Origin of the sequence: Flavobacterium sp. DG1-102-2 (assembly GCF_033042555.1) — a bacterium.
Taxonomy (GTDB): Bacteria; Bacteroidota; Bacteroidia; order Flavobacteriales; family Flavobacteriaceae; genus Flavobacterium.
The window spans coordinates 173,014-259,538 of sequence record NZ_JAWLIK010000005.1; the positions used below are offsets into that span (position 1 = coordinate 173,014).

Here is an 86,525-nt window from a genome sequence, read left to right on the forward strand (position 1 = left end):
CCGTTGTCAGAGATGGTAAGTTCGTAGACGGTGCCGTCCAGTTGGCAGAGTGAAATTCGGATAAAACCTTTTTCGTTAGGGGCAAAAGCATATTTAAATGAATTGGTAACCGCTTCGTTAAGAATGAGCCCTATAGGTATGGTTTGGGCAACATCAAGTTCTATATCGTCTACATTAATCTCAAACTTAACGAGCGAACTGTCGTACGTGTCCTGAAGGTACGAAACCAGCTCACTTATGTAACGGTACATCTTTATTGCCGAGACATTATCCGACTTATAGAGCTGTTGGTGTATCAGCGCTATGGAGTGCATCCTGCGCTGACTGTCGCCTATAGCTTTTTTGGCCGATTCATCCGTCAGGTAAGCCGACTGCGTGTTGAGCAGGCTCATAACTATCTGTAAGTTGTTCTTAACCCTGTGATGTATTTCCTTTAGCAGCCATTCCTTTTCGTCTACTAATTTGTTAAGTGTATCGTTTTTGTCTGTAATCTCTTCTTTTTGCTGCTCCAGCAGGGTGTTCAGCCTATTTTTGTTACGGTAGGCAAGAAATATCCCAAAAGCAGCCATGAGGGCAATGGCAACACCGCCAAGCGCTACATTCTTTTGGATTCCTGTTTGTTGTATCTTATGTTCCTGAAGTTCTTTTTCCTTATTCAGCAGCGAAATGCTCTTTGCCTTGAGCTGTATGTCCTTGTCCTTTTTCTCCGACTCATAAGAGATCTGTAACTGCGATATTTCTTTGTTCTTCTCAAGGTTAAAGATGGAATCATCTACCGTTTTAAGTTTTTTAAGGTACTCTATCGCCCTTGGCAGATTAGCCTGTGCCGAATCCAGCTGATAGGCAAGTATATAGGCGTTCTTTTTTGCAGTAAATTCCCTGTCACCAAGAACACTTAAATTGGCATCAAGGTATTTTCTCGCCGTTGCATAATCTCCCTTAGCGAGGTAAAAGCGGCATAGCGAAGAATTAGCATACGTATAGATCTGTTTTGGCATTTCTGCCTTTTGTTTGTCCAGCAATGCAATCATTTGGCGGCAATACGGTTCGCCCTTGTCAAATTGCTTCAGTTTGATGTAAATCCTGATAAAGCAAGCCTGAACAGTAATAATGTCGGCAATCGTTACGGGTTTATGCTTTGCATATATTTTCTTAAGGAACCGCTCTGCTTCTTTATAGTTTGATTTATTGATAAGCCCGGAAACAATGTTATTGGCAGCCGTGTAAACCGACTCGGTGTTTCCAGATTTCAGCGCATAGTCAAACGATTTTCTGATATACGTATCGGCAAGCGCCGTTTCATTGAGGGCATGGTAATTGGCCGACAGCTGGTTATAGATATGCGTTAAAAGTTCGTTATCCTGAAATTCCTTATTTTCTGAGGCGACGACTGCCTTAAGCAGAAAGTCAATAGATTTTTTGTAGTCGGCCCTTGAAGCGTAAAGGCTGCCTGCCACTCTGTAGGCATTAACCATATTTTTATGCCCTATAGCTTTATAAAGCGAAAGCGCTTCTTTGAGGAATGCTACAGATTTATCGGCGTCGCCCATGTAGTTGTAATCTTCGGCAGCTATGGTCAGGATGTCAGCAAGCTGAAGTTTAGTACTCTTTTGCCTGAAAGCCGCGATGGCTTTCCTCAACAGTTCCATTTTTTTGGTAAGCTCATCGTAGTAATTGCACTGCGCATACAGCTCTTTATAAGCTTCACCGCAAATATCCTGATAATTGTTAGCTATAGCCGTCTTCAAAGCCTTATCGGCAAAGTAAATAGTTTTGTCCTTATCCCTTCTTTCGGCGTAAATCCTTGCGTAAAGTGACAGTGTACGGCAGTTTGCCCATGCATAGTTTATCTTTTTGCTTTCGGTCTCTGCCTGTTTTGTAAAAATATAAGCACTGTCAAGATCGGTTTTTGCCTCTCCCCTTTTGTAGATATAGTAATTACTTAGTTTAAGAAGTATGTTTACCCTTTCTGACCCTTCTTTTTGTTGTTCAAGGTTTTGCAGCAGGCTTTTTTGTTCCTGTGCCTGCAATACAGCCGAAACAAGAAAAGAAATAAGGAATAAAAGAAAAGAATATTTTTTGGAAACCATGGAATTCTGTAAGGTAAAATAAACGCTGTTAAAGTTAACTAATAAGATGGTTTAAAGTGCAATCGCCGGGAAAAAGTAATGTAGTAAGCAATATGTAGTAATTATAGAAAAGATAAATAAATTAAAGCGTAAGATTTAGACTGCAATTTCAGATATTAGCAGTCCAATCTAAATTTTATGAAAAACTTTAAACACATAGTATCATTATTAGCCCTTCTTTTTTCGTTGACAGTCTTTTCTCAGGATGCCAAACCTATGGTAGACAATGAACCTTATGAAGTATGGTACAAAAAATTAAAAGAACTTTATACCAAACGCATAGATTCTGAAAATTATAAAGCTTCTGAAAGGGCATCCTGGGTATATTATGATATGTTGAACATGGATGCGTCAGATGGTGTAGAAGTTACGAAACTCGGACCATTAGAATGGAGCAAAGCTAATTTATATAAAACCGATTTCGGTTCTTTTGAAAAAGCTGAAAGGGAATTCAAAAAACTAGAAGAAGCGTCGCAATTAGATATAAAAGGAAATGCCGAATACTGGAACTACTTTACAAAATGCCTAATGGCTACAGATATTTATGACCTTGAAATAAGATTAGAAGAAGAACTCAGGGAAGAGCATCCTGAAAAATTCCAAACCCGTCCAGCCAAAAAAAAGAAAGAATCGTTTCTGCTTAAGTTCCCATCGCTGCCTAAGCCTTAAAATATTTATATATCATTAAAAGCTCCTCAATAGTAGTTTTTTTAATTTGGCACTACATTAACTAAGCCCTAACACATCTTCACACCTTTTAGCACGAACTTTATGTAAATAACATAATTTCAATCAGCTATGAGCAGAACAAAAAATATTATTGCCGGACTTGGCGGAGCCATTGCCCTCAACATACTTCATGAAGCTTTAAAGAAACGTGATAAAGACATGCCGCGTGTTGACCTGCTGGGCGAAGAAGCCCTTGAAAAAAGCCTTGACTTTTTTGACGCCGAGATACAACGCGAAGATACTTTGTATAAAATGACGCTTGCGGGCGATATTATAAGCAATACGCTATATTATAGTGCCATAGGTGCAGGTGCTTCTGAACACGTTTGGTCAAGGGCTATAACTATGGGTATAACAGCCGGTATAGGCGCAATTACACTCCCGGAACCTTTAGGACTGGACGATAAACCTGTTGCCCGAACCACAAAAACCAAAGCACTTACTATAGGCTACTATCTTTTAGGGGCACTGGTTACCGGTGCACTAGTTAAGGCATTAAATCGTAATGAAGAGTAATAGTTACACCTTCGCTGCCAGGTAACGTTTTTCGCACTCGGCATCCCTGTACATCTCATAGCCTTCCTGCCACCATTCTTTCATTTCCGATGCATTAAATATGAACGAACGTGTGGTAAGGAGCCTGTTGATGTGGTAGAAAGCCACGGTAACATTTTGGCTTGCTGCCTGAAGGTTGGCTATCAGCAGGTCGTCTATCGCGATTTGGTTGAGCATAAAGTCGTAAGTGCGCGCAAAAGAGTCGAGCGCATTGTGCAGCGGCGGATTGCTGTAAACGCCGTTCTTTAACCTCAGCACAATGGCATCAATATAGGACGCTCCCTTTGATATGGCATGCTGAATTGGGATAAGATTGCCAAAACCGCCATCGGCATATTCATTACCGTTTTTTTCCACCAGGCTCATAAGCGGAACCATATTTGCCGATGCCCATATCCAGTCGCAAAAATCTTTATATTCATAATCGTTAGACGATTTATACTCTATTTCCTGCGTAGTGAGGTTAGACACGGTTACAACAACTTCTTTGCCCAATTTTCGTAGCTGTTCAAAATCTTTTTTAGTAAAACTCTTGCGAATAAGATTGCGCAGTGCAGTGCTGTCACCTAAAGTTTTAGAGCGTTTTATAAATTGCTGAATGATGCCAAAATGGTTCATGCTGGTCTTAACCTCTCCATTTTTTATCTTTATTTTAAACGGGCATACGGTAAAGATATCCTCCTGCTTGATAGTGGTGTATATCTTTTTGATGCGCTCTATATCGCCAAGGGCAAGAAACGGAACCAAAAGGCTCCCTGTAGATGTGCCTACGAATAACTGATAGTTTTTCTGCTGTATTTTGAGAAGATATTCTGAAACTCCGCCGGCAAAAGCGCCTTTGCTTCCGCCACCGGATATAACCAATGCATTCATGTACGTAAAGATGTGTTTGTTTGTACTTTTTAAAGATAGTTAATCATTAAATAGTTACAGCAAAAGGATAATAATTTTTACCTAATTGCTTTGATAATTCTTACGGAATTTTATTTTTGTAGTACAATTCATCAATCCATGGAAAAACAGCAGCGACCTCTGTTAAAAATTGAAATTACAGGCACCGATAAAATAATTGAAGGGTTAAGTTATATTGCACTCGTAGCACTATGGATCTTTGTATGCGTAGTGTACACTAAGCTCCCTGAAACAATACCTACCCATTTTACCGGTTCGGGTAAAGCAGATGGCTATGGCGATAATGAAACTATTTTTCTTGGCGCAGGAATATGTACTGTTATGTTTATAGGCATGAGTTTTATCCAGCGTAAACCGCACTGGTTTAACTTTCCTGTAGAGATTACCCCCGAAAATGCCCAAAAGCAATATACAACGGCCATGAAGATGATACGTATGCTAAAGCTCACAATAGTAATTATTATCGGGCTGATAGAGTTTCATACCTATAAATCTTCAATAGGTATTACTGACGATACCAGTCAATTATACATCCTGGCAATACTGGGATTAGTATATATCCCTATTTTTTATTTTTTAATACAGTCCTCTAAGAACTCGTAGTTACTCCGGCAGCACATAATTAGTTGTATCTGTCTTAAAATACCCATCGGCGGCCTTACCAAACTTTTGGAGTGTCATGTAATTAAAAGTACCGCCCACCACTGCACCGACTCCAAACGGAATAAGCCTGCCCAACACGGCACCGCCACGCTTAGAGCCATATTTGGTTACCAGCTTGCGCGCAATCTTCTCGTTCATCTTATTTTTAATCCTGTCGGTAATATGCTGGTCAAAGTGGCCTATGGTAATTTTTTCGCCTTTGCTTAGCGCTGCCTTTTCGGGAACGATCACTTCTGCCCAAATACCCAGTACAAGCGTAAATTCATCTTCAAAGGAGTTCTGAGTATCGCGCCCGTAGATCAGCCCGGTTCCATAACAGATGCCCGCCATCCAGCGGAGCATCAATGCGACATCTGCCGATATCGCACCTGCCTCGAGCGCTATCTGTGCGGCTGTACCCAGCCCCGGGATAACACCCGGCAGTGCAGACACCGCTCCTACCGACGCATACTTATTCCTCGCCCTGTTTATAAACAAGCGCGACAATGCTGCGGGTGGCTTTCCCGGATTTTCCAGCTTTAATTTAATGACCTGCTGCTTAACATCGTTAAACGAGGGCATAACCTTTACTATCAGTTGGTGTAGATCCATGATTAAAGATAAGCAATAACCGTTCCTGTTTGTGCAAAAAAAAAGCGGACTCTAAAGTCCGCCCCCTGTTTGATCGTAATGTCTATCTTTCGTCCCCCAACTCAGATAGACGATCAGAACTTCTTCAAAAATCTTTTTCTGAATGGTGTAAAAGTACAATTTCTTAGGCGTTCAAAAATACCTATTGATAGGTATTTTAACGAGAAAAAGTCACAAATTGTCTATTGAATGTGCCGAGATATCTCAAACGGATATTTTTCAAGGTATTTTTCAAGCAGTTTGCCCTGCTTAAAGCTTAGTTTCCAAAGTATTTTGTTGCTCATGGTGTGGCACCACAGCTCGACATAAAAATTATTTATGGCATACAGGAGTTTTTTAACGTGCCCATCCATACAGGCATCTATAAGTATTCCCTCGTTCCAGAGGATACTGTATTGCTGTTCTTCGCTTAATTTTTTATAATCGTATAGCTTCATAATTCATGTAATATCCTGCAGCATACCGTTGCCGGTTTCACTATCATTAAAACGCAGATACCGTGCCATTATTACAGACAACCCGGCAGATGCACATCTATTACAAATATAACACTTTAAAAATTAAGCATTTATTAGCATTTGGTTAGTAAAATTTATGATTTGTAATATGGAAATTGCGGTATGTAAAATTAAATGCCAAAGATTATGAAACTACTGATGTTATTACCCAATTTAGTACTTATTGCCGTATCAGGCTTTAATATTTCTAACGAATATACCACGCATGGTGCAAACAACTTTGCTGTTATGGTATTGCATGCATCGGTACTTATCATGTGCCTTGTGTTTGTTTCCTTAATCATAAGATCAATGTTTACTATTGTGGAGGTGGAAGACACACGCGAATACGAGACCGCAGATGAACACAGCGAATTTACACCTCAAATGTCACGAACATAAAACAACTTTTATATCTATATAAGCAGAAAGGCCCGAAAGCAATGTTTTCGGGCTTTTTGATTATTTATGGGTAAATTGTTATATTTGTAATATACAATATGGCAATGATGTCTGCCCCGAACCGCTTGGTAGTAAGCTGATGACGTCTATTAATAGCTTACGCTGCTTGCAGCGTATTTAATAGCGTACTTAATTTTATGGAAAACAAAAGGTTCACAATCCCGAAAATCAATTTATTATTAAAATTGCTCCTGATAGCCTGTCTAGCCGGTGTGCTCATCGGTTCTGCATCGGCATTTTTTCTTAATGCCCTGCAATGGGTGACTGATTATCGCGAAGCCAATCTATGGATTATCTCCCTTTTACCCGTGGGCGGACTGCTGATTGGCTATACCTACCATTATCTGGGTAAATCGGTAGTGAAAGGCAATAACCTGCTATTAGAAGAAGTTCATTCTCCCAAAAATATAATTCCGTTAAGGATGGCGCCATTAGTGCTTTTAGGAACATTGGTAACACACCTTTTTGGAGGATCTGCAGGGCGTGAAGGCACAGCAGTGCAGATGGGCGGCGCCATTGCCGACCAGTTTACCAAAATTTTCAAACTGAGCAGCAACGACCGAAGCCTGCTTATCATAATGGGCATCAGTGCAGGGTTTGCGTCGGTTTTTGGTACGCCGCTGGCAGGGGCTGTATTTGCCTTAGAGGTATTGCTCATCGGGCGAATGCGCTATAACGCACTGCTGCCATCGCTGCTTATTGCTTATGTTGCTCATTACACCTGTTTAGCATTGCAGGTATCGCACACACAGTACAACATTCCTTTTATTCCGGATTTTAAACCGGAATACGTCCTGTATACGCTGGCTGCAGGACTGCTCTTTGGGCTGACAGCAATGCTGTTCTCAAAATCCATACACTTTTTTACCAATGCTTTTAAAAAACTGATTGCTTATCCCCCACTTCGGCCGGTACTGGGTGGTGCAATACTGGCTTTAACTATATGGGCAATGGGCACTACAAAATACATTGGGTTGGGTATACCTGCCATTCAGGAATCGTTTATCATCCGACAGCCGTATTATGCTTTTGCGGTGAAACTACTGCTGACAGCCTTTACCCTTGGTGCCGGCTTTAAAGGCGGTGAGGTTACGCCCCTGTTTTTTGTGGGTGCTGCACTGGGTAATTTGTTGTTCCTGTTCATTCCGCTGCCTATGGCGCTGCTGGCAGGCATGGGTTTTGTGGCTGTATTTTCCGGAGCTACTAACACCCCTATTGCCTGTACTATTATGGGAATGGAACTCTTTGGCACAGAGTGCGGCCTTTACATTGCCCTGTCATGTATAATTGCATATCTGTTTTCAGGACCTACAGGCATTTACAGTTCGCAGCTTAGTGGCGGTGGCAAACATGTATTGTTTGGGAATTTTAAGGGGAGATTATTGGTTTTGTTTTATGGTAAGCGAAGCAACAATTAGTATCTTTAATACATGAAACAAAGCGCAGGCATATTACTCTTCCGAGACACTGGTACTGAAACCGAATTCTTCCTGATGCATCCCGGCGGACCCTTCTTTGCCAAAAAGAACGAAGGCTGGTGGACGATTCCCAAAGGCGAACTGATGCCTGATGAAAGTGCCTTAGACTGTGCCGTACGCGAATTTGAAGAAGAAACAGGCCACAAGCCCCAACCTCCATTTACCGAACTTGAACCCGTAACCCAAAAAGGCGGTAAGAAAGTACTCTGCTTTGCAGCAGAAGGCGACCTCAACGCCGATACCGTAACAAGCAATACATTTACCATAGAATGGCCACCAAAATCCGGTAAAATGAAGGAGTTCCCCGAAATTGATAAAGCCGGGTGGTTTGCACTGGCAGAAGCCAAAATACTTATTAATGAACGGCAGGCCGATTTTTTAGAGCAGGTTTTGAACAGAGATAACTAACAATTTATTTACTCCCGATTTCCCCTCCTTTGGAGGGGTGGCTGAAAGCCGGGGTGGTTTATAGTATAAATACAACTACCCCGCCCTTTGGGCACCCCTTCAAAGAAGGGAAATAAGCTTTACTCCTACCTAAAACAAGCTCATTTAAGGATTTCGGTAATATAAATCAGTTTTATAGGCCCTGCCCGGTTCTTAAAGACTATCTTTATCCATAAATACTTAAAAATGAAAAAGTTTCACATTAATGACGAAGTTTACGAAGCCGGAAAATTTGGATTAAAAGTGGCACTTTTTGTCTGGAAGATAAACAGCAATGCAAAGGGCCCAACTACCTACACATGCTCTCAGGTAAAAGGCCGTAACGAAGAAGAATACACCGAAAAACAGATTTACTTTCTTAACGAATTGTTTGTGGCTTAACCATTCACATAAAGAAAACCTTTATAACAGCAACGGTAACAGAATACAAAAACTCCGGAAAAATGGCATATCAATGTCGCCTTTCCGGAGTTTTTTGTACATGTATTTCTATAAATATATCGTTCATATGACTATTGAAAAATCCGATTGCGTAATTCAACCACTAAGAACACGCTAGGAACAAAAAGCTTTGTGCATCCTTCGTGAAAACTTTGTGTTCTTTCTGCTCTTCGTGGTTAGTCATCTTCCGTTGAGCCATATCTTATAACAGAAATGCTTGTCCCATAAAAAAGCAATGCGTATAGCGACAGGGCTGCTAAAGGCATCCACAAAGAGAATTCCTCTATAAAACTGAATAGCAGAAAAAACCAGATCAGGCAAAAAAGGGCTATTGCGCTCAAAACAAACATCAGAAGATGCACAAGCCTCCTGATTATCCTGTTTTCACGAAGTGTATCGAATATTCTGATACCAATATTCAGCCACAATAAAATACTCAACAGAAATATATGGTCATATCCCAAAAACTTCATCTTTGTAAAGAAATAAGTATAGTTCAGTAACGCTATCATTAGCAAAGACGCTACAACAGTTACCTTTTCTGTTTGCGGCAAACTTTTAATCCTCATACCCGCAAATGGTTTTACCTTTGTCTTTTGCTTCTTTAAGGGTAACTTTTATGATCTCGCCTTTACAGTTGGATAGCCCGCGGCATTCTTTGTCAAAATGATATTTCTTTCCGCCTTTGGTATCACACAGGTAAACATCCTGCTCTGCCGAAAAGGATGTCAGAAAAACAAACGCTGATAAGAGAAGCAGTTTTTTCATTTTACAGGAGATTCAGCACATTTTTTAAAATCTACAGCTACAATTTCGCTACAGCTATTCGCAAGCTATCCTTAGCATAATTAATAGTAAGCTTGCTATCATTAGTATTTACGACAAATTCTTCTTCTTTGCCCTTAAAAAAAGTTTTCGTATTCTTACGGTATAACTTGTAGCCATATTTGTATTTGTCATTTATGCCAATAAATATAGAATCCCTGCGTAACAGAATTTTATAATTTCTCTCTGCATAGCCCTCCGTCTTGAAATTACTTTTAGCTTCCCAGCATGATACCTGTTCCCTGCTACTTTTGACTTCTTTTTTTGTCTTATTCTGCGCAGCGGCAGGAACCAGAACAAATAGCAATACAATAGTGAGTAACAGCTTACACATAGTTAGGAATTTTCTCAAATATATAAATTTTAACGGCTTGCCTACAATTACTTACAAATAAAAATGCCACCTACTACGGGCAGCATTTCTTATAATTGTTTTAAAAGCTTACAGTAAACCTCCGGCAGCGGTAATTCGCTCTCCTGTTAACCAGCCTGCATCGCCTGACGCTAGGAAAACTGCCACTTTTGCTACATCTTCGGGCTGACCTGTGCGCCCCAGCGGGGTCATGGCAACCATTTGTTTCTCAAGGTCGCCGCCAATAATTCCCGCAGTATGATTGCCTTCGGTATCGGTAACACCAGGTGCAATGGTATTTACACGAATGTTTTTTGGTCCCAGTTCTTTAGCCAGTACTTTTGTAAAAGTATCAACAGCTGCCTTTGCCGAACAATACACTACAAGCCCCGCCATAGGATTGGTACTCACGGTAGAACTGATGTTGATTATGCTGCCTCCACGATCGCCAAACAGTTCAACTGCCTTTTGAGAACACAGCAAATTGCCCAATACGTGGGTGTTATATTGTCTGTGGAAGCTTTCTTCAGACACTGCCTCTAAAGGTTCAAAAGCAAAAACACCGGCATTGTTCACCAATATATCAAGTTGTCCAAAAGTATCTTTTGTTTCCTGAAACATTAGGGTTACATCCTCTAACCTGGTGACATCGGCATGAACTGCAATAGCTTTACCTCCCGCTGCTTCAATCGTGCTCACTATTCTTTCAGCTCCGGCTTTATCTGTCGCATAATTAACAACCACTCTTGCACCTGCTGCCGCAAATGCTTTTGCAATACCTGCACCAATTCCTTTTGATGCTCCGGTAATTACTGCCACTTTATCTTTTAACTTTAAGTCCATTTTAATTTATCTTTTAATGAGCTGCAAAGTTACATTAGCAGTATCTTTGTGTCAAGTATGTACTTTTTAGTATGCTACATACTAAAAAGTATGTAATATTGAATATCAATACTTTAAAGAGTAATAAAAATGAAAAATAAATTGGAAACGTCTGAAATATCACAGCTATGTGGGGTAGATTATGCCTTTAAGCGCATCGGCGGGAAATATAAAGCACGTATTTTGTGGCACTTAGGTTCAAAAAAGGTGCTGCGTTATGGCGAGCTGGGCAGGACATTGCCGGACATTACTACAAAAATGCTGACACAAACCTTACGCGAACTGGAAGACGACAAACTTGTACTCCGAAAAATGTACCACGAAGTACCACCAAAAGTAGAGTATTCATTAAGCGATACCGGACAGGAACTGCTTCCGTTTATCAAGCATTTGCACCATTGGGGCAACAAGCAACTGGAAAAGGAAGGCTATTCGTGTGAAGAGGAGATGTAATTTTTTTTATAGGAGCGTGACCCTCTGTCATTTCGACCGGAATGAAATGGAGTGGAGAAATCTCTCGTTTTAACTTTAAAATATCGAGATTTCTCCACTTCGCTGCGCTGCGGTCGAAATGACAAAACACAAAATCTTACTTCGCCTTGATCTTTGTCCTGTGCTTTAAACCAAAAGCGATCAGGGCATTAATAACAGGGCGTGTTTCGGCGGCGTGTTCTGTAAGTGCATACGATACGGTAACAGGCTTGGTAGCATTTACCGTTCGGGTAATAAGCAGGTTTTCTTCCAGATCCTGCAATTCTTTTGACAGGACCTTTGGCGTAATGCCTCCCACCGAATTGGAAAGCAAGTCTTTAAACCGCTGCGTCCCGTGGATATAAAGGCTCAAAAGGATACAAAATTTCCATTTTCCGCTCAAAAGCTCTAAAGCGTCTTTCATTGCCAACATACTTTCGTTGCCGGTATCTATACATTCCTGTGTTTCCATAAATAGTAACTTTCCTAAAGGTAATCGATAGCAAAAGTATAGTAAATACCCAATAATTTTGATTTCAGTTAAATAATAATTCTCATAATGGAAAATAAACTGAATTACATCAAAGACCTTGAAGGTAAAATTGCCCTTGTAACAGGCGGAACCAAAGGCATAGGCAGGGCTATTGCCGAAAGGTTATCAGAAGCTGGTGCCAACGTAATCGTAACAGCAAGGAACACACCTGAAGATGCCCACCCTGAACATCACTTTATAGCGGCAGACGTTACCAAACCTGCTGATGTTGCAAAACTTATTGAAGAAATAGACGCAAAGTTAGGCGGTGTGGATATACTTATAGACAATCTGGGCGGACTTACAACTCCCGGCGGCGGCTTTAGCGCCCTGACCGATGAGCATTGGGAAAGCGAACTCCAACTGAATTTACTTTCTACAATAAGGCTTGATAAGGCATTGCTGCCTAAGATGATCGAAAAGAAAAGCGGCGTTATCATTCATATCTCCTCGGTAGCGGGATTACAGCCGTTGTGGAATTTAAACCTGGCGTATGCCGTGGCTAAATCGGCTTTAAATACATACAGCAAAGCCTTGGCAAGCGAACTCGCCCCACAGGGAATACGTGTGCTTACGGTTTCGCCGGGAGCAACCAAGACACCACCTATGGAAAAATTCATAGAAGATTTTGCAGCGAATTTAGGAGTAGGCGTTGAAGAAGCAATGACACAATTAATGAGCGCAACGGGAGGCATACCTATGGGCCGCATGGCAGAGCCGGAAGAAGTAGCCGAACTTATTGCATTTTTGGTTTCAGAGAGGGCAAAATACCTTACAGGATCTAATTATCATATTAATGGCGGAAGCCTTCCTGTAGTTTAAACACTTAACAGATTATAGTAACAAAGCCGTCAATTAATTTTGACGGCTTTTGGTGTAAGTACACATCTGTATAGTATGCTAGATTTATTACATCGTGTAAGTATATAGAAATACCTCATCATTATCTGTAAAAAAGCAATAGCCATGTATAAATGAGTTTTTGGCAAAGGCATCAACATTGTAAACATCTTTAGTTACAGATAAATATTTTCCATTATTCTTAAAGCAGGCCTTTACCGATTCAGTATACCAATCTTTCATGATTTCCTTAGAAAGACACTCATCTTCAATGGGCTTAAGCATCTTATGTTCTTTATACAATGACAACCAATCGGTGTGATTGTATTTAAGGACTGCTAAAATCTTGTAATCAGATGGCCCCAGCATTCCGTCTCCTTCCGTTGTAAAAACCCAACGTGCAGCGACAGGCTTTACTGCAAGATTTATGCTTTTTGCAAGCTTATCCACATCGGTATTTATCGTTGGCTCTTCTTTACTATTACAACCGATACAAATAACAATCAGGAATGCTGCCACTATTTTAACGAATGCTTTCATTTAGATATAAGTTATAGCGCAATATAACAATTTGCCCGTTAATGCTTATTTAATGGCAACGTTCATCCCAATAACCCAGCAACTTTACTCTATGTAACTTTGAATCTTCCTATATTTACATTTCTAACATAATCGCTGAAAAAGAAAAAATGAAAACATCATATCTGTTACTGCCGTTATTGGCATTGTTTGTTGCCTGCGGTTCTGCATCATCTGATAAGGCTCCTGAAAAATTTACATCTGCTTCTGAAAACGGACTCGCGGTGGGCACGATCACTTTTGAGAGTGCCACGCCAAAGAACGATATTTACCGCTTTTTGTATGAACCGCAGTCGGACGACTCTAAATTTGTAAAAAAGAACGACGGAAAAATCGAGATTAAGTCACGAAACGGAAAAAAGCGAGGCTTTACAGGCGATTTCGCTAACGGGCAGTCGTATGTATTTGTTATTGAACGTGCGCCGGGCAAGTATGCCTTTAACCAGCACACGGTGTTAACAGGGCTCGGCTCTATGGGGCAGGTAAACTACAGCAAAAAATATGCGGTACCGTTTGAAATAAAAAAAGGCGAGATCACTTACCTGGGCGAACTGTCGTATAATGACCTATCAGAACCCGGCACACCACGCATTGTGGTGTATGACCGTTTTGACCGCGACCTTAACGAGCTGAAAATGAAGTATCCAAATATCGACTGGAATGCCGCTATTGATAAAACAGCAAAATCAGGCAACAATGGAGAGGGAATTATAGATTTTAGATAAAATCTACAAGATTATTTTAACATATTTCTAACATTTAGTCAGATTTCCTGCATTAATACGACAACTTATTGTGCGTGATGTGTTAAAGTTAATTTTTTTAACATTTTAAATAATTATTTGTGTATACTAATTCTCTATTTTTATCACACCTAAACTATTTAAAACATGGAGAAAATTACTTTAGACGCTATGCGTAATTACATTATCGAAAACGAGCTTACAGACAGTGTTGCAATCACGCTTCACCCGGACAGCTTTGATGAACTGGTACTTGAGTATATTGATACAAACAATATGCAGATTGAGCGCCCATTTGAGATCCTTAGCATCGAGATCCTGCAGGACACTACAGGCAACGTAGCTAAAGGCAACATCCAGACGCTTAACGCTGTTGAATAGTCAAACCAACCAGCCAATTTTCATCTTACAAAAAGAGAACAAACCCACGCTTACGGCGTGGGTTTATTTTTATACTACAATGGAGATCAGTGATGTTTGGACACAAAAAAGCCGCTGCAATGCAACGGCTTTTTGTATATAGTATGATTTACTTACTGTAAACGTTCTGTCAGTTCTTCAAGGCTAACGCTTTCCTGTTCGCCCGAAACAAGGTTTTTTATCTTATAGGTAGATGAAGCGATTTCTTCATCGCCACACAGCACCGTAAACGGAATACCCCTCTTGTCAGCGTGCGAGAATTGTTTGGCAAGCTTGGCTGCATCCGGGTACAGTTCTGCTTTAATGCCTGCCGCCCTCAACGCTGCAATGGCTTTCATGGCATATAACGCTTCTTCGTTGCCAAAGTTTATGAACAGCACCTTTGTAGCTTCGGTAACCGTATCAGGAAAAAGGTTCAGCTCTTCCAGCACAAGGTAGATCCTGTCAAGCCCAAAAGAGATACCCACACCGCTCATATTCTTAAGCCCGAATATACCGGTAAGGTCGTCATAACGGCCACCGCCGCCTATAGAACCCATTGCTACCTCTTTAGGGGCAGTAACTTCAAATATGGCACCGGTATAGTAATTCAGTCCGCGGGCAAGGGTAACATCAAGGTCGAGGATTGATTTTCCAAGTCCAATCGCCGCAACGTTATCGCAAATAAAACGCAGCTCCTCTACCCCTTTTGTACCTTCTTCCGAAGAAACAAGCAGGTCAGACAGCTTAGCAAGCTTCTCATCAATGCTTCCTGTAAAATTGAACAATGGCTGTACTTTAGCAATAGCATCTTCGGTAATGCCTTTTTCAAGCATTTCCTTTTTCACGCCGTCTTCGCCTATTTTGTCGAGTTTATCAAGGGCAACCGTAAAGTCAATCAATTTGTCTTTAGCGCCAATAACCTCAGCGATACCGCTAAGTATCTTGCGGTTGTTTATCTTGATTACCGCGCCGTTAAGGCCCAGTGTGGTAAATACGTTATCATACAGCTGTACCAGCTCTACTTCCTGCCAAAGCGAAGTTGACCCTACAACATCGGCATCGCACTGAAAGAACTCTCTGAAACGGCCTTTCTGCGGACGGTCTGCCCTCCATACCGGCTGTATCTGGTAACGCTTGAACGGAAACTCAATTTCGTTCTGGTGCTGTACCACGTAACGCGCAAAGGGCACAGTAAGGTCGTAGCGCAGGGCTTTTTCTGATATTCTTGCTGTAAATTTATTTAGCTGTACCAGCTGTTCTTTGTTAATAGTTTCAGATGAATTCGCTAACAGTTCATCTAACGATTCAGGCAATGCAATTTTACTCTTGTCAAAAAAGAAGTTACCCGAATTTAGTATCTTAAAAATAAGCCTGTCGCCCTCTTCACCATATTTTCCCATAAGAGTATCCGAATTTTCGAATGATGGTGTTTCGATAGGCTGGAAACCAAAAGTCTCAAAATGATGCTTTATCGCCCCTATAATATATTGACGCTTAGCCACCTCTGATGGTGAAAAATCTCTTGTACCCTTTGGGATTCCCGGTTTTGATGCCATTTTTAAAATTGTTTAGACTGCAAATATAAGGAGTTTCAAGGTTTTTGGAGTTTCAAAGTTGCAGAGTTATTGGGTTAGAGTAACGCATCTTATGGCGATAGCTGTCCTGACCATCAACAATGAAAATGCATGCCGTTCATTTTACTTACCAAAATTGAGTGAAGCTGGCTCCCTCTTGAGAGGGACTGGGGGTGTGTTATTAGTAATCCACTGGAGAGGTATCTGGATAGCAACAATTCCAAACAAAAAAATCCCTCCGGAGAGGGACTTTCACTACATGGTCTAAATGAGTGGCCGGGAATTAAAAATGACAGACTGCTGTTACTACCAACAACCTACATTGGGAATTCTCCTGCATGGTAAATTTACATCATGTTTTATTTCTTTGATTTACACTATTTTGCAATTAAATTACACCTTAAGCCAAGTGCATTTTCACATAGAAATCTGCCTACTGTGACTATAAACCGGATACAAAAAATTACGCTTCGTCCAGGTTAATTACCTTCTTATCAAAAAGGTCAACAACATCTTCCTCACCTTTTTGGAGGTTCCATACCTGAAAGCCCAGGGCAGCGGCAGCATCGGTATTGAATTTTTTATCGTCTACCATCAACGTACGTTTAGGCTGTATATCGTGCTGGTTCAGTACAAAGTTAAACGCTTCGGCATCGGGTTTGCGATAGCCTATTTCATGAGAGAAATACACTTTTTCAAAACATTGGTAAAAATCCATGTAAAAGGAAGCCTCCACATCGCGTTCAAATTTTTCTATATGTATAGGGTCGGTATTGCTTAGCAGGAACAATCGGAACTCTTCCGACAGCTTTTGCAGAAATTCAAGCCGGTACAGCGGAAAATCGTCTATGCCGGCATTCCATGCTGCCTTAATTTCTTTCAGGCTGGCATCGGGCATTGATTTTTGAAGTCCCTTTAAAAAAGCTTCACCGTCTATCTTTCCGGTTTCAAGCTTTTTCTCCAGTTTCTCATGCTCATCATTCCATTCATGAAGGCCAAGTTTAGCGAATGCCGCTACCTTTGCCTCTTTATTCTTATTTAGAAAAACATCGCCAAGATCAAATATTATTGCGTTCACCATAGTTCCTGTATGTTATAAGTTCGTCGTCCAGAATTTTTTCACTTTTCGCCGCTTTGGCCTTAAAAACCGGTGCCTTAGTACCCTCTGTAAAAACAGCCGTGCCCTTAAACACCCTTGCCTCATCCCACAGGTTAGCATCAATAAAAGACTGAAGCGTTTTGGCTCCTCCTTCTACGATAACCGACTGCAGATTGTGCCTAAACAGCACTTCGGCGATTGTTTGCGGCAGCTTGTCGTTAAACGCTATGCATTCATACGTAAAACTATCTAAGTTAGTCAAATTGGAATTTTCTGTCAAAACAATTGTCTTTATTTTTTGATTTTTAACAGAATACGAACTATCAATACGCCCCGTGCGATCCAGGACGATACGCACAGGATTTTGCCCCGTCCAGGTACGGACATCAAGCGAAGGATTATCGTCAATAACAGTTTGCGTACCTACCAGTATCGCCGTTTCTTCACTGCGCCATTTGTGTACCAGCTGGCGCGAATAAGGATTGGTTATCCAAACGGGACGTTGATTTGTGGATTCGGTAATTTGGTGATTTGAAGTATCTGATAATCTATCCTTCGGACTCAAAAAACCATCGGCACTCTCTGCCCACTTCAGTATGATATAAGGGCGTTTTTGCTCGTGAAAAGTAAAAAAGCGGCGATTGAATTCGCGGCACTCGGCCTCAAGCACGCCTACAGTTACGTTTTTGCCTGCTTCCTGAAGTTTACGTATGCCATTGCCTGCCACCTTTATATTAGGATCTACCGTGCCCACAACCACGTTTTGTATCTGCTGTGCAATAATAAGGTCACAGCAGGGCGGTGTCTTGCCGTAATGGCTGCACGGTTCAAGGCTTACATATAATGTAGACATCGGTATTAGGTGCCTGTCGGCTTCTGCAACCGAATTTACACAGTTTACCTCGCCATGGGGTCCGCCAAAAGGAGATGTATGGCCTTCGCCGATAATCCTGCCGTCATAGACAAGCACAGCACCTACCGATGGGTTAGGCATGGCTTCGCGCAGGCCGTTTTGGGCAAGGTCAAGGCAGCGCTGCATATAGATTTCGTGGGTTGTTTGTGACATAAGAGTTGCAAAGTATCAAAGTTACAAAGTTTTTAAGGTTAAATAGTAGTAGTTTTGCTGTAAGATAGACTATGGAAATGATCATACGAAAAATAGAACAAAAAGACAACGCACAGGTGGCTGCGCTCATCCGCAGTGTGCTTATAGAATATAACGTACCAAAGGTAGGTACTGCCTATGCCGATGCAGCTTTAGACTGCATGTTTGAAACGTATTTAGCAGATAAGTCGGCGTATTTTGTGGTAGAGGATAACGGAACACTGATAGGCGGTGCGGGCATTGCCCCGCTGGAAAACGGACCCGAAGATGTTGCCGAACTTCAAAAGATGTACTTTCTGCCGCAGGCACGCGGTACTGGGATGGGCTCCAAAATGATGGATACCTGCCTGGCCTTTGCAAAAGCCGAAGGTTTTGAACGCTGCTACCTTGAAACCATGCCCTATATGGAAGCCGCCCAAAAGCTGTACCGTAAAAGCGGGTTTAACTACCTTGACGCCCCAATGGGCAACACAGGACACAACTCCTGCCCGGTGTGAATGATTACTGGTTTAGTTTAATTAGCCGGACGCCTTAAGACACACCCCTAACCCCTCTCAAGAGGGGAACAGCTTCACTCCTACTTTATAAGAGTAAGCAGGCAAGAGTAAGAGTTCCCCTCTTGAGAGGGGTTAGGGGTGTGTTAACTAGCAACAAATAACCCTAAACAAATGAAGCTAAAACAATACAGAACCTATTTCCTTGAAAAACTCACTCCGCTGTACGACAGTATGGAGGCCGAGCGCTTTTTTGCCATTGCCCTGGAAGAGCTTAAAGGCTGGAAACGATCTGACCTTGCCTTAAACCCTGATCCCCCAATAGGCAAGACAGGCCACAGCTCCTGCCCGGTGTGGATGATAAAAGGGTTGTAATGTTTAGTGTCTTCTGTCATTTCGACCGCAGCGTAGCGAAGTGGAGAAATCTCAATAGCATATTGAATAATCTGAGATTTCTCCACTCCATTTCATTCCGGTCGAAATGACAAAACGTTACATTAGCGTACTATCTGAAACAATGTATTTATAGAGCAAGAGTAAAAAATCTGTGGCCATCCGCTAAAATCCGCGTCATCCGCGTTCCATGAAATGAAAATAAGAGACTACCGTAAATACTTCCTTGAAAAACTCACTCCGCTATACGACAGTATGGAGGCCGAGCGCTTTTTTGCCATTGCCCTGGAAGAACTTAAAGGCTGGAAACGATCTGACCCTGCCTTAAACCCTGATCCCCCAATGGGCAACACAGGACACAGCTCCTGCCCGGTGTGGATGATTACTGGTTTAGTAGGAAGTTATCAATAACGTTTTATTATGTTCTGTCATTTCGACCGCAGCGTAGCGAAGTGGAGAAATCTCAATAACATATTGAATAATCTGAGATTTCTCCACTACATTTCATTCCGGTCGAAATGACAAAACGTTACATTAGCGTACTATCTGAAAGAATGTATTTATAGAGCAAGAGTAAAAAATCTGCGGCCATCCGCGTCATCCGCGTCATCCGCGTTCCATGAAATGAAAATAAGAGACTACCGTAAATACTTCCTTGAAAAACTCACTCCGCTGTACGACAGCATGGAGGCCGAGCGCTTTTTTGCCATTGCCCTGGAAGAGCTTAAAGGCTGGAAACGATCTGACCTTGCCTTAAACCCTGATGCCCAACTAAGCGGCGGCGACATGGAAAAATGGAATGACGTGCTGGCAGCACTGGAAACACAGAAACCCATCCAGTACATCTTTGGCGAAGCCCATTTTTACGGACTCGAGTTTGAAGTAAACGAGAATACGCTTATCCCCCGCCCTGAAACCGAAGAGCTTGTAGAATGGATCATCAGCGAGAATAACGTTAAGGGTTCTATAAACATAATAGACATCGGGACAGGCAGTGGCTGCATTGCCATTGCGCTGGCTAAAAACCTTACGGATGCTTCGGTTTCGGCAATAGATGTTTCAGAAGGTGCTTTGGCTACAGCCAAAAGAAATGCGGTGCACAACAAGACTTCCGTAAACTTTATCCTGAAAGACATATTGGCGGCTGACGAACTTCCGCAGCAGTATGACGTTATAGTGTCAAATCCGCCGTATGTGCGCAACCTTGAAAAAGAAGAGATAAAAGAGAATGTATTGCAGTACGAACCGCATCTTGCCCTGTTTGTAGACGATAATGACCCGCTTATATTCTATCGCAAAATAGCCCTATTGGCAAAAAAATGGCTTTCGCCGAATGGCAGGCTGTACTTTGAGATCAATCAGTACCTGGGCCCCGAAACCGTACAAATGCTGGAAGATCTTGGCTTTACAAATGTTGTCCTTAAAAAGGATATGTATGGTAATGACAGGATGATTGGGTGTGGGTTGTAGTAAGTTTGATGTCCGATGTCCGACGTCCGATGTCCGAAGACACACCCCTAACCCCTCTCATGAAGGGAATACTCATACCCGCTAATTCTGCTGTAGAGATTGAGTGAAGCTGTTCCCCTCTTGAGAGGGGTTAGGGGTGTGTTTATATGTGATTGATTAGTAGAAACGTAATGTACTCATACCACTTTCTGTTAAAACCTAACGAAGCATTTCAGCCAGGTAATGATAGAACTTTGTCATTTCGACCGAAGCGCAGCGGAGTGGAGAAATCTCAAATCTTAAATTTCATCATTCAAGAATCTCCATTCGGGATCAAAGCCCGAAATTAAAGCATCCTTTTTAGAACGGCTCCACTTTTTTAATTGTGTTTCTCTCTCAATACCCGTTCTGCATCCTGATAGTACTCAAAATAAACAAGATACCAACACTTATATTTAGCTGTAAATGCTTTTGAATTGGCTTCTGGATTTTCGTGGTAATGTATTCTTTCTCTAAGATTATTCGTAAACCCAACATACAGAGCAGATTTTATTTTGTTAGTTAGGATATAAATGTAATAATTATGTGTCCCTAAGGTTTTTAGCACAAAACTGCATTTAGATTATACTTAAGCAGTTTATGAGATTTCTCCACTTCGCTTCGGTCGAAACCTAACGAAGTGGTTCAGCGGAGCTAAATGACAGACTGGGCAAAATTGTAAACCGACACTGAACACTGAACTATTCATACCTAAGCGCCTCCACAGGATCCAGCGACGCTGCTTTGATGGCAGGGTATAAACCTGACACTATGGTAACGGTAATAACAGTGATAAGTGCAGCAACAACAGCCATCCACGGCATTGGGAACGCTACATTAAAAATAAGCGATGCGCCTACTCCGCCAACAAGGACTCCCAATACAATACCTACAAAACCACCTATTATACTTATAACAAGTGTTTCGGTAAAGAACTGCATGGCCACGGTGGTCTTTTTAGCACCCAGTGATTTGCGTACGCCAATCTCCCGGGTACGTTCGGTTACCGATACAAGCATGATATTCATAAGTGCTATAGACGATCCAAAAACGGTAATGATGCCTATTACCCATGCGGCAATATTAAGCGTCTGCGTTTCAGAAAGCAGTTGTTTTAGCAGTTCGTCACTGCGTTCCACGCCAAAGTTGGTATCCTGAACAGGGTTCAGCTTACGCACGCGTCGCATGGCAAGGATAGCCTCATCTACTGCCGAATTAAGCATATCGTGGTTGCCTATCATTACTTTTACTTCATAATCTATATTTGGCGCCGTAAATAGTGAACGCGCTACCTGAATAGGGATTATAAGCCTTAAATCCTGACGGTTGCCAAAAGTAGAACCTTTCTCCTTAAGCACCCCGATTACCCTGAAACGGGCACCGCGCACAGAGATTATCTTGTCGATCGGGTTAATGTCCTTAAGCAGGCCTTTGGTAAAATCGCTACCTACAATGCACACGTAGTTATTGTTGGCAATATCAAAGTTATTGAAGTTACGCCCCTGCGTGGTTTCCAGTCCCGAGTTGGGTAGAAAATATTCATCCGCACCCATAATGGTGATTTCGGGATCTGTCTTTTTGTCTTCGTACTTTACCTCGGCACTGCTGGCAGCGGTAAACGACAGCGATGTGGCAGCCGAAGGGAAGTTATACTTATCCTGGAATTCCTTTGCCTGCGGATAGCTGATGATGGGATTAACCTTTTCCTCTCCGCTGTTACGGCGTATCTGCGACGAAAAATCGTAGCGGCTGATAGAAAAAGTATTGGTACCCATAGATGCAAAGTTGCTTGTAACAGTGCTTTCCAGCACGGCTACGGCAGCAAGTATGCCTACCAGGGCAAAAATACCTAGGCCAATAATAAATACCGTTAATGTAGTGCGCAGCATTTGGCTTCTAATAGAATCAATTGCTATCTTTGTATTTTCCCTGAACAGGTTAAACATGATTCGTTTTTTGATGGCACTAAAATACGCTTTTTTGTTTAAGTTTCAGAGTGGCAAAGAAGCAAAGTTACTTACAGGATAACACACCCCTAACCCCTCTCAAGAGGGGAACAGCTTCACTCAATCCCAATATAAGGAGTGAGCGGGTATGAGTGTTTCCTCCGCCTCGGCGGAAGGGGTTAGGGGTGTATCTTCGGACTTCCGGCACCGGACTTTGTGACTTTCGACTACATCAAGATTTGACTACATACTATTGCAATGAGCGATGTTCGCTATTTCAATTTTCCTGTTGCCCTGCTTCGGGATTTCATGACCGATTCGCAGTCGGTGCTTAAAAACATTTTGTATTATTCGTTGTATTCCCACTCCCTCCGGCTTGACTACGGAGATGAAATGGAACGGTTTAAGAACGCCATTGACTATTATGAAATGCCTATTTTTCCCACTCCTGATGTATTTTATGAAGCACAGGACGTGTACGAGTTTATGCCAGTCAATTTACCCATGGTAGGACTTAACACTGAGATATTCCTTAGATTTTTTCTTAGTACAAAGTCTGATTATGAAAAAGCAACACTGCTGGGTTTTCTTGCCATAAAAAGTATTTTAGGTGGTAAATCGTATTGCAAAATAGATAATCGTTTCTGGCTTTCACGCATGGACGGACTTTCGCGGTCTTGCGATATCTATTTATTGAGTGATGGCATACGCAAATACTCGACCGAATACATGACAAAAAAAATAAAGAATGAGCTAAAAGACAATTGGGGATTAAAATCATACAGCCGCTACACCAGGGGATTTTATGTAAGTTTTGACATGAGCCTTGAAAACTTAGTCAAGACGGCCGAAGCAGCGCGTAAAGCGGTCAAGGAAAAGCAGAAACGCCTTGAAGAAAAAGCGCTGGTTCAAAAGGCATTGATGGAAATAAAGGCGTCACAATAATAATGTATCACATATTGCCCAACATCCTTTATCAGTATTTTACAGGATATTTTTGTGATATTTTTAAACTGATTTTAGAAACAATCACGACCTATATAAAGATATACTAATAAAGGTATTATATAAAGAGATAAAAAAAGAGTCAAAACAAAATATCAAAAAGCTATAAATTTGAATTTGTAATTTCATATTCAATCTCAACTTCAAAAGTTGATTGATTTTTTGAAAAGATTCTTTTTTTTCTCTTTTCTTTTTTTTGATGTTTACTGAGAATGAGAAAACGACTCACTCCTGCACAGGCACACCCGGGGGCTGCGGATTTTAGTTTACAGTGTTCAGTCTCAGTTTACAGTTGCAGTTTAGTTGTGATTATAGCAGAGCATTGGCAATTAAAAAGAAGATGATTTCCTTAGAAGATATGTTGAGGCTGGAGCTTTATGTAAAAGGTGTTGTTTATTTAAAAGCTGCTATTTTGCAATTTGTCTTAATTTTTCAAACTCTCAGTCCATCCCAAAATTATCGGTATCAGCTTTTGTTCCTATAAAATCACTTAGCCCGCATTCATAACAGAGTTTTGCAATACCCGAAACTTTTCCATTTTTCCTAAAGACATATATATCGCGGTAAATTGGTTCGCAAGCTACCGATTCTGTACGTTTAGATGGTTTCTCGGTGAATATACTTCTAAGTACATCATGTTTTGAAACAGGTATGACGACTTTCTTAAACCCTATGCTTTCTAAATTTTTAATCGCTGTTTCGTAAGAAACAGGCTGGTCAAAACTTGACATTATCTTAAGTGTAACCTTGTCTTTTAATGTTTTGTTTTTCTTATTATAGTTAACTGCTAAATCTTTAAAGCCTTTATCGGTTATATAATACTCAACGACATCAAAGTCAAAATAATATTTTTTCGCTTTGACATTCTGGTTTTGTTTATCCTTGCAGGCTATGATTGAAAAGGAAACACATAGCGCTAAGAGAATTATTTTAAATGCGTTTTTCATAGGGAATTATCTTACCACAAGTATACTGAATTTCTTTACTTAGAATTATAAATATCGCAGTCAATTGTTCCGCCAACATCATTAATGAACTTTATGGTGTGTTTACTAAAGTGCAGCCCGGGTGTTTCATCACCTAAACAAATCACAACTTCTAAAACATAGGTTACAGAAGGATATTCTTTTTTAAGCCTCAGGAATTCTGGCTTATGCTTTTCTAACATATCTGTCAATCGCCTTATTTCTTCAAAATAAAAAGGATTTACCAGCTTATCTGTTCCATATTCCCAAATGGTACAAACAGGCACGTTGCCTTTTTCGAATTTCTCTTGAAAACGGGTTGGTTGTATCGTAAGATAGTTATTAAACCGTTCAATATTAAAATTATCTTCTTCGGTTTTAATGGCAAAATAAACATAGCCAGTTGTATCGGTCATATATAATTATTTGCTACAAGTATACTGATTTTTCTTTCTTTCTTTCTTTCTTTCAGGTAACGCATTATTAATTCCCTACGGGAAAAAACAAATTGATTTTGTGGAGCTACCAATATTGTTTCCCTAACGGGAAATTGGAGCTGCTTGAAACTGCGGTTATCTGCCTAAATTCGCGTCATCCGCGTTCTGGTATCAGGAAATAGCTCCATCACCAGCATCCGACCTTGGATTTCGGACATCCGACTTCCAACAACCATCAACTAAAAAAAACTCGTAAATTTGCAGTCCTTATGGAAAACGATACCTATAAAACGCTCGCTTCGCCGTCTGAAGAAACCCTGTTTAAGGAAAAGAACAGCAAGTTCTTTGGCTATGCCTACCCTATAACCAGCGAAGACGAGGTAAAAGGTATCCTTGAAGAATTACGCAAACAGCACCACTCGGCGCGCCACTGGTGTTACGCGTTCCAGTTGGGTACCGATAAGATCTACTACCGCGCTAACGACGACGGCGAACCCAATAACTCGGCGGGTATGCCTATTTACGGACAGATACAGAGCTTTGGCGTGACCAATGTGCTTGTGGTATCGGTGCGCTATTTTGGGGGCGTTAAGCTTGGCGTAGGCGGATTGATCTCGGCATACAAGACCTCTGCACAAATGGCGTTGGAAGCGTCTGATATCGTAGAACGCACGATTGACATACACTATACTTTGAAATTCGGTTACCAGAACATGAACAAGGTAATGCGCGTCATCAAGGAAAAAAACCTTGACATCGTTTCCCAAAAAATGGAAATGGATTGCGAGATTGTTATTTCAACACGCAAAAAAAATGCCCCCGCGGTTCTGGAGGCATTTACTAATTTGTATGAAATAGTTGTTAGTTGATGGTTGTCAGATTTACACACCCCTAACCCCTCTCAAGAGGGGAACAAGCTTCACTCAATCTCAATAACAGGAGCAAGCGGGTTTGAGTGTTCCCCTCTTGAGAGGGGTTAGGGGTGTGTTATGTATATGATTTTTAATAATCTTTTTTGAGTGAAGCTTCCATCAACCATCAACCATCAACCATCAACCGGCAACTTTAAAAATCCGACGAACGGCACTAAAAATCCGACTAAAAGCACCCTAAACTAAAGGCTTCAGCTTCTCTTTTATATATTCCGGCGGGGCTGTTGGGCGGCCTGTTTTCATGTTCACAAACACCAAAATTGAGTTGCCCGTTGTTAATAACTCACCCGCTTCATTTTCTATTTCGTAGTCAAATTCTATCTTAACAGACTCCTGTTTTTTTAGTATCGTGCGCACTGTTAACAAATCGTCATAACGGGCAGGTTTTTTGTAATTCATTGTTAAGGAAACAACAGGAAGCATGATGCCCTCCTCCTCCATCGACTTATAGCTAACTCCCAGATTACGAAGCCATTCCACACGACCCATTTCGAAGTATTGTGCATAATTTCCGTGATAAACAACCCCCATCTGATCGGTTTCAGCATACCTTACCCTTACTTTAAATTCGTGAAAATTCATATTTTTTTTTCGTTAATTTTTTATTAAATGTTTCCTTTAAGACTTACAATATTTTTTTTATAAAATCAACACGGTAATAGTTTTTTTTTACAAAAAAATGTTTCCATATTTGTTCTCCCAAATAAGAGCATTTCTGAGTGCTCTTTTCTTTGTAGGACAACCATTTAATAAACATCTAATATTCAGTATATATGACTAAAACTGCGCAATCGGTATGGGAAAGCTGTCTTCTATTCATAAAAGACAATATACAGGATCAGGCCTACAAAACCTGGTTCGAACCGATCAAGGCAGTTGAGTTAACTGATAACGCACTTTACATTCAGGTGCCAAGTAAATTCTTTTACGAATGGCTTGAAGAGCACTATGTAAAGCTATTAAAGGTTGCACTTACTAAAGAACTTGGAAACAGTGCAAAGTTACTGTATAAAATCAAGATGGAAAACACTTATGGCAACAAGCAGCCTTTTACAGAGCAGCTGCCAAGTGCCCATCGTGCACCGGTTAAACCGCAGGAGGTAGATGTGCCCCTGCAGAACAAAAACCCGGAGCTTAAAAACCCATTTATCATTCCGGGAATCCGCAACCTTAAGATAGAGTCTCAGCTTAATGCAAATTATAACTTTGACAACTTTTTTGAAGGCGATTCAAACAGGCTTGCGCGTTCTGCGGGTATGGCTGTGGCCAATAAACCGGGCGGAACTTCGTTTAACCCGCTTTTGATTTTTGGTGGTGTAGGTCTTGGTAAAACCCACCTTGCCCACGCCATAGGTATCGAGATTAAAGACAAATACCCCGAAAAAACCGTACTATATATAAGTGCCGAAATTTTTACGCAGCAATATATAGACTCGGTAAAAAGGAATACAAGAAATGACTTTATCCATTTCTACCAGCTTATAGATGTGCTTATCATAGACGACGTACAGTTCCTTTCAGGAAAAACAGGTACGCAGGATGTGTTCTTCCATATCTTTAACCACCTGCACCAAAATGGAAAGCAGGTAATACTAACATCTGACAAAGCACCTGTAGATATGCAGGATATCGAGCAGCGACTGTTATCCCGTTTTAAATGGGGACTTTCTGCCGAACTTCATCAGCCGGATTATGAAACAAGGATATCTATCTTAAACAATATACTTTACCGCGATGGTGTGGTAATGCCTGATGAGATTGTGGAATATGTTGCCAAGAACATCAAAAGTAACGTTCGCGAACTTGAAGGTGCCATCATTTCCCTTATCGCCCAGTCGTCATTCAACCACCGTGAGGTAAACCTTGAACTGGCTAAACAGGTCGTAGAGAAATTTGTTAAGAACGTAAAGCGCGAAATATCAATAGACTACATCCAAAAAGTAGTGTCTGATTATTTCCAGCTTGACGTAGACACACTACAGTCTAAGACCAGGAAGCGCCACGTGGTGCAGGCCAGGCAGCTTGCCATGTTCTTTGCAAAGAAGTTCACTAAAGCGTCATTGGCAAACATCGGTTCGCAAATTGGCGACCGTGACCACGCAACCGTGCTTCATGCCTGCAAGACCGTAGACAACCTTGTTACTACAGACAAGCAATTCCGCAAGTTTGTTGACGATATCAACAAAAAACTATCGATATAATGCCCGTTAAGATCTTAATGGTTTGCCTGGGTAACATTTGCCGTTCGCCATTGGCCGAAGGCATATTGCAATCCAAGCTTCCGGCAGATAAATTTACAGTGGACTCAGCAGGCACTGGCAACTGGCACGCAGGACAGGGTCCCGACCATCGTTCTGTGGCTACAGCCAAAAACCGCGGACTTGATATCAGCTGCCAGAAGGCACGCCAGATAAAGGTATCTGACTTTACCGAATTTGACCACATTTATGTTATGGACAGTTCTAACCTGCGCGATGTGCAGCAGTTAGCTCCCAATGCTTCGGCAAAAGCCAAAGTAAAACTGATGATGGATGAAATTTTCCCCGGACAAAAAATTGATGTCCCTGACCCCTACTTTGGCGGTCCCGAAGGTTTTGATAAAGTGTATGATATGCTTGACGAAGCCTGCGAAATGGTGGCGGGTAAGTTGTTGAAAGAGCATTCAGCTTAATATTCGTTAGAAATCACATTCTGTCATTTCGACGGTCGCCCAATCGAGAGGAGAAGTTCTTTGTTGTATACGTTTCTGTCATTTAGCTCCGCTGAACCACTTCGTTAGGGTTCGACCGGAATGAAATGGAGTGGAGAAATCTCTGTTAACCTTATTTGATATAAAAAGAATGAGATTTCTCCACTCCACTACGCTGCGGTCGAAATGACAAACCCAATAAATAGCTATTCGTACAGTAGTTGCAACCTAAACTAAGTAATCTTATCTTTACGCTTTAATTCACCCAAATTACAATTACCATGAACCCAATAGGCAAACTATATCTATTACCCGTACCCCTTGGCGATGACGCCGATCCAAAAGAAGTACTTCCTGATACCATAGCACGTTCTATTGAATTTATAGACCATTATATTGTGGAGAACGAAAAGACGGCACGCCGTTTCATAAAAGCGATTCTGCCAACAAAAAAACAGCCTGATTTAAAGCTTTCGGTACTGAACAAACATACCGTTGCCTCAGACCATCTGTCATTTATACAACCCTGTATGGAAGGAAAAAATGTAGGATTAATGAGCGAAGCCGGATGCCCCGGTGTTGCCGATCCCGGTGCTGCTATCGTAAAGATTGCCCATGAAAAAGGGATTCAGGTCGTGCCATTGGTGGGTCCGTCGTCTATATTGCTGGCAATAATGGCCAGTGGCATGAACGGACAGAGCTTTGCTTTTAATGGCTACCTGCCTATAGATAAATCAGACAAGAAAAGCGCACTGAAGAATTTTGAATCGCTGTCTCAAAACAAAAGCCAGTCGCAATTGTTCATAGAAACACCCTACAGAAACAACAGGATGCTGGAGGATATACTGGCTACGCTTCAGCCGAACACCCACCTGTGCGTTGCCTGCGATATTACCCTGCCTACAGAATACATAAAAACCAAAACTATTGCCCAGTGGAAAAAAGAAACGGTAGACCTGCACAACAGGCCGTGTATTTTTATTGTTCACAGGTTTTAAAGAGTTGCTGAGTAACTTAGATCCTTAGGAACTTATGTTTAGCTTCACTCCTATAATACAATCGTATACGCAACCTGCAAGGTTTTTAAAACCTTACAGGTTTTATTTTTATATAAATTTCACTCCTATTTATACCTACAAGGTCTTAAATACCTTGCAGGAGTTACGATACGCAACATTATCAGTCACAAAGGTTTTCTACTAAAGACCTTACCCTGTCGGCGTTTACCTTAGTTGGAAATTCGATATAGTATTTTACAGAATCCATCATCACCATAACTTCTTTTGGTTTGCCTTTTGCACCAAGATATACTGTGTTTTTTATTATATCTTCATGATGTTTCGGAAAGTATTTATGGTTATCTTCTTCCAGAAGGCCATTAACGGCTTGTAGTAATTTTTCTCTCATAATTATTAGCAAGATACTCCTTTTTAAAAGAATAAACTTACTTTCTTATATCCGAATACAGTAATGCCCTATATCTTTTTTGCTTATATATTATTTTTTACAAACACCTCGCAGTACTTTTTGATCTTATCCCTTACACGCCTGAATTCTTCCATAACTTCCTCATCTGTCCCTTCTGCTTTGGCAGGGTCAGGGAAATTATAATGAAGCCGAATCGCCTCTGTTGGGAAGTAAGGACAATTTTCGCTGGCGTTATCGCAAACGGTAATAACATAATCAAAAGGGATATCCAGATACTCATCCACATTATTAGAAGTATGTGCCGAAATATTGATCCCGTCTTCGGCCATAACACTAACAGCTTTAGGATTTACGCCGTGCGTTTCTATTCCCGCACTGTAAATAGCAGCATTTCCTTTGGCAAAATGCCTTATATAACCTTCGGCGATCTGGCTTCGGCAGCTGTTGCCGGTGCACAATACAAGTACGTCTTTCATATTAGCAGCATCCGCCTCCCGGTGTGCACGATGGTGCATCATTTGGAGTCAGGTTTATAAGGTTCAACTTTTGTTTTTGTTTCGGTTCAGGTATACCGCAGGCATCGCTTGCAAGGCAGGCAGTTTGTTTGGCAACAAGGACAAAATCCTTACCATCAAAATCAAGTCCGTATTTACCTATGGTTCCCTGCTGGTACTCCACCTCTATTTCGCTGTCTTCCATACCCAGCACCTTCTCAGAAAGCGCAATGATATCAAGCAGTTTCTTAGGTTTCAGGCGGTGTTCATAATCATCGGCATCCCACAGCTGAAAGTTGGCTGTATTTTCGCGGCGCACCTTACCGCCACAATCAATAAAGTTCTTGGTAACCACGCCCACTTCGGTCACGTGAAAATGTTCGGGCACAAATGAGCCGTCCTGTAATTTAAAGTTGACGGCTTCGGCATTAGCCAGGTATTTTTTAATTTCTGATAGTTTCATAATCGTATAATTAACAACAGTTGTTACTCTTTTTCCCTAATGATTGATGGATATGGTCGAAAAACGAACGTACAACGTCAAATCCTGTTTCGTCAATGCAGTAGCATATTGCCGTGCCTTCAATATTTCCTTTTATAAGCCCGGCGTTCTTCAGTTCCTTTAAATGCTGCGAAACCGTAGGCTGTGCCAATGGCAATACACCTACAATATCGCCGCAAATGCAGGCATCTACACTGAGCAGGTACTCTATAATAGCGATACGCGCAGGATGCCCTAACGCTTTTGTCATTACCGCCAGTTTATTCTGCCGTTCTGTAAATCCGTCTGTTTTTGATGCTCCCATGTCTTATATCGTTATATTGCAATATTACGATAAATAATAATGCCAATTAAAAAATTTGATGTTAATTTGCAGAAGAGTTGCTGAGTTACTTAGAAACTAAGGTTCTTAGAACTTTAGGCATGGTAAAAACATAGCAGCTATTGTATCTTTGCAGCTCGCCCTAAGCAACTCAGAACCTAAGAACCTCAGCACCTATGCCTCTATTCGACTTCACCCAAAAAGTAAACTATAAAAACGAGATACTGGCAGGGCTTACCGTAGCCATGACCATGATTCCCGAATCGCTTTCGTTTGCCATACTTGCCGGCTTTCCGCCATTGGTTGGCTTGTATGCCGCCTTTATCATGGGGCTGGTAACGGCAGTATTGGGCGGCAGGCCGGGGCTTGTATCGGGTGGTGCGGGTGCAACAGTTATCACGCTTATTGCCCTTATGAAATCGCATGGCATTGAGTATGTCTTTGCAGCAGTGGCTTTGGCGGGTGTTATCCAGATACTTGTGGGCGTGTTTAAGTTTGGCAAGTTTATAAGACTTGTACCACAGCCTGTAATGTATGGTTTTGTAAACGGACTGGCAGTTGTTATCTTCATGTCGCAGGTAGAACAGCTAAAAAGCGGCGACGGATGGCTTTCGGGCTCTCCTTTATATATAATGCTTGGGCTTGTAGCCTTAACCATAGGTATTGTAATTGGTTTCCCAAAGATCACCAAGGCTGTTCCGGCATCATTAGTTGCTATTATTGTAGTGTTTTTAGTGGTACTTGGCTTTGGCATCGAAACTAAAACTGTAGCCGATATCGCTTCGGTACAGGGTGGCTTCCCTCCTTTTCATGTTCCCAACATCAGCCTGAACCTGGAAACATTGCAGGTTATCTTTCCGTATGCGGTAGTAATGGCGGCTGTAGGGCTGACTGAAGGCTTACTGACACTAAATTTAGTAGACGAAATTACAGGTACACGAGGCAACAGCAACCGCGAGTGCATAGCGCAGGGTACGGCAAACATAGCCAACGGATTCTTCTTTGGAATGGGCGGCTGCCCCATGATAGCGCAGACACTGGTTAACCTTTCGGCAGGATCAAGGGCGAGGCTATCGGGAATAATTGCCGCGATTACCATACTTATCATCATACTTTTTGGCGCACCGTTAATCGGCATGGTGCCTATGGCGGCATTGGTTGGCGTTATGGCAATGGTGGCCATCGGCACGTTTGAGTGGGCGAGTTTCAGGATCATAAACAAAATGCCAAAACAGGATATCTTTACCGGGATAATCGTGGCAGTCATAACCATTGTATTGCATAACCTTGCACTTGCAGTACTTATTGGCGTTATCATATCTGCCCTTGTATTTGCGTGGGAAAGTGCAAAACGCATCAGGGCAACACATTATACAGATGAGAGCGGCGTGAAGCATTATGAGATATTCGGCCCGTTGTTCTTTGGATCGGTTAGTGCTTTCAATGAAAAGTTTACCATAGAAGACGACCCGCAGCAAGTGATTATCGATTTTAAAGACAGCCGCGTTGCAGATATGTCGGCCATTGAAGCCCTGAACAACCTTACATCAAAATACCACAAGGCAGGCAAAACGTTACGACTGCAGCATTTGAGCCTTGACTCGGTTCAGCTGCTAAAAAATGCAGAAGCCGTAATTGAAGTTAACATTGCCGAAGACCCATCGTATAAAGTCGCTACCGAGAGGGCATAAACCCTTATTTACAATAGGAGTTAACAGCCCTATTTACTAAATTTGTGGATATGGCAAAAAGCTTTAATCGTAGTGTTTTCAGGAAATTTTATCAATCGTCATCCTTTGGCGGCATACTGCTATTGCTTTGTGTAGTACTTTCTTTGGCTATTGCCAATACAGGCCTTGCAACAGGTTTTGAAGAATTTCTAAATTCAGAATTTGGCTTTGCAAATGCCACTCTGCACCTTAATTATTCGGTACTTACCTGGATAAACGACGGGCTGATGGCTGTATTTTTCCTGATGGTAGGCCTGGAGATAAAACGCGAGATCGTGGAGGGCGAGTTATCGTCACTAAAGCAGGCCTCTCTGCCTGTATTAGCAGCTATTGGCGGCGTTATAGTTCCTGCGGTGATCTACAGCCTCTTCAATGCAGGAACACCAACAGCTAACGGATGGGGCATACCAATGGCTACCGATATTGCTTTTGCCCTGGGCATCTTATCACTTTTAGGCAACAGGGTTCCGTCTGGCCTTAAGATATTTCTTGCCGCGCTTGCCATTGTAGACGACCTTATGGCGATACTCGTTATTGCCATATTTTATTCCTCTGAACTTCATTTTAATTATCTGGCATACGCCGGAGGAATGTTTGCGCTTCAAATTCTCTTTAACCGTATGGGCTTTAAGAATATATGGTTGTATATCATTCCTGGTATCGTGATGTGGTATTTTATACATCATTCGGGTATCCATGCCACTATTGCAGGAGTACTTACAGCACTTACACTGCCTACTACTGATGACGATACTGAATCATCGCTTGAAAAACTGGAGCATGCGCTGCACAAGCCGGTCAACTTTTTGATCATGCCCGTATTTGCCATAGCCAATACCAACATCACTTTTGAAGCCGGCATGACCGAAGGGCTTGTGAGCAACCTTGGCCTTGGCATCGTGTTAGGGTTATTTCTTGGTAAACCGCTGGGCATCTTCCTCATGTCGTGGCTGTCGGTTAAACTAAAAATTGCCCAACTGCCTGAAGAAACCAAATGGGCGCAAGTTCTAGGGCTTGCCATACTGGGCGGTATAGGCTTTACCATGTCTATATTTATAGCTTTGCTTTCGTTTAGCGATGCGCTTTTACAGGCCGAAGCCAAATTTGCAATACTTATAGCATCGGTGCTGTCGGGAGTTTCGGGATATTTATTATTGAGTGTTTACAAAAGATCGTCCGCGAGATAACCTGCAAGATTTTAAAAACCTTATAGGTTTAAAAAAAATACAATAACACCTGCAAAGTCTTAGAAGAGACCTTGCAGGAGAAGAAAATCTATTCCACAAAAAAAGCCGCATATAGCGGCTCTCTTCATATTTGTTCGTTTGTTTGTGTATTACATTACAACTTTAGGCTGCGGATGTGCTACGATACCTGAAGTATCATAACCGCCAAATTTCCTGATGTATGTTTTAAGCGATGTGCCAAAACCATCTTTAAACCCTCTTTTGCCATTGCTGCTTAAGAAGCTTTTTACAGAGCCTGCACCTGCAAGGTGTGCTGCTGCCAGCAATCCTGACTCGGTAATCTTAACACCTTTAATAATGTGGCCGTCGTAACGGTGGATCTCTTTGCGAAGCTCCCACTTGTTCTTAGCAAGCAGCGCCTTAAATGCACGTTCCTGTAATCTTGGGTTGTTTAAGAATTCTTTGTTGTTTTTGATACCTAAGGCTCTAAGTGCGCTTTTTCCAAACTGATATTTGCCCATGTAGCCAAATCTGTTTACAAGCTTATAAAGACCCTGGGATTCTTTGATGGCTACCGCCTGTTTAAATCCTACGTAAGATTTTCCGGTGAAGGGAAAATTAAAATTGACTTTTGCAGTTTCGTCAATTGTTGGTACTGTGTAGTTGGTGATCTCGTCGTCAGCAAGGTGAAAACCTTCGATCTTTCCAAATTGTTTCGCTTCGTTAGGCCTGAAACCTGAACTTACCAGCGTGATGAATAGGGTTAACCCTAAAAAGTATATCCATTTTTTTATCATGTATGTTTATTTCTCATAAGCTGTCACCTTGATGAAATTAGCGAAGCAAAGATACGCAAAACATAGGGTTGATTTACAACCACTTACAAACCAATCTAACTTTAACATAACATTAAGGATACGAAAAAGCCTTGTAATTATTTGTAACTACTGTAACTAAAGGGAGTTACAAAGAATTGTCAAAAGGGTATTTTAGCGGTACATTTTTGCCTTTCGGCGGGCAAAAAAAATGCGAAAACGTAATAAATCTTACAAAATAAAGTAAGAAATAATCTACATTTATAAGATTGAAACGTCAAATTTCACGTATTTTTATATGCACGCCGATTAGGAAGGTATAATTTGCAAGAATTTACATCTATAAATTAAGGTTTCAGGGTTTTTATATTTGGCTAAAGCCGATCATCGTTACACTATACAAATCCTTGGCTAAAGCTAGGGGCAATTCATAACTGCCACTTATATATATAATTCAAGTATATTTGAAATACAGATTTTAATATTACTGTTATGAAAATCATATATCCACTACTATTACTTGCACTTTTCTGTGTATCCTTTATAAAAAGCCCGAAACCTACATCATCGTATAATCCAGTTTTTTGTACAGACACAATTCCGCATCAGCGTTTTTTACAGGATTGGGTAGACGAATATAAAAAAACCGGTACTTTAAAAATGGAGAGCGAAATTCTTTATGTGCATAATCTTTTAGAAACTAAAGAAGACATGGAAAAATATGTACGCGTATTAGCTGAAATCAAGTATAAGGAACAGGAAATTGATACGATTATAATATCTGAAGACAATAATAAAGAATTATGGTTTGCCTGCATAGATTTTAAGAATACATACTACGGAGGCCATGCTCATATCGTAGCATGTAAAACAAATGCCAAAGTTATAATTTTTGAAGGGGTAAAATAAATTAACATAGCTCGTTCAAATGCCTTATGATTTTAATAGGTGACTTTGAACACACCCCTAACCCCTCTCAAGAGGGGAACACTCATACCCGCTCACTCTTATTTTTAAAATCGAGTGAAGCTTGTTCCCCTCTTGAGAGGGGTTAGGGGTGTGTTGTTTTAACATCACTTCTGTTAAACAAATCTTAAACAACACTACCATAATGTAAGGCAATTCATTTTTTTATACCTTTAGTTTTCAACACTTAAGAAATGAATACAATAGCTTACTTCGAAATTCAGGCGTATGAACCCGAAAGGGCAATAGCATTTTACAGCAGTGTTTTTGGCTGGGAATTTACACAGGATAAGGAACTGCCTATTGAGTATTACCGCATAGCGACAACAGGAATGCACGGCGGACTCCTAAAGCGCCCTGCTCCTGCCCCGGGTACCGAAAACGGCACCAATGCCTACACCTGCTCTATTGAAGTGGAAAATTTTGACGATACTGCCGATAAGATCATGGCGGCAGGCGGCGAAGTGGCATTACCTAAGTTTGCCATACACGGCAAATGCTGGCAGGGTTATTTTATAGATACAGATAATAACACTTTTGGCATCTTTCAGGTGGATGATACTGCCGACAATTCTACGTTTTAGTCTCCTATATATAAGGTGTACATATAAGCAAAGGGAGGGTGTCTGAAAACTAAATTTTATACGTTTTGTCATTTCGACCGCAGCGTAGCGAAGTGGAGAAATCTCTAAAACTTTAATTATATGAGATTTTTCGACTGCACTTCGTTCCGCTCAAAATGACACTCCTGAAGCAAGTTTTCTGTGTAGTATACAATTTAATTCTGCTGTGCCCTGAAGAGCGCAATAAGCAAATCGGCATCTATCATGCCCGTGGGAGATCGCTTCATCTCGTTAAGCACACCTTTCATGGCATACGGGCTTAACCCCATGTTAATACCCATCTCGCGTATGGCTACCTGTTCATTGTCGTGCAGCACACCATCGGCCTGCATCAATAATGCCAGCCTGTAGAACTGAAGTATGCGCTGGTGTTCTGATTTTATGATGACGTGATCTGCCGGATTATCAAAAAGGCCTGTAAATACAGCTTTATCTACCCTTAGCTGACTGGCAACAAGCTCTAAAAACTGATACTCGCGCTCGTGGATGCTGCCATCTATTTTGGCAAATTCAATCATTTCGGTTAACAGGCTCAGCTTTTCTTCGTAGGTATTCATGGTAATTGGTAATTTTAGCTAAATTATTCTTTTGCTTAAAAAAAACAAACAGATGGCACATAAATTTCTGCTCCTAATTTTGTATCTTACTTCTATGAACACTAAAGCACAGGAACACACCTACCCTAATAACGTTACTACCTTTACCATACATTCGCCACAACTGGACACCGACAGGAAAGTATGGGTCTACCTGCCAAAAGATTATGATGCCAAAGCAAAAAAATATCCGGTACTGTATATGCACGACGGGCAGAACCTGTTTGACAAAGCTACTTCTTTTGCAGGCGAATGGCGTGCCGATGAACAGCTGGACAGCCTGAAGGCACAAACCATAATAATAGGTATTGAACACGGAAATGACAAGCGCGTAGACGAACTTACCCCTTACACTAACGAAAAATATGGTGGCGGGCAAGCCGATAAGTACCTTGACTTTGTTGTAAACACGGTAAAACCGTATGTAGATACACACTATCATACCAATCCCGATAAGGAACACACAGGTATAATGGGAAGTTCGCTGGGCGGACTTATCTCCTATTATGCGGTGTTGAAGTACCCAAAGGTATTTGGCAAGGCTGGGGTATTTTCGCCTTCTTTTTGGTTTAATGACGCTATTTATGACGACACTATAAACACGCCGCATATTGATGCGCGTCTCTACTTTATGGCAGGCGACCACGAAAGCACCGAAATGATTGCCGACCTTGACCGTATGCTCGAAATACTAAAAGTAAAACTGGACCATAAAAAGATTCACCGAAAAATTGTACACAACGGCAGGCATAACGAAACCCTGTGGGGGAAGGAATTTGCAGAAGCCTACATTTGGCTATTTGAGTGATTTGTTGATTTGGTTATTGTGTATGATGTAACCACAAAGGACACAAAGCTTTGTGAACCTTGCGTAATCCATTGTGTTCTTTGCGGTTAATTTTTTACCCTTTATCAATAAACAAATCAACAAATCTATCAAATCAACCAATCAAACAAATAACCAAATCCACCAAAAAACACTACTTTTGCTGAAAATAAGGATGTATGGATAATAATGATGTATTTAAAAAGCTGCGTGTAGCGCTTCAGTTAAGGGACGACCAAATCGTGGAAATATTAGAGCTTGTAGATTTCAGGATCTCTAAGGCAGAAATAGGTGCTTTTTTCCGTAATGCAGATCACCCTAACTATATGGAGTGCGGCGACCAGGTACTGCGTAACTTTTTAAATGGCCTTATCATTCACCTGCGCGGCACTAAAGAAGAGCCAAAGAATGCGCAGGACGTTATCAATAAGAATAAAGAAGCAGTGGCTAAAGCAAAGAGCGAAAGGCCGGCATCGGCACCCTTTGAAAAGCCTAAAAAGCCAGCTGCAAAGAAACCTGCTATGAAAGGCCCGCCGCAAAGGCCTAAGAAACCTGCCCCAGTCGTTGAAAAAGTAAAGTTCAACAACGGTAAGAAGAAGAATTCGTAACAACGAGATACAAAAAAGAGCCCTGTAATTAAGGGCTCTTTCCTGTTTTATAAGGTTCGTTTATTCCGGTGCAACGACCGGGCCGTCCCATTGCGAGATACCACCTATAAGGTTAAAGGTATTGGCAATTTCAAGCTGGTTCATAATGTTGCAGGCCTGAGCACTGCGTGCACCTGCGGCACAGTATACATAATAATTCCTGCTTTTATCCAGTTCTTCAACAGCATAGATAAAGCCCTGCCCCTTGTAAATATCGATATTAATAGCACCCGGAATGATTCCACGGTTCCATTCGTCTTCGGTGCGAACGTCAAGAATAACAGCATTGCTGTCTGCCTGAGCTTTTTCCCACCATTCTTCCTGAGATATATTCATTTGTATGATTTTTGGCAAAGGTATTATGCTTTTATAGAACAGCCAATAGCCTTGGTCTCTTTTACGCTAACTTCTTTTCCTTTTACTAATGCATCAAGGGCATTCTCTGCATATTTGGTTTTAACCGCAGCAGCATCTTCGTAGTTATCGTCAATAGCCCCGATATATTTTACCACATTACCTTTAGCCGTTTTCTGAAGGATATACACGTGAGGTGTTTTTGTAGCACCATATTGTGGGAATATCTTTTGGCCTTCGTCTAACAGGTATGGAAAAGTGAATCCTTTTTCTTTGGCCCTTGCCTGCATATTGGCAAAGCTGTCTTCTTTTACTTTATCAGGATTGTTAGGGTTTATAGCCACTACAGGATAACCCAGCTTTTTGTATTTCTTATCTAAGGCAACGATACGGTCTTCATACGCCTGCGCATACGGGCAGTGGTTGCAGGTAAACACCACGATATACCCTCTAGCATCCTTAATATCCTTAAGCGATACCTTTTTATTATCTACGTTCTTAAGGCTGAAATCTGTTGCGATATCCCCTACCTTATAGCCGCCTGCTGCGTTCTTGACACCAAATGCGCTTAAAAAAGCCACAAGCATTACTGTACCTAAAATTTTTACGGTCTTCATATTTATATGTATTGATTATTTAAAATTACTAACTTCTTTTTCCAGTTCCGCATAGGTAAATGACTTTTCATAAAACTTACGCCTGTCCTTATTATATATGAGAGTAGCCGGCAGTGCGCCGCTCCACGTAGAATCTACCTTTGGCAGCCAGGTGTTCTGGTCAGGATCCCTAAGGTAAACCACATCACTCTTAAGCTGCTTCTCTTTAATAAAAGGCAGCAGTTTTGTTTCTACCATCTTATACATGTCAAGGCTTACCAGCATTACCTTAACCTTATTGGTTTTGTACTTGGCATTAAGCTCTTCAAAATGCGGAAGCTCCTGCACGCACGGCACACACCATGTAGCCCAAAAATTAACCACATACGTAGTGTCATTCTTCTGTTTCAGGAAATATTCCAGCTTGTCAAAGTCGTATGCTTTTACACTCACGCCGTCTTTTGTGTACACTTTTAAGGGTGTTGGCGGCGTTGGCTGTTGTACTTCTGCTGTCTCGGTTGGTTCGGCAGTGGTGTCTTCTGTCGTGGTTTCTGCTTTATTATTGCAGGAAATAATGAATGTGCCTACTGCAAACAACATCAGCAATCTGTTGTATTTACTCATAAAATTTGTGTTTTGAGATAATCCTCTAAAATTAAGCCCTAAATGGCTGTGTTAATAAAATTAAGAAAATTTTAACATATCATTTGTACATACAAATAAAAACATTATTACATTTGTACATACAAATTTTGTATTTACAAATATGAAAATAGAAGATATCATAAAATCAACTGGCAGCATCCCTTGTGCAAAGAAGGTAATGCTGAATATATTGTACACACAAAATATTATAAGTGAAAACTTTAACGATGTACTAAAAAGCTATGACCTTTCTCCTGAGCAATTTAATGTACTCAGGATACTGAGAGGCCAAAAATGCAATCCTGTAAACATGGGTGTCATTCAGGAGCGCATGGTAGCGAAGACCAGCAACACCACCCGTCTTGTAGACAAGCTGCTGCTGAAAGAACTGGTAACACGAGGCGTATGCGAATCTAACCGCCGTAAGATGGAGGTCATGATTACCGAAAAAGGCCTTGAAATGCTAAAAGAGCTTGACCCTATAGTAGATGCCCACGAAGAAAAGTTTGCAGCAAACCTTACCCCTGCCGAACTTGAACAGCTTAACACACTGCTTGAAAAATACAGAACACTATAAATAGACCACATATAAATACAATGAAAGAATATATTGAAAGCCTTAACTGGCGCTACGCAGCTAAAAAATATGATGCTGCAAAAAAAGTATCTAAAGAAGACCTTGAAACACTTAAACAGGCTGTAAGGCTTAGCGTTTCTTCTGTTGGGCTTCAGCCTTATAAAGTTTTTGTTGTTGAATCTGACGAAATGCGCAACAAGCTTAAAACTGCTGCCGGAGGAAACAACCAGAACATTATTGCCGACTCATCGTATCTTTTTGTTTTTGCCAACGAGCTTAACGTAAACGACACGCATGTTGACAAATACATAAGCACTATAAGCCAGGTAAGAGACGTTGCCCCCGAAGCGGTTAAAGGATTTAGCGACTATATCTCAGGATATTTGGCAAGCCTTACCGAAGAGCAAAAGAACATCTGGACGGCAAAACAGTCATACATTGCGCTTTCTACCCTTATCAATACCGCTGCACTCCTGCGAATAGACGCAACGCCAATGGAAGGCTTTGATGCACAGGAATTCAACAAAATATTAGGCCTTGACGAACTTGGACTTAATGCTGCGGTTATTGCTGCCGTAGGTTACAGGCATGAAGAGGATGCTATGCAGCACGCAGTTAAAGTAAGAAAACCGCTCGAAGAGCTTTTCGTAACTGTTTAATACTTAATTTAGTAATTTAATAAACCCAAATAATTTTTAAAAATGAAGAATCTAAAAACAATTGCAATTGCACTGGTTGTAGCTCTTACAACAATTACAGCTACGGCTCAGGACAAGAAAATCAACGCTGCTAAAAGTAAAATCAGCTGGGTTGGTGAAAAAGTAACAGGAAAACACGAAGGTACTATCAACGTTAAAGATGGTGTTCTTACTTTCAAAAACAACAAACTTACGGGTGGTAACATCACTGTAGACATGAACTCTATACAAGCTACTGACCTTAAAGCCGGTGAAGGTAAAGAGAAACTTGAAGGCCACTTAAAAGCTGACGATTTCTTTGGTACTGCTGCATACCCAACTTCAAAAATCGTTTTCAAATCAGTTAAAGAAAAATCTGCGGGTGTTTACACTGTAACTGCAGACCTTACTATCAAGAAAACTACAAAACCAATCACTTTTGAACTTAAAGCCGGTAAAAACGCTGCTACAACTACACTTAAAGTTGACAGAACTAAATACGACATTACTTACGGTTCTAAAAGCTTCTTCGAAAGCATTGGAGATAAAGCTATCTACGATGAATTCACACTTAACGTAAACCTTGCTTACTAATTAAAATTAGTATTTAAATTGAATAACAAACCCACGCATGGCGTGGGTTTTGTGTTTCTATAAGGGTCTTTGGTAGTGAGGTTCTTAGTCGCTGAGGTTTTGTCCAGTTGCTATCTAGCTCCAACTGCCTAAGAATCTAATTAACTAAGAACCTAATTAACTCTCTAAAAAAGCCCTTCAATAGACAGGTATCTTTCGCCTGTATCGTAGTTAAACGTTACTACAACGGCATCTTTTGGGATTTCGGACAGCTTTTTGTTTACAGCTGCAAGCGATGCCCCTGTTGAAATGCCTGCCAGCAAGCCTTCTTTTTTTGCCGCATCGCGGGCAAACTCAAATGCTTCATCTTTACCTACCTGAATAACGCCGTCAATAAGGCCACTCTCATAAATTGACGGTACAAAACCTGCCCCTATTCCCTGTATAGGGTGTGGTGCCGGGCTTCCCCCGCTAAGTACAGGCGATAATTCTGGTTCAACAGCAAAGACCTTGAGGCTAGGCAGTTTTTCCTTTAAAACAGCTGCTACACCCGTAATATGCCCTCCCGTACCTACTCCTGTAATCAGGTAATCAATGCCATCCGGAAAATCGGCCAGTATCTCTTTTGCGGTAGTTCTCTTATGTACCTCAACGTTAGCCTGGTTATCAAATTGGCTTGGCGACCATGCGTTTGGCGTGCTTGCTGTAAGCTCTGCCGCACGTTCTATAGCGCCTTTCATGCCTTTTTCCCTTGGCGTAAGCTCAAACTCCGCACCGTAAATAGACATCAGTTTCCTGCGTTCCACGCTCATGCTCTCCGGCATTACAAGCAGCAGTTTATACCCTTTTACGGCAGCGACAAGTGCAAGCCCGATACCCGTATTACCCGATGTAGGTTCTATAATAACGCTGTCTTTAGTGAGTATTCCTTTAGCCTCGGCGTCTTCAACCATAGCCAGGGCAATCCTGTCTTTTATGCTGTTTCCGGGATTGTTACGTTCCAGTTTTATCCACACATTGTTGTCGGGAAATAGTTTATTTAGCTTTAAATGCGGCGTATTGCCTATAGTTTCTAAAATGCTGTTCGCTTTCATATATATTGAATTTTAGATTACAAAATTTAATGGTTCGGGAAATGTACCCCTTGTTTTAATGCTTATTTCACTCTTGTGATACACCAGTGAATGCGGCGGAACCGAGTTGGTTATCCATACATTTCCGCCAATAATGCTGTCGTGGCCTATCTCCGTATTGCCGCCAAGTATGGTTGCATTGGCATAAATTGTAACATTATTTCCAATAGTAGGATGTCTTTTTACCGAAGCCTCAGCCTTGCTTACACTAAGTGCGCCCAGCGTTACCCCCTGGTATATTTTCACGTCATCGCCTATAAGAGCTGTTTCGCCAATTACGATTCCCGTACCGTGATCGATAAAAAAACGGCTGCCAATTTCTGCCCCCGGATGAATGTCTATACCCGCCTTGCTGTGCACATACTCGCTCATCATTCTTGGCAGCAGCGGAACATCTTCAAGCCAAAGTTCATGTGCCAGCCTGTAGACTGCTATGGCGAAGAATCCGGGGTACGAAATGAGCACTTCAGCGCGTGATTTTGCTGCCGGATCGAACTCGAATATGGCTTTCAAATCGTACTCAAGCTTTTGATGAAGTATTTCTACCTTATAATCTAAGGTTGAAATAAATGAATTTATTTTTTTTTCGCTTAATCCAGCCAATTCAAACAGGTGGAACAGCTCATTTTTTAGTTCGTTTTCTTTCTTGACAAAATACTCGTAATCGGCATACTCTTCGCCTATGCAAAAGAGCCAGGCAAAGAGATTTTCTATCCATTTTTCTGTTTTTGCCTTATCCGGCAGCACGCCCGCCTTTAGATAATTTGCGGTATAAACAGGGTGTTTCATATCGTATGGTTATTAAAAAAAGCTTCCCATAAAAGAGAAGCTTTTTGCAGTTATATAAGGCCGGTAAACCTGAATTTATGCCACAGCAAATGCTCCTTTTAATAAAAGACAACAGCTGCAAACGGTGGTATTTTGGCTTATAGCTCTCATGGTTTGATGTTTTAGCTACACAAAAATAGACAAAAAAACTCAATAGTCTACCAGTTTAGTAGATTTATAAAACAAATAATTAAGGCATAAATGTTCATACATTTGCAGCCTTATTACATGCAACCATGAAGAAAATATTAGTTATAGACAACTACGACAGCTTTACATATAACCTTGTACACTACCTGGAAGACCTTGACTGCAAGGTTTTTGTACTGAGAAACGACGAAGTTTCTATAGAAGACCCGGCAGATTATGACAAGATCTTACTGTCTCCCGGACCCGGAATACCCGATGAAGCAGGCCTTCTAAAAAACATTATAAAAGAGTACGCATCCACTAAAAGTATCCTTGGAATCTGCCTTGGCCAGCAGGCCATTGGTGAGGTTTTTGGCGGTACGCTTATTAACCTTGAAGAGGTGCATCACGGTGTCGCTGCCGACATTAAAATCACCGTAGAAAACGAACCTCTTTTTACCGGAATGGGGGACACGATTTCGGTAGGAAGATACCATTCCTGGAGTGTGGATAATGCTAATTTTCCAGACGTTTTAGAAGTCACATCTGTTGATAAAAGCGGAAACATAATGTCGTTACGACACAAAATTTATGACGTAAGAGGGGTACAATTCCATCCCGAATCAGTGTTAACGCCTCTGGGAAAACAAATTCTTAAAAACTGGGTTGAGGTTTAATAAGCCAAAACCTTTACTTCAATAAAAGCAATTATAACACCTGAATTACAATTATATAAATACCAACTATAGAAAAAACCTATAGCGGTTTCCGAAACCGTTTTCTGTTAACAAACTGTTAATAATGATATTAAACAAACGTTTAATTTAAACAAGTGTTTAACTTTGCGTCGTAATTAACAGAGAAATAAAATGACGGAGTTTAATGACAAACAAATCGACATTTTGCAGGCAGCCGAAAAGCTGTTTGCAGAAGAAGGATTTGATGGTGCTTCCATCAGGACAATAGCTAAAGAAGCCCAGGTAAATATTGCGATGATATCGTACTATTTCGGGTCGAAGGAAAAGCTGCTTGAAGCCCTTATCATCCACAGAACATCTGACATGAAAATGAGGCTCGAAGACATCTTCAGTCAGAACCTTACCCCCTTTCAAAAAGTAGACCTTCTGATTGATCTTTACATATCCAGAATCAACAAGAACAAATGCATGTACCAGATTATGCATTTTGAACTTTCGACAAAAAAGAGGATCATGGATATGCAGTCTTTCATAGACATCAAAAAAGAAAATCTTGAAGTGTTTAAAAAGATCCTTTCGGAAGGACAAGCGCAGGGCGTTTTTAAAAAAGACGTAAACATCACTTTGATTCCTGCCACGATTATGGGCACACTGGTACACTTCCAGATGAACCAGCAATATTTTGAGATCATCCTGAATATTGACAGCGACGAAAAATATCAACTTTACATAGAAAATGAGCTTACCGCTCACATTAAACAAACCATTAAAGCGCTTTTAGTACATGAAAATTAAGCATCTACTGCCCGGCGGCCTTTTGTTCTTTGTGCTTACACTACAGGCACAGGAAAAAAAACAGTTATCGCTGGATGAGGCCATATCGCTGGCAGTTACAAAAAGTACAGAGGCTAACCTTGCCGATACTAAGGTAGCCACCTCTAAACTTGACCTGGACAACACCAAGAACAATCAGTATCCTGATTTCAAGGTGTCGGGTCAGTACATGAGGATAACAAACCCTACCGTAAAGCTGAGGATTCCCCTAAGCACATCTGAACCTGCAGAAGGAGAAACTGCTACAGCAAGCCCAAAAGTTAACCAGATCATGTTTGGCCAGGCAAGCTTCAGCATGCCATTGTTCTCAGGTTTTAAGCTTAGGAACAGCGTAGATGCTTCAGAGAACATTTACAGGGCACAAACCTTTAACGCCGTAAACACAAAAGAACAGCTTGCCATGCAAACTGTGGTGCTTTATGTAAATCTTTACAAAGCACAGGAATCGGTAAAGCTTATCCAGGAAAACCTGAAGAGCGCTAACCAGCGTGTTGCCGATTTTACAGCCATGGAGAAAAACGGATTACTGGCACGTAATGACTTTTTGAAAGCAACGCTTCAGGCGAGCAACATTCAGCTTACGCTGGATGATGCCATCAAAAACGTCTCTACGATCAATTTCCAGCTCGTGACGCTATTAAAACTGCCGGCCGGTACTCAGCTATCACCGAGCGATAGTTATTTCAAGAAATCGAACGGAACGACGCCGTCGGCTAGCGAGAGCGAAGCGATCGCATCAAGAAGTGATCTTGAAGCAATGCGATTTGAGCAGAAAGCAAGCGAAAGCAACGTTAAGATCGCAAAAGGAGACTATTACCCTGCCATATCGGTTTCTGCCGGATATGTTGCACTGGATATCCAGAATGTTGCGCAGGTATACAACGCGGTTAACTTTGGCGTAGGCTTCTCTTACGACATTGCAAACATCTTTAAGAACAGCAAGAAAGTAAAAGCAGCACAAAGCCGTGCCGAAGAGACAAGGCAGCAGCTTGAAATAATGACCGACCAGGTTAAGGTGCAGGTTAACGAAGCACAGGAAAACTATAACCTGAGCATAAAACAGGACAAGGTGTATGCCGAAGCTGTAGAACAGGCCACCGAAAACTACAGGATCGTAAAAGACAAATATGATAACGGCCTTGTAGATACTAACGATCTTCTTGAAGCCGATGTTGAACAGCTTCAGGCAAAAATAAACGGTGCATTCTCTAAAGCAGACATCACGCAGCGTTACTATGAGCTGCTTAATGCTTCAGGTAAATTAACCAACTCTTTTAATCTTACACCAAACAAAAATTAATTAATCCAATCATGGAAGATACTAATAAGAAAAAAACGAACAAGAAGTTTATTGTAATCCTTGCGGCAGTAGTTATCCTTGGCGGTGGTTATGGTATTTACAAATACATGCACTCCCTTGCACACGAAACTACAGATGATGCACAGGTAGAGAAAAACATGAACCCTATAATTCCCCGCGTAACAGGATACATCACAAAAGTGTTTGTTAAGGATAATGATTTTGTAAAAAAAGGCGATACGCTTTTTATCATCGACGACAAAGATTATGTTGTACGTGTTGAAGACGCTAAGGCTGCACTTGCTGCTGCCGAAGGAAGCTATGAAGCTGCTAAGGCTGATGTAGGCGGAGCATCTGCAAACGTTTCGGTAAGCGAAGCGAACATCCTTTCATCTAAAGGAAATATTGAAGCTGCTAAAGTCAGGCTTTGGAGAGCTAACAACGACTTTACCCGTTACGAGAACCTGTACAAAAACCACTCGATCACTAAACAGCAGTTTGAACAGGCTCAGGCAACGCAGCAGGAAGCTGAAGTAGAACTTAGGGTTTTACAACAAGCTGAAGCTGCAAGCAAATCGCAAAGAAATGCAAGCGTGTCACGATCTAATGTTTCAGGAAAACAAACTGAAGTTGCATCGGCTAACATCAAAAAAGCACAGGCTGCACTTGATGCTGCTAACTTAACACTAAGCTATACCATAGTTACTGCTGCCGTAGACGGACAGATCTCTACCGTAGATATTCAGCCGGGTCAGCTTGTACAACCGGGACAGGCATTGTTTTACATCATTAACAGCGAAGATGCATGGGTTGTGGCTAACTTTAAAGAAACACAGCTTACAAAAATGAAAGAAGGCCAAAAAGTAACCATTGTTTCTGATGCTTACCCAGACCTTGAGTTTGAGGGCGAACTTACAAGCTTCTCTCCTGCTACAGGTGCACGTTTCTCTTTACTGCCTCCTGACAACGCAACGGGTAACTTTGTTAAGACCGTGCAAAGGCTTCCTGTAAAAATAAGCCTTACTAAAAACAACGACAAAGAAAAAGTAAAACTACTGCGTCCCGGTATGAATGTGGATGTAGACGTACATTTAAAATAATATTATGGCAGGAGCAGCAACAGCAGCTGACGACAGCTTAGTAGAATATGGCTTCAGGCGCGTTATCATAACGATAACGGCGGTACTATGTGCCCTGCTTGAAATCGTGGACACCACTATCGTTAACGTTGCATTAAACGATATGCGCGGAACCCTTGGGGCAACCCTTACTGATGTTGCCTGGGTAATTACCGCCTATGCAATTGCAAACGTAATTGTAATCCCCATGACCAGCTGGCTATCCATGCAGTTTGGCCGACGCAACTACTTTGCAGCCTCTATTATCATCTTTACCGTGGCATCCTTTCTTTGTGGTAACGCCACAAACATCTGGGAGCTTGTAGCCTTCAGGTTTATACAGGGTATGGGTGGTGGAGCACTGCTGGTAACGGCACAAACTATTATTACCGAAAGCTACCCCGCTGCAAAACGCGGTATGGCGCAGGCAATTTATGGTATGGGTGTAATTGTAGGGCCTACGCTTGGTCCGCCTCTTGGAGGATGGATCGTAGACAACTACTCATGGGGCTGGATATTTTATATTAACGTTCCGCTTGGTATCATTGCTACCATCTTAACGATAATATTTGTAAAAAGCCCTAAATATGGCGAGAAGCTAAAAGCAAACCAGGTTGACTGGTGGGGTATGCTGTTTCTTGCTGCATTCATCGGGTCGCTGCAGTTTGTACTTGAACACGGGCAGCAGGACGACTGGTTTGAAGAGCCCATCATTGTAATACTGAGCGTAGTGAGTGCATTGGGTCTATTTGCCTTTATATGGCGTGAAACGGTGTACAAGCACCCTATCGTAAACCTGAAGGTGCTTAAAGACAGTAACCTGCGCATTGGTACCATATTGTGTTTCATTCTTGGGTTTGGGTTATATGGGTCAACGTTTGTTGTGCCTATTTATACCCAGCAGATCTTAGGATGGACTGCACTTGATGCCGGTATGCTTCTTATACCAAGTTCGCTAATGACAGCCTTTATGATGCCTATTATCGGGCAGATGATTCAAAAAGGGCTTCCTAAGACCTACATGGTAGCCACAGGATTCAGTATTTTCTTTGGGTTTACCTTCTGGATGTTCAGCATCATGACACCCGATACTGGAGCAGAACATATGTTCTGGCCTTTGATCCTTCGTGGTATTGGGTTAGGTTTATTGTTTGTACCCATTACAACCATGGCACTTTCTACCCTTAAAGGAAGAAGCATTGGTGAGGGGGCTGCCTTTACCGGCATGATGCGCCAGCTTGGCGGATCGTTTGGTATCGCGCTTATCAGTACCTTTATTACCCGTTTTACACAAAGCCACAGGGTAAACCTCGTGAGCCATGAGCAGGTAACCGATTTTGCCGTACAGCAAAGGGTGCAGCAATTGCAGCAGGGCTTCATGTCTAAAGGATTTTCGGCAAGCGAAGCGTTGTCAAAAGCTTATGCCGCCATGGAAGGCGGAGTAATGAAACAGGCAACGGTACTCTCTTACATGGATATCTTTTTGTACCTGGGTATAATGTTCCTCATCTGCATTCCGTTTATACTTCTTGTTAAAGAAGGTAAAAACAAGGTAGACATGAGTGAGGCGATGCACTAAGCGTTAAAAGTTGACAGTTTTCAGCTGACAGAAAAATATAACAGGCCTGTCAGAAATGATGGGCCTTTTTTAAACTTCAATCAAAAAAATCAAATCAGGACAAAATGAAAAAAAATTACGATCACGATAAAGCAGCTCAGGAAGAAGCGGGCAAAAGCCAATGCCAGCCTGAGAACACTACACTTGAAAGCCGGGACGGTATAATGGCAGTTCTTAAAAAACTGCTGGGTAACGACAAAACCCAGTCTGACCTCGCCGACCTGTCGGAGTTCGCATGGCCTTAATAGTAGTTATTAAATGACGCTTTCAGTTGTCAGTAACACAAATCAATCAAAAAATGAATTCTAAATACAACCATTATAAAATTACGCTGGAGCATACTTTCAGCCCAAAGGAAGAAGACCTCAACCCTGCCCTTACCCTTGAGTTTGATAACCATGACGAAGTGTTCTCAATTATAAAGAGGCTTCAGGAAAAAGACCATTTTAATGATGCAGTACAATCGGCACAGTTTGCCATAGGTTTAAAGATGTTTAGCGAAGTGATGCTTAAAAACAGGGACAACGCACTGTTCTCTGAATTTGCACCCGAGTTCAAAAACTTCATGACAAAGTTAAAAAGCAGTTAATTTCAAGATTCGGTAAAGAACTCCGCAAAAGCAAAATGAATACTACTAAATAGCTCCGGAAGGGCGGTATCATACAAAATATACTGCTTTTCCGGAGCTTTTTTTATTGGAATCAGATCTCATCGCAAAAAAAGGCTTAAAAATATATTGTTTATTTTTGAAGTAAAGACAAGTTCCATGATCAAAAAAATTACCTCGCTTTTTATTATCCTTTTGTTTGTGTGCGCTGCAAATGCACAGAACCGTAAAGACTCTGCCGAAATTGCCCTGCAAAGGCTTAAGGCAAAGAACAGCCTTACGCGTACTAAGGATTCTATAAAGGTGGCGCTTTTAAAAGATGAACTGAACAGTCTTATAAACCCAAAATCTAAAGAGCTTGAAAAGTATAAGAACGAGCTTTTAAAAATAAAGCAGGAAGATTCGCTGCGCCTTGCTAGCCAGCGCGAGAGCATAAATACGCTTAGAGGTAAAACTACGGCCTTTCCTGTGCTGCTTTTTCAGGATACCATCTTTAAAATCTACAGTGGCTTTGGCCCCTTTTCTGCCGAAGCGAGGGCAAACAGCGCACAGGCCCTTATACTCCAGCTTTATGAAGATAAGCAGTACCAGCAAGATTCTTTACAGATAAGGGCTGAGAAATCATATTTCAATATTATTTACAAGGACAAGATAATAACCAGCATCAGCGAAGAAGATGCACTCTGGGCAGACAGTGCACAGGATTCATTAGCCAAAAAGTACAGTGATGCCATAGCCGGTTCTATAATTAAGAACAGGGAACTGCACAGTGCCGAAAACAGTACATTGCGCTGGGCAACTGCTGTAGGCATATTTGCAGCATTTCTTGTCATTGTATTTTTAGGCCGAAAAGTATACAGATTTTTGTTTCGCAGGATATCGCACAGGCGAAAAGGACAGGCGTCGGGCATAATGATTAAAAACTACCAGTTCCTTTCGGCCTATCGTTTAAAAAAGGTAAGCCTTCAACTATTAAAGCTGTTTTACTTTTTACTGTCGCTGGTTTTCCTTTATATCTTCTTTGGGCTTGAATTCAGCCTTTTTCCCGCGACACAGCAATGGGCTTCCAGACTTATAGCAGCGCTGTGGGATCCGTTAAAGGAAATTGGCGTGTCCATATACCACTACATCCCGAAATTATTACGCATAATCGTAGTACTGATCGTAGGCCGTTATGCCGACCGTTTCCTGCGTTACCTGTCTATCGAGATAAGGCGCGGCAACCTGAAGCTAAAAGGTTTCCATACCGACTGGGCAACGCCTACTTATAAATTAGTGCGTATATGCCTTATTATATTTACCATAGTAATTGTTTTCCCATACCTGCCGGGTGCCGATACCAGTGCTTTTAAAGGAATATCGGTTTTCTTTGGGGTACTTATCTCATTAGGCTCGTCGTCTGCCATCTCAAATACCATTGCAGGTTTTATCATTACCTACATGAGGCCATTTCAGCTGGGCGACTGGATCAAGGTGGATACCATTACCGGAAAGGTCATCGAGAAAACCGCCCTGGTAACAAGGCTTCGCACGATTAATAATGAAGATGTAACCGTACCGAATTCCAAGATACTCACTAATGAGACCATAAATTACAGTTCGGCAAATTCTGAGGGGCTTGTAATTCCTATTACGATCAACGTAAATTATGATGTTAAGCAGGATACTGTTCAGCATTTACTTTTAGATGCTGCTGCAAAAACAAACGATATTTTGAGCGTACCGTCGCCTTATGTTTTTAAGCTTGCCTTAAAAGAGACATTTGTGAGCTATCAGCTGAATGCTATAACTAAAAACCCCGACAGGATGTATTTTATAATATCTGACCTGAACGAAAATATCTTAAGAAGCTTTAATGAAGCCGGTATCGATATCCTTTCACCGCAGTTCTATCCGCGACACAAAGGATAAGAATGACTATAAGTTATTCCAGTATAAAATCAATCTCCGGGGCAGAAGCATCCCTCCTGCCGCCAAAACGGAGGTGTACCTCGGCTTTTTTCATAAATGGCGCGTCGAGCAGTATCGGCCGTATGGCCTTAAACAATTCTTCAGCATTGTGAGCATGGAGGTAAAGCGTGCCATCTGACATATCCATGTTGATCTCGTGTCCGTCAAGCTCCCCAATCCCTTTACCGAACAGAAAAACCCTGATATTGCTTTCCAGCGTGTGCAGTTCGTCAAGCTCCTGATACCCGTAATAGAAATTTATGAGTATAGACTGCTTATACTCACGTTCTGTATTTTCGACTTTATTAAATAAATCCTCAATTTTCATAAATCACAATTTTCAAACCACAAATTCCAAATGACAAATTCCAAATGACAAATTCCAAATGACAAATCATAAGTCTACCGTCTATTATCTATTATCTCATTACTCTACCTTGTAAACACTAACGTATTTCCTTTAGAGAGTGCAGCATCAAATTTGTAGCCTTCATAATCAAAACCTTTGAGGCCTTTGAGTGTCTTTACATTATGGTCTATAATATAGCGCACCATCATACCCCTCGCCTTTTTGGCAAAAAAGCTAATCATTTTCAGTTTTCCGTCTTTGTAATCCCTGAACTCAGGTGTAATGACCGGCACTTTAAGCGCTTTGGCATCTACCGCATCAAAATATTCTTTGCTGGCAAGGTTAACAAACAGTTCGCCATCCTTAAGTTCTTCATTCAACGCCTGGGTAATTGTCTTTTTCCAGTAGTCGTAAAGGTTCTTGTTTTCGCCAACAGGCAGGTGCGTACCCATTTCAAGGCGGTAGGGCTGCATAAGGTCAAGTGGCTTTAAGAGTCCGTATAACCCTGAAAGTATCCTTAAGCTGTCCTGCAGCTTTGTAATCTTAGCAGCCGGTATGGTATAGGCATCAAGCCCTGTGTATACATCGCCGTTAAAGGCATACATGGCAGGGCGCGCATTTTTTGTGGTAAAGGGCGTTTTCCAGTCCTGGTTGCGCTGCCAGTTCAGCTCGGCAAGCTTGTCTGATATATCCATCAGTTTACTCAGTTCTGCAGGCGATTTTTCTTTTACAGTTTTGTGAACCACTTCGGCATTTGCCAAAAAAGCAGGTTCAGTATGTTTACGGGTAGGAAGTTTAGTTTCATAGTCCAGCGACTTAGCCGGAGAGATTACAATTTTCATAAAATGTGAATTATGTATCAAAGTTAGTGAATGTAACAGTATACTCAAAATGCTTAGTTATGCGTTATAGGTTATTTCTTATATTGCAAACCAATAAACCAACTAATTAATTATGGCTGAATTTATAATCCAGACAAAATCTTTGAATTTTAAGTATTCCGGTGACCGAAAAGTACTTGATGACATTTCATTAAACATTCCTAAAGGTTCTATTTACGGATTTCTTGGCCCAAACGGAGCGGGAAAATCTACTACCATGAGGCTGCTAACCGGTATTCTTGAAGAACAGCAGGAAGCCATCTCTATTTTTGGCAAGCCTTTAAAGAACCAGCTGCCGCTGGTTTTTGAGAATATAGGGTCGCTGGTAGAAAGCCCTGCCCTGTACCTGCACCTTAGCGGCTACAACAATTTAAGATACATTGCAAAACTGCGCAATATACCCGAAGAAAGGATTGCCGAAGTTCTTGAACTCGTAGACCTTACTAAAGATGCTAAGCGCAAGGCAAAACAATATTCGCTGGGCATGAAGCAGCGCCTGGCTATTGCCATGGCGTTACTGAGCGAGCCCGAACTGCTACTGCTTGACGAACCCGTAAACGGCCTTGACCCTAACGGGATACAGGACATGAGGAAACTGCTTGTTAAGCTTAACCGCGAAAAAGGAGTTACCATTTTTGTATCGAGCCACCTTTTGGCAGAAATTGAAAAGATGTGTACCCATGTAGGCATTATTAGCCACGGTAAACTTAGGTTTGAAGGTACTATGGAAGAGCTATCCAAACGATCCAGCGTTTGCAGGGTGCAAATTACACTAAAGGATGCTACCACCTGGCAGGAACAACTGGCAGCCGAATTTCCCGATGCCGCGTTAGAAGGCGATTCACAAATTACGCTTGAACTTCCATCGCGCGAAGTGATACCCGTGTTTACTAAAAACCTGGTGGAGCGCGGTGCGGGCATCTATGAGATTCGAATACTTGACGGACTTGAAGAGTGGTTCATGACTTTAGTTAATTAATACATCCAACAACCTACTATACAATGCAAAATTTTATAACTGTACTTAAGGCAGAACATATAAAGAAAAAAGGAACGGGTATTTACCTAATGGCAATACTGCTTAGTGCCTTTGGTCCTATTGTAAACCTGCTTTCCAGCTTATCGTTTGATACTATGCCTCACCGTGACGGCATACCCTTTAACTATTACATGCACAATATTGAGGAGTCGCTCGAGTCGTTTACCATATTCTTTTTTCCGCTGCTAATTATAATCATGGTAAGCCGTATTACGCAGCTGGACCATAAATACGGCGGATGGCAGCTTATGGAAACACAGCCCGTGCGCAAATCGTCTATTTACTTCTCAAAATTTACCGTGGTGCTAATAGGCAATATAATAGCCATATTCTCTATGGTAATTACAGGATACCTTGCAGGCGTTATACTGGGCATGATTAAAGGCATACCGGAGCACGCCACTGCCTCTTTTGATTTTGGCCATCTGGCAGCAATAATGCTCCGCCTGTTTGCAGCAGGTTTATTCTTCAGTGCGTTTCAGTACCTGTTATCGGTGCTTATGCCAAGTTTTGTGTGGTCTATACTTATTGGCTTTGCTGTGCTTATGACGTATGTGTTCCTTCAGGGATTTGAAGTACCCGTACCCGACTGGTACCCTATAGAAATGCTTAACAAGATAAGTAAATACACCGAGGGAAGCGATCTGGGTTACCTGCTCACCTATTCTGAAATTGCAGGATTTATCTTTACCCTGCTCGTTTTATTCCTTGGCTTTAAATGGTACAGCCATAAAACAATTAAGAATGCTTTTTTAGGCAGCAAAAAAAGACTGGTTACAACAGTTGCCGCTATCGTGGTACTGGGCGGTCTTTTTATTTATATACTTACGCCAAACGTTGACCAGGCGTACGGAAAAACTGTTTTGAGCGGCAAAATTGAAGGTGGTAAAAAAATAGAGACCATTTACCTGATGGATAATTTTATTCGCGACACCATAGCTGCCATACCGGTCAAGGACAATAAATTTAGTTATACGATTAAAGAAAACATACCCCTTGATAAGTACCTGCTTGGTTTAGGGGACATGAGGGCACTATTTGTATTTGGCAGCCATGACAGCCTGTTTATAGACCTGAAACTGTATGATGCTAACAGGGAAATGAAGATTACCGGTACACGAATGGCCGAAAACAGGGAGAACGAAAAGCAGAATATGCGATGGAATTCTATTCTCTATGACCTTGAAAATAATCAGGGGCTGGATAAACCGGAATACTTGATTGATGAAATTGTAGCGGAATGGAAAAAGACCACAAACGAAACCAACACGTTTAAGAATGTAGACAACTACATACCCAGGGAGGATTATCTTGACTACAAGCGAAAGCTTATCACTATAGAATACCTCAACTACTGGAATATGCTCGTTAAAAAGCGTGCCGTGCTTTTCCCTAACGAAAAAACCATTGCAACACCGGAGATACTTGCCATGATAAAATTGGTTCCGTTAGACAGCGAAGGGCTTTTAAGCAACGAAGATTACTTTACCTACATAAGGGAGAAAATAATTACCGACAACAAAGCCGACCTGGATGAAAATACCAAAACGCTTTTGGCTGCAGCTAAATTAAAACCGGGTGGGTTTAAGGACAAACTTCTTTTCTGGCAGCTGGACAAGAGCATTAAAGAAGCATCATCTATAGACGAACGCAATAAGCTTACGACAGACTATGCATCATTGCTTGGCAACAAAAAATATGTTGTTGTAATAAACAACACAAAAAGAATATTGGACGGACTTACAAAAGGCAGTCCTGCCCCTGCGTTTGCAACCGTTGACACCAACAAAAAAGCGGTAACCCTTGCCGACCTGAAAGGCAAATTTGTTGCCATAGATACCTGGGCCACGTGGTGCGGGCCATGCAAAGTACAATCGCCTTATTTTGAAAAGTCAGCCATTAAATATAAAGACCATAACATTCAGTTTATTGCTATAAGCGTGGATAAAGATTTTAATGAATGGCTGATAAGCGCGAAACAGAAGTCAAAATCGGTGTTGCAGCTGCATTCTGATGACATCAATAAGTTCTATAAAGATTATAACATTAGCGGAATACCGCGCTTTATACTTATAGGCCCTGATGGTAACATGGTAAATGCCGAGCTTCCGTATGCAGAACAGCCTGCCTTTGAACAGGCTATACGAAACGCACTTAACCTTCCTGAAGAGAAATAGTTTTATCTTTGCCTAAACAAAGTATACTATGTTTAAGGCAATTAAAACGCATAAATGGATTATATATTACGGTTCCGGCCTTGCGCTGCTGCTATTGCTGCTGCGCGGGCTGGAACTTTTTATTTTATACAGGCCGCAATCGCAGGATATATTCACAGGCATAATTGCGCTTACGTTTACAGGGCTTGGCATCTGGCTGGCACTTAAACTGTCAAAACCAAAAGTTGAGACTATTATCGTAGAGAAACCTGTTTATGTTTACACCCAACCTTACTTTACCCCTAACGAAGCCGAAATAGAAAAACTATGCATAAGCAAACGCGAACTTGAAGTGTTGCAGCTTATGGCCGACGGTTTGAGCAATAAGGAAATCGCCGAACAGCTTTTTGTATCGCTCAATACGGTTAAAACGCATTCGTCTAAATTATTTGAGAAGATGGATGTAAAAAGGCGCACACAGGCCGTGGAAAAAGCTAAAAAGAACGGTATTATTGCATAAATCACCCGAAAGTATGAGCTAAAGACCAACAGCTTTCGGCAATTTTGTTCCACAATAAAACAAACAGACATGAAACGAGTAACAGGATTTGGCGGCATTTTCTTTAAATGCAAAGACCCTAAAATGATCAATGAATGGTATAAGACCCATCTTGGATTAGAAACATCGCCCTATGGTGCAAAGTTTGAATGGAAGGATCAATCGGAATCTTCTGCGAACGGCTACACGTTATGGAGTCCGTTTCCTGATAACACAAAATATTTTGAACCATCAGAAAAAGACTTTATGATCAACTACCGCGTTGACGATATTGAAGCATTGGTAACTGAACTGAAAAAAGAGGGTGTTGCTATTTTAGATGAGGTAACAACGTATGAATATGGTAAGTTTGTTCATATACTTGACCCCGAAGGCAACAAGATAGAACTATTTGAAGCTACCGATAAGGAATAACTACACAATATAGTAAGTATGAAAAAATTTATCTGGCTGTATGGCCTTATTGCAGGTTTGTTATGCTCTGTTGGCTATCTGACAATGGGCGACGACATGGATATGGACAAAAGCATGATCTACGGATTTGCGTCCATGATACTGGCTTTCTCACTCATTTTTGTAGCAACCTATCAATACAAGAAACGTAACGGCGGTATAACCTTTGGCAAAGCATTTATGATAGGGCTTTACATTTCGCTTATAGCATCCAGCATCTATGTTGGGCTTTGGCTTATTACCTATTATAATTTTCGCCCCGATTTTATGGACAAGTATTCGGCATGCGTGATTGATCAACTAAAGGCAAGCGGCAAATCTCCTGTCGAGATACAGGCCGGTATTGATGAAATGAACCAAATGAAGGAAAGCTATAAGAATCCGTTATACGTTATAGCCACAACCTACATGGAAATTTTCCCTTTGGGCATAGTGGTATCGCTTATTAATGGTGGTATTGTAGCCTTTAAGAATTACCTTAGAAAGCGAAAAGCAACTACATTATAATATAAGAGTGCCCTAGGGCACTTTTTTTATTTACACCAATTGGCTTACATTTGTGGGAAAGCCTTACTACCATGGATATGTTCGAACAAATAAACACCAGCATCAGCCGATACGTTACCTTTTCTAAAGAGGAACTGGATACTTTCAACTCCTTATTAGAATTCAGGAAAGTTCCGAAGAAAACGATTATGCTGCATGAGGGCGAAATGTGCAACTTTGAAGCTTTTGTAATTAAGGGCTGCGTTCGCAAATACTACATTGACCATAACGGCTTTGAAGTCATATTACAGTTTGCCATAGAGAACGCGTGGGTTAGCGATACATCGTTCAGTAATTATGAGACCCATCCCAGCAGGATCTTTATAGAAACCATGGAAGAATGTGAGTTCCTTATCTTTAGCCCTGAAACTAAAGAAGAACTGCTTGCCCGTGCACCAAAGTTTGAAAGGGCTTTCAGGATATTGTTTGAACGCCATTTATCTGTAACGCAAAACAGGCTGTTTAATACCATTGCAAAAACCGCCATGGAAAAATATGTAGAGTTCCTGGAACTGTACCCCACCCTGCCGCAACGCGTAGCCCAGCACTATATCGCTTCTTACCTTGGCATCTCTGCCGAGTTTTTAAGTAAGGTAAGGGCAAAGCTTGCGAAGCAATAGTATTGAGTATTGAGATACCAGATTTTAGACTGCTACATATTCTCAATACTAATATCTAATATCTCACTACTAAAAAATGGCAAAGCCATTTTTTCTTGTCCCAGTTCAATGTTTTGGAGTTTTATATGCCGCAACTTTGCATAGTAATATTAAAACAACCAAGACATGGACAGAAAAGATTTTATACGAAAAGGCCTTATGGGAACCGGGATGTTTATAACATCTGCTGCCATAGGCGATACATTAAATAATGATATAGACGAGATCAAGCCGTTAGAGCCTATCGGGTACAACCACCTGCCTAACGAAAACGCACTGATCCTGGAAAATACAGTACTTCACAAAGCAAATACCCGCGGACATGCCAATCACGGCTGGCTGGACTCTCACCACTCATTTAGTTTTGCTAATTATTATAACCCTGACAGGATGCACTTTGGCGTACTAAGGGTGCTGAATGACGACCGCGTAGATGCAGGCATGGGCTTTGGCACGCACCCTCACGATAACATGGAGATCATCTCCATTCCGCTTGAGGGCGATTTAGAGCATAAAGACAGCATGGGCAATACAGCAGTCATTAAAAAAGGTGATATACAGGTAATGAGCGCCGGAACCGGAATTTACCACAGTGAATACAATAAGAACAAAGACCAGCTTACCAAGTTTCTCCAAATATGGGTGTACCCAAATAAAAAGAACGTAACTCCACGTTACGACCAGATAACACTCAATGAAGCCGACCGCCACAACACCCTGCAGCAGATCCTATCCCCTGACGCTAACGACGAAGGTGTATGGATCCATCAGGATGCATGGTTTCACCTGGGGCGTTTTGATAAAGATTTCTCTACTGCCTATGATCTTAAGAAAAGCGGCAACGGTATTTATGCCTTTGTTATTAAAGGCGATGTAAACATTGGGACTATTCAATTGAGTGAGCGCGATGCCCTTGGTATATGGGATACTAACAGTATTACTATCACGGCAAATACCCAAGATGCAGAAATCCTTATTATTGAGGTTCCGATGTCTGTTTAATCCAGCCTAAATTTTTTTAAGAATAAAGATTGCACAACAAAATTTAATTAATACATTTGTATATACAAATATTGTACATACAATAAATAACAACAAAATTTAAAAAATAAGAATATGTCAACTACAAAATGGTCAGTAGACCCAACCCACTCAGAAATAGGATTTAAAGTAAAACACATGATGTTTACTAACGTATCAGGCCAGTTTACAAAATTTACTGCCGAAGCAGAAACAGAAGGCGAGCACTTTGACAATGCCAAGTTTACTTTCAGCGGCGATATTGACTCGGTAAACACAGCAAACGCTGACCGTGACGGCCACCTGTTGAGTGCAGACTTTTTTAATGCAGAACAATTCCCTAAACTTACTTTTGAGTCGACTTCATTTGAAAAGAAAAACGAGGGAGAATATACACTTAATGGAAACCTTACGCTTCACGGCGAGACAAGGCCGGTAAGCCTTGATGCAGAATTTGGCGGTATCGCTAAAGACCCATGGGGAAATACAAAAGCTGGTTTAAGCCTTACAGGAAAGCTTAACCGTAAAGATTTTGGCCTTAGCTATAACGCAGCCCTTGAAACAGGCGGTGTACTGCTTGGCGAAGAAGTGAAGCTTAACATTGAGCTTCAGTTCGTAAAGCAATAATATTGTTTTAGGTACTATGTTTGGTTGAACCTGCAGTGCGAAAGCATTGCAGGTTTTTTTATATTTACAAAATAATAAATTATGAGATGAAAATATTTTCTGCTATAATATTCCCTTTTTAACTATTTGCTTGTAAATCCAAAACAAAGAATACTTTAGATAATATTGAAATTTTAGCCGAAGTTGACTATAATATAATTTTAGATAACAAGATAGTTGAAGGAATACCTGTTGAAGTAATTGAAGCAGGTAACCTTAAAGTAATTTCAGGCCATATAATGGCATTTGATCCTTTAGTTTACCCTGACACAAAGCCTTTTATACGTATTGTAAAACCAGGCAATTACCCTGTAAAGATATATTTAGCTAAAACACCCGATTCTGGCGACAGATATGCTTTGGCCAAACTGGAGTTTAGTAGCGAAAGAGCTGAAAAATGGATTTTAGCTGTAACGGAACAGGATTCTATCTTCAATTTGAAAGAGAGAGAATATTTCGGTTTCCCTGTTGATGCCGGATTAGGAGCTTTTTGTGATTATAAAGCAGGAAAGGATTATCTAAAACATGAAACAGATTTTATGAAAGTACATCCTAACGGAAATATTTATGATGATTTTTTTGCAGCTGAATTCAAAAAAAATGCAAGAAACTTAAAAGACCCAACCGATTATGGCGACTGGCTAAATTTTAAAATACCAAATTCTGAAAATAATATTATTATGTTTCAGTCAGGATATGGCGACGGTGCTTACCCGGCGTATTGGGGTATCGATAAAAACGGTGAAATAGTTTCACTTATAGTTGACTTTTTTGTACTACTTAATAAAGAAGAGTAAATAAATTAAGACGACTTAGAATACGTTACCGGGCTGCACTGCGCAAATTTCTCAGGGGCGGTATTCCCAAACTTATGCTCTTTAATATAGATTGACAACAGTCGCCTGAATTCTTTTTCCTTTTCTGGCTTTAAACCTTTTAATTGGTACAGAAAATAATCTATAGTACCATTTGGCTGTATATAAATCCTGTTAAAGCTTCTGGTGGTTTCCTCCCACTTAAAATTGTTCTTCTCCAGAAATCCCATAAATCCTCTTATGTAATTGTAGTAAGCTTCAGTATGCCTTTCTATATCTTTCTCTTTTTTAAAAACGGCGGGGTAGCCTTCCCTGCTGTCAATTGCACTTTTATAAATACTGTCAACCTTTGGGCTGATGCCTTTTTTCTTAGCTTCTTCAAACGGCATTGCGATTTGGCTGTAGCCAATATAAGAAGTGAGCAAAAGGAAGGATAATACTACTTTCATAACAGTTGGTTTAGATTAGTACTGCAAATAACGAAAATTAGTACAATAAAAGTATGACGAATAAAAAATCCCGAAGCTTTCACTTCAGGATTCGTGTATATCAAGATAGTTTTGTCAAATAACCAAAGCTACGCATCGACCAACAATTATTGCTCTTCCTCCTCTACTGTATGCGATTTAGAATACGTACGCCATTTCTCGATGCATTCCTGCATATCTTTCGGAATTTCGCTGTCAAAACGCATGAACTCTTTGGTTGTTGGATGTTCAAAACCAAGTGTTTTGGCGTGCAGTGCCTGGCGCGGCAATATCTTAAAACAGTTGTCTATGAACTGCTTGTATTTTGTAAAGGTTGTTCCCTTAAGAATGATATCGCCACCGTAACGCGCATCATTAAACAAGGTGTGCCCTATATGCTTCATGTGTACGCGTATCTGGTGGGTACGGCCTGTTTCAAGCTTGCAGGTAACTACCGTTACATAACCTAAACGTTCCAGTACCTCATAGTGTGTCACTGCGTGCCTGCCCTGTTCTCCGTCAGGATAAACAGACATTTGCATACGGTCTTTAGGGTGACGGTCTATATTGCCCTCTATCGTGCCTTTGTCGTCTTCTACATTACCCCAAACTATGGCTACATACTCCCTTTCAGAAGTTTTGTCGGCAAACTGTTTGGTAAGGTGTGTCATGGCCTGCTCTGTCTTGGCAATAACCAGAAGCCCTGATGTATCTTTATCGATACGATGTACAAGGCCCGGCCTTTCACTGCTGTTCATCGGCAGGTTTTCAAAATGATACGCCAGTGCATTAACAAGCGTACCCGAATAATTACCATGTCCCGGATGCACTACCATTCCCGGTTCCTTGTTTATAACAAGCAGCTGGTCATCTTCGTACACTATTTCTAACGGAATATTCTCCGGTGTCAGCAGGTATTCGTATGGCGGGTGCTCTAAAAGCATCCTTACAACATCATTAGATTTTACTTTCTGGTTGGATTTTACAGGAACATCATTAATATATATATTTCCGTTCTCCGCTGCCTTTTGGATTTTGCTGCGCGTAGCATTTTCAATAAGGTTCATTAAAAACTTATCAACCCGTAATGGCGATTGTCCCTTTCCTGCCTCAAAACGATAGTGTTCATACAACTCTTCGTCCGGCTCCTGCTCTATAATTGGTCTGTTACTCATCTTCCTTTTGCGTTTCTGCCGCCTTTACCGTGTCACTCTCTTCTACATAACCTGTTTTCCCGTCGCCAAGAACAAGGTCTATTTTAGAAGCCTTAAGTACTTTATCGCCTTTTTTAAGTTTTTTGCCATTTTGCCATACTTCAAGCACAACATCTTTTGCAAGATACGGCTTGTAGGTCTTCTTACCTTCTTCAAGGCCTACTGTCTTTAAAGCAGGCAGGGCAGCCCTGTAAGTTCTCTGGATAATATCCGGCAGCGTGATTGTGGCATATCCGGCCGAATTCAGTTTTACATAAATCTTTCTGCCATCTTTTACATTAGCCTTAGGCAGCGGATCCTGCTGTACAATTGTATACGGAGGGAAATCTGCTCTAAAGTCAACAGTATCAAGGACTACATATTCAAGGTCGATGCCGTCAAGAGTTTCCTCTGCCTTTTCAAGGTTCATTTTTCTAAGGTCCGGTACAGGAATTTCCTGTCCGTGATTAGTAGCATAGGCAAGGTACTGGAGTATCAGGAAAATCGTTACGCACACAATCCCGAAAGCAATTGCAAGCTGTTTAAAAAACACTTTACTCTTTAAAAAATCTTTTAAGGTCATCTAATATGAATTTTGGCAAAGATATAAATAATACTAAACTTTATTAGTTTCCACAAATAATGATATTTTTGTGTGGGCTTACACCTGTAAATATAACGCTTATATGTGGCAATTCGTGTAGGCTTTTAAATCATAACCCTTGTAAAAAATGAATGTAGCAGTAGTAATGGGCGGATATTCAGATGAATCCGTTATTTCTAAACGCAGCGGACAGCTGATCCTAAAGAATCTTGACCGTACTAAATATACCCCGTTTGAGGTGCATATCCTTCCTGAGGGGTGGAATGTAATCGTTGACGGACAGCAATACCCTATCAATAAAGGCGACTTCTCTTTCGAAAAAGACGGAAAAAAAACCACTTTTGACGTTGCTGTAAATACCATTCACGGTACGCCGGGCGAAGACGGGCATATGCAATCGTACTGGGAACTGCTTGACCTTCCTTACACGGGCTGCGGATTTTATCAGTCGGCGCTTACATTCAACAAGAGAGACACATTATCAGTACTTTCTAAATTCAACATACCAAAAGCAAAATCAATATACATTTCTAAAGGCGATACAATATCTGCACAACAGGTTGCTGATACTGTAGGCCTTCCGTTTATGGTAAAGCCGAACCAAAGTGGCAGCAGCCTTGGCGTATCTAAAGTAAATGACCTGGCCGAATTTGAAAAGGCTCTTGAATTTGCTTTCGCGGAAGATAATGACATCCTTATTGAAGAATACCTTAAGGGCACAGAAGTATCTGTGGGGGTGCTTAATCTTAACGGAAAAACTACGGTTCTTGGTTTAACTGAGATCATATCACACAATGACTTCTTTGATTATGAAGCAAAATACCAAGGGAAATCAGACGAAATAACCCCTGCAAGACTCGATGCCGAAACAGAGCAGAAAGTAAGGGATACAGCAGCTAAAGCCTATGAAGCATTGGGCATGAGCGGTTTTTCCCGTACCGATTTTATAGTAAGGGATGGCGAACCTCATTTTATTGAGATCAACACTAATCCTGGATTATCCGGGCAAAGCATCTTTCCGCAACAGGCAGAGTATGCGGGTGTAGCGTTCTCTGACCTGCTTGACAGCGAAATTAAACTGGCTATGGCACGTAAAGTGCTGTGGAAGAAATAGTAGTTAAAACCCTGACATCGGACTTAAAACATCGGACATCGGACAAAACAAAACAACATGAAAATAGCAGTATTCCCGGGATCATTTGACCCCATTACTTTGGGGCATTACGATATCATTAAACGCGGCGTGAGCCTTTTTGACAAAGTTATTGTTGCCATTGGCGTAAATGCCGAAAAAAAATACATGTTCTCTCTTGAAGAGCGCAAGCGCTTTATAGAAGAGTCGTTTGCCAATGACCCTAAAGTTGAAGTGATTACCTACGAAGGCCTTACTATAGACCTTTGCCGAAAAGTTGGTGCAGGTTTTATACTTCGCGGGCTTCGCAATCCTGCCGACTTTGAGTTTGAAAAAGCCATTGCCCATACAAACAGGCAGCTGTCTAAAATCGAGACGGTGTTCCTGCTTACTGCGGCAAGCACATCATACATTAGCTCGAGCATTGTGCGCGACGTACTTCGCAATGGAGGCGATTATACTATCCTTGTACCCGATGCTGTAAGAGCTAAATAAGCCCATGAAAAGATTTTTACTGTTACTTTTATTTACCTGCATATTATCTGCTCAAAAAAAGCCCATGTATACAACACCTTATGAAAAAGGCAACGGCAACCAGACAGCAACCTATGAAGAAACGATAGCATTCTTCAGGCTGCTTGACAACGATTTTGAAAGCATAAAAATGCTGGAAATGGGCCCTACCGACAGCGGCGAACCGCTGCATATCGTGATATATAATCCAGACAAGTCTTTTGATTTTGAGAAGATACACAGGGATAAGGCAGTATTGCTGCTTAATAACGGCATTCATCCCGGTGAGCCGGATGGTATAGATGCTACCATGATGCTGTACCGTGACCTGGCTACAGGAAAGCGCAAAGCGCCAAAAAACACAGTAATAGTAAACATTCCCATCTATAACATTGGCGGGGCGCTCAACAGGAATTTGCACACTCGTGCCAACCAAAATGGCCCTGAGAGTTATGGCTTTCGTGGAAATGCCCGCAATTATGACCTTAACCGCGACTTTTTAAAGAGCGACACCCGCAACGCCAGAAGCTTTGCACAAATCTTCCATACGGTTAACCCTGATGTTCTTATAGATAACCATGTGAGCAATGGCGCTGACTATCAATACATTTTTACTTACATAGCGACACATCACCAAAAACTTGGCGGCGAATTAGGCGCTTACTTTAAGGACGAAATGATGCCCGAAATACTGGCAGCTATGAAAGCTAAAGGAATTGAAGCAACACCCTATGTAAATGTGCACGACACCAAGCCAGACACCGCAGGCTTTGAGCAGTTTATGGATTATCCGAGGTATTCTACAGGGTACGCTTCCATGTTTAATGTACCTGGATCTATGCCCGAAACCCATATGCTTAAAGAGTATGCTTTGCGTGTTAAAGTGACCTACGAATACATGGTGGAATCGCTTGCGTACATTGACAGTAACCATAATAGGATAAAGCTGTTACGTTCTGAAAATCTGGAAAACTACAAACCGGGAACGCGCTACACCCTGCAATGGGAGATAGACTCTACCGAGGTTACTCCCCTGCCGTTCTTAGGCTACAAAGGCGACTATAAAAACAGTGAAGTTACAGGCAAACCAAGACTATACTATGACAGAAAGCAGCCTTTTAACAAGATGGTGCCCTACTATCAAACCTATAAACCTGTAACACAGGTAGTCATACCACAATCGTATATCATTCCGCGCTCATGGTGGAACGTTATAGACCTGCTAAAGATCAACAACATAGCAATGGAACCGCTTATTAAAGATACTGAGTTTGAAGTAGAAAGCTATCGCATAAAAGACTTTAAAACAAGTAAGGAAAGTTATGAGGGACATTATCCACATAACGCTGTGAATGTGGAAACTACAACAAAAAAAGTGCTTTTTCATAAAGGCGATCTTGTAATAAACACGCAGCAGCCGGGAGTTAAATACCTTCTCGAAACCTTAGAACCACAGGGCGTTGACTCTTATTTTACCTGGAACTTTTTTGATGCCATACTTCAGCAGAAGGAATATTTTTCTGATTATGTGTTTGAAGACACGGCAGCAGCACTGCTAAAAAGCGACAAAACCCTTAAAGCAGCTTTCGAAAAGAAAAAACAGGAAGACAAAACTTTTGCAGACAATGCAGAAGCCCAGCTGGACTGGGTTTATCGCCATTCGGTGTATTATGAAAAGACACATATGGAGTATCCGGTGTACCGAAAATTGAAATAAATTTCCGTAGCCTAATGTTACGCTTTACGTTCTCCAAACGCGGTTTTTGTGCGTAAAATTAAAACAAATTAAACCATTGATTTACAACAATATGAAAATCAATGTTACTTATTTGGTTTTTCGAAAAAGGCTTTGTTTTCTAAAAAAATTATTTTACTTTAAGTGTAAGAATTTTCGATTACATTTATGGCTGTAAAATCAGCTATAAATGAAAATTATAACATTTCATTTTTACCCCAAACTTTTCTTAGCACTTTTTATAGGTTTTATACTTTGTACCATTATTGGAACTGTTAGCCATGAGTTAGGTCATGCAGCGGTTACAGCCTCACAAGGGCGTTCGTTTACAGTTCATTACGAATCGATGTCGCCGGGAAGGCCACTATGCCTTAACGAATTAAATGCCGAATACGAAAAAAATAAGGATAAGATAAATCAGGATACACCATCGCCGGAAAAGGATGCTTATTTAAAATTCAGGAAGAGCCTTGCAAAAAAATACAAGTATCAGGATCTGTGCATGAGACTTGGTGGTCCATTACAGACGATGATTACTGGGACTGTAGGTTTTATGCTATTGTGGCTTAGTAGAAAGAAAACCCCAGGCGCCACTTCCCTATCTTTTAACCAGTGGCTTTTCGTATTACTTGGTTTCTTCTGGTCAAGGCAGCCTGCCATACTACTTCAAAAGATTTATTTTAAATCCATAGGTCATAACGGGCATGGCGATGAAGAAAACATTGCGCGCCATCTCCATCTTAACGAGTGGAGCGTTATTACACTATGGGGAATTACAGGTGCATTTGTTCTTCTATGGATTACATTTTATGCTATCCCAACAAAACAGCGTGTGACATTTATTACTGCGGGGCTATCAGGCAGTATTTTAGGCGCCTATATTTGGTTTTCATTACTTGGCCCGGTGTTGCTCCCATAAAATTCATAATCAAATGATTACAAAAAACACTGCGTATTATTTTTTTTATTATTTTTAACAAAAAACCACCAACCCATGAAAAAAATTTACTTAAACGCAGCATTGTTCGCAACGCTATTTTCCGTGCATGGCTATGCCCAGAATAACTATACGGTAGAGTCAATTCCGTATCAGGTATATGCGACTACAGCGCCTTTTGCAGCGACGTTAGATGATATGTATTCTGAAACATTTACTATTCCTTTTAATTTTAACTTCTTTGGAGAAGACCATAATCAATTTCTGGTATCTACAAACGGATATATAGATTTCAGGACTGAACTGGCAGGAATAGGCTCGCCATGGAATTTTGATGACCTTATACCTAATCCAGATTTTCCTGTAAAAAATGCCATCTTAGGCTGTTATCATGACATGAATAATGCAGTAGCAGATGCTCAGGGCACAATAACATGGACAGTTTCAGGTAATGCACCCTACAGGCAGTTTGTACTTATGTTTAATAACCAGCCCCATTTTTCCTGCGGTGTAACAGCAACCAGTTCTTTTCAGGTTATTTTATACGAAACATACAATTATATAGACGTACAAATAACAAAAAAAGACATTTGTACTTCATGGATTAATGGAGCCGCCGTAGTAGGAATTGTAGATCCTACAGGTCTTACGGCTTATGCACCCCCAGGCCGAAACACGGGCGCGTGGACCGTAACGACAGGCGAAGGCTGGCGTTTCAGGCCGCAGGTAGGGCCTGTTTACAGATATGTAAAATGTGACGACAATGCCGATGGTCTTGAAATTTTCAGCCTTTCGCTAGTAAAGGATGACCTTGACCCTACAGCTGTTTTTTATGCAACGCTTGCAGATGCAGTAAACGCAGTAAATCCTATTGCTGTTACAGACTATGCCAATACGATACCTTTTGAGCAGACTACAATTTATGCTGTTTATGCAACACAGATTACACCTGTTCAGCTTAGCCCTACCGACTGCAGCCTGCCTTTTGATATGGATGGTGTACCTACATCTGTTGAAGACCTTAACGGCGATGGCAACCTTGCCAATGACGATACTGATGGCGATGGAATCCCTAACTTTATAGATAACGACGACGATGGCGACCTTGTACCGTCGTCAGAAGAATACATATTCCCTGTAGGCCCTCCAAATACAAATGACAATGAAGGAATACCCCTTGATACCGATGGAGACGGCATACCAAATTACATTGATAATGATGATGACAACGACGGCATACTTACAGTAGATGAGGATTACAACCTGAACGGCGATCCTACTGACGATGACCTGAACAACAATGGCGTAGCCGATTACCTTGATTTTGAAACTACAGCCGGTATCCCCGACTTGTTCAAAAAAACCATCTCACTCTATCCTAATCCGTCTTCAGATGTACTGAATATCGAAAATGGCTCAGGAAAAGAGATATCAGGTATAACGGTCTATTCGGTCAACGGAGTTATTGTAAAACAAACTGCCAACGGCAGCCAGATCTTAGTGTCAGACCTGCAAAGCGGCATTTACGTCGTAAAGGTTCAGGTAGATAACCAGATACTTAACTACAAGTTCATTAAGAAGTAAAAATATAAATCCAGTAAAAAACCCTTTATGCATGCTGTAACATGCATAAAGGGTTTTCTTATTTACAGGTCTATACCTATTTCTCTATCTCAACATTTTCAAAAAGAAGTTTGATATTTTCGTAAGAATTACCCAATGCTTCTCTGATTTGCTCAGGGTTAAGCCATGCTACCTTCTCTATGCCTTCTTCTATCTGCCCAAAAAGCTTGCCGGTGTAATTGGTTTTCATTTCAAACCAATGGGTAATCTTAAGCCTGTAAGTACCGTTACGTTTAAAAACGTGATATGTTTTTTGCAGTTTTTGGACAATTTCCAAACCGCTCACACCTGTCTCCTCCTCCACTTCGCGCATGGCAGTGTCTTCAATTTCCTCATGCTTTTCAATACCGCCCTTAGGCAGGTCCCATTTTCCGTTACGGAAAATAAAAAGCACTTCGCCTTTTTTATTATACACGAGTCCGCCTCCGGCTTTGGCCACAGGAATTTTTTCTTTGAGAACCTTAAGCGTTTCCTTTTCATCAGGATGGTACAAAAAGGCTTTTTTAACCTTATTGTTAAACATATTTACTATCAATTGTTCAATATCAACGCTTTCCAGTAAGAACATCCTGAAGTCAGTTTCTCTTTCTACAGTATTTGTCAAAAAAAGAGGTTTCTCGTTTACAAAAACTTTATACATTTGCAGTATGATTTTCAATATAGACACAGCCAAAAAAACAGCCGAATTGCTTTTACAAATAAACGCAATTAAATTAAATCCTAAAAATCCTTTTACATGGGCATCCGGATGGAAATCGCCTATTTATTGTGATAACAGGATAACACTCTCATTTCCACCGATAAGAAATTACATTCGCGAGGAATTTTCCAAACACATAGAAAAAGAGTTTGGCAAGCCCGATGTTATTGCAGGTGTTGCCACCGGAGCAATAGGCATAGGCATGCTTGTAGCTGAATATATGGGACTTCCGTTTGTATATGTGCGCCCTGAGGCTAAAAAACACGGCCGCCAGAACCAGGTAGAAGGCTTTCTTCAAAAAGGCCAGAATGTTGTAGTGGTAGAAGATCTTATAAGCACAGGAAACAGCAGCCTTATGGCGGTTGAAGCCCTAAAAGCAGCCGGAGCAAATGTAAAAGGGATGGTAGCCATCTTTACTTACGGTTTTGACATTTCTGTACAAAACTTTAAAGATGCAAATGTTACCCTGCACACACTTGGTAACTATGAGACACTGCTCGACCTTGCGGTTTCTAAAAAATATATTACCGAAGAAGAACAGGAAACGCTTAAGGAATGGAGCAAAAGCCCGTCTACATGGAATCAATAAAGTAAATCAGAACACCAAATTCCAAAAATAAGCCTTAAATAAGATTTCTGATTTAATCTTATAATCCGGAATTTAAAAAATAAAACAATGAACTTAGAGAGCCCTAAAGTAACGGTAGAAAAACCGGCACAATATATCTTTGACCAGCTTATAGACGTAAGGAACTTTGAAAAGCTGATGCCTGAAAACATTGCTAAGTTTGAAGTGACAGGCGAGGAGTCTTTTATTTTTGCGCTTAAAGGCATGCCGGAGATAAAGCTGAAGCTTAAAGAAAAATCGGCGCCTAATAAAGTTATTCTGGGTGCTGCAAGCGACAAGCTTCCTTTTACCCTTACTGCAAACATCGATACGGTTACCGATGCATCAAGCGCAGTTCAGCTTTTCTTTGAAGGAGAATTTAATGCCATGATGGCAATGATGATTAAAGGTCCAATAAGCAAATTTATAGAGACACTTGCGCAGAATATGCACAAACTATAAAAGCAAAAAAACCGATAAAAAAGGCCTTTTAGTATTTACTGAAAGGCTTTTTTTATATTTTTATACAATAACTTTTTTAAGATGAGAAAAAAAATGTCAGCCCTCTTGCTACTGCTATTAACCCTGACAGCAGGCTATGCACAGAATAACCCCGAAATTGAGAAAAAATTGCTGGCTCAGGCAAACGATATGGGTAAAAAATTCATTGCAAAAGATTATGCCGCTTTTTTAAAATACTCTCACCCTGCAACGATAAAAGCAATGGGCGGGCAGCAAAAAATGCTTCAGGAAACAAAAAAAAGCTTCCAGGAACTTGAAAAAGACGGTGTGCAATTTCTTAGTGTAAAGTTTGGAGAGCCTTCTAAGATACTAACCGTAGGCAAAGAGCTGCAATGTACTATTCCTGAAATTGTAGAAATGCATATTACTGGCGGCAAGTATACTACCATTTCTACCATGATAGCCATATCTGAAGATAAAGGCAATAACTGGTATTTTCTTGACACGGGCGGAAACGACCTTGACCTGATGCAAAGGCTGCACGCAAACCTCTCTAACGAGCTGGTTATCCCTGCTCCGTCTGACCCTATATTTGAAGAAGACGTAAAAACAGAATAACACTAACGAACCTCAAAACCTGTCCGTTAAAGATATTATAAAACAACAATTTTAGATGTGGCTTTTGAGTACTTTTAAGCTATATTAATAAAACACTCCATGAAAGACATTAATGATTTTGAACTGCACTACGACCTTGCCGAAGAAATGAGCGGTCAGGAGCTTGTAGAGATACATATAGGCGACGTTAACCTGCCAACAGGAAAGATTATTGTTGCCGATCCGTTCTTTTCATTAGAACAGAGGCCGTTTTCGCGCACTGTAGAGCCCGATAAATACCCCGTATATATTTACATGACCGAGGTAGACCAGCTGCACCACAGGATTGCATACGCAAAAATCAAACTAAGGCCTGAGGATGCTACAAAGTGGATTCTTGCCCTTACCGATGATCTTACCAGCGAAGAACTGAAAGACCTTGGCGAAGACGAGTTTTACGGTTTTCCTGTAGAATCAGGGCTTGCCTGTTTTCTGGATGAAGAAACAAATAATGCCTTTATAAATAAAATGGACGAACTACAGGAAAATAATCCTGAGTCTAATTACTATGAAGATGTTTTGGCAGATGAATTCAGGGAATACTCTGGCAAAAATAATTTTTCACGAGAACTTGGCGACTGGAATGACCACCGCCCTGACGCTGAATCTGACAATAACGTCATCATATTTGCTTCAGGATGGGGAGACGGATACTACCCTGCTTACTGGGGACTTAACGAAAACGGCGACACAGTAGAGCTTGTTATCGATTTTCTTATCAACGAATTTGACCCTGAAGGCTCAGACGACGAAGATGATGAAGAAACAGATGAAGGTAATAGCCTTAAGATTGTTTAGAGACATTAGATAATAGACGTGAGATGAGAGACGTCAATCGGAACCCAAAAAAGTCCCGCTTTAAAATTTAAAGCGGGACTTTTTTATATTATAGTACTATCTTAAATCTTTTTAATAAAGCAATTGCACTTCCTTTATTCCGTAGGATGCAATACTGTTGTCTTCCAGCTGTACTATAAGGCTTCCTGTTTTAGAAACCTCTTTAATAATCCCCATAAAACGGGTACCGTTTTTTTCAAATGGCATAGGCACATCCTTTTTAAACAGGAGGTTATGGTATTTGTTCCATATAAGCCCGGTTTCCTTATGCAGTAATGCCGCTACATTTCGTTTTAGATTTTCTACAATTGCTTTCATTATAGCCCCTTTGTCACACTCCCTTCCTGTAAGCAGCGCCAGTGAAGTAGCTTTAGCCAAATCACCGAACGCTATTTGATTGACATTAAGGCCTATGCCGATTACAGAGAACACTTCACCGTTATTCTTAAGGCTGTTTTCTATAAGTATGCCACTAATTTTTTTTGAGCCTGCCAAAATGTCGTTAGGCCATTTTATGGAAAGTTGGCCGATATGAAAACTTTCCAGAGCCTGTATAATACTAACGGCCACAGCAGCGTTGAGATAAAACAGTTCACTAACATCTATTATTAAATCCCTGACCAACACACTAAAGGTAAGGTTTTTACCCGGCTCAACACTCCACTTTGCCCCCATCTGCCCTTTGCCTGCTGTCTGGTTTTCGGCAGAAACCACGGTAAAGTTCTCAAGGTACTGTGAAGAAGATAACGACTTTAGATAGTCGTTTGTAGAGTTAATGGCATTGAGTTTGATAATATTCATTACAAATAAGTCCGTATTGCTTTTAAATGCAGTAATCTTTCATGTTAAGGTTCAAAAGTAAATACAAAAAATGATAACTTTGCGAAAACATATAATTTTAAATGGCTAAAAAAAACATAAGCAATGATGATCTGCTGGCTAATATCATCAAAGGGATTGAAGAAGTAAAAGGAAATGATATAGACATCCTTGACCTTAGGGCCATAGACAACACCGTTTGCGATTATTTTGTAATATGTAACGGTACTTCAAACACACAGGTGAACGCTATAGTTCACTCTATCCAAAAAACAGTTTCCAAATCACTAAAAGACAAGCCTTGGCATGTTGAAGGTACTGAAAATGGCGAATGGGTTCTTATGGACTACGTTAACATCGTTGTACACGTTTTCCAGAAACACATCCGCGAATATTACAATATAGAAAGCCTTTGGGGAGATGCCAAAATCACATCGATAGGAAACAACTATTAATAATCGAAATTCATGTCAAAAGATAATAAACCTACTAAGCTTAAAGTTAGCCCATGGCTGATTTATGGCGGAATATTACTTATATTCCTTGCAATACAATATGTTGCAGGCGGTTCTAGCTGGAAAGACCCTAAACAGATCTCTCTGGCAAAGTTTTACAAATATCTTGATAAAGGCGAGATTAATAAGGTAACATTTACTAAGAACACAGCAGAAATTTACCTGAAAGAAGATGCATTAAAACTACCTGAAAACGACAAGGTCAAGAAAGATTTCTTAGACAGGCCAAACAAAGGCCCTCATTATACTGTGCAAACAGGTAATGCCGAAGAATTCCAGAAAAGGCTTGACGCTGCACGCGAAGCAGGAAGACTAAATGATTACGACCCGCAGCCGGAAAGCAACTGGGGCGAGGTGATACTTACCTTCCTCCCTATCCTTCTTATCGTAGGTGTATGGATATTCATGATGCGCAGGATGTCAGGCGGCGGTGCAGGCGGTGGAGGTGGCCAGATCTTCAACATAGGAAAATCTAAAGCCAAGCTGTTTGACGAAAAGAACGATATTAAAGTAACATTTAAAGATGTTGCCGGACTTGAAGGTGCTAAAGAAGAGATACAGGAAATTGTAGAATTCCTTAGAAATCCTGAAAAGTATACTAACATAGGTGGTAAGATACCTAAAGGAGCGCTTCTTGTAGGACCTCCCGGAACAGGTAAAACCCTTTTAGCCAAAGCCGTAGCCGGTGAAGCTAAAGTACCTTTCTTCTCCCTGTCAGGTTCTGACTTTGTTGAGATGTTTGTAGGTGTGGGTGCATCAAGGGTTCGTGACCTGTTCAAACAGGCAAAAGAAAAATCGCCAGCCATTATCTTTATTGATGAGATTGACGCTGTAGGCCGTGCCCGTGGAAAAAATAACTTCTCAGGATCTAACGACGAGCGTGAAAACACCCTTAACCAGCTTCTTACTGAGATGGATGGTTTCGGAACAAATACTAACGTTATTGTACTTGCTGCTACTAACCGTGCCGACGTACTGGACAAAGCGCTTATGCGTGCAGGACGTTTTGACAGGCAGATCTATGTAGACCTTCCGGACATTCGTGAGAGAAGGGAAATATTTGAAGTACACCTTAAGCCGCTTAAAAAGGCCGAAGACCTTGATACCGAATTTCTTGCTAAACAAACTCCCGGTTTCTCAGGTGCAGATATTGCAAATGTTTGTAACGAAGCTGCCCTTGTAGCTGCAAGAAAAGACAAAAAAATGGTTGACAAACAAGACTTCCTTGATGCGGTAGACCGTATTGTGGGCGGACTTGAAAAGAAAAACAAGATTGTTTCTCCTGAGGAGAAGAGAGCTATTGCAATACACGAAGCAGGCCATGCAACAGTTAGCTGGATGCTTGAGCATGCTGCCCCTCTTGTTAAAGTTACTATTGTACCACGAGGCCAGAGCCTTGGTGCTGCATGGTACCTTCCTGAAGAAAGGCTTATTGTAAGGCCTGACCAGATGCTTGACGAAATGTGTGCTACCATGGGAGGCCGTGCTGCCGAAAAGGTGATCTTTAACAGGATTTCTACCGGTGCATTAAGCGACCTTGAAAAAGTAACAAAACAGGCTCGCGCAATGGTTACCGTTTACGGCCTTAATGATAAGGTGGGTAACGTTACTTACTATGATTCTAGCGGACAAAGCGAGTATAACTTCTCTAAGCCATACTCTGAAGATACTGCAAAAGTAATCGACCAGGAGATATCAACTCTTATTGAAGACCAGTATACAAGAGCTATACAGCTTCTTGAAGAGAACAAAGACAAACTGCTTAAGCTTGCCGATATACTTATTGAGAAAGAAGTGATCTTTAAAGATGACCTTGAGGAAATTTTTGGAAAGCGCCCTTTCGACCGTCATGAGCATGAGGTAATTACAGAAGCATAGGCATTTTTATTGCCAATATTTACAAAAAATCTTAATTCAATCCACAAATTGAATTAAGATTTTTTTATCTTTGAGCATATCAGAGGAAATAAGGGATAGAAGGTATGAGTCTTTTCAAGAAAATTTTTGGCGCAGTAAATGATGTTTCTGGTGAAGAAAGAAATTCGGATTCGAATCCTTTCCTTCCCGAAGAGCAACTTCCTGTCGACGAACTTTTTATGTTAAATTTCAAGAAGAACGGTGGTAAATTTATTTACTGTGATAATCTTACTGAAGTGCATGAGCAGTTCCTAAATGTACTTGAAGAAAACGACTGGTTTGAGTGCGAAGTGATGTGCTTTGAACCTAAACTTCATGTGTTGCTCGACGAAAACAAGCTAAATTACACAAAACCCGTCTCTCCTAAGTTCCTTTTGGCATCTTGTGAAAACCTTATTGCAGACGAAGGTTCGATCCTGTTTTCATCTAACCAGATAAAACAGAACAAACCTAACGAATTGCCCGCAAACATTGTTATTGTTGCCACCACGAGCCAGCTTTTAGGCAACAAAAGCGATGGCCTGAGGGAGATTAAAAAGAAATACGACAAAGACTACCCTACCAATATCACAACCATTAAATATTTCGAAAAAGTAAAGGAAGAAGATTTCCTGCATTACGGCAGTTCTGTTAAAAATCTTTATCTGCTTCTTTTAGAAGACCTGTAGTATGAATGAAAGTATCGTCAGGACGCTTTCGGGAGTTGTTTACATTGTACTCCTTATAGGCGCAACCCTACTCTCCCCTGAAAGTTTTATACTGCTGTTTGGCATCTTCCTGCTTATCGCAATTACCGAATTCTGCCGTCTGGCAAATCTTAAAAAAGCTACGCCTGTCATAATGGGAATAGCTGGCTTAATCATTTTTGCTCCATACATTACAACAGATATGTACAGCAACCTGTTATTAAATGCAGGTGCGCTTCTTATAAACATCGCATTACTTTTTGAGCTTTTTAAAAAAGGCCCAAATGCACCGAGGGACACAATGGGAAAACTGGCGAGGCTTACAGGTTACGTAATTCTGCCATTCATTCTTATTATACGTCTGCCATTCCTTATTCCCAGTATTTATACACCTTATATCATCATAGGAAGCTTTATATTGATATGGACCAACGATACCTTTGCATACATCGTTGGCAAAACCATGGGAAAAACAAAGCTGTTTGAGCGCATATCGCCTAAAAAGACTGTAGAAGGCTTTCTTGGCGGTATGGTATTTACCATCCTTGGCGCCTACATACTAACCCGTTTTGATATTTTTATTACACCGGTATTCAATTCTTTCCTTACCTGGATAGGAGCAGCAATCATCCTTGTGATATTCGGTACGCTGGGCGATCTTGTAGAGTCGCAGCTTAAACGAAAAGCAGGTGTAAAAGACAGCGGAAATATAATGCCGGGCCACGGCGGAATATTAGACAGGCTGGATAGTATTATATTTGCAATACCTTTTCTATTTTTGTATTACCAAATTTTAACCTATGTTTCATAAAGAAGGAGCTAAGCTCATTTTTATCGGGCTATTTACAACAGTAGTAATAGCATTGCTTGCAGAACGTTTTATTCCAAGCGCAACAATTAAGATCATAGTTCAGGTCATAGCACTTGCTTTCCTGATTCTTATCTTACAGTTCTTCAGGAATCCTAAACGTTATGTTCAGGCAACAGACCACAACATTATAGCACCGGTAGACGGTAAAGTAGTGGTAATCGAGGAGGTATATGAGCCGGAATACTTTAAGGACAAACGCCTTCAGGTTTCTATTTTCATGTCGCCTATCAACGTACACGTTACGCGTTATGCTGTAAACGGACTGGTAAAATTCAGTAAATACCACCCGGGTAAATACCTTGTGGCATGGCATCCTAAAGCCAGCGAAGAAAACGAGCGCACAACCATTGTGATTGAAAATGTGCTTTTTGGCGAAATACTATACCGCCAGATTGCAGGAGCATTGGCAAGACGTATCGTTAACTACGCACAGGAAGGAATGCAGGTTGTACAGGGTACAGATGCAGGTTTCATAAAATTTGGTTCAAGAGTGGATTTATTCTTACCTTTAGGTACAGAAGTAAATGTAAAACTTGGCGAAAAAGCCATTGGTGGTAAGACCATAATTGCAACAAAAGCTTAATGCAGGAAAAAGATCTGGACACTTTGTTTCTTGAGGCTTATGAAAAAGCCTCTAATATGACAGAGGCGCTCCCTCAGGATGTCATGCTGCGTATCTATGCCTACTATAAACAGGCTACACAAGGCATGCCCTATATGAATAACTATGCAAGCTTTGATTTGCGTAATGCTTTTAAAATGAATGCCTGGATGCAGGTACGTCACCTAAGCGCTGATGACGCCAAGAAATTGTATATAGAAATTATCAATTCTCTAATAAAATAAATATCGTTATGAAAAAAGTAAAGATCCTACTTTCAGCTTTTGTAGTAATAGCAGCGCTTCAGTCTTGTAAAGAAAAAAGTGACCTTGAAGAGGTAGTAGCTACTCCTGAACCTCAAAAAGAGCAGGCAGCACCACTAGGAAACCCTGACGACGTAAAAGCAGAAGGCGGCCCTTTCCAGGTTGCTAAACTTGGGTATAAATATGACGCACTTGCGCCAAACATCGATGCAAAAACAATGGAGATCCATTATTCTAAGCATTATAAAAAATATACAGACGAACTGAACAAAGCTGTTAAAGGTACACCTCTTGAATCTAAAACAATCGAGGACATCCTTAAAACACTTGACCCTGAGAACAAAGCGGTTAGAAATAACGGCGGCGGTTACTACAACCATACTTTCTTTTGGGAAATTATGGGCCCTAATGCAGGTGGAGCGCCTAAAGGTGCAATTGCAGAAGCCATCAATAAAGACTTCGGTTCTTATGAGGCATTCAAAACGCAATTTGCCGAGGCTGCTACTAAGCAGTTTGGTTCAGGATGGGCATGGCTTGTAGTTGACCCAAGCGGTAAACTTGTTATCGGCAGCACTCCAAACCAGGACAACCCGTTAATGCCTAACACAGGTGTTGCAGGTAAACCGGTATTAGCCCTTGACGTATGGGAACATGCATACTACCTAAACTACCAAAATAAAAGACCGGACTACATTACTGCTTTCTTTAATGTTATCAACTGGGATGCTGTTGCTAAAAAATATGACGCTGCATTAGTAAAATAATTACTGCTGCAACACAATAGAATTATCCGCCTTAGGGCGGATTTTTTGTTTTTATATCTGCAAATAACCAAATTAAACAAACCCACTATTCTAAAATTTGCCTGTTTAAAAAAAAAGCACCATTTTTGAAAATCTTAAACAAAACGAAACCCAATAAACTAAACAAACAATACTAAATGAAATACCTATACCCGCTCTCATTACTATTGCTTTTGGTTTCCTGCCAAAAAGAAGAAAAAAAAGTTGTAGACCGCAAAAAAGCCGACTGGTCATTTTATAAGCTGGAAGGTGATGTAAAAAGCATTGGACTGAAGTCATGGCAGGTTAATGATAAGCTTGAAAAAATAAAGACCCTTCATGAAGACATGAGCAAACATGACAGTGAAATGGTATTTGATGACAATGGAATGCTTGTTTCTGAAAAATCTTACCTTAGCGATAAGCCTTTTGAAGAGTCAACTTATAAAGGCAGGGAGAAAAAACAACAGACGCTTCAGTACATAGGCGATGCAGTAGGTATTAAAATTGATTACGACTACGATAAGTCCGGCAACAATACTGCTATTACAAGGCGCAATCCTGACAACAGCCAGATTGACCGCATCGAAATGAAATACCAGGGCAAAAACATAGCACAGAAAACTACCTTCAGCGCCCAGAACAATCCTAATGACAAAGTTGCTTACCTATACGACAGTAAAGGCAATATTATACAGGAAGATATTTATCTTGCCTCAGAATCGGTTCAGTACAAAGCTGTGAACAAGTACGACAAAAAGAACAGGAAGATATCTGAAGCGCGTTACGATAAGGATTCAAAAAAACTGTATGAAACAGTTTCAAAATATGACGGTGATAACCTTATGAAGAAATTTACTGTTGATGCTAAAGGTGTGGTAGATTATTCTGAAGATTTCACGTATGACGACAAAGGCAATGTACTGACGCATCTTACTTTTGAAAAATTTGACAATTCAAAAACGCTGGATATGTATGCGTATGATGATAAAGGCAACAAGAGGGAATGGGCTGTTGAAAAAAACGGAAAACCTTTCATGAAAGCTTCGTTTGACTATGATGACAAAAACAACACTACAGTAATAAGCGTAACAGATGCTGCCGGCAAACAGGTAGACAAAAGGGAATATGCTTACGATTATGATAAAAAAGGCAACTGGACCAAGAAAACAATACGCATTAACGGCGTTCCCCAATTTGTTGAAGAAAGACAGATCGTCTATGCTGACGACGCCGGCCAGGAATAAAAAAACAGGAAATAAATAAACACGGCTGCCAAATGGCAGCCGTGTTTGTATTATATATAACCTGACTATTTCAGGCTTTCAAGGCTTTGTTCTATAGTCGCAATCTTGGCAAGGGCATCTGCCTCTTTTTGCCTTTCCATAGCTACAACTTTTTCAGGGGCGCTGCCTACAAATTTTTCGTTAGACAGTTTTGCCTGCACCGACTTCAGGAAACCACGGTTGTAGTTAAGCTCCTCGGTTAGCTTAGCTATTTCTTCCTCAACATTTACAGCGCCGTTTACCGGCACAAAGTATTCGTTAGAGCGTACCCTAAAGGTAAGTGCACCGTTTATTTTTTCGGCAGTATATTCTAACGATGAAATATTACCAAGTTTAGCTATAACACTATCGTACTCATCTGATATTCCTTCATTATTAACCACTTTAAGCTCAATAGCGTCTTTCTGCGGAATATTTTTCTCTTTTCGTATTGTTCGTATACCGGCAATAACTTCAGCCGCTACATCAAAGCCTGCAATAAGCCTTTCGTCAGCTTGTTTAACCGTAGGCCATTGAGAAATGATAAGCGCTTCCTCTTTGCTTCTTTCAGCAATCAGGTGCCATATCTCTTCTGTAAGGAACGGCATAAAAGGATGAAGCAGCTTAAGGTTATTTTCAAGCATTTCTATAGCGCTGTTAAACGTAGTCCTGTCTATTGGCTGCTGATAGCCAGGTTTGATCATTTCAAGGAACCATGAACAGAAATCATCCCATACCAGTTTATAGATTGCCATAAGCGCATCAGATATCCTGTATTTTTCAAAATGGTCTTCAATCTCGGCAACAGTTTTATTCAGTTTTGCTTCAAACCAGTTTACGGCTTTACGCGCATAATCCGGTTGTTCTATATCGGCTACCTCCCACCCTTTTATCAGTCGGAAAGCATTCCAAATTTTATTAGTAAACGCTTTACCCTGATTGCAAAGTTCTTCGTCAAAAAGAATATCATTACCGGCAGCAGCGCTCAATAGCAATCCTACACGTACACCATCTGCACCAAATTTCTCTATCAGGTCAAGAGGATCTGGCGAGTTACCTAACGATTTTGACATCTTACGACGCTGGCTGTCCCTTACAAGACCTGTCAGGTAAACATTGCTGAATGGTTTTTCACCTGCAAATTCATAACCTGCGACAATCATCCTCGCTACCCAGAAGAAAAGGATATCCGGTCCGGTAACAAGGTCATTCGTAGGGTAATAATATTTAAACTCTTCGTTTTCAGGATTCACCACACCATCAAAAACCGACATTGGCCATAACCATGCAGAGAACCAGGTATCCAGTGTATCCGGATCTTGTCTTAGCTCAGCCACAGTAAGACTTTGATTTCCCGTTCTCACTTTGGCTAAAGCCAAAGCATCAGCCGGAGTATTGGCAACAACAAAATCTTCCTTGCCTTCACCATAATAGTATGCAGGAATCTGCTGTCCCCACCATAGCTGGCGCGAAATGTTCCAGTCACGGATGTTTTCCATCCAGTGGCGGTACGTGTTATTAAAACGGTTAGGATATAGCTTTACATCTTCCGTTTCAAGAACAGCTTTAATAGCCGGTTTGGCCAGCTCCTCCATCTTAAGGAACCACTGGTCAGAAAGCCTTGGTTCAATAACCGCTTTTGTCCTTTCAGAAGTGCCTACTTTATTAACGTGGTTTTCTATTTTTTCAAGATTACCAATAGCTTCAAGGTCTTTTGCAATTTCGTCCCTAACTACAAAACGATCTTTGCCTGCATACTGAAGTCCGAAACTGTTAAGCGTAGCATCTTCATTAAAGATATCTATGATCTCAAGGTTATGCCTTTCGCCAAGCTCTTTATCGTTTACATCGTGTGCAGGAGTCACTTTAAGACATCCTGTACCAAACTCCATATCCACATACTCATCAAAAATGATTGGGATAACGCGGTTGGCAATAGGCACAATAGCTTTTTTACCTTTAAGGTGCGTATAGCGCTCATCGTTAGGATTTATGCATATCGCAGTATCGCCCAATATTGTTTCGGGGCGGGTTGTAGCAACAACAACAAAATTGTTAGTCCCTTCAATCTGGTATTTTAAATGGTATAGTTTGCCCTGTCTTTCTTCGTAGATAACTTCTTCGTCAGAAAGTGTCGTTTTTGCTTCAGGATCCCAGTTTACCATACGGAAACCTCGGTAAATAAGCCCTTTATTATAAAAGTCAACAAACGATTTTATAACCGCCGCCGACATATCATCGTCCATTGTAAACTTGGTGCGTTCCCAGTCGCATGAAGCGCCCAGCTTTTTCAGCTGGTCTAGGATAACGCCTCCGTATTTGTGTGTCCAATCCCAGGCGTGGCCTAAAAATTCCTCGCGGGTAAGGTCATTTTTATTGATACCCTCTGCCTTAAGTTTAGCAACGACCTTAGCTTCTGTAGCAATAGATGCGTGGTCTGTACCCGGCACCCAGCACGCATTATATCCTTTAAGGCGTGCGCGACGTATAAGTACATCCTGAATGGTGTTGTTAAGCATGTGGCCCATGTGTAGTACCCCGGTCACGTTTGGCGGAGGTATTACAATAGTGTAAGGCGTTCTGTGGTCAGGCTCAGAATGAAAGTAATTGTTTTTCATCCAGTAGTCGTACCATTTGCTCTCGGCTGTCTTGGCATCAAATTGCGATGGGATCGTCATAACTTACGGTGCTTGTTAGTATTCCAAAAAATATTGGTATGTTTTTTGTAAAATGTATGCAAAAGTAACCATATAAGTACAATTTTAAAAAAACATTATAGCATTATTTGCACATTAATTTAAACGCAGTATTTTTACTAAAACTAAACCACTACTACCATGAAAAGAATTTTAGGGCTTATAGCAGTTATATTGATCACTACAGCTTCTTATGCACAGGCAGGAGCTAAAATGGAACTTAAATCTGACACAGTAGATTACGGAACAACCAGCAAGGGCGACGATAACGGCATAAGGACCTTTGAATTTACAAACACAGGAGACGCCCCTTTAATTATTAAAGATGTAAAATCAAGCTGTGGATGCACTGTACCTTCATGGACAAAAGATCCTGTTGCTCCGGGAAAATCGGGCAAGATAGAAGTAAAATATAATATGAATCCGGGGCCTATAAGGAAAACGATAACCGTACAATCTAATGCTGTTAACCACCCAGACGGCGTTGTAGCGCTTAAGCTTAAAGGTGAAGTAGTAGAAAAAAAGGAAAGCAGCGTTCTTGATAAAAAGAAAGCGATACCAAATCAGTAATTACATAGATATAACTTCAGGCTCCGCATTTGCGGAGCTTTTTGTTTTTATAACGATTTTTGACTAAAACGTTAGAGAGTAACAATTTTGCTATTGTAAATTATATAATCTCTAAAAAAAATCGCAAATTTGCACCCTATCATTATAAAAATTCATTACAATGCCTCACGTATCTAATAAAGGCAGGCAGATGCCTGAATCTCCTATCAGGAAACTGGTTCCTTACTCTGAAATCGCAAAAAAGAAAGGCCATAAAGTATATCACCTGAACATTGGGCAGCCTGATATCAAAACTCCTGAAGTGGCGCTTGATGCTATAAAAAACAATGACATAAAAATATTAGAATACAGCCATTCTGCAGGTTTTGAAAGCTACAGAACCAAGTTGGCTGCAAGTTACCAGACAAATGGTGTTAACGTAAACCCTGAGAACATCATCATAACAACAGGTGGTTCTGAAGCGCTTATGTTTGCCCTGGGAAGCACAATGGATGCAGGTGACGAAATCATCATTCCGGAGCCATTTTATGCTAATTATAACGGATTTTCAGTTGCATCTGGTGTAACAGTTGTTCCTGTTATTTCTACCATAGACGAAGGTTTTGCCCTTCCTCCTATCGCCGACTTTGAAAAACTTATTACTTCTAAGACTAAAGCAATACTTATCTGTAACCCGGGTAACCCAACAGGATACCTTTATACGCAGGAAGAGATTCAGCAATTGGCCGAACTGGTTAAAAAACACGACCTTTTCCTTATTGCGGATGAAGTTTATCGTGAATTTACGTATGATGGAGACAAACATTATTCTGTAATGAATGTAGCGGGTATCGAAGAAAACGCGATCATGATAGATTCTGTCTCTAAACGTTACAGCATGTGCGGCGCAAGGATAGGATGTATCGTTTCTAAAAATAAGGAAGTAATGGCTACTGCAATGAAATTTGCACAAGCTCGCCTTAGCCCTCCTACTTTTGAACAGATTGCAAGCGAAGCCGCCCTTGAAACACCTCAAAGTTATTTTGACGAAGTTATTGGCGAATACAGAGACAGAAGAGATACCTTAATCAGTGAACTTAGCAAAATTGATGGTGTTAAGGTAGCAACGCCTAAGGGCGCATTTTACTGTATCGCTAAACTACCGGTAAACAATGCCGATGATTTTGCACAATGGTTATTAGAATCATACGACCTTAACGGAGAAACAGTAATGGTTGCCCCGGCAGCAGGTTTTTATTCTACGCCAAATGTAGGCCTTGACGAAATAAGAATTGCTTACGTCCTTAAAAAAGAAGATCTTATACGCTCTGTTGAAATACTTGCAGATGCAATAAAGAAATACAATAGTAAATAATTATTATTCATTTACAATTATAAAAGCCTTCCTTCACGGAAGGCTTTTTTTCGTTATCTGCAGACTGATTTTTAAACAGAAAAGAATACATTTATACCATTGTATAATTTTTAAGCTATGGACAAAAAGCATCCCGAATTAGAACAGATAGTAAACTTTCTTACCTCAATAAATATTGAGGTTGTAGAGGCAGTCATTCCTGAGACTACTTTTCTACCGGGCCTTCATCTTGGCCCAAATACAATTTTTATTGATTTCAGCAAATTGAAATATCCTGGAGATCTGTTGCATGAGGCAGGACACATTGCGGTTACTACTCCCACCCAGCGCGAATTGATAGGTACCGAAAACATGCCTGAGGACTGGCCAACACAAGGTGACGAAATCGCAGCTATTTTGTGGTCGTATGCAGCACTCAATCACTTAAATCTTCCCACTGAATTTGTTTTCCATGAGAATGGATACAAAGGCAGCTCAGAATGGTTTATAGAGAATTTTACCAATGGCAGATATATGGGACTTCCACTCTTACAATGGTTTGGTATGGCTCATTCAAATGATGATGTTTCCAACTATAATAAGCCTGCTTTCCCTGCAATGCAAAACTGGCTGAGGCCGGAATAAATGTAATTGATACTTCAAAGTTCATCTTTCACAGCACCACTAAGCGCTCCTATTTATCGCTTGTATCTGCTGGTAGGCAGGGCTAAGCAAAAACTGACGCGCCTTCTTTGAACTTCAGTCTTCTCTATATTAGGCCTAAAACAAACCGGGCTGCCAATGGCAGCCCGGTTCTTTTGTTCTTTATGTTACTTACTATCTCTTAAGTGAGAAGTGCGCTTTAAATTCTTTTGTTACGGTGTTTACACCGTCAAACTCAGGGTAGGTTACCGTGAACCAGTAGTCATCAGCAGGGAGCTGTGCCCCGTTGAAGGTCCCGTCCCATCCATCGCTCTCAAGGTCTGGGCTTATCTGTTTGATAAGCTTGCCGTAGCGGTCAAAGATGTAGATAACAGATCCTGTTCCCTGAAGCCCTATGATGTTCCAGGTGTCATGGAACCCGTCTCCGTTAGGGGTAAAGAAGTTAGGGTAGTCTACTACGCTCAC

At 41.0% G+C, this 86,525-nt stretch carries 104 protein-coding genes and 1 riboswitch (1 of these 105 running past the window's edge); of the genes, 66 read left to right on the plus strand and 38 right to left on the minus strand.

Annotation, left to right across the window (positions count from 1 at the left end; genetic code table 11):
- On the minus strand, positions 1-2,090 hold the 5' portion of the coding sequence (locus R1T16_RS09480; RefSeq protein WP_317500856.1) for a histidine kinase dimerization/phosphoacceptor domain -containing protein. Its footprint begins 157 nt before the window's first position; the window shows 2,090 of its 2,247 coding nt (coding positions 1-2,090); its start codon is at positions 2,088-2,090; its stop codon lies off the left edge, out of view.
- A 177-nt stretch (positions 2,091-2,267) separates the two neighbouring features.
- On the opposite strand from R1T16_RS09480, the gene R1T16_RS09485 reads away from it, so the two are divergent.
- Positions 2,268-2,798: a hypothetical protein gene (locus R1T16_RS09485; protein ID WP_317500857.1), complete on the plus strand. Its 531-nt coding sequence runs from the start codon at positions 2,268-2,270 to the stop codon at positions 2,796-2,798.
- 129 nt (positions 2,799-2,927) lie between these two features.
- Positions 2,928-3,374 carry a hypothetical protein gene (locus R1T16_RS09490; protein ID WP_317500858.1) on the plus strand — a complete coding sequence of 149 codons (447 nt, stop codon included), beginning with the start codon at positions 2,928-2,930 and terminating at the stop codon, positions 3,372-3,374.
- Between the two features lie 3 nt (positions 3,375-3,377).
- Here the strand turns inward: R1T16_RS09490 and R1T16_RS09495 are convergent, their stop codons facing one another.
- Positions 3,378-4,286, minus strand: coding sequence for a patatin-like phospholipase family protein (locus R1T16_RS09495; RefSeq protein ID WP_317500859.1), 909 nt, complete (start codon positions 4,284-4,286; stop codon positions 3,378-3,380).
- Positions 4,287-4,424: 138 nt separating this feature from the next.
- Between R1T16_RS09495 and R1T16_RS09500 the strand changes: the two genes are divergently transcribed.
- On the plus strand, positions 4,425-4,928 hold the full coding sequence (locus R1T16_RS09500) for a DUF1648 domain-containing protein (RefSeq protein WP_317500860.1): 504 nt from the start codon (positions 4,425-4,427) through the stop codon (positions 4,926-4,928).
- Here the strand turns inward: R1T16_RS09500 and R1T16_RS09505 are convergent, their stop codons facing one another.
- Both R1T16_RS09505 and R1T16_RS09510 read right to left on the minus strand, forming a co-directional pair.
- Positions 4,929-5,579 (minus strand): EcsC family protein, encoded by a 651-nt coding sequence (locus tag R1T16_RS09505; protein ID WP_317500861.1) that lies wholly within the window; start codon positions 5,577-5,579, stop codon positions 4,929-4,931.
- Between the two features lie 221 nt (positions 5,580-5,800).
- Positions 5,801-6,055 (minus strand): hypothetical protein, encoded by a 255-nt coding sequence (locus tag R1T16_RS09510; protein WP_317500862.1) that lies wholly within the window; start codon positions 6,053-6,055, stop codon positions 5,801-5,803.
- Positions 6,056-6,262: 207 nt separating this feature from the next.
- Between R1T16_RS09510 and R1T16_RS09515 the strand changes: the two genes are divergently transcribed.
- The 4 genes from R1T16_RS09515 to R1T16_RS09530 all read left to right on the plus strand — a co-directional run bounded on the left by R1T16_RS09515 (position 6,263) and on the right by R1T16_RS09530 (position 8,883).
- Positions 6,263-6,517, plus strand: coding sequence for a hypothetical protein (locus R1T16_RS09515; RefSeq protein ID WP_317500863.1), 255 nt, complete (start codon positions 6,263-6,265; stop codon positions 6,515-6,517).
- Positions 6,518-6,608: 91 nt separating this feature from the next.
- Positions 6,609-6,673, plus strand: a riboswitch (Fluoride riboswitch).
- A gap of 41 nt (positions 6,674-6,714) precedes the next feature.
- Positions 6,715-7,995 carry a voltage-gated chloride channel family protein gene (locus R1T16_RS09520; protein ID WP_317500864.1) on the plus strand — a complete coding sequence of 427 codons (1,281 nt, stop codon included), beginning with the start codon at positions 6,715-6,717 and terminating at the stop codon, positions 7,993-7,995.
- A gap of 12 nt (positions 7,996-8,007) precedes the next feature.
- Positions 8,008-8,463, plus strand: a complete 456-nt coding sequence (locus R1T16_RS09525) for an NUDIX hydrolase (protein ID WP_317500865.1) — start codon at positions 8,008-8,010, stop codon at positions 8,461-8,463.
- 225 nt (positions 8,464-8,688) lie between these two features.
- Entirely contained in the window at positions 8,689-8,883 is a 195-nt protein-coding gene (locus R1T16_RS09530; RefSeq protein ID WP_317500866.1) for a hypothetical protein, read from the plus strand.
- A gap of 236 nt (positions 8,884-9,119) precedes the next feature.
- Here R1T16_RS09530 and R1T16_RS09535 read toward each other — a convergent pair whose 3' ends face one another.
- The 4 genes from R1T16_RS09535 to R1T16_RS09550 all read right to left on the minus strand — a co-directional run bounded on the left by R1T16_RS09535 (position 9,120) and on the right by R1T16_RS09550 (position 10,963).
- On the minus strand, positions 9,120-9,512 hold the full coding sequence (locus R1T16_RS09535) for a hypothetical protein (RefSeq protein WP_317500867.1): 393 nt from the start codon (positions 9,510-9,512) through the stop codon (positions 9,120-9,122).
- Positions 9,502-9,711, minus strand: a complete 210-nt coding sequence (locus R1T16_RS09540) for a hypothetical protein (RefSeq protein WP_317500868.1) — start codon at positions 9,709-9,711, stop codon at positions 9,502-9,504. The genes R1T16_RS09535 and R1T16_RS09540 overlap by 11 nt, the downstream gene beginning before the upstream one ends.
- Positions 9,712-9,748: 37 nt before the next feature.
- Entirely contained in the window at positions 9,749-10,102 is a 354-nt protein-coding gene (locus R1T16_RS09545) for a hypothetical protein (protein WP_317500869.1), read from the minus strand.
- Between the two features lie 108 nt (positions 10,103-10,210).
- Complete coding sequence (locus tag R1T16_RS09550; protein WP_317500870.1) at positions 10,211-10,963, minus strand: glucose 1-dehydrogenase; 753 nt, start codon at positions 10,961-10,963, stop codon at positions 10,211-10,213.
- A 129-nt stretch (positions 10,964-11,092) separates the two neighbouring features.
- Between R1T16_RS09550 and R1T16_RS09555 the strand changes: the two genes are divergently transcribed.
- Positions 11,093-11,455 carry a helix-turn-helix domain-containing protein gene (locus R1T16_RS09555; RefSeq protein ID WP_317500871.1) on the plus strand — a complete coding sequence of 121 codons (363 nt, stop codon included), beginning with the start codon at positions 11,093-11,095 and terminating at the stop codon, positions 11,453-11,455.
- A 136-nt stretch (positions 11,456-11,591) separates the two neighbouring features.
- On the opposite strand, the gene R1T16_RS09560 is transcribed toward R1T16_RS09555, so the two are convergent.
- Positions 11,592-11,945, minus strand: a complete 354-nt coding sequence (locus R1T16_RS09560; RefSeq protein WP_317500872.1) for a helix-turn-helix domain-containing protein — start codon at positions 11,943-11,945, stop codon at positions 11,592-11,594.
- 87 nt (positions 11,946-12,032) lie between these two features.
- Between R1T16_RS09560 and R1T16_RS09565 the strand changes: the two genes are divergently transcribed.
- The gene (locus tag R1T16_RS09565; RefSeq protein WP_317500873.1) at positions 12,033-12,827 is read left to right on the plus strand and encodes an SDR family oxidoreductase; all 795 of its coding nucleotides are present in this window, start codon (positions 12,033-12,035) and stop codon (positions 12,825-12,827) included.
- Positions 12,828-12,914: 87 nt separating this feature from the next.
- Here R1T16_RS09565 and R1T16_RS09570 read toward each other — a convergent pair whose 3' ends face one another.
- Positions 12,915-13,385: a hypothetical protein gene (locus R1T16_RS09570; protein WP_317500874.1), complete on the minus strand. Its 471-nt coding sequence runs from the start codon at positions 13,383-13,385 to the stop codon at positions 12,915-12,917.
- A 149-nt stretch (positions 13,386-13,534) separates the two neighbouring features.
- On the opposite strand from R1T16_RS09570, the gene R1T16_RS09575 reads away from it, so the two are divergent.
- Together R1T16_RS09575 and R1T16_RS09580 are read left to right on the plus strand one after the other, a co-directional pair.
- Positions 13,535-14,149 carry a hypothetical protein gene (locus R1T16_RS09575; protein WP_317500875.1) on the plus strand — a complete coding sequence of 205 codons (615 nt, stop codon included), beginning with the start codon at positions 13,535-13,537 and terminating at the stop codon, positions 14,147-14,149.
- A gap of 165 nt (positions 14,150-14,314) precedes the next feature.
- The gene (locus tag R1T16_RS09580) at positions 14,315-14,548 is read left to right on the plus strand and encodes a hypothetical protein (RefSeq protein WP_317500876.1); all 234 of its coding nucleotides are present in this window, start codon (positions 14,315-14,317) and stop codon (positions 14,546-14,548) included.
- Positions 14,549-14,700: 152 nt separating this feature from the next.
- Here R1T16_RS09580 and hisS read toward each other — a convergent pair whose 3' ends face one another.
- The 3 genes from hisS to ribD form a co-directional block, all read right to left on the minus strand.
- Positions 14,701-16,125, minus strand: a complete 1,425-nt coding sequence (gene hisS, locus R1T16_RS09585) for a histidine--tRNA ligase (protein ID WP_317500877.1) — start codon at positions 16,123-16,125, stop codon at positions 14,701-14,703.
- Positions 16,126-16,606: 481 nt separating this feature from the next.
- The gene (locus R1T16_RS09590) at positions 16,607-17,224 is read right to left on the minus strand and encodes an HAD family phosphatase (protein WP_317500878.1); all 618 of its coding nucleotides are present in this window, start codon (positions 17,222-17,224) and stop codon (positions 16,607-16,609) included.
- Entirely contained in the window at positions 17,202-18,308 is a 1,107-nt protein-coding gene (gene ribD / locus R1T16_RS09595; protein WP_317500879.1) for a bifunctional diaminohydroxyphosphoribosylaminopyrimidine deaminase/5-amino-6-(5-phosphoribosylamino)uracil reductase RibD, read from the minus strand. The genes R1T16_RS09590 and ribD overlap by 23 nt, the downstream gene beginning before the upstream one ends.
- A 71-nt stretch (positions 18,309-18,379) precedes the next feature.
- Between ribD and R1T16_RS09600 the strand changes: the two genes are divergently transcribed.
- The 4 genes from R1T16_RS09600 (at position 18,380) to prmC (ending at position 20,704) form a co-directional block, all read left to right on the plus strand.
- Positions 18,380-18,844 (plus strand): GNAT family N-acetyltransferase, encoded by a 465-nt coding sequence (locus R1T16_RS09600; RefSeq protein ID WP_317500880.1) that lies wholly within the window; start codon positions 18,380-18,382, stop codon positions 18,842-18,844.
- 171 nt (positions 18,845-19,015) lie between these two features.
- The gene (locus R1T16_RS09605) at positions 19,016-19,216 is read left to right on the plus strand and encodes a hypothetical protein (RefSeq protein ID WP_317500881.1); all 201 of its coding nucleotides are present in this window, start codon (positions 19,016-19,018) and stop codon (positions 19,214-19,216) included.
- Between the two features lie 213 nt (positions 19,217-19,429).
- On the plus strand, positions 19,430-19,645 hold the full coding sequence (locus tag R1T16_RS09610; RefSeq protein ID WP_317500882.1) for a hypothetical protein: 216 nt from the start codon (positions 19,430-19,432) through the stop codon (positions 19,643-19,645).
- A gap of 213 nt (positions 19,646-19,858) precedes the next feature.
- Complete coding sequence (gene prmC, locus R1T16_RS09615) at positions 19,859-20,704, plus strand: peptide chain release factor N(5)-glutamine methyltransferase (protein WP_317500883.1); 846 nt, start codon at positions 19,859-19,861, stop codon at positions 20,702-20,704.
- Positions 20,705-21,062: 358 nt separating this feature from the next.
- Here prmC and R1T16_RS09620 read toward each other — a convergent pair whose 3' ends face one another.
- Positions 21,063-21,290, minus strand: a complete 228-nt coding sequence (locus tag R1T16_RS09620) for a GIY-YIG nuclease family protein (RefSeq protein WP_317500884.1) — start codon at positions 21,288-21,290, stop codon at positions 21,063-21,065.
- 133 nt (positions 21,291-21,423) lie between these two features.
- Complete coding sequence (locus R1T16_RS09625) at positions 21,424-22,668, minus strand: ABC transporter permease (protein ID WP_317500885.1); 1,245 nt, start codon at positions 22,666-22,668, stop codon at positions 21,424-21,426.
- Between the two features lie 258 nt (positions 22,669-22,926).
- Here R1T16_RS09625 and R1T16_RS09630 point away from each other — a divergent pair, with 258 nt between their 5' ends.
- Positions 22,927-23,613, plus strand: coding sequence for a hypothetical protein (locus tag R1T16_RS09630; RefSeq protein WP_317500886.1), 687 nt, complete (start codon positions 22,927-22,929; stop codon positions 23,611-23,613).
- A gap of 500 nt (positions 23,614-24,113) precedes the next feature.
- Here R1T16_RS09630 and R1T16_RS09635 read toward each other — a convergent pair whose 3' ends face one another.
- Both R1T16_RS09635 and R1T16_RS09640 read right to left on the minus strand, forming a co-directional pair.
- Positions 24,114-24,620 (minus strand): hypothetical protein, encoded by a 507-nt coding sequence (locus R1T16_RS09635; protein WP_317500887.1) that lies wholly within the window; start codon positions 24,618-24,620, stop codon positions 24,114-24,116.
- A 35-nt stretch (positions 24,621-24,655) separates the two neighbouring features.
- A complete protein-coding gene (locus tag R1T16_RS09640; RefSeq protein WP_317500888.1) occupies positions 24,656-25,054 on the minus strand; it encodes a DUF4279 domain-containing protein in 399 nt (132 codons plus the stop codon).
- 290 nt (positions 25,055-25,344) lie between these two features.
- Here R1T16_RS09640 and R1T16_RS09645 point away from each other — a divergent pair, with 290 nt between their 5' ends.
- Positions 25,345-25,944, plus strand: a complete 600-nt coding sequence (locus R1T16_RS09645; protein WP_317500889.1) for an IMPACT family protein — start codon at positions 25,345-25,347, stop codon at positions 25,942-25,944.
- 240 nt (positions 25,945-26,184) lie between these two features.
- Here the strand turns inward: R1T16_RS09645 and R1T16_RS09650 are convergent, their stop codons facing one another.
- Positions 26,185-26,589, minus strand: a complete 405-nt coding sequence (locus R1T16_RS09650; RefSeq protein WP_317500890.1) for a thioesterase family protein — start codon at positions 26,587-26,589, stop codon at positions 26,185-26,187.
- Between the two features lie 191 nt (positions 26,590-26,780).
- Between R1T16_RS09650 and dnaA the strand changes: the two genes are divergently transcribed.
- The 3 genes from dnaA (at position 26,781) to R1T16_RS09665 (ending at position 29,694) form a co-directional block, all read left to right on the plus strand.
- The gene (gene dnaA, locus R1T16_RS09655; protein ID WP_317500891.1) at positions 26,781-28,208 is read left to right on the plus strand and encodes a chromosomal replication initiator protein DnaA; all 1,428 of its coding nucleotides are present in this window, start codon (positions 26,781-26,783) and stop codon (positions 28,206-28,208) included.
- Positions 28,208-28,678, plus strand: a complete 471-nt coding sequence (locus R1T16_RS09660; protein WP_317500892.1) for a low molecular weight protein-tyrosine-phosphatase — start codon at positions 28,208-28,210, stop codon at positions 28,676-28,678. The genes dnaA and R1T16_RS09660 overlap by 1 nt, the downstream gene beginning before the upstream one ends.
- 299 nt (positions 28,679-28,977) lie before the next feature.
- On the plus strand, positions 28,978-29,694 hold the full coding sequence (locus R1T16_RS09665; protein WP_317500893.1) for an SAM-dependent methyltransferase: 717 nt from the start codon (positions 28,978-28,980) through the stop codon (positions 29,692-29,694).
- A 181-nt stretch (positions 29,695-29,875) separates the two neighbouring features.
- Here R1T16_RS09665 and R1T16_RS09670 read toward each other — a convergent pair whose 3' ends face one another.
- From R1T16_RS09670 to R1T16_RS09685, 4 genes are all read right to left on the minus strand, one after another.
- A complete protein-coding gene (locus R1T16_RS09670) occupies positions 29,876-30,103 on the minus strand; it encodes a hypothetical protein (protein WP_317500894.1) in 228 nt (75 codons plus the stop codon).
- Positions 30,104-30,186: 83 nt separating this feature from the next.
- Entirely contained in the window at positions 30,187-30,642 is a 456-nt protein-coding gene (locus R1T16_RS09675; protein WP_411162026.1) for an arsenate reductase ArsC, read from the minus strand.
- Positions 30,602-31,081 carry a DUF6428 family protein gene (locus R1T16_RS09680; protein ID WP_317500895.1) on the minus strand — a complete coding sequence of 160 codons (480 nt, stop codon included), beginning with the start codon at positions 31,079-31,081 and terminating at the stop codon, positions 30,602-30,604. Before R1T16_RS09680 ends, R1T16_RS09675 begins: the two co-directional genes overlap by 41 nt.
- Positions 31,082-31,091: 10 nt before the next feature.
- The gene (locus R1T16_RS09685) at positions 31,092-31,424 is read right to left on the minus strand and encodes a metalloregulator ArsR/SmtB family transcription factor (RefSeq protein ID WP_317500896.1); all 333 of its coding nucleotides are present in this window, start codon (positions 31,422-31,424) and stop codon (positions 31,092-31,094) included.
- 194 nt (positions 31,425-31,618) lie between these two features.
- On the opposite strand from R1T16_RS09685, the gene R1T16_RS09690 reads away from it, so the two are divergent.
- Complete coding sequence (locus R1T16_RS09690) at positions 31,619-33,133, plus strand: SulP family inorganic anion transporter (RefSeq protein ID WP_317500897.1); 1,515 nt, start codon at positions 31,619-31,621, stop codon at positions 33,131-33,133.
- 50 nt (positions 33,134-33,183) lie between these two features.
- Positions 33,184-34,359 carry a Na+/H+ antiporter NhaA gene (gene nhaA / locus R1T16_RS09695; protein ID WP_317500898.1) on the plus strand — a complete coding sequence of 392 codons (1,176 nt, stop codon included), beginning with the start codon at positions 33,184-33,186 and terminating at the stop codon, positions 34,357-34,359.
- Between the two features lie 149 nt (positions 34,360-34,508).
- Here nhaA and R1T16_RS09700 read toward each other — a convergent pair whose 3' ends face one another.
- A complete protein-coding gene (locus R1T16_RS09700) occupies positions 34,509-35,156 on the minus strand; it encodes a peptidoglycan-binding protein LysM (protein WP_317500899.1) in 648 nt (215 codons plus the stop codon).
- A gap of 510 nt (positions 35,157-35,666) precedes the next feature.
- On the opposite strand from R1T16_RS09700, the gene R1T16_RS09705 reads away from it, so the two are divergent.
- A complete protein-coding gene (locus R1T16_RS09705; protein WP_317500900.1) occupies positions 35,667-36,083 on the plus strand; it encodes a hypothetical protein in 417 nt (138 codons plus the stop codon).
- A gap of 251 nt (positions 36,084-36,334) precedes the next feature.
- Positions 36,335-36,724, plus strand: a complete 390-nt coding sequence (locus tag R1T16_RS09710; RefSeq protein ID WP_317500901.1) for a VOC family protein — start codon at positions 36,335-36,337, stop codon at positions 36,722-36,724.
- Between the two features lie 194 nt (positions 36,725-36,918).
- Here the strand turns inward: R1T16_RS09710 and R1T16_RS09715 are convergent, their stop codons facing one another.
- On the minus strand, positions 36,919-37,320 hold the full coding sequence (locus tag R1T16_RS09715) for an excinuclease ABC subunit B (protein ID WP_317500902.1): 402 nt from the start codon (positions 37,318-37,320) through the stop codon (positions 36,919-36,921).
- 52 nt (positions 37,321-37,372) lie between these two features.
- Between R1T16_RS09715 and R1T16_RS09720 the strand changes: the two genes are divergently transcribed.
- Positions 37,373-38,167, plus strand: a complete 795-nt coding sequence (locus R1T16_RS09720) for an alpha/beta hydrolase (RefSeq protein WP_317500903.1) — start codon at positions 37,373-37,375, stop codon at positions 38,165-38,167.
- Positions 38,168-38,364: 197 nt separating this feature from the next.
- A complete protein-coding gene (locus R1T16_RS09725) occupies positions 38,365-38,793 on the plus strand; it encodes a DUF1456 family protein (protein WP_317500904.1) in 429 nt (142 codons plus the stop codon).
- A 60-nt stretch (positions 38,794-38,853) separates the two neighbouring features.
- Here the strand turns inward: R1T16_RS09725 and R1T16_RS09730 are convergent, their stop codons facing one another.
- Genes R1T16_RS09730 through R1T16_RS09740 form a run of 3 tightly spaced genes read right to left on the minus strand, consistent with a single transcriptional unit; the run spans position 38,854 to position 40,406 of the window.
- On the minus strand, positions 38,854-39,168 hold the full coding sequence (locus tag R1T16_RS09730; protein WP_317500905.1) for a rhodanese-like domain-containing protein: 315 nt from the start codon (positions 39,166-39,168) through the stop codon (positions 38,854-38,856).
- Between the two features lie 23 nt (positions 39,169-39,191).
- Positions 39,192-39,803: a thioredoxin family protein gene (locus tag R1T16_RS09735; protein ID WP_317500906.1), complete on the minus strand. Its 612-nt coding sequence runs from the start codon at positions 39,801-39,803 to the stop codon at positions 39,192-39,194.
- Between the two features lie 15 nt (positions 39,804-39,818).
- Positions 39,819-40,406 (minus strand): TlpA disulfide reductase family protein, encoded by a 588-nt coding sequence (locus R1T16_RS09740; RefSeq protein ID WP_317500907.1) that lies wholly within the window; start codon positions 40,404-40,406, stop codon positions 39,819-39,821.
- Between the two features lie 142 nt (positions 40,407-40,548).
- On the opposite strand from R1T16_RS09740, the gene R1T16_RS09745 reads away from it, so the two are divergent.
- Genes R1T16_RS09745 through R1T16_RS09755 form a run of 3 tightly spaced genes read left to right on the plus strand, consistent with a single transcriptional unit; the run spans position 40,549 to position 42,275 of the window.
- Positions 40,549-41,004, plus strand: a complete 456-nt coding sequence (locus R1T16_RS09745) for a MarR family winged helix-turn-helix transcriptional regulator (protein ID WP_317500908.1) — start codon at positions 40,549-40,551, stop codon at positions 41,002-41,004.
- Positions 41,005-41,024: 20 nt separating this feature from the next.
- A complete protein-coding gene (locus R1T16_RS09750; RefSeq protein WP_317500909.1) occupies positions 41,025-41,663 on the plus strand; it encodes an NAD(P)H-dependent oxidoreductase in 639 nt (212 codons plus the stop codon).
- A gap of 42 nt (positions 41,664-41,705) precedes the next feature.
- Positions 41,706-42,275, plus strand: coding sequence for a YceI family protein (locus R1T16_RS09755; protein ID WP_317500910.1), 570 nt, complete (start codon positions 41,706-41,708; stop codon positions 42,273-42,275).
- Positions 42,276-42,439: 164 nt separating this feature from the next.
- On the opposite strand, the gene cysK is transcribed toward R1T16_RS09755, so the two are convergent.
- Both cysK and epsC read right to left on the minus strand, forming a co-directional pair.
- A complete protein-coding gene (cysK, locus tag R1T16_RS09760; protein WP_317500911.1) occupies positions 42,440-43,348 on the minus strand; it encodes a cysteine synthase A in 909 nt (302 codons plus the stop codon).
- A gap of 12 nt (positions 43,349-43,360) precedes the next feature.
- Positions 43,361-44,176 carry a serine O-acetyltransferase EpsC gene (gene epsC / locus R1T16_RS09765; protein ID WP_317500912.1) on the minus strand — a complete coding sequence of 272 codons (816 nt, stop codon included), beginning with the start codon at positions 44,174-44,176 and terminating at the stop codon, positions 43,361-43,363.
- A 275-nt stretch (positions 44,177-44,451) separates the two neighbouring features.
- Between epsC and R1T16_RS09770 the strand changes: the two genes are divergently transcribed.
- From R1T16_RS09770 to R1T16_RS09805, 8 genes are all read left to right on the plus strand, one after another.
- Positions 44,452-45,021, plus strand: coding sequence for an aminodeoxychorismate/anthranilate synthase component II (locus tag R1T16_RS09770; RefSeq protein ID WP_317500913.1), 570 nt, complete (start codon positions 44,452-44,454; stop codon positions 45,019-45,021).
- Between the two features lie 192 nt (positions 45,022-45,213).
- Positions 45,214-45,837 (plus strand): TetR/AcrR family transcriptional regulator, encoded by a 624-nt coding sequence (locus R1T16_RS09775; RefSeq protein ID WP_317500914.1) that lies wholly within the window; start codon positions 45,214-45,216, stop codon positions 45,835-45,837.
- Positions 45,827-47,176, plus strand: coding sequence for a TolC family protein (locus R1T16_RS09780; RefSeq protein WP_317500915.1), 1,350 nt, complete (start codon positions 45,827-45,829; stop codon positions 47,174-47,176). The genes R1T16_RS09775 and R1T16_RS09780 overlap by 11 nt, the downstream gene beginning before the upstream one ends.
- An 11-nt stretch (positions 47,177-47,187) precedes the next feature.
- A complete protein-coding gene (locus R1T16_RS09785; RefSeq protein ID WP_317500916.1) occupies positions 47,188-48,276 on the plus strand; it encodes an HlyD family secretion protein in 1,089 nt (362 codons plus the stop codon).
- A gap of 4 nt (positions 48,277-48,280) precedes the next feature.
- Positions 48,281-49,873, plus strand: coding sequence for an MDR family MFS transporter (locus R1T16_RS09790; RefSeq protein WP_317500917.1), 1,593 nt, complete (start codon positions 48,281-48,283; stop codon positions 49,871-49,873).
- A gap of 104 nt (positions 49,874-49,977) precedes the next feature.
- The gene (locus tag R1T16_RS09795) at positions 49,978-50,157 is read left to right on the plus strand and encodes a hypothetical protein (protein WP_317500918.1); all 180 of its coding nucleotides are present in this window, start codon (positions 49,978-49,980) and stop codon (positions 50,155-50,157) included.
- Positions 50,158-50,210: 53 nt separating this feature from the next.
- On the plus strand, positions 50,211-50,501 hold the full coding sequence (locus tag R1T16_RS09800; protein ID WP_317500919.1) for a DUF3861 domain-containing protein: 291 nt from the start codon (positions 50,211-50,213) through the stop codon (positions 50,499-50,501).
- Positions 50,502-50,678: 177 nt separating this feature from the next.
- Positions 50,679-52,430 carry a mechanosensitive ion channel family protein gene (locus R1T16_RS09805; RefSeq protein WP_317500920.1) on the plus strand — a complete coding sequence of 584 codons (1,752 nt, stop codon included), beginning with the start codon at positions 50,679-50,681 and terminating at the stop codon, positions 52,428-52,430.
- A 13-nt stretch (positions 52,431-52,443) separates the two neighbouring features.
- On the opposite strand, the gene R1T16_RS09810 is transcribed toward R1T16_RS09805, so the two are convergent.
- Positions 52,444-52,797: a hypothetical protein gene (locus tag R1T16_RS09810; protein ID WP_317500921.1), complete on the minus strand. Its 354-nt coding sequence runs from the start codon at positions 52,795-52,797 to the stop codon at positions 52,444-52,446.
- Positions 52,798-52,901: 104 nt separating this feature from the next.
- Positions 52,902-53,660, minus strand: a complete 759-nt coding sequence (yaaA, locus tag R1T16_RS09815) for a peroxide stress protein YaaA (protein WP_317500922.1) — start codon at positions 53,658-53,660, stop codon at positions 52,902-52,904.
- A 112-nt stretch (positions 53,661-53,772) separates the two neighbouring features.
- Here yaaA and R1T16_RS09820 point away from each other — a divergent pair, with 112 nt between their 5' ends.
- The 9 genes from R1T16_RS09820 to R1T16_RS09860 all read left to right on the plus strand — a co-directional run bounded on the left by R1T16_RS09820 (position 53,773) and on the right by R1T16_RS09860 (position 61,594).
- Entirely contained in the window at positions 53,773-54,678 is a 906-nt protein-coding gene (locus R1T16_RS09820; protein ID WP_317500923.1) for an ABC transporter ATP-binding protein, read from the plus strand.
- A 23-nt stretch (positions 54,679-54,701) separates the two neighbouring features.
- Entirely contained in the window at positions 54,702-56,915 is a 2,214-nt protein-coding gene (locus R1T16_RS09825; RefSeq protein ID WP_317500924.1) for a redoxin family protein, read from the plus strand.
- A gap of 28 nt (positions 56,916-56,943) precedes the next feature.
- Entirely contained in the window at positions 56,944-57,414 is a 471-nt protein-coding gene (locus R1T16_RS09830; RefSeq protein ID WP_317500925.1) for a response regulator transcription factor, read from the plus strand.
- A gap of 69 nt (positions 57,415-57,483) precedes the next feature.
- On the plus strand, positions 57,484-57,867 hold the full coding sequence (locus tag R1T16_RS09835; protein ID WP_317500926.1) for a VOC family protein: 384 nt from the start codon (positions 57,484-57,486) through the stop codon (positions 57,865-57,867).
- An 18-nt stretch (positions 57,868-57,885) separates the two neighbouring features.
- Entirely contained in the window at positions 57,886-58,413 is a 528-nt protein-coding gene (locus tag R1T16_RS09840; protein ID WP_317500927.1) for a DUF4199 domain-containing protein, read from the plus strand.
- 71 nt (positions 58,414-58,484) lie between these two features.
- Positions 58,485-59,072, plus strand: coding sequence for a Crp/Fnr family transcriptional regulator (locus R1T16_RS09845; RefSeq protein ID WP_317500928.1), 588 nt, complete (start codon positions 58,485-58,487; stop codon positions 59,070-59,072).
- A 321-nt stretch (positions 59,073-59,393) separates the two neighbouring features.
- The gene (locus R1T16_RS09850) at positions 59,394-60,113 is read left to right on the plus strand and encodes a pirin family protein (RefSeq protein ID WP_317500961.1); all 720 of its coding nucleotides are present in this window, start codon (positions 59,394-59,396) and stop codon (positions 60,111-60,113) included.
- A gap of 114 nt (positions 60,114-60,227) precedes the next feature.
- Positions 60,228-60,758: a YceI family protein gene (locus R1T16_RS09855; protein WP_317500929.1), complete on the plus strand. Its 531-nt coding sequence runs from the start codon at positions 60,228-60,230 to the stop codon at positions 60,756-60,758.
- A 263-nt stretch (positions 60,759-61,021) separates the two neighbouring features.
- Positions 61,022-61,594: a DUF4241 domain-containing protein gene (locus tag R1T16_RS09860; RefSeq protein WP_317500962.1), complete on the plus strand. Its 573-nt coding sequence runs from the start codon at positions 61,022-61,024 to the stop codon at positions 61,592-61,594.
- A gap of 5 nt (positions 61,595-61,599) precedes the next feature.
- Here R1T16_RS09860 and R1T16_RS09865 read toward each other — a convergent pair whose 3' ends face one another.
- The 3 genes from R1T16_RS09865 to R1T16_RS09875 form a co-directional block, all read right to left on the minus strand.
- Positions 61,600-62,061 (minus strand): hypothetical protein, encoded by a 462-nt coding sequence (locus tag R1T16_RS09865; protein WP_317500930.1) that lies wholly within the window; start codon positions 62,059-62,061, stop codon positions 61,600-61,602.
- A 146-nt stretch (positions 62,062-62,207) separates the two neighbouring features.
- On the minus strand, positions 62,208-63,254 hold the full coding sequence (locus R1T16_RS09870) for an RluA family pseudouridine synthase (RefSeq protein ID WP_317500931.1): 1,047 nt from the start codon (positions 63,252-63,254) through the stop codon (positions 62,208-62,210).
- Positions 63,247-63,855 (minus strand): PASTA domain-containing protein, encoded by a 609-nt coding sequence (locus tag R1T16_RS09875; protein ID WP_317500932.1) that lies wholly within the window; start codon positions 63,853-63,855, stop codon positions 63,247-63,249. Before R1T16_RS09875 ends, R1T16_RS09870 begins: the two co-directional genes overlap by 8 nt.
- A gap of 148 nt (positions 63,856-64,003) precedes the next feature.
- Between R1T16_RS09875 and R1T16_RS09880 the strand changes: the two genes are divergently transcribed.
- From R1T16_RS09880 to R1T16_RS09900, 5 genes are all read left to right on the plus strand, one after another.
- The gene (locus tag R1T16_RS09880) at positions 64,004-64,990 is read left to right on the plus strand and encodes a D-alanine--D-alanine ligase (protein WP_317500933.1); all 987 of its coding nucleotides are present in this window, start codon (positions 64,004-64,006) and stop codon (positions 64,988-64,990) included.
- 57 nt (positions 64,991-65,047) lie between these two features.
- Positions 65,048-65,503: a pantetheine-phosphate adenylyltransferase gene (gene coaD / locus R1T16_RS09885; protein ID WP_317500934.1), complete on the plus strand. Its 456-nt coding sequence runs from the start codon at positions 65,048-65,050 to the stop codon at positions 65,501-65,503.
- A gap of 4 nt (positions 65,504-65,507) precedes the next feature.
- On the plus strand, positions 65,508-67,238 hold the full coding sequence (locus R1T16_RS09890) for a M14 family metallopeptidase (RefSeq protein ID WP_317500935.1): 1,731 nt from the start codon (positions 65,508-65,510) through the stop codon (positions 67,236-67,238).
- A gap of 208 nt (positions 67,239-67,446) precedes the next feature.
- Complete coding sequence (locus tag R1T16_RS09895; protein ID WP_317500936.1) at positions 67,447-68,175, plus strand: hypothetical protein; 729 nt, start codon at positions 67,447-67,449, stop codon at positions 68,173-68,175.
- Positions 68,176-68,250: 75 nt separating this feature from the next.
- The gene (locus R1T16_RS09900; protein WP_317500937.1) at positions 68,251-69,777 is read left to right on the plus strand and encodes a T9SS type A sorting domain-containing protein; all 1,527 of its coding nucleotides are present in this window, start codon (positions 68,251-68,253) and stop codon (positions 69,775-69,777) included.
- A gap of 76 nt (positions 69,778-69,853) precedes the next feature.
- On the opposite strand, the gene R1T16_RS09905 is transcribed toward R1T16_RS09900, so the two are convergent.
- Complete coding sequence (locus R1T16_RS09905) at positions 69,854-70,456, minus strand: NUDIX hydrolase (RefSeq protein WP_317500938.1); 603 nt, start codon at positions 70,454-70,456, stop codon at positions 69,854-69,856.
- Positions 70,457-70,463: 7 nt separating this feature from the next.
- Between R1T16_RS09905 and pyrE the strand changes: the two genes are divergently transcribed.
- The 4 genes from pyrE to R1T16_RS09925 all read left to right on the plus strand — a co-directional run bounded on the left by pyrE (position 70,464) and on the right by R1T16_RS09925 (position 73,040).
- Positions 70,464-71,105, plus strand: a complete 642-nt coding sequence (gene pyrE / locus R1T16_RS09910) for an orotate phosphoribosyltransferase (protein ID WP_317500939.1) — start codon at positions 70,464-70,466, stop codon at positions 71,103-71,105.
- An 87-nt stretch (positions 71,106-71,192) separates the two neighbouring features.
- Complete coding sequence (locus R1T16_RS09915) at positions 71,193-71,585, plus strand: SRPBCC family protein (protein WP_317500940.1); 393 nt, start codon at positions 71,193-71,195, stop codon at positions 71,583-71,585.
- An 81-nt stretch (positions 71,586-71,666) separates the two neighbouring features.
- Complete coding sequence (locus R1T16_RS09920) at positions 71,667-72,203, plus strand: hypothetical protein (protein ID WP_317500941.1); 537 nt, start codon at positions 71,667-71,669, stop codon at positions 72,201-72,203.
- A gap of 99 nt (positions 72,204-72,302) precedes the next feature.
- Positions 72,303-73,040, plus strand: coding sequence for a DUF4241 domain-containing protein (locus R1T16_RS09925; protein ID WP_317500942.1), 738 nt, complete (start codon positions 72,303-72,305; stop codon positions 73,038-73,040).
- 111 nt (positions 73,041-73,151) lie between these two features.
- Here the strand turns inward: R1T16_RS09925 and R1T16_RS09930 are convergent, their stop codons facing one another.
- The gene (locus R1T16_RS09930; RefSeq protein WP_317500943.1) at positions 73,152-73,880 is read right to left on the minus strand and encodes a biotin--[acetyl-CoA-carboxylase] ligase; all 729 of its coding nucleotides are present in this window, start codon (positions 73,878-73,880) and stop codon (positions 73,152-73,154) included.
- Between the two features lie 101 nt (positions 73,881-73,981).
- Between R1T16_RS09930 and rsfS the strand changes: the two genes are divergently transcribed.
- The 8 genes from rsfS (at position 73,982) to R1T16_RS09970 (ending at position 80,780) form a co-directional block, all read left to right on the plus strand.
- Entirely contained in the window at positions 73,982-74,353 is a 372-nt protein-coding gene (gene rsfS, locus R1T16_RS09935) for a ribosome silencing factor (RefSeq protein WP_317500944.1), read from the plus strand.
- Between the two features lie 12 nt (positions 74,354-74,365).
- Complete coding sequence (gene ftsH / locus R1T16_RS09940; RefSeq protein ID WP_317500945.1) at positions 74,366-76,291, plus strand: ATP-dependent zinc metalloprotease FtsH; 1,926 nt, start codon at positions 74,366-74,368, stop codon at positions 76,289-76,291.
- Between the two features lie 104 nt (positions 76,292-76,395).
- Positions 76,396-76,998, plus strand: a complete 603-nt coding sequence (locus R1T16_RS09945) for a lactate utilization protein B/C (RefSeq protein ID WP_317500946.1) — start codon at positions 76,396-76,398, stop codon at positions 76,996-76,998.
- 1 nt (position 76,999) lies between these two features.
- On the plus strand, positions 77,000-77,827 hold the full coding sequence (locus tag R1T16_RS09950; RefSeq protein WP_317500947.1) for a phosphatidate cytidylyltransferase: 828 nt from the start codon (positions 77,000-77,002) through the stop codon (positions 77,825-77,827).
- Positions 77,817-78,470 carry a phosphatidylserine decarboxylase family protein gene (locus R1T16_RS09955; protein WP_317500948.1) on the plus strand — a complete coding sequence of 218 codons (654 nt, stop codon included), beginning with the start codon at positions 77,817-77,819 and terminating at the stop codon, positions 78,468-78,470. The genes R1T16_RS09950 and R1T16_RS09955 overlap by 11 nt, the downstream gene beginning before the upstream one ends.
- The gene (locus R1T16_RS09960) at positions 78,470-78,733 is read left to right on the plus strand and encodes an acyl-CoA-binding protein (RefSeq protein WP_317500949.1); all 264 of its coding nucleotides are present in this window, start codon (positions 78,470-78,472) and stop codon (positions 78,731-78,733) included. Before R1T16_RS09955 ends, R1T16_RS09960 begins: the two co-directional genes overlap by 1 nt.
- An 8-nt stretch (positions 78,734-78,741) precedes the next feature.
- Positions 78,742-79,515 (plus strand): superoxide dismutase, encoded by a 774-nt coding sequence (locus R1T16_RS09965; protein WP_317500950.1) that lies wholly within the window; start codon positions 78,742-78,744, stop codon positions 79,513-79,515.
- Positions 79,516-79,691: 176 nt separating this feature from the next.
- Positions 79,692-80,780: a hypothetical protein gene (locus R1T16_RS09970; protein ID WP_317500951.1), complete on the plus strand. Its 1,089-nt coding sequence runs from the start codon at positions 79,692-79,694 to the stop codon at positions 80,778-80,780.
- Between the two features lie 65 nt (positions 80,781-80,845).
- Here the strand turns inward: R1T16_RS09970 and R1T16_RS09975 are convergent, their stop codons facing one another.
- Positions 80,846-83,476: a valine--tRNA ligase gene (locus tag R1T16_RS09975; RefSeq protein ID WP_317500952.1), complete on the minus strand. Its 2,631-nt coding sequence runs from the start codon at positions 83,474-83,476 to the stop codon at positions 80,846-80,848.
- A 159-nt stretch (positions 83,477-83,635) separates the two neighbouring features.
- On the opposite strand from R1T16_RS09975, the gene R1T16_RS09980 reads away from it, so the two are divergent.
- The 3 genes from R1T16_RS09980 (at position 83,636) to R1T16_RS09990 (ending at position 86,042) form a co-directional block, all read left to right on the plus strand.
- On the plus strand, positions 83,636-84,064 hold the full coding sequence (locus tag R1T16_RS09980) for a DUF1573 domain-containing protein (protein WP_317500953.1): 429 nt from the start codon (positions 83,636-83,638) through the stop codon (positions 84,062-84,064).
- A gap of 160 nt (positions 84,065-84,224) precedes the next feature.
- Positions 84,225-85,418: a pyridoxal phosphate-dependent aminotransferase gene (locus tag R1T16_RS09985; RefSeq protein ID WP_317500954.1), complete on the plus strand. Its 1,194-nt coding sequence runs from the start codon at positions 84,225-84,227 to the stop codon at positions 85,416-85,418.
- 117 nt (positions 85,419-85,535) lie between these two features.
- Positions 85,536-86,042: a hypothetical protein gene (locus tag R1T16_RS09990; RefSeq protein WP_317500955.1), complete on the plus strand. Its 507-nt coding sequence runs from the start codon at positions 85,536-85,538 to the stop codon at positions 86,040-86,042.
- Between the two features lie 192 nt (positions 86,043-86,234).
- On the opposite strand, the gene R1T16_RS09995 is transcribed toward R1T16_RS09990, so the two are convergent.
- Positions 86,235-86,525 (minus strand): T9SS type B sorting domain-containing protein (locus R1T16_RS09995; protein ID WP_317500956.1); only part of this gene is annotated, 291 nt, incomplete at its 5' end.

Coding starts and splice junctions, on each gene's coding strand:
- R1T16_RS09770 (WP_317500913.1), top strand. CDS start 44,452: ATGAAGAAAATATTAGTTATAGACAACTACGACAGCTTTACATATAAC.
- R1T16_RS09645 (WP_317500889.1), top strand. CDS start 25,345: ATGGAAAACGATACCTATAAAACGCTCGCTTCGCCGTCTGAAGAAACC.
- R1T16_RS09840 (WP_317500927.1), top strand. CDS start 57,886: ATGAAAAAATTTATCTGGCTGTATGGCCTTATTGCAGGTTTGTTATGC.
- R1T16_RS09495 (WP_317500859.1), bottom strand. CDS start 4,286: ATGAATGCATTGGTTATATCCGGTGGCGGAAGCAAAGGCGCTTTTGCC.
- R1T16_RS09895 (WP_317500936.1), top strand. CDS start 67,447: ATGAAAATTATAACATTTCATTTTTACCCCAAACTTTTCTTAGCACTT.
- ftsH (WP_317500945.1), top strand. CDS start 74,366: ATGTCAAAAGATAATAAACCTACTAAGCTTAAAGTTAGCCCATGGCTG.
- R1T16_RS09640 (WP_317500888.1), bottom strand. CDS start 25,054: ATGACCGATACAACTGGCTATGTTTATTTTGCCATTAAAACCGAAGAA.
- R1T16_RS09565 (WP_317500873.1), top strand. CDS start 12,033: ATGGAAAATAAACTGAATTACATCAAAGACCTTGAAGGTAAAATTGCC.
- R1T16_RS09880 (WP_317500933.1), top strand. CDS start 64,004: ATGAATGTAGCAGTAGTAATGGGCGGATATTCAGATGAATCCGTTATT.
- R1T16_RS09810 (WP_317500921.1), bottom strand. CDS start 52,797: ATGAAAATTGAGGATTTATTTAATAAAGTCGAAAATACAGAACGTGAG.
- R1T16_RS09650 (WP_317500890.1), bottom strand. CDS start 26,589: ATGAATTTTCACGAATTTAAAGTAAGGGTAAGGTATGCTGAAACCGAT.
- R1T16_RS09925 (WP_317500942.1), top strand. CDS start 72,303: ATGAAAGACATTAATGATTTTGAACTGCACTACGACCTTGCCGAAGAA.
- R1T16_RS09690 (WP_317500897.1), top strand. CDS start 31,619: ATGCCTCTATTCGACTTCACCCAAAAAGTAAACTATAAAAACGAGATA.
- R1T16_RS09675 (WP_411162026.1), bottom strand. CDS start 30,642: ATGATGCACCATCGTGCACACCGGGAGGCGGATGCTGCTAATATGAAA.
- R1T16_RS09955 (WP_317500948.1), top strand. CDS start 77,817: ATGTTTCATAAAGAAGGAGCTAAGCTCATTTTTATCGGGCTATTTACA.
- R1T16_RS09905 (WP_317500938.1), bottom strand. CDS start 70,456: ATGTATAAAGTTTTTGTAAACGAGAAACCTCTTTTTTTGACAAATACT.
- R1T16_RS09490 (WP_317500858.1), top strand. CDS start 2,928: ATGAGCAGAACAAAAAATATTATTGCCGGACTTGGCGGAGCCATTGCC.
- R1T16_RS09605 (WP_317500881.1), top strand. CDS start 19,016: ATGAAGCTAAAACAATACAGAACCTATTTCCTTGAAAAACTCACTCCG.
- R1T16_RS09785 (WP_317500916.1), top strand. CDS start 47,188: ATGGAAGATACTAATAAGAAAAAAACGAACAAGAAGTTTATTGTAATC.
- epsC (WP_317500912.1), bottom strand. CDS start 44,176: ATGAAACACCCTGTTTATACCGCAAATTATCTAAAGGCGGGCGTGCTG.
- hisS (WP_317500877.1), bottom strand. CDS start 16,125: ATGGCATCAAAACCGGGAATCCCAAAGGGTACAAGAGATTTTTCACCA.
- R1T16_RS09505 (WP_317500861.1), bottom strand. CDS start 5,579: ATGGATCTACACCAACTGATAGTAAAGGTTATGCCCTCGTTTAACGAT.
- R1T16_RS09930 (WP_317500943.1), bottom strand. CDS start 73,880: ATGAATATTATCAAACTCAATGCCATTAACTCTACAAACGACTATCTA.
- R1T16_RS09855 (WP_317500929.1), top strand. CDS start 60,228: ATGTCAACTACAAAATGGTCAGTAGACCCAACCCACTCAGAAATAGGA.
- R1T16_RS09775 (WP_317500914.1), top strand. CDS start 45,214: ATGACGGAGTTTAATGACAAACAAATCGACATTTTGCAGGCAGCCGAA.
- yaaA (WP_317500922.1), bottom strand. CDS start 53,660: ATGAAAATTGTAATCTCTCCGGCTAAGTCGCTGGACTATGAAACTAAA.
- rsfS (WP_317500944.1), top strand. CDS start 73,982: ATGGCTAAAAAAAACATAAGCAATGATGATCTGCTGGCTAATATCATC.
- R1T16_RS09830 (WP_317500925.1), top strand. CDS start 56,944: ATGTTTAAGGCAATTAAAACGCATAAATGGATTATATATTACGGTTCC.
- prmC (WP_317500883.1), top strand. CDS start 19,859: ATGAAAATAAGAGACTACCGTAAATACTTCCTTGAAAAACTCACTCCG.
- R1T16_RS09730 (WP_317500905.1), bottom strand. CDS start 39,168: ATGAATATATCTCAGGAAGAATGGTGGGAAAAAGCTCAGGCAGACAGC.
- pyrE (WP_317500939.1), top strand. CDS start 70,464: ATGATTTTCAATATAGACACAGCCAAAAAAACAGCCGAATTGCTTTTA.
- R1T16_RS09915 (WP_317500940.1), top strand. CDS start 71,193: ATGAACTTAGAGAGCCCTAAAGTAACGGTAGAAAAACCGGCACAATAT.
- dnaA (WP_317500891.1), top strand. CDS start 26,781: ATGACTAAAACTGCGCAATCGGTATGGGAAAGCTGTCTTCTATTCATA.
- R1T16_RS09900 (WP_317500937.1), top strand. CDS start 68,251: ATGAAAAAAATTTACTTAAACGCAGCATTGTTCGCAACGCTATTTTCC.
- R1T16_RS09570 (WP_317500874.1), bottom strand. CDS start 13,385: ATGAAAGCATTCGTTAAAATAGTGGCAGCATTCCTGATTGTTATTTGT.
- R1T16_RS09780 (WP_317500915.1), top strand. CDS start 45,827: ATGAAAATTAAGCATCTACTGCCCGGCGGCCTTTTGTTCTTTGTGCTT.
- R1T16_RS09865 (WP_317500930.1), bottom strand. CDS start 62,061: ATGAAAGTAGTATTATCCTTCCTTTTGCTCACTTCTTATATTGGCTAC.
- R1T16_RS09795 (WP_317500918.1), top strand. CDS start 49,978: ATGAAAAAAAATTACGATCACGATAAAGCAGCTCAGGAAGAAGCGGGC.
- R1T16_RS09960 (WP_317500949.1), top strand. CDS start 78,470: ATGCAGGAAAAAGATCTGGACACTTTGTTTCTTGAGGCTTATGAAAAA.
- R1T16_RS09555 (WP_317500871.1), top strand. CDS start 11,093: ATGAAAAATAAATTGGAAACGTCTGAAATATCACAGCTATGTGGGGTA.
- R1T16_RS09825 (WP_317500924.1), top strand. CDS start 54,702: ATGCAAAATTTTATAACTGTACTTAAGGCAGAACATATAAAGAAAAAA.
- R1T16_RS09980 (WP_317500953.1), top strand. CDS start 83,636: ATGAAAAGAATTTTAGGGCTTATAGCAGTTATATTGATCACTACAGCT.
- R1T16_RS09665 (WP_317500893.1), top strand. CDS start 28,978: ATGAACCCAATAGGCAAACTATATCTATTACCCGTACCCCTTGGCGAT.
- R1T16_RS09985 (WP_317500954.1), top strand. CDS start 84,225: ATGCCTCACGTATCTAATAAAGGCAGGCAGATGCCTGAATCTCCTATC.
- R1T16_RS09550 (WP_317500870.1), bottom strand. CDS start 10,963: ATGGACTTAAAGTTAAAAGATAAAGTGGCAGTAATTACCGGAGCATCA.
- R1T16_RS09720 (WP_317500903.1), top strand. CDS start 37,373: ATGGCACATAAATTTCTGCTCCTAATTTTGTATCTTACTTCTATGAAC.
- R1T16_RS09635 (WP_317500887.1), bottom strand. CDS start 24,620: ATGAAAAACGCATTTAAAATAATTCTCTTAGCGCTATGTGTTTCCTTT.
- R1T16_RS09735 (WP_317500906.1), bottom strand. CDS start 39,803: ATGAAGACCGTAAAAATTTTAGGTACAGTAATGCTTGTGGCTTTTTTA.
- R1T16_RS09845 (WP_317500928.1), top strand. CDS start 58,485: ATGGATATGTTCGAACAAATAAACACCAGCATCAGCCGATACGTTACC.
- R1T16_RS09705 (WP_317500900.1), top strand. CDS start 35,667: ATGAAAATCATATATCCACTACTATTACTTGCACTTTTCTGTGTATCC.
- R1T16_RS09805 (WP_317500920.1), top strand. CDS start 50,679: ATGATCAAAAAAATTACCTCGCTTTTTATTATCCTTTTGTTTGTGTGC.
- R1T16_RS09715 (WP_317500902.1), bottom strand. CDS start 37,320: ATGAATACCTACGAAGAAAAGCTGAGCCTGTTAACCGAAATGATTGAA.
- R1T16_RS09670 (WP_317500894.1), bottom strand. CDS start 30,103: ATGAGAGAAAAATTACTACAAGCCGTTAATGGCCTTCTGGAAGAAGAT.
- R1T16_RS09515 (WP_317500863.1), top strand. CDS start 6,263: ATGAAACTACTGATGTTATTACCCAATTTAGTACTTATTGCCGTATCA.
- R1T16_RS09970 (WP_317500951.1), top strand. CDS start 79,692: ATGAAATACCTATACCCGCTCTCATTACTATTGCTTTTGGTTTCCTGC.
- R1T16_RS09920 (WP_317500941.1), top strand. CDS start 71,667: ATGAGAAAAAAAATGTCAGCCCTCTTGCTACTGCTATTAACCCTGACA.
- R1T16_RS09990 (WP_317500955.1), top strand. CDS start 85,536: ATGGACAAAAAGCATCCCGAATTAGAACAGATAGTAAACTTTCTTACC.
- R1T16_RS09790 (WP_317500917.1), top strand. CDS start 48,281: ATGGCAGGAGCAGCAACAGCAGCTGACGACAGCTTAGTAGAATATGGC.
- R1T16_RS09600 (WP_317500880.1), top strand. CDS start 18,380: ATGGAAATGATCATACGAAAAATAGAACAAAAAGACAACGCACAGGTG.
- R1T16_RS09975 (WP_317500952.1), bottom strand. CDS start 83,476: ATGACGATCCCATCGCAATTTGATGCCAAGACAGCCGAGAGCAAATGG.
- R1T16_RS09700 (WP_317500899.1), bottom strand. CDS start 35,156: ATGATAAAAAAATGGATATACTTTTTAGGGTTAACCCTATTCATCACG.
- ribD (WP_317500879.1), bottom strand. CDS start 18,308: ATGTCACAAACAACCCACGAAATCTATATGCAGCGCTGCCTTGACCTT.
- R1T16_RS09500 (WP_317500860.1), top strand. CDS start 4,425: ATGGAAAAACAGCAGCGACCTCTGTTAAAAATTGAAATTACAGGCACC.
- R1T16_RS09590 (WP_317500878.1), bottom strand. CDS start 17,224: ATGGTGAACGCAATAATATTTGATCTTGGCGATGTTTTTCTAAATAAG.
- R1T16_RS09545 (WP_317500869.1), bottom strand. CDS start 10,102: ATGTGTAAGCTGTTACTCACTATTGTATTGCTATTTGTTCTGGTTCCT.
- R1T16_RS09510 (WP_317500862.1), bottom strand. CDS start 6,055: ATGAAGCTATACGATTATAAAAAATTAAGCGAAGAACAGCAATACAGT.
- R1T16_RS09800 (WP_317500919.1), top strand. CDS start 50,211: ATGAATTCTAAATACAACCATTATAAAATTACGCTGGAGCATACTTTC.
- nhaA (WP_317500898.1), top strand. CDS start 33,184: ATGGCAAAAAGCTTTAATCGTAGTGTTTTCAGGAAATTTTATCAATCG.
- R1T16_RS09540 (WP_317500868.1), bottom strand. CDS start 9,711: ATGAAAAAACTGCTTCTCTTATCAGCGTTTGTTTTTCTGACATCCTTT.
- R1T16_RS09710 (WP_317500901.1), top strand. CDS start 36,335: ATGAATACAATAGCTTACTTCGAAATTCAGGCGTATGAACCCGAAAGG.
- R1T16_RS09835 (WP_317500926.1), top strand. CDS start 57,484: ATGAAACGAGTAACAGGATTTGGCGGCATTTTCTTTAAATGCAAAGAC.
- coaD (WP_317500934.1), top strand. CDS start 65,048: ATGAAAATAGCAGTATTCCCGGGATCATTTGACCCCATTACTTTGGGG.
- R1T16_RS09725 (WP_317500904.1), top strand. CDS start 38,365: ATGGATAATAATGATGTATTTAAAAAGCTGCGTGTAGCGCTTCAGTTA.
- R1T16_RS09950 (WP_317500947.1), top strand. CDS start 77,000: ATGAATGAAAGTATCGTCAGGACGCTTTCGGGAGTTGTTTACATTGTA.
- R1T16_RS09560 (WP_317500872.1), bottom strand. CDS start 11,945: ATGGAAACACAGGAATGTATAGATACCGGCAACGAAAGTATGTTGGCA.
- R1T16_RS09945 (WP_317500946.1), top strand. CDS start 76,396: ATGAGTCTTTTCAAGAAAATTTTTGGCGCAGTAAATGATGTTTCTGGT.
- R1T16_RS09685 (WP_317500896.1), bottom strand. CDS start 31,424: ATGGGAGCATCAAAAACAGACGGATTTACAGAACGGCAGAATAAACTG.
- R1T16_RS09580 (WP_317500876.1), top strand. CDS start 14,315: ATGGAGAAAATTACTTTAGACGCTATGCGTAATTACATTATCGAAAAC.
- R1T16_RS09740 (WP_317500907.1), bottom strand. CDS start 40,406: ATGAGTAAATACAACAGATTGCTGATGTTGTTTGCAGTAGGCACATTC.
- R1T16_RS09875 (WP_317500932.1), bottom strand. CDS start 63,855: ATGACCTTAAAAGATTTTTTAAAGAGTAAAGTGTTTTTTAAACAGCTT.
- R1T16_RS09745 (WP_317500908.1), top strand. CDS start 40,549: ATGAAAATAGAAGATATCATAAAATCAACTGGCAGCATCCCTTGTGCA.
- R1T16_RS09575 (WP_317500875.1), top strand. CDS start 13,535: ATGAAAACATCATATCTGTTACTGCCGTTATTGGCATTGTTTGTTGCC.
- R1T16_RS09535 (WP_317500867.1), bottom strand. CDS start 9,512: ATGAGGATTAAAAGTTTGCCGCAAACAGAAAAGGTAACTGTTGTAGCG.
- R1T16_RS09660 (WP_317500892.1), top strand. CDS start 28,208: ATGCCCGTTAAGATCTTAATGGTTTGCCTGGGTAACATTTGCCGTTCG.
- R1T16_RS09755 (WP_317500910.1), top strand. CDS start 41,706: ATGAAGAATCTAAAAACAATTGCAATTGCACTGGTTGTAGCTCTTACA.
- R1T16_RS09870 (WP_317500931.1), bottom strand. CDS start 63,254: ATGAGTAACAGACCAATTATAGAGCAGGAGCCGGACGAAGAGTTGTAT.
- R1T16_RS09890 (WP_317500935.1), top strand. CDS start 65,508: ATGAAAAGATTTTTACTGTTACTTTTATTTACCTGCATATTATCTGCT.
- R1T16_RS09520 (WP_317500864.1), top strand. CDS start 6,715: ATGGAAAACAAAAGGTTCACAATCCCGAAAATCAATTTATTATTAAAA.
- R1T16_RS09530 (WP_317500866.1), top strand. CDS start 8,689: ATGAAAAAGTTTCACATTAATGACGAAGTTTACGAAGCCGGAAAATTT.
- R1T16_RS09525 (WP_317500865.1), top strand. CDS start 8,008: ATGAAACAAAGCGCAGGCATATTACTCTTCCGAGACACTGGTACTGAA.
- R1T16_RS09820 (WP_317500923.1), top strand. CDS start 53,773: ATGGCTGAATTTATAATCCAGACAAAATCTTTGAATTTTAAGTATTCC.
- R1T16_RS09630 (WP_317500886.1), top strand. CDS start 22,927: ATGAGCGATGTTCGCTATTTCAATTTTCCTGTTGCCCTGCTTCGGGAT.
- R1T16_RS09610 (WP_317500882.1), top strand. CDS start 19,430: ATGAAAATAAGAGACTACCGTAAATACTTCCTTGAAAAACTCACTCCG.
- R1T16_RS09750 (WP_317500909.1), top strand. CDS start 41,025: ATGAAAGAATATATTGAAAGCCTTAACTGGCGCTACGCAGCTAAAAAA.
- R1T16_RS09485 (WP_317500857.1), top strand. CDS start 2,268: ATGAAAAACTTTAAACACATAGTATCATTATTAGCCCTTCTTTTTTCG.
- R1T16_RS09625 (WP_317500885.1), bottom strand. CDS start 22,668: ATGTTTAACCTGTTCAGGGAAAATACAAAGATAGCAATTGATTCTATT.
- cysK (WP_317500911.1), bottom strand. CDS start 43,348: ATGAAAGCGAACAGCATTTTAGAAACTATAGGCAATACGCCGCATTTA.
- R1T16_RS09965 (WP_317500950.1), top strand. CDS start 78,742: ATGAAAAAAGTAAAGATCCTACTTTCAGCTTTTGTAGTAATAGCAGCG.
- R1T16_RS09680 (WP_317500895.1), bottom strand. CDS start 31,081: ATGAAACTATCAGAAATTAAAAAATACCTGGCTAATGCCGAAGCCGTC.